We start from the raw sequence: 110962 nt of genomic DNA on the forward strand, positions 1-110962 counted from the left end.
CGCCCTCGGCGATGGTCAGCGGTGGTGCGGCGCCTGCGGCGACGACGCGGTCGCGGCCGGTGCGCTTGGCGGTGTAGAGGGCGCGGTCGGCCAGGGGGATCAGGTCGTTGGGGTCTTCGGTGTCGGCGGGGATCAGGGCAGTACCGGCGGAAATTGTCACGAAACGCAGCACGCCGTCGCCCAGTTCGAGGGCGGCCGCGCCGACGGCCTTGCGGAGGCGCTCGGCCAGCTCGGCCGCGCGGCTGGCATCGGCACCGGGGACGAGCAGGGAGAACTCCTCGCCGCCGTAGCGGCACACGGTCACGCCCGGGCCGGCGGTGTCGCGCAGGCGGTCGGCGACGACCTGCAGGACGCGGTCGCCGGCCGGGTGGCCGAAGGCGTCGTTGACGCGCTTGAACCGGTCGATGTCCAGCAATATCACGGCGGCGGGGCGGCCGGGGCGCAGGGCGTGGAGCCGCTCCTGGAACGCCCGGCGCGTGCACAGGCCGGTGAGGGTGTCGGCGGTCGCGATGCGGTGCTGCTCGGCGACCATGAGGGCCATCCGGCCGAGGACCAGCAGAAAGATGAGGGCGCTGGCGGCCGCGAGGAGCGGGATGTCGCGCATTTGGTTTCGGTGGTACTGCACGAGCAGTACCCCCGGAGCAGACAGCGACGCCACCGCCAGCGCGACCTGGCGCGCCGCTGTTGGCACTTTGATCTTCTTGACGGACAGCTGCAGTGCCGCTCCGGCCAGCAACAACGCCAGTGCGGCGGGCGCGACGAACTCCGCCCGCGCGAGCACGGCGGCCGCGGTCACCATGATCGCGGCGTCGAGCAGCGCGGGGAAGTGACGCCGCTCACGGAACGTATGCACATCACTATTCTCCGTCATGAGGTCAAGGTGATGCCACCCTTCCTGCAACCGAGGGGGCACGGCCGTGCTCCGGCGGAGGCGTGGACTGGTCCCAGGCGAAGGGAGCAAGTCATGACGCCACAACTGCTCGAACACGTCCGCGCCGAGGCGCTCTTCGTGTCTCACCTGCAGTCTTCGGACCGGCTCGACCCGGAGTGCATCCGCGCGGCGGTCATGCTCAGCGTCCGCCGGCACGGGCCGCGCGGGTGCGCGGCGCTGGTCGCGCAGGAGTTCGGTGAACATCCCGACACTGCCGTCGGGCGGATGGGCTGGGTGCTCGACTGCATCCGCCGCGCGTACGCCCGCGCTCTCGCCTGAAAAATGTCGTACCCCTGGACGAGAATCCAGGCATGCGTTTCGAGCAGCTGGCGAGTGTTTCCCAGGCGGTGGCGGGCACCTCCGCGCGCAACGCCAAGATCTACCTTCTGGCCGCGGCCCTGCGTGACCTGGCCGCGTCCGGCGACGAGCGCACAGTGTCGGCCGGCGCCGGTTATCTCGCCGGTGAGCTGCGCCAGCGCCAGACCGGGGTCGGCTACGCCAGCCTGCGCGACCTGCCGCCGCCGGCCGCCGAGGCCACCCTCACCGTGGCCGCCGTCGACCTCGCGTTCGAGCACATGGCGGGCCTGGCCGGCAAGGGCTCCCAGGCCGCCCGCCGGGCTGAGGTCAACACCCTCTTCGCCGCCGCCACCGACGCCGAGCGCCGCCTGCTGATCGGCCTGCTCAGCGGCGAGCTGCGCCAGGGCGCACAGGCCGGCCTGCTCGCCGACGCCGTGGCCCGGGCCGCCGACCTGCCCTCCACCGCCGTGCGCCGGGCGCTGCTGCTCGCCGGCGACCTCAAGACCGTCGCCGCCGACGCGCTGTTACACGGGCCCGAGGCCCTCGCCGCCTATCAGCTCACCGTCGGGCGCCCGCTCGCACCGATGCTCGCCTCCAGCGCACCCGACGCCACCGAGGCGCTCGCCGCCACGGGCACCCCCGCGGCCGCCGACATCAAGATCGACGGCGTCCGGATCCAGGTGCACAAAAGCCAGGAGACCATCCGGGTCTACTCGCGCAGCCTCGACGACATCACCGCCCGCCTGCCCGGGGTCGTCGCGGCCGTCGCCGGGCTCGAGGCTTCCACGATCGTCCTCGACGGCGAGGCCGTCGGCGTGGACCCGGAGAGCGGCCGGGCCATTCCGTTCCAGGAGACGTCCAGCCGCGCGGCCCGGCGGGACGGGGTGTCGGTCCTCCAGCCGTATTTCTTCGACGTCCTGCACCTCGACGGCGAGGACCTGCTCGACCAGCCGGCGGCGGCGCGCTGGGCAGCCCTGGAGCGCGTGGTGCCGGAGCCGCTCCGGGTCGGCCGCACCATGATCGAGACGCCCGAGCAGGCCGAGACCGCGTTCGCCGACGCCGTCGCGGCCGGCCACGAGGGCCTGGTGATCAAGTCGGCCACGGCGCCCTACGACGTGGGCCGGCGCGGCGCGGCCTGGGTCAAGGTCAAGCCCCGGCACACGCTCGACCTGGTCGTCCTGGCCGTCGAGTGGGGCCACGGGCGGCGCAAGGGTTGGCTGTCCAACCTGCACCTGGGCGCCCGCGATCCGGAGCGGGACGGGTTCGTGATGCTCGGCAAGACGTTCAAGGGCATGACCGACGAGATGTTGCGCTGGCAGACCGAGAAGCTGCGCTCCCTGGCCGTCGAGGAGTCGGACTGGGTGGTCAAGGTCCGGCCCGAGCTGGTGGTCGAGGTGGCCTTCGACGGCGTGCAGACCTCGCCGCGCTATCCGGGCGGGGTGGCGCTGCGATTCGCCCGCGTCCTGCGGTATCGCGAGGACAAGAAGCCCGACGAGGCCGACACCATCGACGCGGTGCGGGCGATCCACCGGGGCGCGCACCAACGGGACGACTCATGAGCTCGCCACCCGGCCGGCCCCGCACCGTCTCGAGTTGCTGCCCGCTCGCGTCCGGCCGGATCACCGCCGTGCCGTTGGCCGCCGTCTGGCCACCTGGCGATATTCCGCGCGGTTCGGGGGATCGCCGTGAGTGACGTGTCAGTGCGGGGTGTCGTGCAGTTGCGCCTCTGCGTCCGCGTCTGCGGCCTGGTCGGCGGTGGCTGGACGGTGCTCGGCCGGCTGTTCGGTGCGGGGCTGCTCAATGCGGGGCTGTTCGGCGCGGGGCTCGTCCGCCTCCGCGTGCCGGTCGCCTTCCTCGTCCTCGTCCAGCAGGTTGTCCGGGCGCGGGCCGCGGGCCTCGCGGCGGGCCAGGTAGCCGAAACCGTAGAGGGTCATGGCGGCGAAGAGCCACCACTGCAGGACGTAGCCGGCGTTCTGCAGGGCGTTCTGCTTCTCGGCCGGGACCGCGGTGAAGCCGGGCGCCGGCTGGTCCGCGCTCACGTAGGCGTCGAACAGGGCGTAGGGGAGGACGGGCGCGATCTCGCTGGGCGTGATGCGGCGGATCTCGGCGTGGCCGGCGACCTGCTGCGGGCGGCCGCCCCGGCTCTCCGCGGGGACCAGACGTCCGGAGACGGTGACGCTGCCGGACGGGGCCGCCGGGACGTCGGGCGGGGTCAGGGCACCCGCGGCGGCGGGGCGGACCCAGCCCCGGTCGACGAGGACCGCTTGGCCGTCGCCGAGCACGAGTGGTGTGAGCACTTCGAAGCCGACGGCGCCCTCGACAGTACGACCGCGGACCAGAATCTCGTGTGCCGGGTCGAAGCTTCCCGTCACGGTCACCCGGGTCCACTCCGTGTGTTCCGCCGGAGGCGGGCCGATCGTGCCCGCGGCGCCGGTCGGCGCCCCGACGACCGACGTCAGCGCCACCGGGGTGGCGGCGGTGCCCGCGGTGATCCGGGCGTTGATCTCCGCCCGCTGCTCGTAGCGGTCGAGCTGCCACAGGCCCAGCAGGACCATGACGGTCGCCGCGGCCAGGGTCAGCGCGGCGTAGCCGAGCCACCTGGGGGTCGCGAGAAACCGGTACACAACCATGCACGGTAGCCCGTCCTTTTCCGGACGGTCGCGGTGGCGCCCGTTCGGTATCGTCCGGGACACACGTATGCCCGAGCGCCGGAGGAGCACATGAGCGATACGGAGCGTAGCGGAGTGGCCGCTCACCAGAGGCGCACGGTGCGGCTCACGTCGGCGCTTGAGCTCGCGGAGGTCGGCATGAGTGGCCTCGGAGCGAAGCGGGGCGGTCGCTCACGCGTTGTCTCGTCCGGTTTTGCGGCGCCGAAGGCTGCGGGGGTGGAGTCATGAGCACGATTCCGCGGCTGGTGATCAGTGCCCCGTCCTCCGGTCACGGCAAGACGGCGATCTCGGTCGGGCTCCTCGCCGCGCTGTCGGCCCGGGGCTACCGAGCGGCCGGGTTCAAGATCGGCCCGGACCACGTGGACGCCGCCTATCTCGGGCTCGCCGCGGGGCGGCCCGGGCGCAACCTCGACCCGCGCATGGTCGGCGCCAAGCGGATGGGTCCGCTGTTCGCCCACGGCGCCGCGTCGCTGGACATCGCCGTGGTCGAGGGCACGATGGGCCTCTTCGACGGGCTGGCCGGGCGCACCGACAGCGAGTCGACGGCGCAGATCTCCGGGCTGCTGCGCGCGCCGGTGATCCTGGTCGTCGACGTCGGGGCCATGGGACAGTCGGTCGCGGCCCTGGTGCACGGCTTCCGGGCCTACGACGAGCTCCTCTGGCTCGGCGGCGTCATCCTCAACCGGGTCGCCTCGACCCGCCACGAACAGCTGCTGCGCGAGGCCCTCGACGACATCGGGGTGCCCGTCCTCGGCGCCCTGCGCCGGCACGCGCTCACCGACGCCGGCGAGGCCGGGGCACCGCTGCCGTCCCGCCACCACGGGGTCGCCCCGGTCGTGCACCACAACATCGACGCCGTGCGGGCCGTCCGCCGCCTCGGCGAGGTCATCGCCGGCGCCGTCGACATCGACCGCACCATGGCGCTGGCCCGCTCCGCGCCCCGGCTGACGTCCGACCCGTGGAACGCCGAGGCCGAGGTCGCCGAGGCCGGTCCGGCCGTCGCCCGCATCGGCCGCCGGCCGGTTATCGGGGTCGCCTTCGCCTACCCGGAGACCGCCGAGCTGCTGACCGCGGCCGGGGCCGAGGTCGTCCCGTTCGACCCGCTGCGCGACGAGCTCCTCCCGGCCGGCGTCGACGGCCTGGTCATCGGGTCCGCGCTGCCGGAGTCCTACGCGGAGGAGCTCACGTTCAACGGCCGCCTGCGCACCGCCGTGGCCGCGCACGCCGCCGCGGGGAAGCCGATCGCGGCCGAGGGCACCGGCCTGGTCTGGCTCTGCCGCGACTTCAACGGCCGCCCCATGTGCGGCGTCGTCGACGCCTCGGCCCGCGACACCGACCTCGTCGTGCTCGGCTACCGCGAGGCCACCGCCCGCTCCTCCTCCGTCCTGCTCCCGGCCGGCGCTCAGGTCATCGGGCACAAGATGCACCGCTCGAGCATTGCGCCGCGCTCCGGCCTGCAGGCGGCCTGGACCTGGGCCGGCGGGCCGGCGGAGGGGTTCGTGCAGCGGGGCGTCCACGCCTCCTACCTCGGCCTGCACTGGGCCGGCACGCCGTCGATCGCCACCCGCTTCGTCGCCGCCGCCGGATCGACCGCCGCGCCGACGCCAGGGCAGTGGAGCACGCCGTCGACCAGTCCATACGGGCGGCCGTCGGTCCCCGCCATGAACTTCCCGACCGCGCCGGTCCCGCCGACCCCGATCGCCCCGACGCCGGTCACCGCGGTGCCGGCCTCGGCGGTGCCGGCGTCGGCTCCGGTCACCGCCTCGCCCGCGACCCCGGTCACCGCCGTCCCGGTCTCGGCGGCGGCATCGGCGTCCACCCCGGTCTCGGCCGCGGCCGGGGCCGTCAGTTCGCTGAGCTACGCGGCCGACTACACGACCCCGGAACCGCCGGCGCCGAAGCTGCCGGCCGCCATCCCCGGATCGATCCTGGCCAGCCCGTCCGGCCCGGGGTCGATCGCGGCCGGTGCGATTCCGGTGGCGGCGCCGGGCGTGCCGGCCACCGGGTCATACCCGGTGGTGAGCTCATCCCTCGCCAGCCCGCCGCAGACGCACTCCGCGGTGCCGTCGAGCGCGCCGACGTCGCCGGGGGCCTCGTCGCCGTTCGGCCCGGCGCTGGGTCCGGCCATGCCGACGCCGTGGACTGCTCTGGACGGCTCGGCCCCCGTCGGCTCCGCTTCGTCTTCTTCCGTCTCCGTACCAGCCGCCTCGGCCTCCGTCTCAGCCCCCGCCTCCGTCTCAGCCCCCGCTTCGGTCCCGGCTCCCGCTTCGGTCTCCGGCTCTCCTGCTGTCTCGGGGCCGGCTGCGGTGGTCTCGGGCTCTCCTGCTGTCTCCGGGCCCGCTTCGGTCTCGGGTCCGGCGTTGGTCCCGGCTTCGGATGCGCAGGCTGCTGCTTCGGCCGCTTCGGTTTCGGCGGTCCCCGTCTCGGCGGTCCCGGTTTCGGCCGCGCCCGGGTCCGCGTCGGCGTCGGTCTCCGGACCGCCGGTTCCGTCCGCCACGGTTTTCGGAGGTGCTTCGCCAATCTCGGTGGTTCCGGATCGTTCGGACGCGGACGAGCTGGCTGAGGCCGAAGAGGAGATCGCGGATCTCGCCGACACGGATGGGGACGGTGAGGGTGACGAGGCTTCTGTGACCCGTTCGGGCGGAGATGCCGACGCGGATGTTTCGGACAGTTCGGATTTGCCGAGTAGCCCGGACGTGTCAGAAGAGCAAGCGACCACGGTGCTGGCGGTGCCGGCCGCCGGTGCCGCGACCGGCGATACGGATGAGGCGGGCGAGGCGAGCGTTGGGGTGCCTTCCGGGCCGAACCCGCCCGCGACAGCTTCGGGGCTGCCATCGTCTGGGGTTGTGCCGGTCCAGTTCTCCACCCAGCAGCCGTCGGCCGTCTCCAGCCGGCCGCCGTCGACCGCATCACCTCAGCCGCCGTTGACCACTTTCTCGACCCAGCCGTCCTCCATCGAGCGGCCGTCGGCGTCGGTGACGGGGCCGATCACCGCGTTCGGGCCGGGGTCCGTATCCGCGCCGCCGGCTCGGACCGGGTCCGCCGACGATCAGCCCACGGCCGGTCCGGTGTCCGGGGCGGCCGGTGTCGCGGGGCACGTGAGCGGCGAGGTGGCCGGGCACGTGAGCGGAGCCGTGGTGAGCCCGGCGACCTCGGCCGCGATGCCGGTCTCGTCGGCCCCCATGCCGGTCTTCGCCCAGTCGATGCCCCCGGCCACCGCGCCCGTGTCGGCCGCGCCCGGTGGGGTGACGGCCATGCCGGCCTCGGAGTCGGAGCTGGTGCCGGCGGCCGAGGAGGCGGCCGGGCCCTACGCCTCGCAGTCCCACGCCGGCGCCGAGCACACCGAGCAGGCCCCCGTGTCGGCGCCACCGGTCTCGGCACCGCCCGCCGCGGGACGTTCTGTCGGAACCGCGTCGATTCCCGCCGTACCCGTGTCGGGGCCGCTCTCCACACCGCCGGGTTCGGTAGTGTCCGGTTCTGTGCCTGCTTCTCCGGTTTCAGGGGCGAGTGCGGCTGTTTCGGCGCCGCCCGCTGACGAGGCCACGACCGTGCTGCCGGCGGTTGGTGCCGGCAAGGACGACGGGAAAGACGGGGCCTAGGTGTCGACGTGGTCGGTGGCGCTCCGGCGCTTTCCATCGTTGCTGGTTGAGACGCCCCGCCTGACGGTGCGGCCGCTGTGTGCCGACGACGACAAGCGGGTGGCCGAGATCTTCGCCGACCGGCTGGTCCGGCGCTGGCTGCCCGTGGCGCCGGACGAGATCGAGGAGTTCGACGGATACGCCTGGTGCACGGAGCTCGCCGTCGAACGGCGCGACAGCGGGGCCGGCGACCACTACGGCATCGTGCGCCGGGAGGACGAGCGGCTCGTCGGGTGCCTCTGGACCAAGAACACCGACTGGCTGACCCGCTCCACCGAGATCGCCTGCGCCGTGGCCGCCGACGCGCGCGGCTACGGCGTGGCCCCGGAGGCCGTCGACGTACTGGCGCTCTCGCTGCTGCTCGAGCACCGGTTCCAGCGGATCGAGCTGCGGGTCGCGCCCGGGAACGTCGCCTCGCGGCGGGTGGCGGAGAAGGCCGGCTTCACATACGAGGGGCTGCTCCGCAACGCGGGCTCCCTGGCCAGTGGACGCGTGGACCTCGAGAGCTGGTCGCTGCTGCCGTCCGACATCCGGTAACAGCGACCACGATTCGGGCGGCCCGCGCCGGTCGGGCGGTCGCTTCGCTTGGCGCGGATGCTCAGCGCTGCGCGGTGCCAAGCGCTGGACGGTCACTCCACGCCGCGTGGTTGCCCAGTGCCGCGTGGGCAGTGCAGTGGCGTCAGCGGTAGGACAGAAGCGCGTGAGCAGGGCAGGATCGCGAGGTCAGTAAGGCTGGGCGGTCAGGCGCGGTTGCGGGTTTTGGGTTTGGCTTTGGCTACCGCGTTCTTGCCGGCTATCTGCGGGCTCGGAGGCGTGAAGCCGCGGACCGGAGTGCCGGCCAAGGCGTCGCGGAGCGTCTCGGCGACCGTTTCGCGGGGTTTGGGGGCGTTGCCGGAGCCCACACGGTGCAGCGGGTTGTCGGGGTCGGCGATGAAGCCGGCGATCGTCAGGCCCGGTGTCATGCCGACGAACCAGGCGGACCGGTCGTCGTCAGTGGTGCCCGACTTGCCGGCGACGGGGCGTTTGACCGTTGAGAAGACCCGGGATGCGGTCGACCATCCGCCGCAGTCGCCCATCGCCGCCTTGTACCCCGTCACGCACCGGGCCGCGTCGACCGCGCCGCGGGCCACGTCGGCCGAGAGGACCTGGGCGCAGCGGGGCTTGGCCACCTCGACGCCCTTGTCGTCCAGGGCCGGTTTGCCGTTGACGTCGGTGATCGAGGTGACCGGGATCGGCTCGCAGTGCATGCCGTCGGCGACCACGGTGGCGAACGCGCCGGCCATCTCCAGCGGGGTCGTGTCGGCTACGCCGAGGGTGAACGAGCCCCAGCCCTTCGCCTTCGCGGGGGAGGCCTGGAGCTGGTCGATGCCCGTACGCCAGTGCAGGCCCAGGCGCTCGGCCATGCGGACCGCCGAGTCCGCCCCGACGCGCTGCTCCAGCTGGACGAAGTACGTGTTGACGGACTTGCCGAAACCGGACCACATCGTCTGCCGGCCGGTCATCGAGTCCGAGGCGTTGGACGGGCACCAGTTGTCGTTGCCGCAGTGGGCGGGGCTGCTGCGGCCGGTCTTGTACTTCGTCTGCACCGTCTTCGGCGAGTAGATCGCGGTCGACAGCGGCAGGCCCTGCTCCAGCGCGGCCAGCATGGTGAACATCTTGAAGGTCGAGCCGGCCTGGTATCCGGCCATCTCGTCGCCGCCGCCGAGGAGCGGGTTGACCGTGTTCGGATAGTTGCCGCGCAGCCGTTTGCGCTGCCTCGGGTCGGAGTGCGGGCCGTTGCTGGCGCGGTCGAGGGAGTACACCCTATTGACCGCCATTGCTTTTATGTAGCCGGTGCCGGGCTCGATCGCGACCTGGCCCAGCGCGTAGGGATTCCGGGCGCCGAGCCGTTTCAGGATCTGCTGTTGCGCGATGTCCTGGACCCGGGGATCGAGGGACGTCACGATGTTGTATCCGCCGCGGCGCAGCTTCTCCAGCCGCTCGGTCGAGTTCACGCCGAACGCGGGCTGGTCGGCCCACCAGGAGCGGAACATGGCGCAGAAGAAGCCGTAGCCGGTCTGCGTGTTGAGGCAGTCGTTCGGCGGGTCGGTGAGTTTCAGGGCGATCGGCGTCGCGTGCGCGGCGGTGGCGTCGGTCCGGCTGACGTACTTCATGTCCACCATGCGGTCGATCACGTAGTTTCGCCGCGCGGTGGCGGCCTTGGCGTCGGAGGCGGCCGGGTCGTACGACGACGGTGCCTGCACGAGGCCGGCCAGGAGTGCGGCCTCGGAGACCGTCAGGTCGGCGGGTTTCTTGCTGAAGTACACCTCCGCGGCCGCCTGGATGCCGTAGGCGCGGTGGCCGAAGTAGGCGACGTTGAGGTACCGCTCAAGGATCTCGTTCTTGCTCATGTGCTTTTCGAGTTCGATCGCGAGCTTCATCTCGCGCAGCTTTCGTGCACCGGTCTGCTCGGTCGCCTCGTTCACTTCGGCCGGTGTGCGGGCGGAGTCGCGCAGGACGTTGCGCACGTACTGCATCGTGATGGTCGACGCGCCCTGCGACACGCCGCCGGCCTTGTGGTTGGCGACGAATGCGCGCGCGACGCCCTTGAAGTCGACACCGTGGTGCTCCCAGAAGCGCGCGTCTTCGGCCGCGACGATCGCGTGCTGGATGTTCGGCGACATCGTGGTGAGCGACGTGTACGTCCGGTACTCCTCGTAGAACTGCGCGAGCATCGTCGTGCCGTCTGCGGCGTACACATGTGTCGTCTGCGCCGGCATCGACTGTCGCAGCGCGTCCGGCGGCATGACCAGCGCGTCCGCGCCCTTCTTGGCTCCCATGCCGCTCACCGCGGCCAGTGGATAGATCAGCGCCGCTACGGCCAGGCCCACGATGAGCCCGGTCCGCAAGAGCGCGAGGAAGCCGCCGGCCACTCGCAGCGTGCGCGTGATCACATTCTTAAGCTAGGACAATTCGGCTCGCCGTACGCGACGATCGCGGGATGCTGCGGTTCCACGGTGATGCTGAGGTCGGGCCGGGCCTCGTCGACCTCGCCGTCAACGTGCGCCAGGAGGCGCCGCCGGCCTGGCTGGCCGGCCCGATCGCGGCGTCCCTGTCCGATCTCGCGCGCTATCCGGACCCGGCCGAGGCCACCGCCGCGATCGCCGCCCGGCACGGCCGCCCGCCGTCCGAGGTGCTGCTGACCTCGGGGGCGGCGCAGGCTTTCGTGCTGCTGGCGCAGGCCGTGCGGCCTTCGCTGCCGGTCGTGGTGCACCCGCAGTTCACCGAGCCGGAGGCGGCGCTGCTGACCGCCGGTCACCAGGTCACGCGCGTCGAGCTGGCTCCCGAAGACGGCTTTATCCTTAAAAAGGCGGACATACCAGAAAAAGCCGATTTATTGGTACTGGGAAATCCGACAAACCCGACATCGGTCCTCCACCCGGCCGTCGAAGTCGCGGCGCTCACGCGTCCCGGACGGATCACGGTCGTCGACGAGGCGTTCGCGGACACGATCCCCGGCGAGCCGGAGTCCCTGGCCGCCCGCCGCGACCTGCCCGGCCTGCTCGTCATCCGCAGCCTGACGAAGACCTGGGGCCTGGCCGGCCTGCGGATCGGCTACGTGCTGGGATCGGCGGAGCTCATCGATCGGCTGCGCGAGCATGCTCCACTGTGGAGCGTCTCCACGCCCGCGCTCGCGGCCGCCATCGCCTGCGCCTCCCCGCGCGCCGTCGCCACGGAGCGTGAGATCGCCATGGCCCTCGCCGGCGACCGCGCGCACCTCGTCGGGGCGCTCCGGCGGGCCGGCGTGACCGTGGCCGGCCGGCCCGAGAGCTCGTTCGTGCTGATCAGGGTCCCGGACGGCGAGCGGGTGCGACACGCCCTGCGTGAGCGTGGTTTCGCGGTGCGACGCGGCGAAACCTTCCCCGGGCTGGGTGCGGACTGGTTACGTATTGCCGTGCGGGACACTGCCACGAGTGACGCCTTCGTCGCGGTGTTGTCGAACGTACTGGGAGGGTGAACGAACCATGCTGAACGAGACGATCGCCGCGATCCGGCCGCTCGACGACGAGGCCATCGCGGCCGCGCGGGCGCTGCAGGGCCGCCTCACCAAGCCGATGGGGTCGCTTGGCGCACTGGAGACCCTGGCCGTGCGGCTGGCCGGGCTGGCGGGCACGTGCCCGCCACCGATCCCCGACCCGGCCGCCCTGGCGATCTTCGCCGGTGACCACGGGGTGCACGAGCAGGGTGTGACGCCGTGGCCGCAGGAGGTCACCGCGCAGATGGTGGCCAACTTCCTGGCCGGGGGCGCGGTCGTGAACGCGTTCGCCCGCCAGGCCGGCATCGCCGTCACCGTTGTGGACGTGGGCGTGAAGGCGGAGCTGGACCCCGCCGACGGCCTGCTGGCCCGCAAGGTCCGGGCCGGGACCCGCGACCTCAGCGTCGAGCCGGCGATGACCCGCGACGAGGCCGTCCAGGCCATCGAGGTCGGCCTGCAGGTGGCTCAGGACCTGGTCGACGGCGGCGCCCGGGCCTTGCTCACCGGCGACATGGGCATCGCCAACACCACACCTTCGGCCGCGCTCATCGCCGCGTTCACGCACGCCGACCCGGCCGCCGTGACCGGGCTCGGCACCGGCATCGACAGCGAGACCCACGCCCGAAAGGTGGCCGTCGTCACCGCCGCGGTCGTCGGGCTGCGGGCCGAGGACCCGATCGACGTGCTGGCCGCGGTCGGCGGGCTCGAGCACGCGGCGCTGGTCGGCTACATCCTGAAGGCCGCCGAGCTGCGCGTCCCGGTCATCCTCGACGGCGTGATCGCCGCCTCGGCCGCCCTGGCCGCCCACGCCCTCGCCCCGGCCGCGAAGGGCGCGATGGTCGCCGGCCACCGCTCGGCCGAGCCCGGCGCGACCGTCGCCCTGGGCTATCTTGAGTTGGAACCGCTCGTCGACCTGGGCCTGCGCCTGGGCGAGGGCACCGGCGCCGCCTTGGCGATGCCGATCGTGGCCAGTGCTGTCCGCGTATTGCACGAGGTTGCCACTTTCGATTCCGCTGGAGTTGCCCACAAGTGAACCCATACCCCCTCGGTTTGCGGCTGGACGGGTTACGCGTGCTGGTGGTCGGCGGCGGCGCGGTCGCCACCAGGCGCGTCCCCGCCCTGCTGGACGCGGGCGCCGACGTCGTGCTCGTGTCACCGCACATCACCCCGGCCCTGCGCGCCCACGTGGACGCCGGCCGCCTCACCTGGCGCGAGCGCCGCTTCGAGCCGGCCGACACCGACGAGGCCTGGCTGGTCCACGTGGCCGTCAGCGACCCGGCCGCCGCCGACGCCATCAGCGCGGTGACGTCGGCGAGGCGCATCTTCACCGTCCGCGCCGACGACCGCCACGCCGCCACCGCCTGGACTCCCGCGGTGACCCGCCAGGGCCCGCTGACCGTGGCCGTCCTGGCCGGCGGCGACCCGGCCCGCGCCGTGGCCGTCCGCGACGCGATCGGGGAGCAGCTTGGCACCGGTACCCTCGCCGGCTCTGACCCGTTCTCCGATCGGGCCGGCACGGTCGCCCTGGTCGGCTCCGGCCCCGGCGACCCCGAACTGCTCACCGTCCGCGGCCGCCGCCTCCTGGCCCTGGCCGACGTGGTGGTGATCGACCGCCTGGCCGCCGGCCTGCTCCTGGACGAGCTGCGCCCCGAGGTCGAACTGGTGGACGCCTCCAAGATCCCGTACGGCCCGTCCGCCACCCAGGAGGAGATCAACCGCGTCCTGGTCGAGCGCGCGAAGGCCGGCAAGTTCGTGGTCCGGCTGAAGGGCGGCGACCCGTACGTCTTCGGCCGCGGCGGCGAGGAGCTCCTGGCCTGCGCCGCCGCCGGTGTCCCGGTCACCGTGGTCCCGGGCATCTCCAGCTCGATCGCCGTACCGGCCCTGGCCGGCATCCCGGTGACCCACCGCGGCCTGGCCCACGAGTTCACGGTCGTCTCCGGCCACCTGCCCCCGGACCATCCGGAGTCCCTCGTCAACTGGCCCGCCCTGGCCCAGCTGCGCGGCACGATCTGCGTCCTGATGGGCCTGAAGAACCTGCCGGCCATCGCCACCGTCCTGCACGACCACGGGCGTTCCCCCGATACGCCCGTGGCCGTGGTGCAGGAGGGCACGACCCGGTCGGAGCGCACGGTCCGCGCGACCCTCGCCACGGTCGCCGCCGCGGCGAAGGACGCCGGCCTGCGCCCACCCGCCGTCATCGTGGTCGGCCCGGTCGTCGACGCCCTCGTCACCGACTCGCCGACCGGATGATCGGCTACCTCTCGACGGGGAGCGTTATCGCGTAGGTGGTCGGCAGCAGCCGGTCGGTGCCGTCGAACGTGAACGTCCAGGTGGTCTCGCCCGGCACCCGCGGTTTGTCGCGCATCCGCAACGAGCCGTCGGCCGCCGTGGTGACATCGGGGAGCGTGACCGAGCCGCGGCGGTCCGTCCGGGTCACGTGCAGCGTCTGGACGCCCACCGGCGGCCCGGCGGCGGCGCTGAGTGTGCCGGCGAAGACGACGGGCCGGCCGACCCGGCCGGTCGATGTCGGCGACGTGAAGTCCAGCGCGGTGGCGACCGGATCGGTGCTCGGCGGCGCGTCGATCGTGGTCAGGTTCATCATCGTGTTGCCGGAGCTGCGGGAGACCACATACAGCCGGTCGGCGGCGCCGATCGCGAGGCCGCGGTGCGCGGGGTCCAGGCCCGGCGCGAAGTCCCGGTAGACCACCCAGTCCGGCGTGTACGACCCCGGGGCGAAGGTGGCCAGGCCCCGGTCGCTCGAGTAGGTGGCGATCCGCCCGTCGGGCGCGATGGCGAGCCCGACGGTGGAGTCGGGCGCCCCGTAGCGGCCCAGCTCGGTCAGGTCGGCGGTGGAGTAGGCGGCGAGCTTGGTGGTGAACTGGTACTCCCCGGGTGTCGCCGCGATCACGGTGCCGCCGTCGGCGGTGACCGCGAACTCCGACACGCCCTGGACCAGCTCCTCGACCGCGGTCCGGCGCACCGCGGTCGCGCCGGTCACGTCGTAGCTCAGCAGCCGGTTCGGGTAGACGCCCTCGACCATCGCGAACAGCAGTGGGCCGTCGGCCGGGCCGCTCTCCAGCCGCGGGGGATGGTTGAGGTAGCCGCCCTGGTCGAGCACCGGCGGCGCGGCCGGGTCGGCCAGGGCGATGGAGCCGAGGTGGCCGGAGGAGGTCCGGCAGCCGTAGCTGAACCACAGCTTGCCCCCGGCCAGGGCGACGTCATAAGGGCAGGTGTCGGTGCCGACGGCGTAGCGGGCGCGCTCGGCGCCGGTCGCCGTGTCGATCGCGCTGATCGCCCCCGCGCCGGCCAGCGCCGCATAGGCCGTGCCACCGTCGGCGCTCAGCGTGAGCCCGGTCGCCCCCGCCTGACCGGGCACCGCGCCGACGACCACTCCGTCGGGATCGACGATCTGCAGGGTGTCGTGGCCCGACCCACCGGAGAGGAACAACCGGCCGTCCGGAGTTCGCACCAGGTCGGCGAAGCCGGTGTCGAGCAGCGTCACCGAGTTGACGACGACGAGCTCTTGGTCGGCGGCGGACGCGGGACCGCTTCCGGCGGCCACGGCGGCCACGCCCGCGATGCTCGCGACGATGATGGTGGACAGACGACGCATATCACTCCTTTGTCATGCGGCAAACGTCCACAAGTGTGAATGCACAGCGCCGTTCCCGCTGCCCCGAAACGAAACCGCCCCGCCGACCGGCGAGCGGTGGCGGGGCGGTTGTCGAACGCGGTGCTACGAGCGATCGAGCTCCAGGGCGCAGCGGATGAGGCCCAGGTGGGAGTAGGCCTGGGGGTGGTTGCCCAGGGCTCGCTCCGTCAGTGGGTCGTACTCCTCCGGGAGGAGGCCGGTGGGGCCGGCGCATTCGATGAACTGGGCGAAGAGCTCCTCGGCGTCGGCCCGGCGGCCGGTGCGCAGGTAGGCCTCGATCATCCACGTGGTGCAGAGGTGGAAGCCGCCCTCGGCGCCTGGTAGGCCGTCGTCCCAGCGGTAGCGGTAGACCGTCGGGCCCTCGCGCAGGTCGGCCTCCACGGCCAGGACCGTGGCCAGGAAGCGCGGGTCGTCGTCCTCCAGCAGGCCCGACAGGCCGATCCACAGGACCGAGGCGTCCATCTCCTCGTAGCCGTAGGCGACCGTGTAGGCGCCGACCTTCTCGTTCCAGCCCTTGTCCAGGACGTTGTCGGCGATGGTCTTGCGCAGGGTGGTCCAGGTCTCGGGGACCGGGCGACCCTGGCGTTCGAAGAGCTGGATGCCGCGGTCGACGGTCATCCAGCACATGACCTTGGAGTAGACGTAGTGGCGGGGGCGGCGGCGGGCTTCCCAGATGCCGTGGTCGGGCTCGTGCCAGCGGCGTTCGACGGCTTCGACCATGGCGTTCATGAGGGCGAAGTCGCCGTCCTCCGGGGGGCGGACGTCGGCCAGGGCGCAGAGCAGGTCTGCGACCGGGCCGAAGACGTCCAGCTGGACCTGGCCGTTGGCGGCGTTGCCGATGCGCACCGGGCGGGAGCCCGCGTAGCCGGGGAGGGCCTCGATCACGGCTTCGGGGCCGAGTTCGTTGCCGTCCAGGGTGTACAGCGGGTGGAGGCGCTCCGGGTGGCCGTCGGTGTTGTCGGAGACCCGCAGCGTCCAGCGGACCAGGGACTCGGCCTCCTCGAGGGAGCCGAGGTCCACCAGTGCCTTCGCGGTCAGGGAGGCGTCGCGCAGCCAGCAGTACCGATAATCCCAGTTTCGGGAGCCGTTGATCTCCTCCGGCAGGGACGACGTCGCCGCGGCCAGGATCGCGCCGCTGGGCTTGTGCCACAGGCCGCGCAGGGTCAGTGCGCTGCGGCGGACGAGGTCCTTGGCGACCGACGGGAGCTTGAGGGACTCGGCCCAGTCGCGCCAGGCGGTCTCGGCCGCGATCTGCCGCTCCGCGAGGGGGACCCGCGGGGCTTCGATCGAGTCGGTGCCGAGGCGCAGCTCCAGCATGGCGGTGCCGCCGACGGCGTTCAGGTCGACCGTCGCCCGGGCGGTGTCGCTGTGGCCGTCGGAGGTGATCTCCCATTCGATGCCGGGGGAGTACAGCGTGATCGGCTCGTTGGAGCCGAGCACGAGCAGCCCGTCGCCGCCGAGCGGCTGGAGGCGGATGTGCACCTGGCCGAAGTCGGGGCGGGGGACGAAGTCGATGCGGGCCCGGGAGCTGCCCGACAGCACGCGGATGAGCGAGTTGCCGGTGCGGTGGTGGTCCAGCCAGTCCGTGACGGTCAGGCCCGACCAGCGGGTCTCCACGGTCATGGTGCCCGGACGGTACCGCTGCCCGAGCGGGATGCCGCCCCGCTCCGGCTGCACCGTGAAGTGCCCGGCGGCCGTGTCGCCGAGCAGGTCGGCGAAGACCGCGCCCGAGTCCGGCTTCGGGTGGCACAGCCAGGTGACCCGGGCCGCCGGAGTCAGCAGGGCGACGGTGTGGGTGTTGGAAAGCATCGAGTGCCGCTCGATGGGGACGGCCTGTTCGCCGAAGAGCCAACGGCGGCGGGTGTACAGCAAGAGCTCGAGGACGGCCACCGCGGCGTTCGCGTCGTCGATGCGGAACCGCGCCTGGCTCTCCTCCTCGGCGGCACCGACCTTGATGCCCAGGTCGGGGCCGTGCAGGTGCGCGAAGGCCTTCTCGTCGGTGGCGTCGTCGCCGAGGTAGACCACCGCGCTGGCCGAGGCCTGCATGCGCAGCGCGTCGACGGCCACGCCCTTGTCGGTCGGCACCACGGAGAGCTCGATGACCTCCTTGCCGGTGGTCACCTCGATGTCGGGCCACAGGGCCGCCCCGCTGCGGACCGCGTCGAAGACCCGCTGGGCGACGTCCCGCGGCGCCGCCCGGGTGTGGACGGCGACGCTGGCCGGCTTGCCCTCCAGGCGCACGCCCGGCTGGTCGCGGCAGATGGCGTTGAGCGCGGCCTGCAGCTCGGAGCGCCGCGCGCTGCGCTCCGGCGGCAGTTCGTCGACGTAGCCGACGTCGAACTCGGAGCCGTGGCTGCCGACGAGGCGGACCTCGGCGGGGAGGCGGGACAGCGCCGCGAGGTCGCGTAGCGCACGTCCGCTGATCACGCCCACCGTCGTCTGCGGCAGCGACGACAGCGCGCGTACGGCGGCTACGGACTCCGGGGACGGAGTCGCCTTGGTGGGGTCGGCGACGATCGGCGCGAGGGTGCCGTCGTAGTCACATGCCACCAAGAGGTTGGGCACGCGCGCGACGCGTAGCACCGCCGCGCGGAGGTCCGGGTCGAGCGAGAGGCCGCTGCCTGTCGCCGAGGTCTGGTTCATGTCCGGCCTGTTCATGGAAGTGGGTTGTGCGATCAGGGTGTGCAGGGTGTCGGGTCTGTCTGGTGTAACGGTAAAGCGGGCGCCGAGCCGACGGGCGGGTCATGATGCGGCGCCCAGCGCGTCCAGGAACGAGTCCGCCCAAGTTCGGACATCATGGGCGCGCAGGTGGGAATGCATAGCATGCATCCGCTTTCGACCCTCCACGGGGTCGACCTCGATCGCACGCATGAGGGCGTCTTTCACCCCGTCGAGGTCGTGCGGATTGCACAGGAACGCCTGACGCAGCTCGGCCGCCGCGCCGGCGAACTCCGACAGCACGATGGCGCCGCGGCCGTCGGCGTGGGCACCGACGTACTCCTTCGCCACCAGATTCATGCCATCCCTCAGCGGAGTCACCATCATCACGTCCGCCGCAACATACAACGCGGCCAACTCAGCCCGACTGTACGACTGATGGAGATAGTGCACGGCGGGTTGGCCAACTCGTCCGTACTCCCCATTGATCCGCCCGACCTCACGCTCGACGTTCACCCGGAGCGTCTGGTAGTGCTCCACCCGCTCCCGGCTCGGCGTAGCCACTTGTACCATCACCGTCTCGGGTGCCGTGAGTCGTCCATCTGACAGCAGTTCGCGGAATGCCTTCAGCCTTCTTTCGATGCCCTTGGTGTAGTCCAGCCGGTCCACGCCGAGGATGATCGTCCGCGGCGAGCCGAGCTCGGTGCGGACCTCGGCCGCCCTGGCCTGCACTTCGGGCGACGCGGCCAGCCGGCGCATCTCCTCGACGTCGATCGAGATCGGGAACGCCTCGGCCCGGACCGTGCGCCCCTCCCACTCAACGATTCCGCGGCGCACTCGGGTGCCCAGCAGATGTCGGGCCAGTTGGACAAAGTTCTGTGCCCCGAGTGGCCGCTGGAAACCAACCAGATCGGCACCGAGCAAACCCTTGAGAATGTCGGCGCGGCGCGGTAGTTGCATGAACAGTTCGACCGGGGGGAATGGGATGTGCAGAAAAAACCCGATCTTGAGATCGGGCCGGGACTCGCGTAGCAGAGCGGGTACGAGCTGCAACTGATAGTCCTGGACCCAGACCGTCGCGCCCGGTGCGGCATCCTCGGCGACGGCTTTGGCGAAACGTTCGTTGACCAGCCGATATGACTCCCACCATCGACGCTTGAAGATGGGTGTCTCCACTGCGTCGTGATACAGCGGCCAGAGACTCGAATTGGAGAAGCCCTCGTAGTACCGCTCGATCTCGCCCGCGCTCAGCGGCACCGTGTGCAGGGAGATCCCGCCGGCCTCGAAGGTCTCCTCCTTGGCATCGGCGTCCCCGGCCCCGCCGGGCCACCCCACCCACGTGCCGTTGCGCTGTTCGAGCACGGGCTCGAGCGCCGTCACCAGTCCGCCGGGGCTCCTGCGGTAGCTGACCTCTCCGTCCGGGCCGACCACCTTGTCGACGGGCAACCTGTTGGCGACCACTACGAATGCACTGTCTCCAGCCACGTGTCGAGTCCTCCCCCTGGGTGATCCACCCTCGTACTTTCAGCCTACTGATCCCCGGAGCGACCTGGCAGCATGCGGAGTGCTGGCTCACAGGTGCGATCCTGCTGTGCATGTCGCGCACCGTTGTGTTGCTCTCAGTCCTCATCCTCGCGGTCGTCGGAGCGCTCTTCGGGTACGTTCTCGGCTTACGCGACATCGACGAGAATAAGTCACTGGCCGGTGACGATCCGTCGGCGGTGTCCACGGGCGTGACCTCCGCCGCGGCCAACCCGCCCAAGCGGCCCACCCAGAACTGCCCGGACTTCATCAGCGACGGCGTCAAGCTCCAGCAGCCCGACGCCGGGACGCCGCTGGTCCAGCTGCAGTACGTCCGCACCGACGACTCGAAGAAAGAGGCCTGGATCTGCCAGGCCCGCAACGGCTCCGAGCTGTGGTATCAGGGCCACGACCGGATCAAGGACTGGGCCGACAACGGCGAGGTGCCGGAGGAGGGCCGGAATGGTCTGCTGCTGCGCGGTGTTGCCAAGACGGGTGACCGCAAATGGGTCGTCACCAACCAGGGCACGACCTACACGGTGACCCCGAAGGCACTCTCGATCGACGGCCGGACCTACGGCCTGAGCCAGGCCAATCCGCCCGCGTAAGGACCCGATTGGGCAGTCGGCGGGCGGCCTGGGAAGATTGGGCCGAACCCACACACGTTTTTGTTTCAAGCGGAGGTAGGAGCGCACCGTGGCGCAGTACATCTACGTGCTCGAGAAGGCGCGCAAGGCGCACGGCGACAAGGTCGTGCTCGACAACGTCACGCTGTCGTTCCTGCCCGGCGCGAAGATCGGTGTGGTCGGCCCCAACGGTGCCGGCAAGTCGAGCCTGCTCAAGATCATGGCGGGGCTCGACAAGCCCAGCAACGGCGAGGCCCGGCTCATGCCCGGCTACACCGTCGGCATGCTGTTGCAGGAGCCGCCGCTCAACGAGAGCAAGACGGTCCTCGGCAACATCGAGGAGGCCGTCGCCGAGACCAAGACCAAGCTCGCCCGGTTCAACGAGGTCGCCGAGCTGATGGCGACCGACTACACCGAAGAGCTCATGGACGAGATGGGCCGCCTGCAGGAGGAGCTCGACCACGCCGACGCGTGGGACATCGACTCCAAGCTGCAGCTGGCGATGGACGCGCTGCGCTGCCCCCCGCCGGACGCCGACGTCACCCAGCTCTCGGGTGGTGAGCGCCGCCGGGTCGCGCTGTGCAAGCTGCTGCTCGAGGCGCCCGACCTGCTGCTGCTGGACGAGCCCACCAACCACCTGGACGCGGAGAGCGTCAACTGGCTGGAGCAGCACCTGCAGAAGTACGCCGGCGCCGTCCTGGCCGTCACCCACGACCGCTACTTCCTGGACCACGTCGCCGAGTGGATCGCCGAGGTCGACCGCGGCCAGGTCCACGGCTACCAGGGCAACTACTCCACCTACCTGGAGAAGAAGGCCCAGCGGCTGGCGGTGGCCGGGCGCAAGGACCAGAAGCTGCAGAAGCGCCTCACCGAGGAGCTCGAGTGGGTCCGGTCCAACGCCAAGGCCCGCCAGACCAAGTCGAAGGCCCGCCTCGAGCGCTACGAGGAGATGGCCAACGAGGCCGAGAAGACCCGCAAGCTGGACTTCGAGGAAATCCAGATCCCGCCGGGCCCGCGCCTGGGCAACCTGGTCATCGAGGCGAAGGACCTGGTCAAGGGCTTCGACGAGCGCGGCGTGCTGATCGACGGGCTGTCGTTCACGATGCCCCGCAACGGCATCGTCGGCATCATCGGCCCCAACGGCGTCGGCAAGACCACGCTGTTCAAGACCATCGTCGGGCTGGAGAAGCCGGACGCCGGCTCGGTCCGGGTCGGCGACACGGTCAAGCTGTCCTACGTCGACCAGAACCGCTCCGGCCTCGACGGCGACAAGACCGTCTGGGAGGTCGTCTCCGACGGCCTCGACCACCTCATGGTCGGCAAGGTCGAGATGCCGTCGCGGGCCTATGTCGCCGCGTTCGGCTTCAAGGGCCCCGACCAGCAGAAGCCGACCAAGGTCCTCTCCGGCGGCGAGCGCAACCGGCTCAACCTCGCGCTGACGCTGAAGATCGGCGGCAACGTGATCCTGCTCGACGAGCCGACCAACGACCTCGACGTCGAGACGCTCTCCTCGCTCGAGAACGCGCTGCTGGAGTTCCCCGGCTGCGCCGTGGTCATCTCCCACGACCGGATGTTCCTGGACCGGGTGGCCACGCACATCCTGGCCTGGGAGGGCGACGACGAGGACCCGGCCAAGTGGTTCTGGTTCGAGGGCAACTTCGAGTCCTACGAGAAGAACAAGGTCGACCGGCTCGGGCCCGAGGCCGCGCGGCCGCACAGCGTCACCTACCGCAAGCTCACCCGTGACTGAGGGTAAGCGGCAGTAGTGGCCCGGTTCGTCTATCACTGCGCCCTGCGCTGGTCCGATCTGGACGCGTACGGGCACGTCAACAACGCGCGCTTCCTCACGCTCTACGAGGAGGCGCGCGTTGCGCTGATGTTCACCGCCGCCCGCGCGGCCGGACTGGAGTCGTTCGAGAACGGCATCGTCATCTCACGTCATGAGATCGACTATCTCCGCCCGGTCGACTACGGCGACCCGGTCCGCATCGAGCTGTGGATCGAGGAGATCAAGGCCTCGCGATTGATCGTGGCCTATGAGCTCTTCGACGGCGACGAGCTGGCGTCCCGGGCCCGGACGGTCTGCGTGCCATACGACCTGGACGCCGGCCGGCCCCGCCGGGTGCGCGACGTCGAGCGCGAGTTCCTCTCGCCCTACCTCGGATAATGGGCTGGCTGACCGACTCCGGCCGCGCCGACGCCTGCGCCTTCGCGGCGCGGGTGGCCCGGCTGGACCCGGGCGCGGTCGTGCGGCTGCGCCCGGCCGGGGAGCATGCGGTGGCCCTGTGGTCGCGGCTGCCCTGGGGCGTGCTCGTCACCCGGGGCATCGCCGCGGAGGTGGCCCGCGACCGGACCGTCTCGGCCCGGGATCTGCTGGCGTCCGTCGATGGCGACCTTCCCGCATCGCGGGACAGTGATTGGCGATGGTCGCTGCCGCCGGCGGCCGCCACGGTCGTCGAGCGCATCCCGGCGGCCGACGTCAAGCGGGTCGGCGCGGCGGCCGCGGAGACCCTGCGGACCGCCGCCGCGGAGGGGGTCGGCGGCCGCCCGGTCGGGTCGCGGATGCTCCGCGACGCCCTCCTCGATCATGAACCGATCGTGGTCACCACCGACGCCGGGCGGCGTATACCGGTCACGCAGCGTCTCGTCCAGGCGGTCATCCGCATGGGGTTCGTCGCCGACGCCGCCGGCGGGTTCGTCGATGTCCGGATTTCGGGTTCATGGACGGCTCTGGCCTGCGCATATGGCTCTGCCTGGCATCGCGGTGGCGGATCTTTGCTCATCGGATAGACGGCTGTAAGACCCTCACCCGAACGGGTGGGGCGAGGGTGAAATTGGGGGCTGCTGAAACTCGACCGAACGGGTACCGTCCTCTTTCGGGTCCACCGCCGAGCGAGTTCGGTTGGCGACGGACCGCACATGCGGGTGGAGGCGCACGGGGGAGCAGGGAGCCGGAGCGATGCCAAGGTGGCCATGGCGGACGGAGCAGGCGAGTGAGTCGAAGACCGACTCGATCGTGGCTCAGCTGTCGCGGGACGATGCAACCTCGACGATCGACGGAGCGTGCGAGAAGCCGCAGGAGGACGGCGCCGGTGTCATCGCGCCGGTGACGTTGTCGCGGGTCGCGGAGGCCCTCGAGAAGCTCGACATCCGATACCTGACCGACGGGGACGGCAGCCTGCTCGCGCTGTGGGAGCGCCACGCGGTGCTGTTCGCGCTGGAGGGTCCGTCGGACGAGATCCTGGTCATCCGGGCGCGGCCGCACGCGACCGTGCCGCCGGACTGGGCCGACCGCTCATACCAGGTGGTCAACGAGTGGAACCACACGCGGCGGTTCTACAAGGCCTACATCGGTGACCCGACCGACCGCGGCCAGCTGCCGATCTACGCCGAGATGCAGGTGCCGCTGCTCTCGGGCGTGCACGACGCGCTGGTCAACGAGCTCGTCGACTGCGCCGCCGTGGTCGCACTGGGCTTCGTGGACTGGCTCCACGACGAGGGTGCACTGCTGTAAGCGACGAGGGGTGCACTGCACTTAAGCCCTGCCGCCGACCGCCTTCACGCTTCCGGCGACAGGACCCGCTCCGGAGCGTGCCTGTGTAACGGTCCCCAAGTGACGCCCGGCCGGCGAGGCCGGGCGCGCGGCCGTCTCACCGGCCCCCGTTTCCGAACGAGGCCGGGGGACCGCGGTCCAGTATTGGATGCAGCGCTCTCGATGTCCTCTCGGCCGGCTCTCACACGCCTCTCGATACGTCGGCCATGGAGGGGTCTGTACCCAGCGATACGGGACTTACACCTCAAAATCAGGCCGGTGGGGCCTACGGCCGCGGGCGTGGGACCATGTAAGTGATCCCAGCCCGATGGAGAACGGACGCCTGTGCCACCGACGATCGACCCCGGCGCGAACCGCCCCGGCGCCACCGTGCCGGACCGGATCCGCAACTTCTGCATCATCGCCCACATCGACCACGGCAAGTCGACGCTGGCCGACCGGATGCTGCAGCTCACCGAGGTGGTCGACGCGCGGCAGATGCGGGCGCAGTATCTCGACCGCATGGACATCGAGCGCGAGCGCGGCATCACGATCAAGAGCCAGGCCGTCCGCATGCCCTGGAAGGTCCGCGAGGGCGACCTGGCCGGCGACAGCTTCGTGCTCAACATGATCGACACACCGGGCCACGTGGACTTCACCTATGAGGTCTCGCGCAGCCTGGCCGCGTGCGAGGGCGCCGTCCTGCTCGTGGACGCCGCGCAGGGCATCGAGGCGCAGACCCTCGCCAACCTGTATCTCGCGCTCGAGAACGACATGCAGATCATCCCGGTCCTCAACAAGATCGACCTGCCGGCCGCGCAGCCGGAGAAGTACGCCGAGGAGCTGGCCCACCTCATCGGCTGCGAGCCCGACGACTGCCTGCGCGTCTCGGGCAAGACCGGCGTCGGCGTCCCGCACCTGCTCGACGAGATCGTCCGCCAGATGCCCGCGCCGACCGCCGGCCGCGCGGACGGCGCCACCCGCGCGATGATCTTCGACTCGGTCTATGACGTCTACCGCGGCGTCGTCACCTACATCCGGGTCGTCGACGGCCGCCTCGGCGCCCGCGACCGGATCAAGATGATGTCCACCGGCGCCGTCCACGAGCTGCTGGAGATCGGCGTCATCTCGCCCGAGCCGATCAAGGGCGACGGCCTGGGCGCCGGCGAGGTGGGCTACCTCATCACCGGCGTGAAGGACGTCCGCCAGTCCCGGGTCGGTGACACCGTCACCATCAACGCCAAGCCGGCCACCGAGGCGCTCGGGGGCTACAAGGACCCCAAGCCGATGGTCTACTCGGGCCTCTACCCGATCGACGGCTCGGACTACCCGCTGCTGCGCGACGCCCTGGACAAGCTCAAGCTCAACGACGCCGCCCTGGTCTACGAGCCGGAGTCGAGCGCGGCCCTGGGCTTCGGCTTCCGCTGCGGCTTCCTCGGCCTGCTGCACCTGGAGATCATCCAGGAGCGGCTGGAGCGCGAGTTCAACCTCGACCTGATCTCCACCGCGCCCAACGTGGTCTACCGCGTGATCACCACCGACGGCACCGAGGTCGCGGTGACCAACCCGAGCGAGTTCCCGGACGGCAAGACCGGCGAGATCTTCGAGCCGACCGTCCGGGCCACGGTCCTGACCCCCAACGACTTCGTCGGCGCGGTCATGGAGCTCTGCCAGGGCCGGCGGGGGACGCTGCTCGGCATGGACTACCTGTCCGCCGACCGCGTCGAGCTGCGCTACACGCTGCCGCTGGGCGAGATCATCTACGACTTCTTCGACCAGCTGAAGAGCCGGACCAAGGGCTACGCCAGCCTCGACTACGAGCCCTCCGGCGAGCAGGCCTCCGACCTGGTGAAGGTCGACATCCTGCTGCACGGCGAGCCGGTCGACGCGTTCAGCTCCATCGTGCACAAGGACAAGGCGTACAACTACGGCGTCACGATCGCCGGGAAGCTGCAGAAGCTGATCCCGCGCCAACAGTTCGAGGTGCCGATCCAGGCGGCGATCGGCAGCCGGATCATCGCCCGCGAGACGATCCGGGCAATCCGCAAGGACGTGCTCGCGAAGTGCTACGGCGGTGACATCAGCCGCAAGCGCAAGCTGCTGGAGAAGCAGAAGGAAGGCAAGAAGCGGATGAAGATGGTCGGCCGGGTGGAGGTGCCCCAGGAGGCCTTCATCGCCGCCCTCTCGACCGCCGACACGCCGGCCACCGACAAGAACAAGAAGTGAGCGAGGCCGGGCGGTTCTGTCCGCGCTGCGGCGGGCGCACGAGCGATCTCCCGGCCAAGTGCGGGGCGTGCGGGTATGAGGCCTACCTCAACCCGCGCCCGACCGGCACCGTCGTGCTGGTGCGCGGCGACGGCACGTTCCTGGCCATGCGCCGGGCCCATCCGCCCCGGGAGGGCTGGTGGGACCTGCCCGGCGGGTTCTGCGAGGGCTTCGAGCACCCGGCCGACGCGGCCGTGCGCGAGGCCCGCGAGGAGCTCGGCGTCGAGGTCGAGCTGGGCGAGTTCGCCGGGATGCACATCGGCACATACGAGTTCCAGGGTGAACAGCTGCCGGTGCTCGACTCGTTCTGGGTGGCGACGATCAAGTCCGGCGAGATCGCCCTGGACCCGGCCGAAGGTAGCGAGTATGCCTGGCTGCCGCTGGCCGATCCGCCGGAGATGGCGTTTCCCTCGATGGACGCCGTTTTGCGAAGTTCCGCCGTCCGTAGATCTTAAGTGCGTTTGACTCCTCGAGCCGTCGGGCAATACAAGCTCAACCGCAAAGCACGACCCCCCTGGTTGAGCTTAGTAAAGAGGAGGAAGACCAGTGACTGTCACCGGAATCATCACCGCGCTGATCGTCGGTCTTATTGTCGGCGCGCTCGGGCGGCTGGTCGTCCCCGGCCGTCAGAACATCCCGATCTGGCTGACGATCGTCGTCGGTATCATCGCCGCGTTCCTCGGCACGCTGATCGCGAACGCGGTCGGCATCTCGACCGACACCCCCGGCATCGACTGGGGCGAGCTGCTGATCCAGGTCCTCGTGGCCGCCGTGGGCGTTGCCCTCGTCGCCGGCTTCGCGGGCCGGGGCCGCCGCGCCCTGTAAGTTTCACAGTCTGAAAATGCGCAAGGCCCCCGGTCGGCGAACCGGGGGCCTTGCGCATTTTGCGCGGTGCTTAACGCAGCCAGGGAATCGACCGGTCGAGCAGGCCGCGGGTCTTCAGCTCCTTGCGGAGCGGAATCTCCTCGTCAATGTAACCGTTCCAGTTGATGCCCCAGTAGTTGGCCGTGTGGGTCGCCTCACCGAGCAGCTGGCGCTGCACCGGCGTGCGGTTGTTCCACCACTCGCCGTCTTTGTCGATCGCGATCTCGTCGAGCGTGCGGATCCACCGGTAGGTGTAGCCGACGAAGAGCATCTTGCGGGTGATCGTCGAGTAGTTGGGGGACCGCGAGTGCCAGAGGCGGCGGTCGAAGATGAAGCAGTCACCGGGGTTCGCGGTGATCTCGACGGTGCCCTCGGGGTCCGGGTTGTGCACCGTGGTGTCGGCCGGGCGGGGCAGCGAGTTCCAGAGGTGGCTGCCCGGGATGACCTTGGTGGCGCCGCGGCCGGTCTCCGAGAGGTCGGAGATGACGTAGGCCACCTTCAGCGAGAACATCGGCCGCGGGAGGTTGGGGTCCATCGTCTCCGGGTCGGAGTTCTGCCGGTAGCCGTCCTGGTGCCAGCCCCACGACGGCGGCTCCTCCTCGGAGGTGGGCGGCGTCACGTCGAGGTGGTTGTGGTGCGTGTAGATGTTCCACCCGGCCAGGCCCCACATGTACGGGAAGATGGTCGGCTGGGTCAGCAGGTGCCCGAAGAGTTCGTCGCGGTTGAGGAAGCCCAGCAGGTGCAGCGTGCCGTCCTTCTTCAGGTGCGTCGCCGTGCCGGCCGCGATCTCCTCGGCGTAGACCCGGTCCATCGCGGCCTCGAGCGCGGCCCGGTGGTCCTCGGTGAGGACGTTGCGGACCAGCAGGAAGCCGTTCTCGTGGAACTCCTTGCGGTCGGCATCACTGATCGGCTCGTAGCCGGTGAGGTCGCCGTAGTCGGGTGCAGCGGACGTCATGTCCTCCCCTTACGTTTTCGTGGTGCCCGTGCGCGTTGTCTCGAACGACCGATGGTAACGCGAGGTGTATACGCGGCCGACTCGGGAGTTGGGCACGCGACAATGTCCGAACGGGCGACAACCCGCTGGTCGCGCTGAACGTCAAGGTCTCTAGTAGACCTCGGCGACGACCCGCTCCCCGCCTGGACCGGCGTCGATACCGCCACGCTCCGTCACGTGTGACCACGCTCCGCTCGCCGCCGTCCACTGCATGTCCGCATACACGACGCGCTTGATGCCGCGCTCCTGCGCGTGGGCGACCAGCCAGTGTGCGTACTGCCAGCCCGACTTCGGCTCGCTGACCTTGAGCGCCACCCCGACCAGGTTCGACACGTTCGTCGTCTTGACGGTGCCCCAGTCCAGCTTGAGGCTGGCGCCGAGCGAGCGGGCCGCCTCCGGGCCGCGGCTGGCCTGCTCGGTGACGTTGCACGCGACCGCGCCGGTCACCTCGCCGCTGAGCGCCTTAACCATGATCTCGGACTCGTCGGTCCACTTCTCGTAGGCGTCCGGGAGGGCGCTGCGCTGCACGGCCTGGGCGGCGTCGGTGACGCTCATCTTGTCCCAGCCCTTGACCTTGAGCAGGGCGGTGAAGAACGCGTTGGCGGCGAACCGCGGGTCGGCGATCTGCTCCGGCGTGCCCCAGCCCTGGCTCGGCCGCTGCTGGAACAGCCCGATCGAGTCCCGGTCGCCGCCGCCCAGGTTGACCAGCTTCGACTCCTGCCAGGCGGTGGCCAGCGCGATGACCAGGCCGCGGTGCGGGACCTTGCGGGTCAGCCCGACGGCGGTGATGGTGGCCGCGTTGGCCAGCTGGTCGCTGTCGAGCTCGACCTCGGTGGCGTCCGCGGTGGCCCCGACGGCCGCGTTGCCGGCGTTGACGACGCAGGCCCGGCTGGTGGCGATCCGCAGCGGGATGTCCTGGCTGACCCTGTTGGCGATGACGTATGCGCACAGGGCTACAGCGACCGCTGAAAGCGCCGCGATCGTCAGCAAGCGTCGGGCCCGCACGTCATCACCTCCTCATCAGGTCGAGAAGCGTACGTCCTGAACGCCAGCCTTCACGATCAGGCGGCGCCGTCCGGTACCCAGTTCGGGTTCCTTTTCTCCCGGAATGCCAGCATGCCTTCCCGGCCCTCCGCGGATCCGAAATACGACACAGACAGCTCCGTCAGCGCCCGGATCTGGTGCCGGAACGAGTCGGTCCGCGGCTGCCGCAGCAGGTCCTTGGTGCCGGCCAGGGCCTCGGGGGCGCCCCGGACCAGAGCCGCCACGTAGCCCGCCACGGTCGCGTCCAGCTCCTCGGCCGGCACCGCGGCGTTCACCAGCCCCACGCGCTGGGCGCGCGCACCGTCGAACGTCGCGCCGGTGAGGTACAACTCCGAGGCGTCCCGGGGCGAGAGTCGCGCGAGCACTGTGGCCGAGATCACCGCCGGCACCACGCCGATGCGGACCTCGGTGAACGCGAACGTGGCATCGGTGCTGCACACGGCGATGTCGGCGGCCGCGATCAGGCCCAGGCCGCCGGCCCGCGCCGGTCCCGCCACCCGGGCCACGACCGGCTTGCTGCCCTCCCAGATGGCGGCGAGGACCTCCCCGAGGCGACTGATCGGCGGCTTGCCGGTACCAATCGCAGCCGCTGTTTCTTTGAGGTCGGCCCCGGAGCTGAAAACCGGGCCGGTGTGGGTCAGCACGACCACGCGGACCGCGTCGTCGGCCTCGGCCGCCGCGAGCGCCGCGAGGAGCTCCTCGATCAGGCCCGTGGACAGCGCGTTGCGGTTGGGCGGGCTGTCCAGGGTGAGCGTCGCCACGCCCCGCCCCGTCGACGATCGCACGAGAGACATGCGGGCACACTAGTGAAATGCCCGGAGCACTACCAGAAGGCGAGCCGATGCCCCGCGACGGTGCCCTGCCCGACGGGGTCGCCGACGGCGCCGGTCGGCGGGGCTTCGGGGTCTACGTCCACGTGCCGTTCTGCGCCACGCGGTGCGGATACTGCGACTTCAACACCTACACCGCGAGCGAGGGCGTGCTCAGCGCCGGCTACGCCGACCAGGTCCTGGACGAGCTGTCCCTGGCGGCCAAAGTGGTCGACCCGGCCCGAGTCGACACAATCTTCTTCGGCGGGGGTACTCCCACGCTGTTGCCTGCGGCCGAACTCGCGAGGATCTTGGACGGCATCGACCGGACGTGGGGCCTGTCCACCGACGCCGAGGTGACCACCGAGGCCAACCCCGAGTCCGTCGACCCCGCCGGCCTGCGGGAGCTGCGCGCGGCCGGGTTCAACCGGATCTCGCTCGGCATGCAGTCGGCCGCACCGCACGTGCTGGCCGTCCTGGACCGCCGGCACACTCCGGGCCGGCCCGCCGCGGCCGCCGCCGAGGCCCGCGCGGCCGGGTTCGAGCGGGTCAACCTGGACCTGATCTACGGCACGCCGGGGGAGCGGCCCGAGGACTTCGCGGCCTCCCTCGCCACCGTCGTCGACGCCGGGGTCGACCACGTCAGCGCCTACGCCCTGATCGTCGAGGACGGCACGCGGATGGCGGCCCGGATGCGCCGGGGCGAGCTGCCATACCCCGACGACGACGTGGCCGCCGACCGCTACATCGCCGCCGACGAGACCCTGCGGGCGGCCGGTTTCACCTGGTACGAGGTGTCGAACTGGTCGAAGGACTCGCCCTGCCGGCACAACGAGCTCTACTGGCGGGGCGGGGACTGGTGGGGTCTCGGCCCGGGCGCGCACAGCCACGTCGGCGGGGTGCGCTGGTGGAACGTGAAGCACCCGCACGCCTACGCCGCCCGGCTCGCGGACGCTTTGTCGCCGGCGCAGGCCCGTGAGGTACTGACGCCGGATGAACGGCACATGGAGGACGTGCTGCTGCGCATCCGGCTCGCGGACGGCCTGCCCCTCGATGTGCTGGACGCGGCCGGTCGGGCCGGGGCCCGCGACTGCCTCGCCGGCGGGCAGCTCGACGCCGATGCGTTCGCGGCCGGCCGGGCCGTGCTGACGCTGCGCGGCCGGCTCCTCGCCGACGGCGTCGCCCGGGCCCTGACATGAAGCAGGGGCGGCCGGTGTGGCCGCCCCTCTCCGCACGTCCGGTGCTTACTTGATCATCCGGAAGGTCAGCGGGTAGCGGTACAGCTCACCGTTGTTGGCCTTCACGCCGCCGATGATCGAGAAGACGATGACGACGATCCACGGCACGAACAGCGAGATGAACAGCGTGCACACCGACAGCAGGGCCCCGATGAACAGGATGATGCCCCACGTGATGTGGAAGTTCAGCGCCTCGTTCGCGTGCGCCTTGACCGTCGGCGACTCGTTGCCCTTGGCGAGGAGCGCGACGAGCGGGGCGATGAAGCCGAAGAGCACACCGCCGAAGTGGGCGATGAGCGCCCAGGTCTTCTCGTCGCTGTTGTTGTAGCCGACCGGCGTGAAGCCCGGTCCGCCGGCGGGTGCGCCGTAGGCACCGGCCTGGCCGTACTGCCCGGGCTGCTGATAACCCGACTGCTGGTAACCGCCCGGCTGCTGCTGCTGGTATCCGGGCTGCTGGTATCCGCCGGGCTGCTGCCCGTAGCCGGCACCCGAGGTGGGTGGTGTGCCGTAGGCCCCGCCGCCACTGGACGGCGGCGGGTACCCGCCACCCGACACGGGCGGCTGGGGCGGATACCCGTAGTTAGGGTCCTGCGGCTGGCCGTAGTCCCCCGGGGGGCGAGGTGGTTCACTCATGCCGCCACCGTAGGGGCATCGATCAAGTGGCGCCAGCGACACGACATGACTTCTTTTAGACAACTTTTACCCAGTACAGCGGCGGTGGCGCCGAGGGTCGGCCAAACGATCATCGCGTGCCTGTGGACGCCTGACGTAGACTGGCACTCACCAGTTGGGAGTGCCAGTCTGTGTGCTAGTCCCGGAGGAGGTGCCATGGCCCTTGACGAGCGCAAGCTCGAAGTGCTCCGCGCCATCGTCGAGGACTACGTCGCCACCCAGGAGCCGGTCGGCAGCAAAGCGCTGGTCGAGCGGCACAACCTGCGGGTCTCCCCGGCGACGGTCCGCAACGACATGGCCGTCCTGGAGGAGGAGGGATTCATCCGGCAGCCGCACACCAGCGCCGGCCGGGTGCCCACCGACGCCGGCTATCGGCTGTTCGTCGACAAGCTGTCCCGGGTCAAGCCGCTCAGCCAGGCCGAGCGCCGGGCCATCGAGCGGTTCCTGATCGGGGCGGTCGACCTCGACGACGTCGTCCACCGCACGGTCCGGCTGCTCGCGCAGCTGACCCGGCAGGTGGCGGTGGTGCAGTATCCGAGCCTGTCGCGGGCGAGCGTCCGGCACTTCGAGCTCGTCCCGATCTCCACCACGCGGCTGATGGTGGTGATGATCGCCGAGACCGGCCGGGTCGAGCAGCGCCTGGTCGAGCTGCCGGCCCCGATCCTGGCCGACGACGTCACCGAGCTGCGCCGGCTGATCAACGAGAAGCTGGTCGGCAAGCGGCTGGCGGACACGCCACCCCTGGTCGTCGCCCTCGTCGAGGAGTCGGCGCCGGGACTGCGGCCGCCGATGACCGCCCTTTCGACGGTACTGCTGGAGACGCTGGTCGAGCGGACCGAGGAGCGCATCGCGCTCGCCGGGACCGCCAACCTGGCCCGCGGCGGCCTGCTGGACTTCCAGGGCTCGCTGCGGCCGATCCTCGAGGCCCTCGAGGAGGAGGTCATCCTGCTCAAACTCTTCGGCGAGGTCGAACCCAGCATGACGAGGGTCCGCATCGGCGACGAGAACGAGATCGAGGACCTGCGGACGGCTTCGATCGTGGCCACCGGCTACGGTCCGGGCACCACGATCGTCGGTGGGATGGGCGTGCTCGGCCCGACCCGCATGGACTACCCCGGAAACATCGCGACCGTCCGGGCCGTGGCACGCTACGTCGGCGACCTGCTGGCACAGAGTTGACGGCTACATCAGCGTTGCACTCAGCATCGACTATCTCAGGGGCATAGGACTCAGTGGCGAAGGACTATTACGGGATTCTCGGCGTCAAGCGGGACTCCACAGCCGATGAGATCAAGCGGGCCTACCGGCGGCTGGCCCGCGAGTTCCACCCGGACGTCAATCCGGACCCGGCGGCGCAGGAGAAGTTCAAAGAGATCAACGCCGCCTACGAGGTCCTGTCCGACCCGCGTAAGCGGGAGATGGTCGACCTCGGCGGCGACCCGCTCGCGCCCAGCGGCGGCGGAGGCGGCCCCCAGGGCGGCGCGTTCGTCGGCTTCCAGGACATCATGGACGCGTTCTTCGGCACCCAGTCCGCCCGCGGGCCCCGCCCGCGCGTGCGCCCGGGCGCCGACGCGATCCTGCGCCTCGACCTCGACCTGCACGAGACCGCCTTCGGCGTCGAAGCCCCCATCCAGGTCGACACGGCCGTGGTCTGCACCACCTGCCAGGGCGCCGGCACCGCCCCCGGCACCCAGCCGCAGACCTGCGAGATCTGCCAGGGCCGCGGCGAGGTCCAGTCGGTCCAGCGCACCTTCCTCGGCCAGGTCGTCTCGGCCCGCCCCTGCGCGGCCTGCCAGGGCTTCGGCACCGTGATCCCGCACCCGTGCGCCACATGCGGCGGCGACGGCCGGGTCCGCACCCGCCGCTCGCTCACCGTCAAGATCCCGTCGGGCGTCGAGGACGGCATGCGCATCCGCCTGGCCCAGCAGGGCGAGGTCGGCCCCGGCGGCGGCCCGCCCGGCGACCTCTACGTCGAGATCCACGAGCGCCCGCACGACGTCTACTCCCGCAAGGACGACGACCTGCACTGCCGCGTCACGGTCCCGATGACCGCGGCCGCGCTCGGCACCCGCCTGACCATCAAGACCCTCGACGGCGAGGAGACGGTCGACGTCAAGGCCGGCACCCAGCCGACCTCCACGCTGCGCATCCGCGGCAAGGGCGTCCCCCACCTCCGCGGCGCCGGCCGCGGCGACCTCTACGTGCACCTCGACGTGCGCACCCCGACCCGGCTGGAGCCGGAGCAGGAGCGCCTGCTGCGCGAGTTCGCCCGCACGCGCGGCGAGGAGGTGGCCGAGCTGTCCAAGCAGGGCGGCTTCTTCTCCCGCATGCGCGATGCGTTCAACGGCCACCAGTGAGCCTGCCCCTTTTCCTGATACCGTCGCTGCCGCCCGGCCCGTCATACGTCCTCGACGGGCCGGAGGGCCATCACGCCGCCGACGTGCAACGCCTGACCCCCGGCGAGGCGCTGCTCCTCGCCGACGGCCGCGGTGGCCTGGTGCGCGGCGTCGTCGTCTCCGCGCGCAAGGGTTCGCTGGCCCTGGAGCTGGACTCGCCGACCTTCGAACCCGCGCCCGACCCCGCCCTGACGGTGGTGCAGGGGATCGCCAAGGGGGAGCGCGGGGAACTGGCAGTACAACTGCTGACTGAAGTTGGTGTTGATCGGATCGTGCCGTGGCAGGCGGCGCGCTCCGTAGCGCGGTGGAAGGACGACCGGCCCTTGGAGCGCTGGCGGTCGACCGTGCGCGAGGCGGCCAAGCAGTCCCGCCGCTCGTGGGTTCCCACGGTGTCGCCGGCGGCCACGACGAAGCAGCTGTCCCTCTCCGGAGTGGTTTTCGTCCTGCACGAGGAGGCGTCGGTGCCCCTCTCCGCGGTCCCACTGCCCTCGTCCGGCGAGATCACGTTGGTCGTAGGCCCCGAAGGCGGTGTGGCCCCCGAGGAGCTCGATGTGATCGGCGGGACACCGGTCCGTCTCGGCCGCGAGGTGCTGCGGACGTCGACCGCCGGTGCCGCCGCCGTCGCCGCCCTCTCGGTCCGCCTCGGCCGCTGGTAGGACCTAGCGGAAGTAGCTGGCGCCGTTGAGGTCGAGGATGGCGCCCGAGGACCATTCCGCCTGCGGGGATGCCAGGTGCAGGACCGCCGCGGCGATCTCCTCCGGGGTGGCGACGCGGCCGAACGGGCTCTGGGCTCGGATCGCGTCGCCCTCCGGGGCGGCGAGCAGGTCGGCTACCAGGTCGGTGGCCACGAAACCCGGCGCTACCGCGGACACCGCGATGCCCTTCGGGGCGAGGGCGCGGGCCAGGCTTTGGGTCATCGAGTTGAGGGCGGCCTTCGACGCGCCGTAGGCCGGGTGGTCGGGCTCGCCGCGGTAGGCGCCGCGGGAGCTCACGTTGATGATGCGGCCGCCCTGGCCCAGGTGCCGGGCCGCGCACCAGCAGACGTTCGCCGGGGCCAGGAGGTCGACGGCGAGGGTGTCGTGCCAGGCCCGCTGCCATTCCTCGTAGTTCACGTCGAGGATCTTGTGCTCGATGTAGACGGCGGCGTTGTTGACCACCACGTCCAGGCCGCCCAGGGCTTCGGCGGCCCGGTCGACGACGGTGCGGACCGCGTCCGGGTCGGACAGGTCGCCGAAGACGACTGCGTGGCCTTCGGCGGGCAGACCGAAGTCGGCGGGGGTGCGGCCGTGGACGGCCACCCGGTCGCCGGCGGCGGTGAAGGCCTGGGCGATCGCGGCGCCGATTCCGCGGGCCGCGCCGGTGATCAAGACCCTGCGAGCTGTCATGCGCGAAATAGTATTCCGGGATGAAGGTGTCGCAGCGGTATGAGCGGATGGTTCGGGAGACCCAGGCCGACGCCCGGGTTCCCGGGCTGAGCGTGGCTGTCCATCGGGCCGATCGGCCGCTGTGGACGTTGCAGGTGGGCGAGGGAGTGGACGCCTCCAGTCAGTTTCGGATGGGGTCCATCACCAAGACGTTCACGGCCGTGCTGGTCATGCAGTGCCGGGATGAAGGGCTGCTCGGCCTCGACGATCAGATCGCTCGGCACCTGCCGGTCAAGGCGCACGGGGAGCTCACCGTCGGGCGGATGCTGTCGCACCTGTCGGGGCTGCAGCGGGAGCCGTTCGGGGACGTGTGGGACACCATGCTGGCGCCCGACCTCGAAGGGCTGCTCGCGCAGCTGGACCGGGCCGAGCAGGTCCTGCGGCCGGGGCTGCGGTTTCACTACTCCAACCTCGCCGTCGCGCTGCTCGGGCACCTGGTCGGGCGGCTGCGCGGCGGGACCTGGGCCGAGGTGCTGCAGGATCGGATCCTGGACCCGTTCGGGCTCGCCGACACCGCGGTCACGCCCGAGCGGCCCGTGGTCGGGTATCAGGTCGATGCCTGGTCGGACTTCGCGCAGCCCGAGCCGCCCGCCGACTTCGGGGCCGTCGGGCCGGCGGCGCAGCTGTGGAGCACCGCTGGGGATCTGGCCCGGTGGGGTGCCTTCCTCGCCGATCCGCGGGAGATGGACCCGAACGGGACCGTGCTGTCGGCCGCGACCGTCGAGGAGATGCGGGCGCCGCAGGTCGTCACCGAGGATGTGCTCTGGGTGCGCGCGTTCGGGCTCGGGCTGATCCTGCATCCGCGGGCCGGGAGCGAGCGGGTCGTGCACGTCGGGCATGACGGGGCCATGCCAGGGTTCCTCGCCGCGGCTTACGGGCGGGTCGGCGGCAGCGGCACGCCGCGAGCGCTCGGGGTGGCGTCGCTCGGCTCATCCGGTACCGCCGGGGAGATCTGTGCATTGCCGCACGAACTGCTCGATGCCGTCGCCGAGCACGACCCCGCGGAGATCGCGCCCTGGGTGCCGGGGCCGGCCGCGCCCGCGCAGTTCCGGTCGGTGCTCGGGCGGTGGTGGGGCGAGGGGTTCGAGTATGTGTTCACCTGGCGGGACGGTGCCCTGCACGCGCGGGCGGCCGAAGCCGCGGTCAAGCGGCCGCCGGCGGTGTTCGCGCCGGTGGACGGCGCGCCCGACGTGTTCCGGACCGTGTCCGGGCGGGAGGCGGGGGAGCTGCTGCGGCTGACCCGGGACGCGGACGGGGTCGTGGTGCGGCTGCACTGGGCGACATACCGGTTCACGCGTGGTCAGGAGACCTTCGACGGGTACCAATTCTGAAATGGCATTTGGCACTCAACGACTGATCATGGTGAAGACGGCGCCGTTGGGGTCCTCGATGACGGCCAGGCGGCCGTGCGGGGAGTCGAACGGGCCGTGCTGGACCCGCCCGCCCGCCTCGACGACGCGCTCGGCGGCCGCGTCGGTGTCGTCGGTGGCGAAGTACACCGTCCAGTGTGCGGGAATGCCGTCCCACTCCGAGTTCATCGTGAGCCGGCCCGCGACCGGGTCGGCGTCGCCCAGGCTCCACGCCGAGTAGTCGAACAGCTCGTCGCCGGCGTCGACCGTGCCGGGAATCTTGGTCTGCCGGTAGCCGAACAGGCCGTGGTAGAAGAAGTCGGTCACGGTGGGTTCGCGGGTGTTCACCTCGGCCCAGCACAGGGCGCCGGCCTCGTCGAACAGCTGCGAGCCGGTGTGGCGGCCGGGCTCCCAGGCGCCGAACGCCGCGCCCGATGGGTCCATGGCGAACAGCATCCGGCCGTTCTCGGGGATGTCCATCGGCGCGACGAGCATCTTGCCGCCGTGCTCCTCGATCCGGCGGGACGTCTCGGCCAGGTCGTGCGACATGAGGTACAGGCTCCACGCGGCCGGCAGCTGCTCGGACCCGGGCATCGGCGGGCTCATGCCGGCGACGATCCGGCCGTTGCGCAGGCACATCACGTAGTTGCCGAAGTCGGCGCCGGTGTCGGCGTACTCCCAGCCGAACACCGTCGCGTAGAAGTGCTGCGCGGCCGGCACGTCCGCGGCCACGACGTCCGCCCAGCAGGGCTCGCCGTCGATGTATCCGGTGCGCTCGACCATGCTGGGCCCTCCCTCGGTAAACCGGTCATCTGCCTCCCTATCAGCCCAGGTGGGTGGTCCGTGGCGGATTCGGCGCAGACGGCATGTTCGGCCGAACACGATCGAGCGGCGCGTCCCGCGGAAAATGGGAACGGCCGTATGCGCGGTCAGCCGATACCATGAAGAGCCTGGACATGAGCCCAGGCTGGAGCGAGCCCGGAAGCAGGTGCTTGAGGCCCATCGCGGCCAAGGTATGACCGAGACCCCAAACCCCGCGCCGGCAGCTGCGTCGGAGCAGCCCGTGCGGGCCATCAGCAAGATCACCGTTCCCGACCCCCACGTCATGGTCAGGCTGCTCGGGGCCGGCGACGAGATCCTCAAACTCGTCGAGCGGTCGGTGCACAGCGATGTTCACGTGCGGGGCAACGAGATCACCATCACCGGCGTGGCCGCCGACAATGCGCTGGCCGAGCGCATCTTCGGCGAGCTGATCGAGCTGGTGCGCAAGGGTGAGACGCTCACTCCGGACACGGTCCGGCGCACCGTCGGCATGCTGCAGCAGAACACGACCGAGCGCCCGGCCGAGGTGCTGACCCTCAACATCCTCTCCCGGCGCGGCCGCACCATCCGGCCGAAGACGCTGGGCCAGAAGCGCTACGTCGACTCGATCGACCAGCACACGATCGTGTTCGGCATCGGACCGGCGGGCACCGGCAAGACCTACCTCGCCATGGCCAAGGCCGTGCAGGCGCTGCAGGCCAAGCAGGTCAACCGGATCATCCTGACCCGCCCGGCGGTCGAGGCCGGCGAGCGGCTGGGCTTCCTGCCCGGCACGCTCTACGACAAGATCGACCCGTATCTGCGCCCGCTCTACGACGCGCTGCACGACATGCTCGACCCGGAGTCCATCCCGAAGCTGATGGCGGCCGGGACGATCGAGGTGGCGCCGCTGGCGTACATGCGCGGCCGCACCCTCAACGACGCCTTCATCATCCTGGACGAGGCCCAGAACACCACGCCCGAGCAGATGAAGATGTTCCTGACCCGGCTCGGCTTCGGTTCCCGGATCGTCGTCACCGGTGATGTGACCCAGATCGATCTGCCCGGGGGGACCCGCTCCGGCCTCCGGGTCGTCCGTGAGATCCTCGACGGCGTCGAGGATGTCCACTTCGCCCAGCTCGGCAGCGCCGATGTCGTGCGCCACCGCCTGGTCAGTGAGATCGTCGACGCCTACGCCCGCTGGGACGAAGCGCAGGAGGCTCAGCAGCAGCCGGTGCGCGCCGTCCCGGACCGCGCCGCACAGGGCGGCCGGCCCGGGCGCCGCAGATAGCCCCGGGAGCCCCGTTGTCCATCGAGATCGCCAACGAGTCCGGCGTCGACGTCAACTCCGACACCGTGCTCGCGGTGGCTCGGCACGCACTCGACGAGATGGGGGTCAACCCCCTCGCCGAGCTGTCGATCCTGTGCGTCGACGTCGAGTACATGACCGAGCTCAACCACCGCTGGATGGACGGCGAGGGCCCGACGGACGTGCTGGCCTTCCCGATGGACGAGGGCAGCGTCGACCACGGCCCCGGCGAGGGCTCCGGCGAGCCGGCGCTGCTCGGCGACATCGTGCTCTGCCCGGAGGTGGCCGCCAAGCAGGCCGCCGCCGCCGGGCACGCCGCGATCGACGAGCTGGCGCTGCTGACCGTGCACGGCATCCTGCACCTGCTCGGATACGACCACGCCGAGCCCGAGGAAGAGGCCGAGATGTTCGGTCTGCAGGCCCGACTGCTGGAGAGCTGGCGAAAGTCTTGATCCTCTGTGAGTGACGTCACACTGCTGACGACGGCGGCCGGCCTGGTCGTCCTCGCCGGGCTGTTCGCGATGACCGATGCCGCGCTCAACGTGGTCTCGCCCGCTCGCGCGCACGAGCTCGCCCGCGAGGGGAAGCCCGGCGCCGGAGCGCTCGAGGTGATCGCCGCGGATCCGGCACGGTACATCAACCTCCTTCTGCTCTTGCGGTTGTTGAGCGAGCTCACGGCGACCACGTTGGTGGCCCTGGAGACGGCGGCGGCGGTCGGCGGCCATCGCGACTGGCTGGCCGCCCTCATCACCGCGGGGATCATGACGGTCGTCAGCTTCGTCGTGGTCGGCGTCGCGCCCCGCACGATGGGCCGTCAGCACGCATATCAGGTCGCCCGCTTCGCGGCCCCGCTCGTGCGCTGGCTCGGCACGGCCCTGGGTCCCCTGGCCCGCCTGCTGATCCTGATCGGCAATGCGGTGACACCCGGCAAGGGGTACCGCGAAGGCCCGTTCGCCACCACGATCGAACTCCGGGAGCTCGTCGACATCGCCGAGCAGCGCGGCGTCGTGGAGCACGGCGAGCGCGACATGATCCACTCCGTCTTCGCGCTCGGCACGACCATCGCCCGCGAGGTCATGGTCCCGCGCACCGAGATGGTCTGGATCGAGGCCCACAAGACCGTGCGGCAGGGCCTGATGCTGGCGATGCGCAGCGGGTTCTCCCGGATCCCGGTGGTCGGCGAGAACGTCGACGACGTCCTCGGCATCGTGTATCTGAAGGACCTCGTCCGGCGTACCTCCGGCAACGAGCCCGGCGCCGGCGAGATGCCGGTCGCCCAGATGATGCGGGACGCGACATTCGTACCGGAGTCGAAGCCGGTCGACGACCTCCTGCGCGAGATGCAGGCCAAGCGCACCCACATGGCCGTGATCATCGATGAGTACGGCGGCACCGCCGGCCTCGTCACGATCGAGGACATCCTGGAAGAGATCGTCGGCGAGATCACCGACGAGTACGACGTCGCCGAGCGCCCCCCGGTCGAGGAGCTCGCCGACGGCGCGGTCCGCGTGACCAGCCGCCTGCCGATCGAGGACCTCGGCGAGCTGTTCGGGGTCGAGCTGCCGGCCGACGAGGTCGAGACGGTCGCCGGCCTGCTCGCCCAGTCCCTCGGCCGCGTCCCGATCCCCGGCGCCACCGCCGTCGTCGGCGGCCTGGTCCTGGTGGCCGAGGGCACCGCCGGTCGCCGCAACCGCATCGACACCGTCCTCGTCCGCCGGGCCGACCCCGACGACGAGGACCAGGCCAGCCACGAGACCGAGAGGCAGCACGCCGATGCCTGACGACCTGACCGCCGAGGACACCAAGCTGGTCACCTTGGCCCGGGCCGCCCGCGCCCGCACCGGCGCGGTGGAGGGCGCCGCGGTCCGCGACGGCGACGGCCGCACCTACAACGCGGCGTCGGTCACGCTGCCGTCGCTGTCACTGACGGCCCTGCAGATGGCGGTCGCCTCGGCGGTCTCGTCGGGTGCCACGAAGCTGGAGGCCGCGGCCGTCGTGACGGAGGCCTCGACGCTCGACGGCCTCGGCCACGCCGCCGTCCGCGACGTCTCCCCGGCCGCCCCCATCCACCTGGCCGCGCCCGACGCCACCGTCTTCGCCACCGTCACCGAGTGACCGCGCCGCTGGAGCAGATGTCCTGGCGGCACGAGCCGCGGACGTGGTCGCTGGAGGGCGGCGTCCTCCGCGCCGTCACCGAGCTGAAAACCGACTTCTGGCGCGAGACGTTCTACGGCTGGACGACCGACAACGGACACTTCTTCCACCAGCCGGTCAGCGGCGACTTCACCGCCGAGGCCATCGTGTCGGCCAAGCACACCACCCGCTTCGACCAGGCCGGCATGATGGTCCGGGCCGACGCGCGCAACTGGCTGAAGTGCGGCCTGGAGGTCACGTCGGGCGCCGTCCAGGTCAGCACCGTCCTGACCCGCGACTACTCCGATGTGTCCATGGCGCCGATCACCGGCTCCACCGCCTTCGCCGGGTTCACCGGCGCGCTCGGGATGCGGGTCACCCGCTTCGGGGCCGCGCTGACCGTGCACTGCCGCACCGGCGGCGGCCCCTGGCAACTGCTGCGCCTCGGCCACCTCGACCTTCCGGCGACCGTGGACGTCGGCGTCATGTGCTGCTCACCAGAGCGGGCCGGGCTGGAAGCGACCTTCCGGGACTTCCGGATCGGCCCGCCGATCTCCCGGGACGGCCTGGAGTAGCCGCCGATGGGCCGGCGAAACTACCTGATCGAAGGCGTGTCCGGCACCGGCAAGACCGCCGTCGCCGACGAACTGCAGCGCCGCGGCCACCACGCCGTCCACGGCGATCGCGAACTGTCCTACCAGGGCGATCCGTCAACCGGCGAGCCGACCGACACCAGCACGCACGAGCACCACATCTGGCGGGTCGACAAGGTGCGGGCTCTGGTCGCGGCCCAGGATTCGGCGGCGACCTTCTTCTGCGGCGGCGCGCGGAACTTCGCCAAGTTCATCGACCTGTTCGACGGCGTGTTCGTCCTGGAGGTCGACCTGGACACGCTGCACCGGCGGCTGGACGAGCGCGCCGACGGCTGGGGCAAACAACCGGCGGAGCGCGAGCTCATCGTGCGTCTCCACCGGACGAAAGCCGACACTCCACGCGTCGGCATCATCATCGACGCCCGCCCGCCGATCGAACACGTCGTCGACGAAATCCTCCGCCGGGCCGACCTACCGTAACCCGTGTACATCGCGCGCCAAAACTCTCCGCAATCAATCGGATGCATTCCGTGTGCTCGAAATGATGGAGAATGTAACGGGTGAGGAAACGATCAATTCATTGATCATTTTTTCCGTGTGGCGGGATCCATGTAACCTTTCGGGCGGACCCGAAATCAGAGACGCACCGTCGACCGGCGTTGTTCAATGGCGAGTGTTCCGGTGTGTGTCACGCAGGGATCCGGAAACGCGAGTGGGCCTGCCGCGAAATGCGCGGTGGCCGGCTGTGGCGAGGTGGGAATGAATCTTGCGCGCGTGCACCTGACCTCGGCGGATATCGGCCGAGTCCGTTTGCTGTCCGGCCCCAACCCACTGCTGGAAACGCTGGCCAGTGCCGTCCTGCTGCGTGAGCAGACAGATGATCCGCTGCTGCGCAGATGGCGGGTCGAGACGGCGCGGATGCTCGGCCCGGCCTGCCTGTCGGTGCTTGAGGTGACGGGCTCGCGAATGGTCACGGCGAGCGACCTCGTCGCCCGCCACACTCCGGCGTTGGAGGACTTCGACGAGGCCGTCGAATCGATTTTGGCCACGCCTAACCGGGTCATCACGCGCGATCTTGCATTGGTGGCGAACCGCGGGCGTCCGGACCGGATCGAGCATGATCTGCGGGCCGGCTCGCGGCATGCGATCCGCAATATCGCCTCCACATTGCAGCACATTCACAAGAATGTGATCGCTCCCCGGTGGGAGCGGAGCGTGCTCGACGGCCATGCCGGATTCATCGAGCAGCGGCGCCGCCTGGCCGAGCAGGGAGTTGACCGGGTCCTGCAAGGCCTGCATCCATCGCTGACCTGGGAGCGGCCCGTCCTCACGCTCGATCTGCGGTGCAAACTCGAGCTCGAGCGCTGGGGGCCGTGTCCCTTGCACCCGGACACCGTGACCGGGACCGACTTCTACCTCGAGGGTCGCGGACTGCTGCTCGTCCCCGCGGTGTTCACCGCTGACCCATTGCTCTTCGTGGACGACGTGGACGACCAGCCGGGCATCGTCTTCTACCCGACGCTCGACAGCTGGGCCGGCCTCCTCGCGTCGAAGCATGGCCGAACCATCGAGCTGGCCCCGGTGCTCGGGCGCACGCGCGCCGCGATCGTGGCCGCGCTCTCCACCGGTCCGCTGGCGACGAGCGCGCTGGCCCGGATCGCCGAGATCTCCGTGCCCTCCGCCAGTGAGCATGCGGCCGCGCTGCGCGGGGCCGGACTTGTGGTCAGCGCCCGCGAGGGCAAGCGCGTCATTCACTGTCTTTCGGAAACCGGCGCGGCCCTGCTGCGCGGTTCGGTCTGACCCCGGAGGGGCCATGTTAGCCGCGGGAACCTGCCGATACCCACCGCTCGACATCGCCGCCACCTCGGCCTCCTACGCACAGATGACGGGGCTGCTGGCCGGTGTCGCGTTCACGGCCCTGGTGTTGCTGCTGACGCCGGCCCAGAACCAGCTGCGCGGCCGGACGGCGCCGGCGGACCCGGCCGCCGGCGGCGCATCCGGGCGGCACTCGGCGCCGCTGCGGGCCGACAGCCAGGTGCTGCTCGCGCTGTTCGCCGCGTTCGTCGCCTTCCTGTTCGCGACGCTGTCCTACTCGATTCTGGCCGGAGACCGAGCCGCGGCGGCCGCCGCCCGGATCGCGTCCGAGGAGGTCATCGACGGGATCTCGTTCGGGCTGGCCTTCGTGACGCTGTTCCACGGCCTGGCGCTGCTGCTCGACGCCGCCCGGATCGATCCGACGATGGTCTGGGTCGCGCGGATCCTCGCGGCGGTCGTGCTGCCGTCCATCTCGATGTTCTACATCGTGAACGCGGTGCCCGACGTGGAGATGGCCCGGGCCGAACTGGCACAGTCCTGCCCCTCCGGCGACATGTACCTCTTCGGCCTCGCGTTGACCGTGGTGTGCCTGCTGACGCTCACCGCGGCGCTTGTCGCACACGTGCTCGGGCGCTGGCCCGGCCGGCGGTCCAGCGGGCGCGCGGTGCCGATCTCGGTGCTGACCGCCAGCATCCTTGCGACGGCTGTCGCCGGTGACATCTCCAGCCGGTCGCAGGAGTTCCTTGTGTCGCGCTTCTGGCTCATGGTGCTCCTGCTGGTGATGCTGGTCCTGTTCACGGGCATGGGCCTGCTGCTCATCACCAGCTGGCCGACGGAGTCGCCGCTGAGCGTCACCGTCGTGCTGTCCCGGTCGCCGCGCAGGGATGTCGCGATGCCACGGCCGCCGCTGATTCCGCGGCATCGCGACAGCGGCCGTCCCGAGGCGCCGACCAGGTGGTGATCGTGGGACCAGATTTCGGCGGGGCCGTCAGAAAGAATTACGGCTTCTGATGGTGTGCATCGCTCGGCCGAACATGTGGCAGCACCAGGCGACGATCAGCACGAAAGCGATGAACGCCAGAGTGACCAGCCAGTTCGCGGGCTGAAACTTGATTTCGGCGAAGTGCACAGTGGTGTCGAGGGGCCGTCCCATGACGCCGTACCAGATGGCCCCGATGACGCTGGTGCCGATGTCGACGGCCAGGAGGGTGTACCGCACGCCGTGCATCGCGCCCGACGTCGTGTTCGACGCCCAGAGGGGCGACAGAACGGCGAAGACCGTCAGCGACATGCCGACGACAATGGCGGCGGCCATGCCGATCAGGTTCTTCGGCTGCATGATTCCGACCATTGACTGTATTGACAGAAATGCATCAATAATGCTGATGACGAAGCCGGGGACGAGCCAGCCGATCGCCGCTCCGTGCCTCACTGGTATCGGCCCCAGAAGACGTACACCACGAGTGCCACGGCGATGACGGCCGCGACGATGCCGACCGTGATCTGCGGCGTGTACTGCCACAACGATTCGCGCCTGGCCGTCCCGTCGGGCTCGCCCGGCCGGACCGTCCGGGCCTCCAGCCGCGTGGCGACCATATCGAGGCGCCGGGCCGACGACTGCAGGCTGGCGGCGGCGGCCACGATCGTGTCCAGTGCGCCGGCGAGGTCCCGCGACATCCGGAGGTCGAGCGCCGGGTCCGGCAATGCGGTCCGGTCGAGCTCCCGGTCGGGTTGAAACTCGGCACCGCTCATGTCGGGTCAACCTCTCAAAGGGTCAGCGTGGAATGTCCGCCGAAATGCACCCAGTAGAAGACGCAGGCCGCGAGCACGACCGCCAGTACGGCGACCAGGACGGCGTCGTATTTGTCGAACTTCCCCTCGTCGGCCCGCCGCACGAAGATGACGATGGTGCTGATGATGGAGGCAACCGCGACGCAGACGGGCAGAATGTCCTTGGTGAGGGACAGTTCTTCAGCGATGCTCCACCTCCACCGAAGCGTTCGGCGAACGTTGCGAGCATGCCGGATTGCGCGATCCGGAAGGAATCGCCCGACCGGTCGCGGCGCGCGCCGCAATGGCGATACATCCGGTGCCGTGCGGCGCGGCCTGAAGAATCCGAAAGGCGTCGGCCGCGGCCGGTCGGCGCGGCCGCTGTAGCCGGTCAGCGCCCCCTGGACTTGGCAAGATCATTTGTGGTTGCATACTGATCCGTCGCGTCCCCCTGCCGTGCCGGAGCCAGACGATGGAACGAAACAACCAAGGCCTGCGAAACGTCGCGTTCGTCGTCAGCGCCGTGCTGGCCGCGGTCCTGCTGGCCGCCGCCTGGCCCACGATCCGCGACCGGCTGCCGTTCGGCTCCTCCGCCGCCGCGTCCTCTGATGACGGGCCGGATACCGCGCCCGGCGGCCCGTTCGCCGGCACGCCGGCCGAGTCGTACGCCAAGGGCGCGGCCGGGATCACCCTGCCCCCGGCCGCGGCCGTCGACGGATTCACCGCGGCCCAGGTCGACGCGGCGCTGCAGCAGGTCCGGCGGGCACTCGTCGCGGGCCGGCTCGACAACCGGATGACCGTCAGCCACGACAACACGGCGCTGCTGAACCTGCTCGCGCCGAACGCTCGCAAGGAGGTCGGGGCCTGGTTCACCGACCCCCGCAGCTTCACGTCGGTGGCGACGTGGATCGATCCGGCGGTACACCTGGACCCCAAAGAGGAGGCCCGGGTCAGCGGCAAGGTCACGGTCGGCGTCGTACCGGTCAACGACATCCCCACCCTGCAGGTGACCACGAACTTCGTATGGATCTACGCGTTCGAGAAGGCCGGCAGCCCGCTCGCCGTCGTCCACGACGAGGTCCGCTGGGACTTCGCGAAGCCCGACAACCTCCGCCCCGGCGACGAAGGCATGTGGATCGGCACGGCGAAGTCGTACCTGGCCCTGATCGACTGCACGGCCGCGGCTAAGGGCCTGCTCGCCCCGGCCCGCCCGGTCACGGCGACCGCGGACTCCGGCGCCGGGGAGGACGAGAACTCCTACCTCCGCCCGGACCGCAGCCTGGAGATCTCCAATAGATGCTGACCAAAGGGTGCAATGAACGGGGCAACAAATAGCCCTATTGCTATAGCTATACGATTATTGCATCGGGTGTGCCGATTACCCGTTTCTGTGTATGAGCAACCGGTGGGGCAATGTGAAACTCGCATTTGTTCTACCGTGCGACGATGACCTCCGAAACGCCGGCCGAAAATTACGACCGCCACATCCGTGCGCGAATGATCGACTTCTTTACGCTTGAAGGGCTGCCGTGGCCGCGACGGCTCTGGGACGTCGGCTCGCTGCTCGCTCTGGAAGAGCTGCTGGAAGCGAGCTCATGGGCGCGGCACCGCGTGCTTTCCACCGCTGCGGTCGACTGGCAGCGCCACGAACTGTTGAAGGTCATCGGTCCGGATGTCAGTCTCGGTGCCAAGGAATTGCGAGCCGAGCTGACGGCGCTGCTGAATAAACCGTTGCCGGACCCCAGTCCGGCTCACCGGCGACTGCGGGAAGTCGTCCATCATGCACGAGGTGGCTATCTGCGCCGATGGGCGGCGGCCGTCGCTTTGCCGAAGGAGCAACGACCAAAGCCGGAGCGACTGGCTCGTGTTGTCGCGGCACACCTCCTCGATCTCGGCTATGACGCGAGTTACCTCGCAGCATGGATCGGACAGCTGGCCCGGCAGAAAGCGGGCGCCGAGGAGTTGCTGAGCGGCGCGGTGTCGTTGGACGCGGCGTCGCCCCGCGAGTTCACGGTCCTCGCCATGCTGGACAGCGCACCCGAACCAGAGCAGGCACAGAGACATGTGGCGTGGGTCTCCGGCCGGGATGCCGTGGACTGGCTCCGGCGGCGCGGTCATCCAACCAGCGGCATACGCCCCGGTGGTGGGTTTCTCTATCGGGTGATCGCACGGGATCCATTCAGCGCCGCGAGTCAGGCTCGGGAATTCGTCGAGCGCATGGTGGCACGATCGTCTTTCATTCGTGGCAACCGGCGTGGGATCAGGCCGAACTCGCTGCTGTGGGTCGATCAGCATCCCGAACCGATCCCCTTTACCACCGCTGCTCGAGGCGCGGATGTGCTGTCCCTGGTGAGCGAAGGGCAGCTCTATCAAGTCGACGGGCAGCCCTCGTTGATCGACGATGCGCTGGAACTGGCCGCGCCGATGAATCGGGGAGTCCTCGGCCCAGCGGTCGCGGGGGCGTGGGCCGCCGTGGAGTCGCTGCTGTCGCACCCGGACGATCCGGTCGAAGAGGAGCGATCGGGTAAAGCCGTCGCAGCGGACCGGTTGGCGGCGATCATCGCCTGTTCGTGGCCTCGCGCGGAGCTGACCGCTCTCGCTCACCGGCATCAGCCCGAAACCCCAGATGCCTTGGCTGAGGCGCTGGCCGGCTGCGCGACCAATCGGGACCGGGCGTCCGCCGTCGCGGAGGCTCTGGCGGCGGGCCAGACGTTGCATTTAGCTGACCGGTTCCGCCGCGATGCCGATGTCGCCGCAGTGCACCGGATGCGCCGGGTCGTTATTGCTCCTAGACCGGAACTCGCGTCGGCGGTCACTGTTCTTCGGATCGCGATGCGACGCCTGTACCGGACCCGCAACATCGTGCTGCACGGAGGTTCCACGCAAGGCGTGGCGTTGAAAGCCGCCTTGCGTATTGCCGCTCCGCTCGTGGGCGCCGGTCTCGATCGGCTGACTCACGCCGCGCTCGTCGAGAGCCTTGCCCCACTCGACCTTGCTGCACGGGCTGAGGTCGGCCTGAGCCTGGTCGGCGGCGAAACCGGCTTGCATGTGGTCGATCTTCTGGCGTCCCGCCCTCAGGGTCGGAAGCTGGAAAGCAAAAGAGCCCCGGCCTGACGACGGGGGCTCCTGCGTGCTTGCGGCAAGCGTACATCACTTTGCGGGAGTCGGTTGGCGCACGACTCAGCACCGCGCGGCAAATCGGTCAGGTCGTCAGAGTGGGCACGATGGGGTTGGGGATGGCGCCGCCGAAGCGGCGGTCGCGCTTGGCGTAGACCTCGCAGGCGTACCACAGGTGGCGGCGGTCGAAGTCGGGCCACAGGGTGTCGATCGAGACGAACTCGGCGTAGGCGGCCTGCCAGATCATGAAGTTGGAGGTGCGCATCTCGCCGGAGCTGCGGATCATCAGGTCGACGTCGGGGAGGTCGGGCTCGTCCAGGTAGCGGGCGAAGGTCTTTTCCGTGATGCGGTCGGCTTTGAGGCGGCCGGCTTTCACGTCGGCGGCGATGCGGGCGGCGGCGTCGGCGACCTCGGCGCGGCCGCCGTAGTTGACGCACATGGTGAAGGTGAGCTTGGAGTTGTTGCGGGTCAGCTCTTCGGCGTATTCGAGCTCGTTGATCACCGAGCGCCACAGGCGGGGGCGGCGGCCGGCCCAGCGGACTCGGATGCCCATCTCGTGGAACTCGTCGCGGCGGCGGTGGATCGTGTCGCGGTTGAAGTTCATCAGGAAGCGGACCTCGTCCGGGGAGCGCTTCCAGTTCTCGGTGGAGAAGGCGTAGGCGCTGACGTACTTGACGCCCAGCTCCAGGGCGCCCTCGATGACGTCGAAGAGCGCGGCCTCGCCGGCGGTGTGGCCGGCGGTGCGGGGGAGGCCCCGCTGCTTGGCCCAGCGGCCGTTGCCGTCCATGATGATCGCCACGTGCTGCGGCACGGTCTCCTTCGGCAGCGCCGGCGGGCGGGCGCCGGTGGGGTGCACCGACGGCGGGCGAAAGTTGCTCACGGACGTTCCTTTCCAAAATCGCGAAGCTGGCCGCGCTCTTCACGGTCCACCAACGGTAGTGACCGCAGGGAGCGCTCCAGGTGCCACTGCAGGTGCGCGGCCACCAGGCCGCTGGCCTCGCGCTGATGTGCGCCCGAGGCGGCGTCGGCCACCGCCCAGTCGCCGTCCATGAGCGCGGTCATCAGGTCGATCGTCGCCGGGGCGGGGTGGGCGGCGCCGGGCGGGCGGCAGTCGGGGCAGACGGCGCCGCCGGCGGCGATGGAGAAGCCGCGGTGCGGGCCGGCGGTGCCGCAGACCGCGCACTCCCGCAGCGCCGGCGCCCAGCCGGCCGAGCTCATGGCCCGCAGCAGGTAGGCGTCCAGGACCAGGCTGCACGCGTGCTCGGCCAGGGCGAGGGCCCGCAGCGCGCCCACGGTCAGCTGGAAGAGGCGCAGCGACGGCTCCTGCTCGATCGGGGTGAGCCGCTCCGCGGTCTCGACGATGGCGCTGGCCACCGTGTATCGCGAGTAGTCCTCCAGGAACCGCCGGCCGAACAGGTCCACGCCTTCGACCTGGCTGATCACGTCCAGCGAGCGGCCCTCCAGCAGCTGCACGTCGACGTGGCCGAACGGCTCCAGGCGGCCGCCGAACTTCGAGGTGGTGCGGCGCACGCCCTTGGCGACGGCGCGGATGCGGCCGTGGTGGCGGGTGAGCAGGGTGATGATCCGGTCGGACTCGCCCAGTTTCTGGACGCGGAGCACCACACCGTCATCTCGGTACAGTTTGCCCCGGAAGCCGGAGTTGCCAGACATCAGAAGCCCAGTCGGCGCAGCTGCTTCGGGTCCCGCTGCCAGTCCTTGGCCACGCGGACGTGCAGGTCGAGATAGACCCGGCCGCCGATCAGGTCCTCGATCTCGCGCCGGGCCCGGGTGCCGACCTCCTTGAGCCGGCTCGCCTGGTGGCCGATGACGATCGCCTTCTGGCTGGGCCGCTCGACGTAGATGTCGGCGTAGATCTTGGTGAGGCCACCCTCGGGGAGCACCTCCTCCACGAGGACGGCGATCGAGTGCGGCAGCTCGTCGCGGACGCCGTCCAGGGCCGCCTCGCGGATGAGCTCGGCCATCAGGACCTGCTCGGGCTCGTCGGTCAGCATGCCGTCCGGATACAGCTGGGGCGACTTCGGCAGGTGCCCGACCATCACGTCGACCAGGACCTCGACCTGCTCGCCGGAGACCGCGCTGACCGGGACGATGTCGGCGAAAGCGCCCAGCCGGTGTACTGCCAGCAGCCGCTCGGCCAACGTAGCCTTCGAGACCAGGTCGATTTTCGTGACCACGGCCACGAGGGTGGCCTTGAGCTCGGAGATCTCGCCGCTGATGAACCGGTCGCCGCGGCCGATCTCCTCGTCGGCGGGCAGGCACAGCCCGATCACGTCGACCTCGCTCCAGGTGGCGCGGACCAGGTCGTTGAGCCGCTCGCCGAGCAGTGTCCGGGGCCGGTGCAGCCCGGGCGTGTCGACCAGGACCAGCTGGGAGTCCTCGCGGTGCAGGACGCCGCGGATCGTGTGCCGGGTGGTCTGCGGCTTCGGCGACGTGATCGCGATCTTCTGGCCGATGATCGCGTTGGTCAGCGTCGACTTGCCGGCGTTGGGTCGGCCGACGAAGCAGGCGAAGCCCGCGCGATAGTCACCAGAAGTCTGCACGATGTCTCAGGGTACTCAGACCTCCAGCTGCAACTGGCGGGGGCGCTGTGCAGGAGTTGTGCGGACCGCTTTTTTCTTCGGCGCGACGTGTGCGACCTGCAGCTCGACGGTGCTCTCGACCAGACCTCGGCCGGCCGCGCGCAGGACGATCCGGCCGGGCATGAGCCGCGACAGGGAGGTCGGCACGGCGCTGCGGTGCTCGGTGGCCAGGATCAGGTGCACGCCGACCGCCTTGCCGCCGGCCGCGACCGTGGTGAGGGCCTCGTTGAGCAGTGGGTCGTGCCCGTCGACCAGCACCAGGACCCGGGCCCCGGCGTCCTCGGCGAGCGCGGCCCGCTCGGCGACGAGCTCGCCAATGGTGCTCAGGAGGGCGGCGGCGGCCTTCACGTCGGCGGCGTCGACGCGGTACACCCGCAGCGCCGTCCCGTCGAACCGCCGGCCGAACGCGGCCGCGACCGTGTCCAGCAGCGTGCTCTTGCCCGCACCGGCGGGGCCGAAGACCAGCAGGTGGCCGAGCTCGTCGAGGTCCAGCGGCCAGACCTGCACGGCCTGGGAGTTGGGCAGGTCGACCATGCCGATCGCGGCCGCGAACGACTCGCCGGTCACCGCCGGCAGCTCCGCGAGCTCGTACTTCTCGGCCAGCGCGGGGTGCCAGGCCTTCGGCTGGTCGGGCACCCGCGCCTCCCGGTGGGCGGCGGAGACGGCGGTGACCAGCCGCTGCAGGTCGGTGATCTCCCCGACCGGGAGCTCCGACAGAGACGACATCGACTCGGGCGGCTCTTCGACACAAAGACCGGACTCGAACCGCCACTCGGTGACCAGCGTCGGGCCGTGCGAGCGGTCGGCCGGGGAGCGGGCCCCGCCGTAGGCGATCTGCACCGCATCCGGGTCCGAGGTCAGGGTCCGCACGAATGCGCGCCCGGGCAGCAGCGGCGAGAGGTGGGCCGCGTCCGGCCGTTCGAGCACCTCGAGGCTGTCCTCCTCGGACTCGACCCGCAGCGCGATCCGCAGTGGGGCCTCGGTGCGCAGATCGTCGTCGACGGCGCCGTGTGGAGAAGCGGTGGAAAGCAGCAGGTGTACTCCCGCGGAGCGCCCCCGCTTCGCCAGTTCGCGCAGCCCGGCGACGAAGTCGTCAGGCGCGAGAGTGAACTCGTCGACCACGATGAGCAGGTTGGCCGGCGCGGCCGCCGGGTGCTTGCGCTCCATCTCGACGATGTCCTTGACCCCGTGCCGGCGCAGCACCGCCTCCCGCCGCCGGACCTCGGCCCCCAGCGACAGCAGGATCCGCCGGGCCGCCTGGTAGGTGTCGTGGGACGAGTCGGCGCAGGTGAACACCCCGACCGTGTGCGGCAGTTCGGTGCACTCGGCGAACGTCGTCCCGCCCGCGTCGACCAGCACGAACGTGAGCCGGTTGGCCGGGTAGGTGGCGGCCAGCGCGGCCAGGTAGGAGCGCAGCAGCCAGGACCGGCCGGAGCCGGGGGAGCCGGCGATGATGCCGTTGGGGCCGTCGCGGCGCAGGTCGACCACGAGCGGGCCGGTGCCGCCGAAGCCGATCGGGGCGGCCAGGCCACGGTCGCGGGTCGCCGGCACCCAGCGCTTCACGATCGCGCTCGGGGCGGGCTCCCCGCCGAGGCCGAGGACCTCGCCGAGCGGCGCGATCCGGGGCGCGGCCCCGCCGGCGGCGTCGCGGTTGGCGGCCAGGGCGTGTGCGACCCGGTCGGCGACGGCCGCCGCTATGCCGTCACCGGTGAGCGCGACCACGCCGGGTGGCAGCTGCTGTGCCGTTTCGGCGGCGGTGAGGATACTGATCCCGCCTCGGGGGCCGTCCTCCACGAGACGGGCCAGAGACTCAGGCGGTACCGAATCCGGATCTGGAAGCACAACCACGACGTGGGGTGAGAATTGCTCGGCGATCGCGTGCCGGCCCAGCCGGCGCTGCCGCAGCAGCGCCTCGACCAGAGCCAGGACCCGCCGGCGGTCGTCCTCCTGGGCCGCGACCGTGCGGGCCCCGGGCGCGAACGCCGCGGTGAGTGTGCGGGTGTGCGGCAGCCAGCCGGTCCAGCGCCAGTGCTCGGCCTCCGCCGGCGTGGCCAGCACCACGAGGGCGAGGTCGTTCGGGCCCGCGAGGGTGGCCAGCTGCACGACCCAGGAGCGCAGCACGGCCCGCCGGGTCTCCTCGTCGCCGTGCGCGCCGAGCGCGCCGAGGGTGCGCAGGTCGGCCTCGATCGGGACGTCGGGGTCGGTGCTGTACCGCTGCCGCAGCGCGCTGATCCGGTCGGTGTGCGCGGGGTCGAAGTCGCCGGTCGTCGCCGCCTGCTCGAAGCGCAGCCGGCTGGGCTGGTCGCCGGTGCCGATCCGCAGCGTCAGGAAGTCGCGGTCGTCGGGCCGGCGGGCCGGCTTCTCCTGCCGGTCGGCCGCCCGGGCCAGGTGCGCCACGCTGGGGATCTCGGCCCGGCGCGCGGCTACGACGGCCCGGTGCTTGATGGCGGCATCGGCCTCGGCCCGGTCCATGGCGGCGTCGAATTCGGCGGTGGGGTCCGCGCTCTTGCGCCGAAGACTCAGGCGACGTTTCTTGGGCGGCTGCGGTACCACCGGAAGCCAGACGGCCGGCGGGGGACCTTTGGGCGCGGGCGCCTCCGCGGGCACCTCGTCCACCGTGATGAGCGTGGCCCCGAGCCGCAGCAGCTGCCCGGCGGCGAGCGTCACGGTCCCGGTCAGCGGCTCGCCGTCCAGCGTGGTGCCGGCCGGGGAGCGCAGGTCGGTCGCGGCCACCTCGTGGCTGCCGATGCCGAGGTGCAGGTGGCGCCGCCCGGCCGTGGTGTCGGTGAGGACGAGGTCGCCGGCCGGGTCGGTGCCGATGACGAACTCGCCCGGCGGCAGCGGCACCCAGTTGCCGGCGTCCGGCCCGGCCAGGACCAGCAGCTCGAACCGGTGCCCTTCGGAGCGCTGCGGCCGTTCGGGCCGCTGCTCCGGCGGCGCCAGGAGGATCGCGTCACCGCAGCGCAGCCCCTGGTCGCCGAGCGGCCGGTTGGGGTCCAGCCGCCGCCCGGTGCGGGCCAGCCAGGCCCAGGTGGTCTGCTGCGGCCGCTCGGCCGGGTCGAGCAGCCCGAGCAGCGCGTTGACCAGGTCGGTGACGGCACCGCCCGGATCGGCCCGCAGCCGGACGGTCCGATCCAGCGTCGCGCCGGCGTCGCGCCTCGCCACTCGCACGTCGATCAGCAGGTCCATCGACCGGCCCCCTTCTTCCCCGCGCAGCGTTCTCCAAGAAAGCCTGGTGGCGGGGCGGACGCACTGCAGAGCTCCGCCTCTGACAGTAAGCGCCGCAACGCCGAGTGGATCGCATCGACGCGCGCCAGGATTTCGTGCTATACGCGAGTAAAACGGGCGGAACGGTGCGTGGGTTACCCCCTAGGACCGTGGGGTTACCCTCGTGGACCATGACAGTGCGAGTCGCGATGTGGTCGGGCCCCCGCAACATCTCCACCGCGATGATGCGCAGCTTCGGTGCCCGCCCCCGCACCGTGGTGGTCGACGAGCCGCTGTACGCCCACTACCTGGCCACCACCGGCCTCGACCACCCGGGCCGGGCCGAGATCCTGGCCTCGCAGCCGCAGCGCTGGCCGGACGCGGTCGCCGGCCTGCTCGCCCCGATCGACGCCGACGTGTTCTACCAGAAGCACATGACCCACCACCTGCTGACGACGATCGGCCGCGACTGGCTTGCCGAGGTCAGCAACGCGTACCTGATTCGCGACCCGGCGTATGTGGTCGCCTCCTACGCCAAGGTCCGCGGCGAGCCCACCCTGGAGGACCTGGGCTATCCGCAACAGGTCGAAATCTTCCGGGGGTACGGCGGGCCCGTCGTCGACGCCGCCGACGTCCTCCGCGACCCGGCGGGCACATTGTCCGCCCTGTGCGCGGCGCTCGGCCTGCCGTGGGACCCGGCGATGCTGTCCTGGCCCGCGGGGCGCCGCGACACCGACGGGGTGTGGGCGCCGCACTGGTACGCGGCGGTGGAACGGTCAACCGGCTTCGCCCCGCCCCACCCCCGCCCCGCCGACGTCCCCGACCACCTCCGGCCCCTGGTCGAGCGGGCTCGGCCGCTCTACGAGGAGCTCGCCGCCGTCGCGCTGGGCCGCGGTCCGGACGACCCAGGTCGCGTAGACCAGAAATAGCAGCCGGGGCGGCCGGCCTTCGACCGGGAGTCCGGACGCGTCGGGATTCGGTCATCGCGATGGCGCCGGCGGGCGGACTTGCGATCATCGAGGCTCGATCGCGGCCCCGGGAGCGTGGATGAAGCCGTTCGTGCGCGAGATCGCGAGTCTGGTGATCGGCCTGTCCGGCATCGTCGCGGCCGGGGTCGGGCTGGATCAGGTGCTCGACATCGGCAGTTGCGCGTCGGGCGGGCCGTACGAGATCGCGAACCCCTGTCCCGAGGGTGCGGACGCCACGTTCTGGATGATCGTGGCCGGCGCGCTCGGCTGGATCGCGGGGATCATCGTGAGCCCGCGCGCCTTCCTCGCGCCGGGCGCCGGTCAGTTCCTCTGGGTCGCGGGCTTCGCCGGCGGCGGGGTCGCCCTGCTGATCAAGGTGCTCACGCAGGAGGAGATGCCCGCGGACGCGCGGCTCGGGGGGTCGATCGTGGCCGCGACGTTCCTGCCGATGGGCCTCGTTGTCGGAGTCGTCGGGGTGGTGCAGCTGGTCCGGCAGCGGGCCGCGGGCCGCGTCCGCCCGTCGCCGGCGGCGGCGAAGCCGTACACCACCGTTGACGCCTGGACGCGGCTGAAGGCTTTGAACGATCTGCGCAGTGTCGGCGCGCTCACCCGGGCCGAGTTCGTCACGCTGCGCAACGCCCCCGACAATGTGGCGACGGACGCCCGGGTCGCGCCGCTGCAGCGGCTGGCCGAGCAGTGGCGGGCGGGAGGCCTCAGCACCGCCGAGTTCGAGGCCGAGAAGCGTGCGGTGCTCGGTTCAGCGGGGTAGGCGGTCGCGGCGGGCGGTCAGGTAGGCGTGCTCGGCCGGGTTGCCGGTCAGGGCGATCGCCCGGTCGTAGGCGGCTCGGGCGTCGCGGTCGCGGCCGAGGCGGTGGAGCAGGTCGGCGCGGGTGGCGTGGAGGGCGTGGTAGCCGTCGAGGGCGGCGGCCAGGCGGTTGGTCTCGGCCAGGGCCGGTTCGGGGCCCACGGCCTCGGCGATGGCGACGGCCCGGTTGAGCCGGACGATCGGCGACGGGTCGATCCGGGCCAGGCGGTCGTAGAGGGCGGCGATCGTGGACCAGTTGGTGTCGCGGGCGGTCGGGGCCTCGGTGTGCACGGCGCTGATCGCGGCCTGCAGCTGGTAGCGGCCGGGCGGGGCGGCGCCGGCGTTGACGGCCGCGATCCGCTCGCGGACCAGGGCGCGGCCTTCGGCGATGAGGGTGCGGTCCCAGGTGCTGCGGTCCTGCTCGGCCAGCGTCACCAGCATCCCGGCGGGGGAGACGCGGGCCGCGCGGCGGGCGTCGGTCAGCAGCATCAGGGCCAGCAGGCCGGTGACCTCGCCGTCGTCCGGGAGGAGGGTCCGCAGCAGGCGGCCGAGGTGGATGGCCCGGTCGGTGAGGTCGGCGCGGACCGGGTCGCTGCCCGCGCCGGCGAGGTAGCCCTCGTTGAAGATGAGGTACACGACCGCCAGCACGGCGCCGAGCCGGGCGCGCAGGTCGTCGGGCGAGGGCACCCGGTAGGGGATGTGAGCCGCCTTGATCTTGCCCTTGGCACGGGTGATCCGGCGGGCCATCGTGGTCTCCGGGACCAGGAAGGCGCGGGCGATCTCGGCCACGGTGAGGCCGCCGAGCAGGCGCAGGGTGAGCGCGACCCGGGCCTCCAGGGCGAGGGCGGGGTGGCAGCAGGTGAAGATCAGCCGCAGCCGGTCGTCCTCGACCGGGCCGGTCGGTGCGGGAGGGGAGTCGTCGGACACGATCCGGGCCGCCTGGTGCTTGGCGTCGCGCTGTGCCTCGCGACGGAGCCAATCGATCGCCTTGCGGGTCGCGGTGGTGGTGAGCCAGCCGCCGGGGTTCGGTGGCACGCCCTCGCGTGGCCACCGCTCCGCCGCCGTCGCGAACGCCTCGGCCGCCGCCTCCTCGGCGACGTCGAGATCGCCGAAGCGGCGGGCGAGGTCCGCGACGACCCGCGCCCACTCCTCACGGTGGGCGCGGACCAGTGCCTCCGCCGGGCTCATTCCCGGCGGGGCCAGGTGCTGCGGGCCGGCCCGAGCCCGGGGAACCGGTGCACCTCCTGCGGCCAGTCGAGCGCGGTCGCGAGCCGGCCGGCCCAGTAGCGCGCGGCCTCGTCGTCGGGCACGTCCACGACCGCGAAGCCGCCGAGGTGCTCCTTGGTCTCGGCGTAGGGCCCGTCGGTGAAGACGGCCTCGCCGCCGACCGACACGACGCTGCACACCGCCGTGGACCGGTCGAGGGCGCCGTTGGTGAAGACCAGCACGCCCTCGGCCAGCATGTCGTCGGTCACGGTCCGGGCGGCTGCGGCCTTCGCCCGCAGCTGCTCAGCCGTGTGTTCCGGCACCCACTCGTCGTTGAAGGTGATCAGGTACTCCGGCATCGTCGTCCTCCTGCCTCGGGCGGCCCGGGCGGCCGCGCCACTTGTTCCACGAACGAGCACCGGTGGATACGACAGGTGGCGCCTCAGATCTTCACCGCGTTCGCGCGGGCGTGGGCGCGGTACAACTCGGCGATCTGGCGGGTCACCGGGCCGACCTTGCCCTCGCCGATCGGGCGGCCGTCGATCGTGACGACACCGGCGATCTCACCCATGGTGCCGGTGCAGAAGACCTCGTCCGCGGTGTACATCTCCACCTGCGCGATGTCCCGCACGTGCACCGGGACCGGGGCGATGCGCAGCACGGTGTCGCGGGTGATGCCCTCCGGGCAGGCGATGGCCCGCGGGGTGAGCAGCTCGCCGCCGCTGACCGCGAACAGGTGCGTCGCGTTGGTCTCGGCGACGAAGCCGCGGGCGTCGAGCATCATGGCGTCGTCGGCGCCGGCCACGTTCGCCTCGATCTTGGCCAGGATCGAGTTGAGCAGGTTGTTGTGGTGGACGCGCGGGTCCAGGACGTCCGGGGCCGGGCGGCGGACGCTGCTGGTGACCAAGGTGAGGCCGCTCGTGTCGTAGACCGGCGCCTTGAACTCGGCCAGCACGATCAAGGTACAACCGCTGCGGTTGAGCCTCGGATCCATGCCACTGGTGACCTTCACCCCGCGGGTCAGTGTGAGCCGCACGTGGGCGTCGTCGCGCATGTCGTTGGCGGCCAGCGTCGCGCGGAGGGCGGCGATGATGTCGTCGTCGGCCGGGATGCCCTCGAAGGCCAAGGACACCGCGGAGCGGCGCAGGCGGGCGAGGTGCTCGTGCAGGCCGTAGATGCCGCCGCCGTACAGTCGCAGGCCCTCCCACACCGCGTCGCCGCCCTGCACCACGGAGTCGAACGGGGACAAGCCGGGCTCGTCGCGGTGCCTCAGGGTGCCGTTGACCCAGTAGCGCAGGTCGGCGTTGCGCTCGTCGTACTGCTGCAGCATGCCCCCGAGGTTAACTCGGAGGCACGCCGCAACGTTGTCAATGATCGGCGCAGCAGGGCCGGTTGTCGGGCGGCTCGAACGGGACCAGCACGCCGCCCCGGCCGAACTGCGTGACGAGCGTCAGGACCCCGTCGCGCCAGATCGGCCGCACGTGGTCGCGCGTGTCGACCAGCATCTCCGGCACCGCCGTCAAGCCGCCCAGGATGACGACCTGCTCGATCGCCGAGCCGGCCAGGATGGCCGAGACCGGGATCGTGCCCTGCAGCGCGGCGGAGCCCTCGAACAGCACCTGGCGGGCGCCTTCCGGGGGTTGCTCCTCCGCGACGATGCCGACGCCGACCTGGCCGCCGGTGAAGTAGGTGAATGCCGGGCGGCCTTCCGTCAGGATGTGATGGTCGGCCGCCTGGACGTCGGGGAACGCCATTACCGGGGCAGGACCCAGATCGGGTTCGCGTAGAACCAGAGGTCCTTCCACGGGTCGGCGTCGCCGAGAACGTCGATCGCCGGGCCGACCGGGTCGATCGCCGCGCCGAGGTAGCCGGGGGCGCTGCGGTTGCCGTCGGTGCCGCGCAGGCGGACGTAGAACGGCTCGTCGGCGACGCCGAGGTCATAGCTGAACGACACGGTGCCGGTCGCCTTGTTGACCTCGAACGACTTGACGACCTTGGTGTCGGGGGCCTTGAACGTGTCCTTGTCGGACACGGCGCCCTTGACGGCACCGCGGATGACGTCGATGCGGGCCAGGGTCGGCACGAAGTTGGCCCAGTTCGACTTGTTGGCCAGGTTGACCTTGACGACCAGCTCGGCCCGCTGGCCCCGGCGCAGCTGCAGCGAGCCGCCCAGGGTGACGCCGACCGGCGAGCCCTTGACCCGCACCTGCACGTCGAGGTCGCTGATCAGGCCGCCGTGGTCGACCCAGACGCGCCCGGCGCGCAGGCCGGCCATGACCGCCGCGTAGCTGAAGTTGCCCGCGCCGACGTGGGTGCGGCTGTAGTAGCCCGGCCAGAAGTCACCGGCGGTGAGGTTGGTCGGCTGGCCGTACACCGGGTCGAAGTGGTAGCCGTTGGTGGCGAAGTCCGTGTTGTCGGGGCGCTTCGCCGTCTCCTCGTAGATGACGTGCGAGTCCGAGTTCGCGGAGATCCACCACGGCTTGCCCTCGGCCAGGAGGCTGTCCCAGAGGCCGCCGACGGTGGCGGTCATCCAGTCGAAGCCGCCCCAGGTGCGGTAGCTCTCCAGCGGGTAGCCGGGGAACGAGTTGGCGTTGGGGGCGTTCTCGTAGAAGCCGCGGCCGGCGCCGGCGCCGTTCGGCTTGGCGATGCCGGCGGCCTGGTGCCCGGGCGCGCCCTCGAAGCCGATCGCGATCTGCGGGTTGGCGTCGCGCCAGCCCCGGATCTCGTGCGGGGAGTCGATGCCGTTGCGGGCCGGGTGGTTGGCCAGGAACAGGGCGTCCTGGACCCGCCGCTTGGTGACCTGGTCACCGAGGAACTTGATGCCGGCGATGGCCAGCGCCTCGGTCACGTTGGCCGGGTTCACGGCGCCCTGGACGGAGCCGTCGAAGGTACCCTCGAACTCCTTGAGCACGGCGAGCTCGTTGGCGCCCGGGTGCACGAACACGGTGCCGTGCTCGGCCGCCGGGATGTTCCACTCCAGGCCCTGGAAGACCAGCATGTCCTTGTAGTCGTCGCGGGCCGCCCGGATCAGCGGGTTGACCTTGTCGACGCCGATCTTGGAGTGCTGGACGGTGCCGTGGTCGGTGATGACCATCCAGTCCAGGCCAAACGCCGACGCGTGCTTCACGTGGTCGTCGACCCGATACATGCCGTCGCTGGAGAACTGGGTGTGGATGTGGTGGTCGCCCGCCAGCCACTTGTAGTTGTTGAACGACGGGCGGTTGTGCCCGTGCCGGTCCCAGCCGTCGAAGTCGTGGCTGTGCTCGTCGTCGCCGTGCGCGTGCGCGACACCCGCGTTGGCGAGCGCACCGCCGGCAGCGGCGGCCGCGCCCAGCAGGCCGGCGCGGCGCAGGAACCCGCGGCGGGAGACGTCGCCGGGGGAGAGCTCGCTGTCCGGGATCGACGCGTCGAGCACCGCGGGGACGTCGCCACTGGCCTGCGGCATGTCCTCGTGGTGATGGTGGTGGTGGCCGTGGCCCATGAAGGCTCCTCAGCGGAAAGTTAGGTGGTCCTCACCGCCGACCCTCCCGGCCACGAACGAACAACAGGTAGCGATATGCCTATGTCCGCGCGAACTTCAGCAAGATCACGGTGGCCGCGAGGGTAATGCCGAGGGCCACCACCAGCGCATCCATCCACCCGAACCGGGTCTCCCGAGCCACGGTCCGGGCCCCGCCCCGGTCGAACCCCCGCGCCTCCATGGCCGTGGCGAGCCGGATCCCCCGCCGGATGGCGGCCACCAAAAGCCCGAAGAGCGAAGAGCCAATGCCCGCTCTGGTACCGCGTGCACGCCGGGCCAGCCGAATCAACCGGTACTCGTCGGCCAGCAGCGGCGCCAGGCGGAACGCGGCGAGCGCCCCGATCGCGAACCGCGGCGAGACCCGCAGGTGCGCGACGAGCGAATCGGCGAGGTCGGTCGGGTCGATGGTCGCGAACATCAGGAACCCGGGCAGCCCGACCGCGAGCAGCCGCAGCGCGTAGCCGACCGCGTTCTCGCGGATGTCCAGCCCGGCCACGTGCGCGACGACGGCCGAGTCCTTCGCCCCGAGCAGCACCGTGAACAGGAAGATCCCGGCCGCCGAGAGCAGGATCGGCCACCCTCGCCGCCACAGCGCCCCGAGCGGAACCCCGGTGGACGGCGTCAGCACCAGCAGCGTGCCGATCACGGTCAGCGACGCCACCGGGTCGAGCGTGGTCACGACGGCCGCGGTGACCACCAGCGCCGCCAGCAGCTTCGCGGTCGCGTCCCGCCGCCCCAGCCAGCTCGTCATCGGGTCAGCCTCGTGCGGCGGTCGGCGATGGCGTCGACGAGCTGGGCGTCGTGGGTGACCAGGACCAGGGCGCGGCCCTCGTCACGCTGGTCGGCCAGGAGGGTGACCAGCTCGCGCCAGGTGCGGAGGTCCTGGCCGAAGGTGGGCTCGTCGAGGATCAGGACCTGCGGGGCGGCGGCCAGGGCGGTGGCGACGCTGAGCCGGCGTTGTTCGCCGCCGGACAACGTGAAGGGGTTGGCCAGCGCCAGGTGGTGCAGGCGCAGGCGCTCCAGCAGGGTGTCCACAGCGGATGCGGGAGCACCGCCGAGGGACAGCTCGGCGCGGACGGTGTCGGTGACGAACTGGTGCTCCGGGTTCTGGAAGACCGAGCCGATCCTGGTGGCCAGGCGTGAGGCTCGCCAGCGGTGCGGTGGGCGTCCGGCGTCGCGGCCGGCCAGGGCGGATGACGCGCGGACGCGGCCGGACGCCGGCTTCGTCAGGCCGCCCAGGAGGAGGGCCAGGGTGGTCTTGCCGGCGCCGTTGGGACCCTCTACGGCCAGGGCCTGTCCCCGCAGTACCACCTCATGCACTGTCGTGTTGTTGTGTGGCAGCCGGAGCGACTCCGCGGTCAGCAGGGTTTCGCCGGGGGTGGTGACGGCTTGGCGGGACGGGAGGGCGGCGCCCGGGGTCCAGACGGCGTCCGGGTGGTCGCCGATGACGATCGTGCGGTCGACCAGGGGGAGGGCTTCGTCGACGCGGTGTTCGACCAGCACCAGGGTGGCGTCCAGGTCCTGGATGACCTTGGCGATCGCGGTGCGGACCAGTTGGGCGCCGTCCGGGTCGAGGTTGGCGGTCGGCTCGTCGAGCAGGAGCAGGCCGGGGCGCAGCGCTATGACGCCGGCTATGGCCAGGCGCTGGGCCTCGCCACCGGACAGGGCGGCGGTGTCGCGGGCGCGGTCGTAGGGGAAGCCGACGGCGGTCAGGGCGGCGTCGACCCTCGGCCAGATCTCGTCCCGGGGGACGGCGCGGTTCTCCAGGCCGAACGCGACGTCGTCGCCGGCGCGGCTCATAACCAGCTGGGTCTGCGGGTCCTGGAAGACGATGCCCGTGCCGGCCCGGGCCTGACGAGCGGGACCGGACCCGGAAGGAGCCGCCCTTGGCGGGCGGCCGTCGAGGAGGACCTCGCCCTCCTGCTCGCCGGAGTCCTCGGCGAGCAGGCCGGCGAGCGCGGCCAGCAGCGTCGACTTGCCGGCACCGGAGGCGCCGGCCAGCAGGACCCGCTCGCCGTGCTCGATGCGCAGGTCGAGGTGGCGGACCGCCCAGGCCTTGCGCCCGGCGTGCCGCCACCCGAACCCGCGGAATTCGACCGTGCTCAACGCTAGACGGCGACCCGTTCGCGGCCGGACGGGAAGCGGTCCAGCACGCCGGTCTTCGACAGCGCGCGCTGCAGGGCCCAGCTGCCGGCCCCGGCCACGATCGCGCCGCTGGCCACGACCAGCGCCGCGTAGGTCCACTTCTGGCCGGCGCTGAACGTGTCGCCGTAGTACACGCTCAGGTCGAACACGGCGGCCCCGGCCCCGGACAGCGCGCCGGCGACGAGCGCGTTGGCGAGCCGATAGCGGCGGTAGCCGGTGGCCGCGAAGCCGAACTCGCCGCCGATGCCCTGGACCAGGCCGGACACCACGACGGTGAGGCCCCAGGCGGAGCCGAACAGCGCGGAGACGATCGCGGCGACGAGCTCGGTGTAGAGGCCGGCGCCGGGTTTGCGGATGACCAGCGGGCCGAGGACGGCCGGGATCAGCCACACGCCGTAGATGACCGCGCGCCACGGCAGCGCGAAGCTCTCCAGCGCGTTCCACAGGTTGTTCCAGGCGTAGAACACCGCGGCGAAGGCGACGGCGATGATGGACGCGACGACGATGTCGACGGTCCGCCAACGGGTTTCCATGTTCATTACCTCCCAGTTCGACGCGAACCAGAAGGAGACGCGACCGCCCTGACTGCCGAAGCAGCCATGGCGGGCTGGCGTGAGGTGACCGAGCTCCCTGCGCTGGCATTACCCAGATCAGGTTCGAGGGTCTGCGGTGCCGGACTCGCCGGCCGCCGCACTCTCAGCGCTGTGCGCTCCCCTGTCGGATGTGCAGTTGTTTCCCGACGGTAACAGTGAACGTCGCCGGCTCGTAGTCTCTGGTCATGAAAATCACGGTCCGCTCGCTCACCTTCGATGTCGTCGCCGGCGGCCCCGCGGACGGCTCACCGGTCCTGCTCCTGCACGGCTTTCCCCAGCACAGCGGCGAGTGGGCGGCCGTGACGCCGCTCCTGCACGCGGCCGGGCTGCGCACCTACGCCCTCGACCAGCGCGGCACCTCGCCGGGCGCCCGGCCCGAGCGGGTCGAGGACTACCGGATCGCCGAGTGCGCCCTGGACGCCGTGGCCGTCCTCGATGCGCTGGACATTTCGGCGGTACATCTTGTCGGCCACGACTGGGGAGCCGTCTGCGCGTGGCACGTCGCTCTGCGTCACGTCGAGCGGGTGAAGACGTTGACCGCGGTTTCAGTACCCCATCCGCATGCTTCGGCTTTTGCTTATGCCAACGATCCCGACCAGAAGGAGCGGTCGGCCTACATGAAACTGTTCCGCCAGGCCGGGAAGGCCGAGCAGGTCCTGCTGGAGGACGGCGGCCGGCGGCTCCGGGCGCTGTTCGAGCCCTTCGTCGAGGCCGACCCCTACGTCCGGCCGCTGCTCGAGCCCGGCGCGCTGACCCCGGCGCTCAACTGGTATCGGGCCATGAGCTCGCTCGACCTCGTCGGTCTCGGACCGGCCGCCGTCCCGACCACCTATGTGTGGAGCGATGGCGACCCGGCCATCGGCCCGACAGCGGCGCGAGCCTGCGCCGAACACGTCACGGCCGATTACCGATTCGTCCCCCTGGCCGGGATCAGCCACTGGATTCCCGATGAGGCGCCGTCCGCCTTGGCCGACGCCATCCTGGCCCGCGTCGCGCTTTAGGCATAGCGCGGGCTACTCGCGGGTAATAACCTGGCTTCAGGAGCGTCAGCAGGGTTTACCTTTTGGGGGCGGCCATGGTTTCGACGTCGGTGCGCGCGGAGCGGGAGGCGCGCAAGGTCATCGAGGAGAATCGCGAGACCGAGTGGAGGAAGCCGAGCTTCGGCAAGGAGCTCTTCCTCGGCCGGCTGCGCCTCGATCTCATCGACCCACTGCCCGAGCTCGACCCGGCGGCCGAGGCCCGCGGCGCCGAGTTCCGGGCCAAGCTCGCCGGCTATCTGGCGTCGGAGGTCGACGGCCAGCAGATCGAGCGGGACGCGCACATCCCCGACGAAGTGCTGCGCTCGCTCGGCGAGCTGGGCGCCTTCGGGATGAAGATCGACCAGAAGTACGGCGGCCTCGGCCTGACCAACCTCGACTACTGCCGCGCGCTGATGCTCGTCGGCTCGGTCAACCCCTCGATCGGCGCACTCCTGTCGGCGCACCAGTCGATCGGGGTACCGCAGCCGCTCAAACTCATCGGCAACGACGAGCAGAAGCAGCGGTTCCTGCCGCGGCTGGCGGCCGGCGAGGTCTCGGCGTTCCTGCTCACCGAGCCCGAGGTCGGCTCCTACCCGGCCGGCCTGCGCACCGCCGCGGTGCCGACCGAGGACGGCGACTACCTGCTCAACGGGGTCAAGCTGTGGGCCACCAACGGCACCCTGGCCACCCTGTTCGTGGTCATGGCGCTGGTGCCCAAGAGCGAGGGGCACAAGGGCGGCATCACCGCGTTCGTCGTCGAGGGCGACGCGGAGGGCGTGACGATCGAGCGCCGCAACCAGTTCATGGGCCTGCGCGGCCTGGAGAACAGCGTCACCCGCTTCCACGACGTGCGGGTGCCGAAGGCCAACGTGATCGGCGGCGAGGGCCAGGGCCTGCGGATCGCGCTGAGCACGCTGAACACCGGCCGGCTGTCGCTGCCGGCGATGTGCGTCGGTGCCGGCAAGTGGTGCCTCGGCGTGGCCCGCGAGTGGTCCGGCGAGCGGGTCCAGATGGGCCGCCCGATCGGCAAGTACGAGGCCGTCGCCAAGAAGATCGCGTTCATCGCCGGCTCCACCTACGGCATGGAGGCGATGCTGGAGGTCTCCTGCCGCCTGGCCGACGACAACCGCAACGACATCCGCATCGAGGCCGCCCTGGTCAAGCTCTACGCCTCCGAGCTGGCCTGGAAGGTCGCGGACGAACTCCTGCAGATCCGCGGCGGCCGCGGCTACGAGACCGCCGAGAGCCTGGCCGCCCGCGGCGAGCGGGCCATCCCGGTCGAGCAGATCCTGCGCGACCTGCGGATCAACCGGATCTTCGAGGGCTCGACCGAGATCATGCACCTGGCCATCGCCCGCGAGGCCGTCGACGCCCACCTCTCCGTGGCCGGCGACATCATCGACCCCGACGCGGGCCTCGGTCGCAAGGCCAAGGCGGCCGGGAAGGCCGGCGGCTTCTACGCCAAGTGGCTGCCGACCCTCGTCGCCGGCAAGGGCCAGCTGCCCGGCAGCTTCACCGAGTTCGGCCCGCTCGCGACCCACCTGCGCTACGTCGAGCGGGCCTCGCGCCGCCTGGCCCGGGAGACCTTCTACGCGATGGCCCGCTGGCAGGGCAAGCTCGAGCAGAAGCAGGGCTTCCTGGGCCGGATCGTGGACATCGGCGCGGAGCTGTTCGCGATGTCGGCCGCGTGCGTCAAGGCCCGCACCGAGCAGGCCGACCGCCCCGAGGGCGTGGAGCTGGCCGACCTGTTCTGCCGGCAGGCGACCCTGCGGGCCGAGCAGCTCTTCCACGACCTGTGGACCAACGCCGACTCGGTGGAGATGGCCGCGGCCAAGCGGGTCCTGGCCGGCCGCTACCTGTCCCTCGAGGAAGGTGTGATCCCGGCCCCGACCGACGGGCCGTCGACCGCCGACTGGGAGCCCGGCCCCTCTACGGAGCAGGACGTCCGCCGCCGCTTGTGAACATCTGACCGGCCATCGCGAGCGACCGCTCCACGGTGGCGAACCCGCGGGGCAGCATGACCTGCTCGTACGCCGCGACCGCGGTTCGCAGCGGTCGCGGCGTCAGCAGCTCCCGGGCCAGCGTCGCCGCGTCCTGCAGCGCCGTGTTCGCCCCGACCCCGCCGGTGGGCGGCATGGTGTGGATGGCGTCGCCGAGCAGTGTCACCGGCCCCGGCGTCCACGGTTCGACCCGCTCGCCGGCGCGCAGTGTGATGGGGAAGAAGTCCACGGTCCCGGCGATGAGCGTCGCGATGGCCGGAGCCCAGCCCGCGGCGGTCGCCGCCACGAGCTCGTGCAGCGCTTCGGGCGTCATGGTGAAGAGCCGCGCATCCGGCACGCCCAGTCGCTCCGGCGTCGTCACCAGGGTCACCATCAGGTAGTCCGGCCGCCCCTCGACCGGCGTGCGGAAGCGGACCGTCGCGAAGCCCATGCCGACCCCGGTGTCGTCGGCGACCCAGCAGAAGCCGCGGTCGAAGTCGGCCGGGATCGCGGTGTGCCCGTCGATGGGCAGCCGCCCGTAGACGCAGCGCAGCCCGATGTCGCGCACGACCGCGTGCGGCAAGAGCTGCCGGCGCACGGCCGAGCCGACGCCGTCCGCCCCGACCAGCAGGTCACCCTCGTCGAAGCCGACGCTCACCCGGCTCGCCGCGGTGACGGTGTAGCCGGTCACCGGGCGGCCGAAGTGCACGACGTCCTCCAGGCCGGCCAGCAGCCCGCGGCGCAGCGTCTCCCGGTCGACGTGGGTGATCTCGTCGTTGGGGATGCCGGGGAACTCCTGGACCATCACGCGCTCGAGGCGGTGGGTGAACCCGGCCACCAGGTCGCCGTTGACGCTGCTGGTGTCGCGGACGAGCGTGAGCACCTCCGGCGGCAGGCACGCCCGCAGCGCCGCGTTGCCGTCCCGGTCGATGTGGATGCGGTACCCCTGCTCGCGCGTCCGCGCCGAGGGGTCCCGCTCGTAGACGGCGACGTCGACGCCGCCCCGTCGCAGCGCCTGTGCCAGCGCCAGCCCGCCGATCCCCGCCCCCGCGATCAGTACTCGTGTCATGCCGACCACAGTCAATCATCCGAGTGTCTTTGTCAAACAGATGAATGATTAGCACAGTCAACCGTCCGTATAATCGCGTCGTGCCAACCAAGCCCCGCCGGTCGCCGGCGCCGCCCGAGCGTCAGCGCGATGCCGAGCGCACCCGGCGCAAGATCCTTGAGGCGGCCGCGGCCGAGTTCGGCGCGCACGGCTACGCGGGCGCGCGGGTGCGGGCGATCGCCGATCGGGCCGGCGTCAACCAGCAGCTGGTGTCCTATTACTTCGACGGCAAAGAGGGCCTGTACCAGGCCATGGCGCAGCTGTGGCAGGAGCGGCAGGGAGAGATCGCGCCGCCGGGGACGCCGCTGCCGGAGCAGCTGCGGCGCTACGTGCTCGAAGTCCTGCGCGACCCGGACGGCGTGCGGGTGTTCGCGTGGAGCGGGCTGCAGTACACGGGGCCGGACGGCGACCCGGACCGCGAGGCGAGGGCCCGGCTGCTCGGGGCGAGCGTCGAGCAGCTGCGGGCGCATCTGATCGAGGGGGCCGACCCGGCCGCCGTGCTGGTCATGCTGATGGCCGCGGCCATGGCGCCCACGACGCTGCCGCACGTGATCGAGAGTGTGTGCGGGGTCGACCCCCGCTCACCGGAGTTCGTCACGCACTATGCCGACCAGGTCGCGGGCGTGGCCGCGCTGTTGCTAGCGAAGGCCTAGCGAGCGCAGCTCCAGCCGGGCGAGGGACTCCACGGCCTCGGGGTCGCCGCGCCGCCAGAGTGCGGCGATCTCGGGGTCGAGCTTCACCAGCCGTTTGAGCGGCTGGGTGGCCAGGGCGCGCAGGGCCAGCAGGTCGCGGCCCGCGGTGGCGTTGCGCAGGCGGTTCGCGGATCCGGCTCGCCGCGCATATCGGATGCGTAGCGGCAGCCAGATGCCGACGAGGAACAGGATCGGCAGGACGGCGACGACGATGCCGAGGGTCCAGGCCAGGTCGTTGACGATGTCCTGCTGCTCGCGGCCGGCGTTGGCCAGGGAGGCGGCGGCGCTGGCGGCGTTCTTGAACGGGGCCGCTACCGAGTCCGGTACCCCTGGCACGCCGTTGATCTTGTCGCCGGCGGAGTTGAGGTTCGAGGCGAGTCCGTCGCCGGCGCTCTCGAGTTTCTGGCCGGGCACCGCCAGCTTCTGGATCAGGTCGAACAGGGCCATGCCCACGCGAATCCAGGCGTACACCCACACGATCACGAACAGATCGGTGAGCAGCTGCCGGATGGCGATGGGGGCGCGATCCGCATAGAGCTTCATGGCTTCCAGCGTGAGCCATGAACCTGCTCATTGCAGTGCTTGGTAGATGGTGTCGGAGGCCTGCTCCACTTGCGCGGAGTCGGGGCGCTCGATCGCGGGCGCCTTCCCGAAGTCGGCGAATCTCGCCGTCGACGTGGTGGCCGGCGAGGTGCCGACCGGCGGGGTGCGGATGATCAGGTCGGTGACGTACCCCTGCGGATTGACCTTGGCTTCGAACGGCACGCTCTTGAGGGCCTCGCTCGCGCCGGCGTTGGGCAGCAGCGGGTCCTTGGTGCGGTCCAGGGTCCCGGAGTAGGACCCGGCGTCCTTGCGTTCGACCGTGACGATCTCGTCGTTGAGGGCGGCCAGGCCGGTGGGGTTGCCGGTGTGGTCGAGCCCCAGGGTGGCCAGGGACTTGACCTTCGCCATGTCGACGTGGGCCCAGCGGTCGCCGGTCAGGCCGGTCACCTTCAGGTAGAGGTCCGGGCTCACCAGGATCGCCGTGATGTCGATCTTCCGCTCGCTGGTGAGCAGCTCGGAGTCGTAGGCGGTGGACTTCTTGGCCGGGTCGATCGCGCCCTGGCCCTGCTGCGCGCCGAGCTCGCCGGCGTCCGCGACCATCGCGAATGTCATCGACGTCTGGCTGGTCTTCGTGACCGCCGCTTTGAACGCCCCGACCGGGTCGGTCGGCGTGGGGGCGGCGAGGGTCGGGCGGGGTTTGTCCGATGTATCGGATTTATCAGTACATCCGCCGAGGGCCAATACCGCCGCCATCGCTACCACCGCTGTGGTTCTAGCCCTCACGAACGTGGCTGACCGCATCCGCGACGATGTGCGCGATGTGTTCATCAATCAGAGCGTAGGCGATCTCGCGCCCACGCCGGGAACCGCGGACCACGCCCGCCCCGCGCAGCACGCGCAGGTGCTGGGAGACCAGCGGCTGCGGGGCGCCGAGCGTCTCGACCAGCTCGTGCACGCAGCGTGGCCCGCCGGCCAGCTCGGTGACGATCCGGATGCGCAGCGGTGCGGAGAGCGCCTTCAGCAGCTCGCCGGCGGCCTCGTAGCCGTCGTTGACCTCAGGCCCCGACACCGGCCTCGACCTCCGGCTGGGGTTCGGCGGGCGCGGTGCGGTGCCGGGCCCGGCCGGCGGCCCGCCACGCCGAGACGCCGACGGTGACGACGAAGAAGCCGGCGATGGCCAGGAGCACGACGGTGGCGCCCGGGCCGGTGTCGATCGCGGTCGACAGCCACACGCCGAGCCCGGAGACGGCCAGGCCGATCCCGATCGCGGCCAGCATCGTGGCCCGGAACCCGCGGGTGATCTGCTGCGCGGTCGCCACCGGGACGACCATCAGCGCGCTGACCAGCAGCAGGCCGACGGCCCGCATGGCGACGGTGACGGTGACCGCGGTGGTGATGGCGAGGACGAGGTTGAGGGTGCGCACCGGCAGCCCGGACACCCGGGCGTACTCCTCGTCGTGGCACACCGCGAACAGCCACGGCCGCAGCAGGATGGCGACGGCGAGGACGGCAACCCCGAGGATGAGCATGACCGTCAGATCCTGCCGGTTCGTGGTGAGGGGGGAGCCGAAGAGGTACGACACGAGGCTCCGGCTGCTCTGCTCGTCGGACAGGTTCACCAGGACCACGCCGCCGGAGATGCCGCCGTAGAAGAGCATCGAGAGCGCGATGTCGCCGGAGGTCCGGCCACGCTCCCGGACCAGCTCGATGATCACGGCCCCGGCCGCCGCGGCCAGCACGGCCATGATCACGGGGGACTTGTGCAGCAGCAGGCCGAGCCCGACCCCGGTCAGGGCCACGTGCCCGAGCCCGTCGCCGATGAGCGACAGCCGCCGCTGCACGAGATAGGTCCCGATCGCCGGGGCCGAGGCGCCGGTGATGAGCGCCCCGAGGAGCGCTCGGATCATGAAGTCATAGGCGAAGATGCTCATGGTGTACTGATTCGCCTCACGCCGCCGCGGCCTGCGAAACGTCGCCGTGGTGGGGGTGCACGTGGTCGTTGTCCATCGGCGGGGCGCCGTCGTGGACGATCTCGCCGCGGTTGACCACGACCGCGCGGGTGATCAGCGGGCGCAGCGGGCCGAGCTCGTGCGCGACGAACACGACGGTGCCACCCTGCGTGACGAACCGGCGCAGGCAATCGGCGAACAGGCCCTGGCTGACCGCGTCGACGCCGGCCGTGGGCTCGTCGAGCACCAGCAGCTCGGGGCCGCCGGTGATGGCCCGGGCGATGAGGACCCGCTGCTGCTGGCCGCCGGAGAGCACGGAGACGGGCTCGCGGGCCCGGTCGGCCAGGCCGACGGCCTCGAGGGCCTCGGTGACGGCGCGGCGGTCGGCGGTGGAGGCGGGCCGCAGGAAGCCGCGGCGGGCCAGGCGGCCCTCGGCCACGACCTCGCCGACGGTGGCGGGCACCCCGGCACCGGCCCCGACGCGCTGAGGCACATAGCCGATCCGGTGCCAGCCCCGGAACCTCTTCAGCGGGGTGCCGAAAAGGCGCACTTCACCACCGGCCAGTGGGGCCAGGCCCATGGCCGCCTTCACGAGGGTGGACTTGCCGGACCCGTTGGCACCGAGGATGGCGACGACCTCGCCGGCGCGCACCGAAAGCGAGACCCCGTCGAGGATCGGCCGCCCGTCATAGGCGACGACCGCCCGTTCGACCTGGAGAACCACCCTTCGAGCGTGCCTGATAATGAATATCGTTGTCAACTTGCCTTGTAGGCCGCGGCGATGATCAGCAGGGTGAGGATGAGCACTCGCGGTATCCGGGCCGGGGCCGCGGTGACCCGCCACGTCTTCGTCAAGAGCCACACGAGCCCCGCCGCAATCAGGATCAACACGGTGGCGCCGACGATGCCGGGCAGATACAGCCCGAGGAAGATGAGGACCGCGGCGCCCAGGAACGCGGCCGTCTTGTTCATCCGGGCGAGGCGCTGGAGCACGCGGTCGCTCACTGGGTGTCCTTCCGTATGCTCGGCGGCATGCTCGTGATGACCAGGTTCGTGGTGCCCGAGGGCTCCTCAGGTGACGACTTCGCGGAGCGGGCCCACGCCGCCCTGGCGGCTCTGGCGGCCTGCAAAGGGTACCTGCGGGGCCGGCTCGGACGCGCGTACGACGATCCGGAGCACTGGAGCATCGTCACCGAGTGGGAGTCGGTCGGGGCCTATCGGCGGGCGCTGTCCAACTACGACGTGAAGGTCAACGCCACCCCGCTGCTGGCCCAGGCCCTCGACGAGCCGTCGGCGTTCGAGGTGCTGGCCGAGGCCGCGCCGGGCGGTGACCTGCGGGTCGCGACGAGTGACCGCGCCTGACGGTCTGTCGGGCGCTGCGCGCCGCCCTGTCGGGCGCTGTCGGGCGCTGCGCGCCGCCCTGTCGGACGTTGTGATATCCGTCGGGCGTAGCGATATGTCGGGCGCTGCGCGCCTCAACATATCGGATTTATCGCCCGACGGGGTATTCGCGGCTTCTCCGGCACGCTCGCGTACTCCCGTTCGCGTTTGGATAGGCTGATTGGCATGATGCCGCCGCAGGTCGGGCCGCCGCCCCTCTGGGAGCAGCCGGACGAGGTCCCGCCGCCGCCGCGCGGGCCGGGCGTGGTCGCGCCCTTCGCCACCGCGCCGCGCGACCGTGACCTGCGCGGGCTCTGGTGGGGCCTGGGCATCGGCGGCCTGATCGTCGTGCTGTGCTGCGTCGGCGGGGTCGTCGGCATCACCCTGTTGCTGCCCTACGCCGACTCGATCGGCAAAGGCCAGGTCGCCGCCGTCGTCGAGGACTACCTCACGGCCGTGCGCGACGAGGACTACGCCGGCGCCCGCCGCCAGCTGTGCGACACCGAGCTCCCCACCCACACGGTCGCCTGGTTCGCCGACCACTTCGGTGAAACGCCCGTCACCGACTTCACCGTCGACGCGGACAACGTGGTCATCAGCAACACGATCACCGTGCCGGCCCGGGTCCGGGAGAACACCACCTGGGTCGAGAAGCGATACGTCATGGAGCAGGCCGGCACCCGCTATGTCATCTGCGGGGGCATCGACTGAACGCTCCCGGCGTCCGGTTAATCTGATGCGGCTCGGAGTGGCGTAACCGTACCGTCGATGGTGGCGTTGACGGTTTGCCCAGTTCAACGAATGTCCGTCCGTGCAAACACACACGACCAGCCTTGCCGACAGCCAGTCGCCGTGAGGCTTAGGAGGAACCATGGCCGCAGATCGCATCGATTCCGTCGTCAGCCTCGCGAAGCGCCGCGGCTTTGTCTTCCCGTCCAGTGAGATCTACGGCGGCACGCGCTCGGCGTGGGACTACGGCCCCCTGGGCGTCGAGCTCAAGGACAACGTCCGCCGGCAGTGGTGGCGGAGCATGGTTCAGCAGCGCGACGACATCGTCGGCCTCGACTCGGCCGTGATCCTCGCCCGGGAGGTCTGGACCGCCTCCGGCCACATCGACGCGTTCGTCGACCCGCTGACCGAGTGCGCCTCCTGCCACAAGCGGTTTCGGGCCGACCACCTCGAAGAGGCGTTCGTCGAGAAGAACCCCGGCAAGCCGTTCGCGCTCGGCGAGATCAACTGCCCCAACTGCGGCAACAAGGGCACGTTCAGCGAGCCCCGGATGTTCAACGGCCTCATGAAGACCTACCTGGGCGCCGTGGAGAACGAGGAGGGCCTGCACTACCTGCGGCCCGAGACCGCACAGGGCATCTTCGTCAACTTCAACAACGTCGCCGGCGCCGCGCGCAAGAAGCCGCCGTTCGGCATCGCGCAGGTCGGCAAGAGCTTCCGCAACGAGATCACGCCGGGCAACTTCATCTTCCGCACGCGCGAGTTCGAGCAGATGGAGATGGAGTACTTCGTCGAGCCCGGCAGTGACGAGGAGTGGCACGAGTACTGGCTGACGGAGCGCTGGAACTGGTACCTCGACCTCGGCATCTCCGAGGCCAACCTGCGCCGCTTCGAGCACCCGAAGGAGAAGCTCTCCCACTACTCGAAGCGCACGGTCGACATCGAATACCGGTTCCGCTTCGGTGGCCAGGAGTTCTCCGAGCTCGAGGGCATCGCCAACCGCACCGACTTCGACCTCACCACGCACTCCAAGCACTCCGGCGTCGACCTGTCCTACTTCGACCAGGAGAAGAAGGAGCGCTGGGTCCCGTATGTCATCGAGCCCGCCGCCGGCCTGACCCGCGCGGTCCTGGCGTTCCTGCTCGAGGCCTACGACGAGGACGAGGCCCCCAACACCAGCGGCTCGGTCGACAAGCGCACGGTCATGCGCTTCGACAAGCGGCTGGCCCCGGTCAAGGCGGCCGTGCTCCCGCTGTCGCGCAACGCCGACCTGTCGCCCAAGGCCCGCGACCTCGCCGCCCAGCTGCGCAAGCGCTGGACGGTCGACTTCGACGACGCCCAGGGCATCGGCCGGCGCTACCGCCGCCAGGATGAGATCGGCACGCCCTACTGCCTGACGGTCGACTTCGACACGCTCACCGACAACGCGGTCACGGTTCGCGACCGCGACACGATGAGCCAGGAGCGGGTCTCCATCGACCAGGTCGAGACCTACCTGATCGAGCGTCTGCCGGGCTGCTGAGCCACTGCTCCGCCGGGTCGGTCGCGCAATCGGCGCCCGGCCCGGCGGAAGTGTTCGTTCGTGCTTCATGCCGGCGGTACTGATTGACGGGGTAGCCTCCATCGCGTGACGGTCACCGAGGAGGACCACAGCGCGCCGGCCCCCGAGGAGGCGCCCGCGCGCCGCTGGCGGCCCGGGTCCGTCGAGGTCCTCGCGGTGCTGCTGGTCCTCGTCGTGCTGCTACGGGAGCCGATCACCCGGTCGCTCGCGACGCCGGCGCTGCAGACCTGGCTGACCGTGTTCGTGTCGGTGCTGACCCAGGCGATCCCGTTCCTCGTCTTCGGGGTCGTGCTCTCCGCGATCATCGCCGTGTTCGTGCCGGCCTCGTTCTTCGCCAAGGCGCTGCCGAAGCACCCCGCGCTGGCCGTGCCGACCGCCTCGATCGCCGGGGTCGTGCTGCCCGGCTGCGAGTGCGCGTCCGTGCCCGTCGCCGGTGCTCTCGTCCGCCGCGGCGTCACACCGGCCGCCGCCTTCGCGTTCCTGCTCTCCTCGCCGGCCGTCAACCCGGTCGTGCTGGTCTCCACCGCCGTCGCCTTCCCGGGCCAGCCGCAGATGGTCGTCGCCCGGGCCGTGACCAGCCTCGTCGTGGCCAGCGTGATGGGCTGGCTGTGGCAGGCGTTCGGCAAGGGCAGCTGGCTGCGGATGCCGTCGCGGGCGCACCTGGACGGCATGGGGAAGTGGCCGGCGTTCTGGGCCTCCGTCCGCCACGACGTCCTGCACGCCGGCGGGTTCCTCGTCATCGGGGCGGCGTCGGCCGCGGTCATCGGCGTCGTCGTCCCCAAGTCCTGGCTGGAGCACGTCGCCTCCAACCCCGTGCTCGCCATCGTGACGTTGGGGCTGCTGGCGGTACTGCTGTCGATCTGCTCCGAAGCCGACGCGTTCGTGGCCGCGTCGCTGACCCAGTTCTCGCTCACCGCCCGGCTGGCGTTCCTCGTCGTCGGGCCGATGATCGACCTGAAGCTGTTCGCGATGCAGGCCGGCATCTTCGGCCGCCGGTTCGCGCTGCGCTTCGCCCCCGCCACGTTCGTCATGGCGATCCTCGTCTCGGCAATCCTGGGACCGGTGTTCTTTGAATAAGCAGGCTCAGGCGGTTGTGCTCCTGCTCATCGGCGGGGCGGTGCTGCGGGTTTCGCTGACCGGGCAGTATCTGAACTACGTCAAGGCGTCGCTGCAGCCCTACCTGGTCACCGCGGGTGCTCTGCTCGTCCTGGCCGGTCTCTTCACGCTCTGGTACGAGTTGCGCGGATCGGCTTCGTCTACTTCTCCTGAGCACGACGATGCTTCTGTTGAGCACGACGACGGGCACGGGCACTCGCACTCCGGGCCGAAGGTCGCCTGGCTGCTGCTGGCGCCGGTGCTGGGGCTGCTGCTGTTCGCGCCGCCCGCGCTCGGCTCCTACGCGGCCGGCCGGTCCGGGTCGGCGGTCACGGCCCGGTCCGAATACGCGCCGCTGCCGGCCGGGGACCCGCTGGCCATCACGATGCTCGACTACGCGTCGCGGGCCGTGTTCGACAAGGGCGTGTCACTGGGGGAGCGGCGCATCCAGCTCACCGGGTTCGCGATGCAGGGGCCGCAGGATCAGTGGCTGATCGCCCGGATGATGGTCAGCTGCTGCGCGGCCGACGCGCGGCCGGTGAAAGTGGCCCTCGACGGGGAGCTGCCCGCCGGGCTGGCCGACCAGCAGTGGGTGCGGGTCATCGGCAAGTACAGCGGCCGCGAGATCCAAGACGATGTGAACGGGGAGGCGATCCCCTTCATCGAAGTGTCGGAGGTCACCTTGATCCCGGTGCCGCAAGAGCAGTACGAGTCGTAGGTGGACATCTCCCGCCCGGCCCTCCTCGTCCTCGTCCGGCACGCCGAGTCGGCGCGCAACCAGGCCAAGAAGGGCAGCGTCTACTTCGCCGACGACGCCGCCCGGCAGATCGTCCGCGGCGTGCCCGACCACCTCATCGAGCTGACCGCCGACGGGCGCAAACAGGCGGAGCAGACCGGGCACGCCGTCCGGGAGCGGTTCGGCGCCTTCGACTACGTGTTCACCAGCGGATATGTGCGGACGGAGCAGACCGCCGAGGGGGTCCTGGCCGCCTACACCACCGCGGAACGGGCCCGGATGCACGTCAAGACCGACCTGTTCATCCGCGAGCGGGACCCCGGCTTCGCCTACGACATGACGACGGCCGAGGCTGAGGCCGCGTTCCCGTGGCTCAACGAGTATTGGCAGACGTTCGGCGGCTTCATGGCCCGCCCGCCCGGCGGCGAGAGCCTGGCCGACGTCACCGGCCGCGTCCACGAGTTCCTCAACACCCTGTCCCGCGACCACGCCGGCCAGAAGATCATGATCGTGACGCACGGCGGGACGCTGCGCTGCTTCCGGTTCCTGCTCGAGGGCTGGACCTACGCCCAGGCGCAGAAGTGGCCGGCCGGCCAGTCACCGGCCAACTGCGGCATCACCACGTATCAGGACAACGGCTCGCACTTGGAGCTGGTGGATTACAACAGGGTTTACTGGACTGTTGGCTCTACTGCGGATGGGATCTAGGCACGCAGGTGAGCGGGTTCGAGCTGATGGACGGCGGCGAGGCTCATGGGACCGTTGGCTCTACTGCGGATGGGATCTAGGCACGCAGGTGAGCGGGTTCGAGCTGATGGACGGCGGCGAGGCTCATGGGACGGTTGGCTCTACTGCGGACGGGATCTAGGCACGCAGGTGAGCGGGTTCGAGTTGGGGGGTGGCGGCGAGGCTCATGGGACAGTTGGCTCTACTGCGGATGGGATTTGAGCTTTCAGGTCGGCTACTTCGGCGCGTAGGGCTTGGACTTCAGCCAGTACCAATGCGATGTCACTCTTTGTAGCGTCCTGCTTGTTGTCGTCCTTGACAGCGATCCGGTCGACGATCCACGTGGCCAGGGAGCCGGTCACGAAACCGATGAGGCCGATGCCGCCCATCATGAGGCCGATCGCGACGAGCCGGCCGTCGGTCGTGACCGGGAAGTGGTCGCCGTAGCCGACCGTCGTGATCGTCACGCAGGCCCACCACAGGGCCTCGCTGTAGCTGGTGATGTTGGCGTCCGGGCTGGCCCGCTCCGCGTCGAGGACGGCCAGCGCGGCCACGAAGATCAGCAGGACACTGGTGGCGCCCACGTACAGGGCGAGCCGGCCCCGCGCCCACGCCTCCGTCCGGCGGGTCAGCACCAGCACCGCCGTGAACAGCCGGAGGACGCGCAATGGCCTGAGCGCGGGCAGGAGCAGTACCGCCAAATCGAACAAATGCCCGCGGACGAACTCCCACCGCCGCACGTGCAGCAGGAACCGGACCACGTAGTCGCCGACGAACAGCCCCCAGATGGCGACGGTCACGATCTCGAGCGCGTCATGCCAGCTCCGGCCCAGCCCCGGCCGCAGAATCGGCACCGCGTAGGCCACCAGGAACACCACCGCGAGCGCCGTCAACGCCCCCGCGGTACGCCGCTCCCAGGCGTCGGCACGCTGGTCACTGCGAAGCTTCATGCCCTCAGTATGGATTTTTTCCGGTCACGGATTCGTCGCTCCAGCTTGTCCGGTTCGTCGCCGGGGCCCGTCCCGCCGCGTCGTGCGAATGGCGTACCCTACGGCAGCAATCGATGAACGGGGACTGATGCTCATCACGCTGACGGTCCAGCCCGACCGCAACCGGACCCGCCGGTCGCTCCGGGCTCGCATGCGGGGCAGCCTGCGCTCCTGGAACCTGGTCGGCGGCGGCCTCTCGGTAGCCGGCCTCAGCGCACTCATCCTGGGCATCCCCATCGGCGCCGGCGTCCTCCTGACCCCCGGCGTGATCATCCTCGTCGGCCCGTGGGTGCTGACCCGGGCCGCGGCCAAGGCCAGGACCGGGGTCTTCGCGGAGACGGCGACCTACGAGATCACCGACAGCGGCGTCCGCGTCTTCACCCGGAGCCTGCGTAACGGCTACGAGTGGTCCGCCGTCGAGCGCGTCGAGGACAACGGCGAGTTCTGGGTCGTGGTCGTCAATGGCACCGGGGTGCTGGTTTTGCCGTTCACGCTGCTGCCGGAGCCGGAGGAGCGGAAGGTCCGCGACTTCCTGTTGGAGCGCAAACTTCTCGCGCCGGTCTGACGCCCGGGCGCAGGGTCCGGCCAGGCGCGGTCGTGCAGGTCCACCACGATGTCGGCGCGGTCGCCGCGGGTGGCCTCGTCGGCATGGTGGGTCCGGGACGTGCGGAGCCAGATGATGATGTTTTCACCGCCGCCGGCGACGTTGAGCGTGGTGTCGTGCTGTGTGACGGCCGGGTTGGTCGCGCGGAGTGTCTCGGCCAGGCGGGCGGCCGTAGCCTTGGCGACTTCGGCGTCCGTGCCGTCGACCAGCACCGTGGCCGGGCCCGGGGGCACCGCCGCGGCCAGGAGATGGAGGACCTCCGACCATCGCTCGTCCATACCGTCCATCATGCCCTGGCTCCTCTTGCTGGGGCAGATGCCAGCTCGAAGACCGATTCAGCCTCGCATCTGCAACATATAGGCTGTGCCCCATGACCACGTTCCGGATCGGCGAGGCGGCCGAGTTGCTCGGTGTCAGCGTCGACACGCTCCGGCGGTGGGTGGACGGCGGGCGGCTCGCGGCCGGGCGCGACGAGCACGGGCACCGCGTGATCGACGGCGTCGACCTGGCCGCGTTCGCGCGGTCGCAGGCGGCCGAGGCGGACGCGGGGGCCGAGGGCTCGTCGGCGCGCAACCGGATGCGCGGCATCGTCACCGCCGTGGTCAAGGACACCGTCATGGCGCAGGTCGACATCCAGGCTGGGCCGTTCCGGGTCGTGTCCCTCATGAGCCGTGAGGCCGCCGACGAACTCGACCTGCGGGTCGGGTCCCTCGCCGTCGCCGTGATCAAGTCGACCACCGTCGTGGTGGAGCGTGTGGACAAAGGGAGGAGTCACGCATGAGGCGCACCGTCTTGGCCGGGCTTGTGGCCGTCGCACTCGGACTGACCGGGCTGGCCGGCTGCAGTGACGACAGCGGCGCGAACAGTGCCAACCCGCCCGCCGCGGCGTCGTCGGGTGCGGGCACCGGTGTCACCGGCACGGTCAACGTGTTCGCCGCGGCGTCGCTGACCGAGTCGTTCACCAAGATCGGGCAGGCGTTCGAGGCGGCGAATCCGGGCAGCAAGGTCACCTTCAACTACGCCGGCAGTTCGGCCCTGGCGACCCAGATCAACCAGGGCGCGCCCGCGGACGTGTTCGCCTCCGCGGCCCCGGCCAACATGAAGACCGTCACCGATGCCGGCAACGCGTCCGGCGAGCCGACCACGTTCGCGAAGAACCAGCTCGTGATCGCCGTGGCGCCCGGCAACCCGAAGGGCATCAAGGGCCTGGCCGACCTGGCCAAGCCCGGCATCAAGGTCGCCCTGTGCGCGGAGCAGGTGCCGTGCGGCGCGGCCGCGAAGACGGCGCTGACCGCGGCCAACGTCAAGCTCACCCCGGTGACCCTCGAGCAGGACGTGAAGGCGGCCCTGTCGAAGCTCACGCTGGGTGAGGTCGACGCCGCGCTGGTCTACCGCACCGACGCCCACGCCGCGGCCCGTGACGTCGACGACGTCGAGTTTCCGGAGTCGGCCGGCGCGATCAACAGCTACCCGATCGTGGTGCTGAAGAACGCTCCCAACGCCGCGGGCGCCAAGGCCTTCGTCGCCTACGTGCTGTCCGACAAGGGCAAGGGCGTCCTCGCCGACGCCGGATTCCAAGCACCGTAGGCGACCAAGCGTGCGGGCAAGGCGTGAGCACGCCCGGCGGGTGCCAGTAGCGTTGCTGGTGCCGGCCGGGCTCGGGCTGATCTTTCTGGTGCTGCCCCTGGCCGGGCTGCTGATCCGGGCGCCGTGGACGACGCTGCCCGAGCGGATCATGCAGCCGGGGGTGCTGACGGCGCTGCGGCTGTCGCTGCAGAGTGCGACGCTGGCCACTCTTTTGTGCCTGCTTCTGGGGGTACCGCTAGCTTGGCTGCTCGCCCGCGTCGAGTTCCCGGGGCGGCGGGTGGTGCGGGCCCTCGTGACGGTGCCGCTGGTGTTGCCGCCCGTCGTGGGAGGCGTGGCGCTGCTGCTCGTATTCGGGCGACGGGGGATCGTCGGGCAATGGCTGGACAGCACCTTCGGGATCACGCTGCCGTTCACGACCAGCGCCGTCGTGCTGGCCGAGGCGTTCGTGGCCATGCCGTTCCTCATCATCGCCGTCGAAGGGGCGCTGCGCGGGGCGGACGCCAGATACGAAGAGGCCGCGGCGACCCTCGGAGCCGGGCGCTGGACCACGTTCACCCACGTGACGCTGCCGCTGGTGGCGCCCGGTATCGCGGCCGGGGGCGTGCTGTGCTGGGCCCGGGCGCTGGGCGAGTTCGGTGCGACGATCACGTTCGCCGGGAGTTTTCCGGGCCGGACCCGGACGATGCCGCTCGAGGTGTACCTCGCGCTGGAGACCGACCTGCAGGCCGCGATCGTGCTGAGCCTGATGCTGCTCGCCGTCTCCGTCGCGATCCTGGCCTCGCTGCGCGACAAGTGGATCACCGCATGAGCGCCGAGACGTTTTTGGACGCGCGGATTGTTGTCGAGCGGGGGGCGTTTCGACTGGATGCGGCGCTGCGGATCGCGGCCGGGGAGGTTGTGGCGCTGCTGGGGCCCAATGGTGCGGGGAAGACCACGGCGTTGCGGGCGCTGTCCGGGCTCACCTCGCTGACCGACGGGCACATCGCGGTGGGAGGTGAGGATCTCGATCGGCCCGCGCGGCGGGTGTGGGTGGCGCCGGAGCGGCGGCCGATCGGCGTCGTGTTCCAGGAGTACCTGCTGTTTCCGCACCTGAGCGCGCTGGACAATGTGGCGTTCGGGCCGCGGCGGCACGGGCGGGACCGCAAGACGGCCCGGGCCGAGGCGGCGGCGTGGCTGGGGCGGGTCGGGTTGACGGAGTTCGCCGAGCGCAAGCCGCGGCAGCTCTCTGGCGGGCAGGCACAGCGGGTGGCGTTGGCGCGGGCACTGGCAGTACACCCGACGCTGCTTTTGCTTGATGAACCGCTCGCGGCGCTCGACGCGGGCACCCGGGCCGACACGCGGGCCGAACTGCAGCGGCATCTGGCGGATCATCCGGGGGCGACGCTGCTGGTCACCCATGATCCGCTCGACGCTCTGGTCCTGGCCGACCGGCTCGTGATCCTGGAGGGCGGGGCCGTTGTGCAGGAGGGGGACGGGGCGGAGATCACGGCGCGGCCGCGGACGGAGTACGTGGCGCGGCTGGTGGGGCTGAATTTGTACCGTGGGCGGGCGTCCGGGCATGCTGTCGACGTCGGCGGGGTGGTGCTGACCGCGGCCGATGCGCTGGACGGGGACGCGTTCGTGGCCTTTCCGCCGTCGGCCGTGGCACTGCACGCTTCCCGGCCGGACGGGAGCCCGCGTAACGCCTGGCCGGCGACGATCGCGGGGATGCAGCGGCACGGGGACAATCTGCGGATTCAGCTCGCCGGGGCGCTGCCGGCGGCGGCTGACGTGACGCCCGCGGCGGCCGCGCATCTGGAGCTGACGGCGGGGCGCGAGGTGTGGGCGGCGGTGAAGGCGGCCGAGACCCGTTCCTATCCGGCGTGATGTGCGGGTGCGCCGCCACGGCCGCGAAGCGGGCGTATCCGGCGTGGCCTCTACGATGGCCGAATGCGCAAAGTGTTGATCATCGGGGTCGGGGCCGGGGATCCGGAGCAGGTGACCGTGCAGGCGATCAACGCGATGAACGCCGTCGACGTGTTCTTCGTGCTGGACAAGGCTTCGGTCGCCGACCTCACGGTGGCGCGGCAGGCGCTGGTCGCGCGGTATGTGCGGCGGCCCGATTCGCGGACGGTCGTGATCGCCGATCCGCCGCGGGACCGAGCCGCCGCCGACTACGTCGGGGCCGTGGAGGACTGGCGCGATGAGCGGTCCCGGCTCCTGGCCGCGGCGATCGAGCGGGAGCTGGGGCCGGACGGGGTCGGGGGCATTCTGGCCTGGGGCGACCCGGCGCTGTACGACGGGACGATCCGGATTCTTCAAGACGTTGTGCCGTTTGAGGTGATTCCCGGGATCAGCTCGGTGCAGATCCTGACCGCGCGGCACAAGATCACCCTGAACCGGGTCGCCGGGGCCGTGCTCATCACGACCGGGCGGCGACTGGCCGCCGGGTGGCCGGACGGGGCCGACGACGTCGTGGTGATGCTCGATGCGTCGCTTGCCTGCCGCCGGTACCGCACCGAGCCCGTCGACATCTACTGGGGCGCATACCTCGGGACCCCCGACGAGATCCTCGTCAGCGGCCGGCTCGACGACGTCATCGACGAGATCGAGTCGGTCCGGGCCGCGGCGCGGGAGCGCAAGGGATGGATCATGGACACGTATCTGCTGCGGAGAGTGGAGGGCTAGCCATGCACGAGGCGATCTCACCGGCCGGGATGGCCCCGCCGAACGCCCGCTTCGCCCACGCCACGCTCGTCACCAGCCCGACGCGGTGGCTGCACATGGCCGGGCTGGTTCGGCCCGAGTTCCGGATCGAGATCGTGGTGATTGCCGCGAACCAGGAGTGACCGACAAAAGGCCGAGACCGAGCCGGGCGCCTATTGCCGGTCGCTCTCGAGGGCGGCTTTGCCGAGCACCCACTGGCTGGTCTCGTTGATGAAGTCGGTGGGGAAGCCGGCTTTGAACGCCGTGACTGCCTCCAGGTTTCGCGACATTTCGGACGACAGCTCGATGCCCAGGCTATCCAAATTGTCGCGAATCTGCGCTTCCGTTCGCGCGCCAAGCATCGGGAGTGCGCCCTTCTGCCGGACCCACGCCAAGGCGACCTGAGCCGGGGTCGCGCCGAGCTCGTCGGCGGCGGCCTTGACGGCCCGCGCTACCGCGCGATCCGCAGCGCTGATGTTCGCGCCGTTTAGCCGTCCCGTTTCCGACATTTCGTATTTGCCGGTGAGCATGCCGCCGCCGAGCGGGCTCCAAGCGGTCACCGCCATGCCAAACTCCGCGGCCATCGGCAGCAGCTCGCGCTCCGCATCGCGGTTGACCAGGCTGTATGGGACCTGCAGGCCGGCGAACTCGGTCCAGCCGCGCCACTGCGCCAGAGTGTTCGCGCGGGAGACGAGCCAGGCGGGCGTGTCGGAGATGCCGCAGTACAAAATCTGGCCCTTCGAAACGGCGTCGTCCAGGGCGCGCATCGTCTCCTCGATCGGCGTGTGCCGGTCCCAGATGTGGACCCAGTAGACGTCGATCCGGTCGGTGCGGAGCCGGCGCAGGCTCGTCTCCAGCGACAGGCGCAGGTTGCGGCGGTGGTTGCCGCCGCCGTTGGGGTCGTCGGCGTCGCGGGTGACGGTGTACTTCGTCGAGACCACGAACCGGTCGCGCCGGCCTTCGAGGAGCGCGCCGACGATCTCCTCGCTGGCCCCGCCGCGGTAGTTGATCGCGGTGTCGATCATGTTGCCGCCGGCGTCCGCGTACGCGTCGAGGATCTTGCGGCACTCTTCGATCGGGGCGCCGACCCCGCCCTGCTCGCCGAAGGTCATGGCGCCCAGGACGAGCTCGGAGACGCGCAGGCCGGTGCGGCCGAAGGTGCGGTACCTCATGCGATCGCCCGGTTGATCGCCCAGCGGTGGCCGGACGGGTCGAGGAACTGGGCGGTGCGCTGTCCCCACGGGGCGTCGTACGGCGCCTTGAAGGCCGTCGCGCCCCGCGAGAGGGCCCGGCTCCAGGCCGCGTCCACGTCGTCGACGGCCACGTGGAATGCGGCGGGGGAGCCGCACAGCGACGCCGGGGTGCGCAGGCCGGACTCCGGCATCTCGCCGGCGACGGCGAGCTCGGTGTCGCCCAGGAGCATCTGCACGGCGAGCAGCGTGCCGTCGGGCTGGGCGAAGCGGCCGGTCTCGCGGGCGCCCAGTGTCTCGGCATACCAGGTGGCGGCCGCGGCCGGATCGTCCACCACGAGATGGACGGCGATCTGTGTCATGGGACGACCATACAAGCTGTCTGGTCAAAGTGTCCAGGCTGGTTGTCCAGGCAAAGTGTCCAGGTACTGTGTCTCCTGTGACCGCCCGCCGCGACGTGCCGATGAGCGCCGACCTGCGCGACCGCATCCTCGACGCACTGCGTGCCCTGCTCGATCAGCGCACCTTCGACTCGCTCAGCGTCGCCGAGATCATCGCCGCCGCCGGCGTCTCCCGCGCGAGCTTCTACTTCTACTTCCCCGGCAAGCAGGCCGCCCTGGCCGAGCTCGTCCGGCGGGCGGTCGGCCAGGGCCACGACGCCGCCGAGCCGTGGGTGTCCGGCACCATCGACCCCCGCGAAGCGCTGCGCCGGGGCATCGACGCCGGTGCCGGCCTGTGGCTCGCCAACGCCGGTGTGCTGCGGGCCATCGTGGAGAGCTGGGGCTCCGACCTGCAGCTGCGCGCCCTGTGGCTGGCCCAGATGGACACGTTCACGCAGGCCACGCTGGCCCGGATCACGCCGCTCGCCGATCGGCTCCCCGGTGTCGACCTTCCCGCGCTGGCCGCGTCGCTGACCTGGCTGGGGGAGCGGCTCTACTACCTGGCGGCGAGCCGGGTGCCACCGTTCGACGACCGGAAAGTCCTGGTCGACACGCTGCTGCACCTGTGGACGACCGCGTTGCGGGAAACCTGAGTGGAACTTCGGGGGCCTGCGCGGCGACAATCCAAGCGTGGAGTGTGAGCGGTACCGCGAGGCGTTGTCGGCCCGGCTCGACGGCGAGGACCAACCGATCGATCCGGCGCTGACCGACGCCCACCTGTCGTCGTGCCCGGCCTGCCGCAAGTGGGAGCAGGACGCGCTGGCCGTGACCCGGCTCGTGCGCCTGCAGCCGATCCCCGGCACCCCGCCTCCGGTCTCGGCCCTGGTCAAGGGCTTCACCAAGCAGCGGCCGCCCCGCCGCCTGGTGCTCGTGCTGCGCGTGCTGCTCGGCCTGTTCGGGCTGGCCCAGTTCATGCTCGGCATCGCGCAGGCCGCGACCGCCGCCAGCACCAACCACCTGCACGGCTCCGGCCACGTCTTCCACGAGTCGGCCGCGTGGAACGTGGCCATCGGCGCCGGCTTCGCCTGGATCGCCACCCGCCGCGCCACCCCGGCCGGCGCCCTGCCGATGCTCACCGCGTTCGTGGCGCTGCTCGCCCTGCTCAGCACCAGCGACCTGCTCAACGGCACGGTCGAGACGACCCGCCTGATCAGCCACGGCTTCGTGCTGGCCGGCTACGGCATCGTCCTCGCCCTGTCCCGCCCGGCCCTCGACCCCGGCCGTCCCCCCGCCGGCCGCCGCGGGTCACCGTGGCAGTGGCGCCGCCCGGCCGCACTGGACGTGGTCGAGGAGCCGTCAGCCCCGGCCCCGGCCCGCCTGCGCCTGATCCAGGGCCAGGCCCGGACCGGCGACCCACTCCGGAAGGCCGCGTAGCGCCAGGGGCACGCCATCGGGCCACCCCGGCCGGCCGTCAAGCACCCGGCCGCCGAGGTCGATGTGCAGCTCCTCCTCGACGGTGCGGTTGGAGCCCCGCGGATCGGCGGACCGGGCCACGTTGTGCGCGGCGACCGGCCGCCGCTCGGCCTCGTAGGTGTCCAGCAGGTCGGCCGAAGCCCAGCCGCGCAGCACCCACGCGAGCTTCCAGCCCAGGTCATAGCCGTCATACAGCGCCGTGTTGAGCCCGGTCCCGCCCCGCGGCGTGATCTGGTGAGCGGCGTCGCCGACGAGGAACGTGTTCCCTTCGCGATACCGCTCGGCCAGCCGGGCCGACGAGGTGAACGTCCCGACCCGTTCCAGGCGGGGCGCGAACCCGGGCACTCCGACGGCACGTTCGATCAAAGACGGAAGGCGATCCGGGGGTACTGCCGGTGTGACGCCATAGTGCCACCGGTCGCCCGATCCTGAGGGCAGCAGGATGCCCCCGGCCTCGACCGTCCAGTAGATGCCGTAGCGGTGCGGCCCGGCCAGCCGCCACAGCAGCGGGTCGCGGAACAGTGCGTTCGTGCCGTCCATGATGTCGTCGGTGCCGGGCGCGGAGATCCCGAGGGCCGCGCGGGTGGCGCTGCGGGCGCCGTCGGCGGCGATCACGTACTGCGCCCCCTCGACGTCCGCCGGGCCGGCGGCCCGGCCCCGGACGATCGTCGCCGCGGGCAGGGTGCGCAGGTGCGATTCGAGGACGCGTTCGAGATGATCCTGGGGCACGCAGGCCGGTGCGCTCGGACTGACGGCCGCGGCCTGCGCTTTCGTGGGGTACCCGACCGGCAGCGGGCGCCCCTCCGCGGCCCGGGCCAGGCTCGGCGCCGCCCACATCTGCCACTCGACGTCGTTGCCGCCGGCCAGCAGCGCCCGGTCCAGCGCCCAGTCGCGCATGATCTCCATCGTCCGCGTGCTCAGGACCGTGGCCCGGGGCAGATCGGACGGCGCTGGCCGCTTGTCGACGACGAGCACGCGCACGCCGAGCCGCGCGAGCGCGATCGCCGCGGTCAGCCCGGCCGGGCCGGCACCGATCACCAGGACCGGCCGGCGCTGCGATATAGTCCCCATGGGAGTAACGATAGTCCAGAAGGGACCATAGAGTTGGCGGCCGTCCAGAAGCTGACAACCACCTCGTACGCCGTCCTCGGCCTCCTCGCGATCAAGCCCTGGACCACCTACGAGCTGGCGAGGCAGATCAGCGCGGGCGGCAACTACTGGCTGCGGTCGCGCAGCAAACTGTTCGAGGAGCCGAAGAAGCTGGTCGGGCTGGGCCTGGCCGTGGGCGCACCGGGCCGGACCGGCAAACGCCCGAAGACCGTCTACGCGATCACGGAGGCGGGCCGCGGAGCCCTCGCTGCATGGCTTTCCGAGCCCGGCGAGACTCCGGTCTTCGAGTCCGAGCAGATGCTCAAGGTCTTCTTCGCCGAACACGGAACCAAGGCCGATCTCGTGGCCCAGGTGAACGGCCTACGCGAATGGGCGGAGGCCGAGCTCGTCCGAAACGCCATGTTCGCGCGACGGTACCTCGCGGGCCTGGGCGAGTTCCCGGAGCGAACGCCGATCCTCACCCTCATCGGCCGGTTCAACTGCGACCAGGCCGACGCGGTCCGCCGCTGGTCCGAGTGGGCGGCCGCGCAGATCGCCGAGTGGCCCGACGACCTGACCGCCGCCCCACCCGACCGATCACTCATGGAACGGCTAGCGCATCCAGACTCGCGATAACGCCCTCCGACGACAATGACGCACCCCGATCGAGCGTCAACCCTTGGTGCCCGAGCTCCCGGGCCGCCTGCACGAGCAGCGGATCGTCGTCGATGAACAGGCACTCGTCCGCGGGAAGGCCGAGCAGCCGCTGTCCTTCGGCGTACATGCGCGGGTCGGGCTTGTTGCACCCGAGCACCTCGGAGATCGCGAACCCATCGAAGTATCCGGCGAGATCGAGCGATTCGAGCAGCGTCACCAGCCCGGCCCAGGAGTCGGAAACCACCGACATCCGAACCCCGCCGAGCCGCAGCCGTTCGAGCGCGGGCCGCACATCCGGGTAGACCTCGACAACGGGCTCGGCAAGCGGCGCGTCCAACTCCGCCAACAACGACGCCGACGGCTCCACCCCGAGAACGTCAAGCATCACCCGGTGATACTCACCCCGCGGCGGCGTGGTCGACGACTTGTCCAGAAACCGCTGCCCAACGGCGATAGCCGCGGCAAACGATCCGACTCCCGGATAGTGCCGCGCCACAATGCGCTCGAAGTCGAATCGCGGATTCCACCGCCCGCCGATGGGCCCGAACAACACCCCACCGGCATCGAACATCACACCCCGCATCCCCATAGACAGCAGGCTATCCGGATCAGCCGCCGGAGTCGTCGAGTTCGGCGCCTTCGGGGACTTCGTCGGTGTCGCGGTCGTTGAGCCAGCCGTCGGGGAGGATGACGCGGGCGGGGGTGCCGGTGCGGCCCCGTGGCTGGCCCAGGATTTCGCGGGGGAATGGGACGTCGGGGTCGAGCTGGGCCAGGAGGTGGGCCAGTTCGTCCAGGGTGGACGAGGTGGCCATGGCGGCTCGGAGTTCGCCGCCGGCTGGGAAGCCCTTCAGATACCACGCCACGTGCTTGCGGAAGTCGGTCACGCCCTCCTTTTCCCGGCCCCACCACTCCACCAGGAGGGTGGCGTGGCGGTGCATCAGGGCGGCGACCTCGCCCTGGGTGGGCAGGGCGCGGGTGGTGGAGCCGGCGAAGGCGGCGGCCAGGTCGGCGAAGAGCCAGGGGCGGCCCAGGCAGCCGCGGCCGATGACGACGCCGTCGCAGCCGGTTTCGGACATCATGCGCAGGGCGTCTTCGGCCTCCCAGATGTCGCCGTTGCCCAGGACCGGGATGTCCAGTGCGGACTTGAGCGCAGTGATCTTGGACCAGTCGGCCTCGCCGGAGTAGCGCTGGGCGGCGGTGCGGGCGTGCAGGGCGACCCAGGCCACGCCGGCGTCCTGGGCGATCTTGCCCGCGTCGAGCATGGTCTGGTGGTCGTCGTCGATGCCGATGCGCATCTTGATCGTGACCGGGATGCCGGCGGGGGCGGCGGCGCTCACCGCGGCGTTCACGATGGAGGCGAACAGGCCGCGCTTCCAGGGGAGCGCGGAGCCGCCGCCGCGGCGCGTGACTTTGGGGACCGAGCAGCCGAAGTTCATGTCGATGTGGTCGGCCAGGTCCTGCTCGACGATCATCTCGACGGCCTTGCGGATGGTGGCCGGGTCGACGCCGTAGAGCTGAAGGCTGCGGGGGCGTTCGTCGGAGCCGAACTGGATCATCGACATGGTCTTCGGGTTGCGCTCGACCAGGGCTCGGGTGGTGATCATTTCGCAGACGTAGAGGCCGGCGCCCTGTTCCCGGCACAGTCTCCGGAACGCCACGTTGGTGATGCCGGCCATCGGGGCGAGCACTACGGGCGGGTCGACGACGTGGGGTCCGAGCTGCAATGTCACCCCCTCATCGTCTCATGACCAAAGGCGCGGCCAGTGAGAGCGCTCTCTGCTCGGGAATGCGCATTCGTGCTCGTGGTACCGCTCCCAAATGCATTGAAAATCGCACCTCGTGCCGTTTCCTGTGCGACTTGTCACCGGGCATGGCGATGCCACTCGAAAGCGCCTTACGGTGTCCGGCACACCCAGGACCTAAACGAGGGCTCAGTGGGTATGGAGGCGTAGTGCGCAAGTTCGTGTACGACTTCGAAGAGGGCAACCGCGACCTGAAGGACCTGCTCGGTGGCAAGGGCGCCAACCTGGCGGAGATGACCAACCTCGGGCTGCCGGTGCCGCCGGGCTTCACGATCACGACCGATGCCTGCCGCGCGTTTCTCGACACCGGCGACGTGCCGGGCCAGGACGAGATCTCGGAGCACCTCGCCGCCCTCGAGCAGAAGATGGGCCGGCGCCTCGGCGACGCCGAAGACCCCTTGCTGGTCTCGGTGCGCTCGGGCGCCAAGTTCTCGATGCCGGGCATGATGGAGACGGTGCTCAATGTCGGGCTCACCGATGCCAGCGTGGCCGGGCTCGCCGCGCAGGCCGGTGGGGATGAGCGCTTCGCGTGGGACTCCTACCGCCGCCTCATCCAGATGTTCGGCAAGACCGTGTGCGACGTGCCGGGCAGCGAGTTCGAGCACGCTTTGGACGATGCCAAGCTTCGCGCCGGTACCCCCGACGATGTAGGTCTTCAAGCAGCACATCTCAAGGAACTGGTCGGCGACTACAAGCGGATCTTCCGCGAGCACACCGGGCAGGACTTTCCCCAGGATCCGCGCGAGCAGCTGGCGGAAACCATCAAATCCGTCTTCCGGTCGTGGAACGCCGACCGCGCCGTGCTGTACCGGCGCCAGGAGCGCATCCCGTCGAGCCTGGGCACCGCGGTGAATGTGGTGGCCATGGTGTTCGGCAATCTGGGCGCCGACTCCGGGACCGGGGTGGCGTTCACCCGCGACCCGGCCACCGGCGAGCGCGGGGTCTACGGCGACTACCTGGCCAACGCCCAGGGCGAGGACGTCGTGGCCGGCATCCGCAACACGATGCCGCTGCAGGCCTTGGAGCAGCGCGACCAGGCCAGCTACGACGAGCTGATGTCGATCATGGCTAGGCTCGAGGAGCACTACAAGGACCTGTGCGACATCGAGTTCACCATCGAGCGCGGCAAACTCTGGATGCTGCAGACCCGCGTCGGCAAGCGCACCGCCGCCGCCGCGTTCGTGATCGCCACCCACCTGGTCGACGAGGGCGTCATCGACCTCGACGAGGCCGTGCACCGGGTCAGCGGCGCGCAGCTGGCGCAGCTGATGTTCCCGACATTCGACCTGGCCGGCGCGCCCGAGCAGCTCACCCGCGGAGTCGGCGCGTCACCGGGCGCGGCCGTCGGCAAGGCGGTGTTCGACGCCGCCCACGCGGTGGCCATGGCCAAGGAGGGCGAGGCCGTCATCCTGGTGCGCCGGGAGACCAACCCCGACGACCTGCCCGGCATGATCGCCGCCCAGGGCATCCTGACCAGCCGCGGCGGCAAGACCTCACACGCCGCCGTCGTCGCCCGCGGCATGGGCAAGACGTGCGTGTGCGGGGCCGACGAGCTCGACGTGAACCTCCACAAGGGACAGTTCAGTGTGGACGGCCACGTGATCTCCGAGGGCGACGTCATCTCCGTCGACGGCACGACCGGCCGGGTGTACCTCGGGGAAGTCCCCGTGCAGCCGTCGCCCGTCGTGCAGTACTTCGAAGGCACGCTCGACCCGCAGGCCGACGCGCTCGTCTCCGCGGTCCACCGCATCCTCACCCACGCCGACGAGCGGCGCCGGCTGAAGGTCCGCACCAACGCCGACACCGGCGAGGACGCGGCCCGGGCGAGGCGTTTCGGCGCGCAGGGCGTCGGCCTGTGCCGCACCGAGCACATGTTCCTCGGGCCGCGCCGGGCCCTGGTCGAGCGGCTGATCCTGGCCCAGAGCGACCCCGCGAAGCGCGAGGCCGCCCTGGCCGAACTGCTGCCGCTGCAGCGCGACGACTTTGTCGACCTGTTCCGCGAGATGGCCGGGCTGCCGGTGACCGTCCGGCTGATCGACCCGCCGCTGCACGAGTTCCTCCCACCATTGGAGCAGCTGGCGGTGAAGGTCGCCGTCGCCGAGGAGCGCGGTGAGGACCCGGGGCGCGATCGCGATCTGCTCGACGCCGTGCGCCGCATGCACGAGGCCAACCCCATGCTCGGCCTGCGCGGCGTACGCCTGGGCCTGGTCATCCCCGGCCTGTTCGCCATGCAGGTGCGCGCCATCGTAGAGGCGGCCGCCGCCGTGCCCGACTCCCACCCGGAGATCATGGTCCCGCTCGTCGGCGCCGTGCAGGAGCTGGAGACCATCCGCGCCGAAGCGGAGAAAATCATCCGCGAGTTCGCCGTCGACGTGAAGATCGGCACCATGATCGAAGTGCCCCGGGCCGCGCTCACCGCCGGCGACATCGCCCAGGCGGCCGACTTCTTCTCGTTCGGCACCAACGACCTCACCCAGATGGGCTGGGGGTTCTCCCGCGACGACGTCGAAGGTGCATTCTTTTGGCGGTACCTCGAACTCGGCATCTTCGGCGTGTCACCCTTCGAGTCCATCGACCGTGACGGGGTGGGCCGGCTCGTCCGCATCGCGGTCGACGAAGGCCGGGCGGCGCGCCCCGACCTGCACTTCGGCGTCTGCGGCGAACACGGCGGCGACCCCGACTCCGTGCACTTCTTCCACGAGGTGGGCCTGGACTACGTGTCCTGCTCACCGTTCCGCGTCCCGGTCGCCCGCCTGGAGGCCGGCCGCGCCGCGATCGAAACCACCGGCTCCGACTCCCGATGACGTGAGCGGAACGGTACTAGTTCACCGGGTTTCGAGTCCCCGGTGAGCATCGGAGCAGGCCGGGGCAATGGCGCCCCGGCCTGCTCTCTATTTGCTGGCTCGCAGGCTCGCGGCGGGGGAGGCTTCGCCTCCACCCGCACCCCCGCGCAATCTGCGCCAACCACGTCACGGCCATAGGGGGCTGAGCGGGTGCAGCTGGTCGCGGGGCGCGGAAACGGAAGCTGCTTGCCGCGTTGTGTGAGCGCCTCGTCGGCGCTATCGCGCGATGCGGTCGCTATCAGAACGGCGGTCGGCTTGATCTGCTGGCCATCCGGCCTCGGGTCGCGTTGAGTAGCGGAACCCAGTCTTCAGACGACTACCGGACCTGGGCAGCCGCTGAATGCGAGCGACCCCACCGATCACCTCGACCAAGCCTGGCCGGGCTGCGGTCGTAGATCCAGTAAATAAGTAGCCGCTGCGGGAGCGCTGTGATTCGCTGGCAGCCGTTCGCCGATCCACCCGCGTCGTCTTGACGAAGAATCCGGCTGGTTCGACGATCCCGACGGGTGGGTACGGCGCGATGGGCTGGTGGCTGATACGAACAGATCCAGTTCCTCCCAGGGATAGGCGCGTCCTGGGTTCGGTGGGATCACCGTGACCCAGGGTTGAGGTTGATGATCGATCTCCCTCGACGAACGGGACCAGCGAGTCGTGTCCTGGGACGGCGCAGACGCCACCACACCACTAAAGTCCCGCCGTATGGGCTTGCACTGTGGTTATCTCGTCGCCGCTGTCGAACCCGACGCCCTGCTGCTGGAGCTGTCACGGCATGCGGGCGCGTTCGTCGCGGGTGCCCTGGTGGAACGGGTCGCTGACGCCGACATCGATCCCGGCCGGTTCGACCTGTTGCTCGGCGGGGGCGACGGCAGGGCGTTCCTGGTTGACACGTCGATGATGCTGTCCACGAACGCTGACATGATCATCGCGATGTCGGACGTACTGGGCACGGTTGTCGGTGCCGGCGCAGAAACGGTCTCCGGCTCGTATTGGCTCACGGTGGCCCGTGACGGCGAACTGCTTCGGCATGCCTTCATGTCGTATGCGAGTTTGACTCTCGGCATGTCGATCGGCGATCCGCTGGCGAGCGAGGACGAGTTCCCGCTCGTTGACAGCAGCGGAGACGGGGTGTTCGCCGCGATGGCGACGTTCGGGCTTGACCCGTCAGCCTGGCTGGATTCCGGACCGGCCACGGTGGTGACATTCGACGCTACCCGGTTTCCGCACAACGGCGCCGTTGACGCCATCCGCCGCCGGCACTTCGAGCAATACGGGCGCCCCGAGGACGCATGGCTCCATGAAATCGTTGCGGTCGAGGCAAGCCCCTCACGCCGACCCAACGCCGCGGAACGATAACTGCTCAGACCATCCCCCGTACCAGCCATCACCAGGTCGCAGCGCGCACATGCCCCATGATCGACCCGCCCGCCCCGGGATCGCGGTCCGAACGCCGCCCGCCGCGGAACTCCGGACGCTACGCACCAGCGGGGCCCCAAGCACACACACCCGGAGCCGGAAGCGGTTGCAGGAGCCAGGACCGATAGCCTGCTGCGCCTGAATGGCGGGTGCCCGCTGCCCACCGAGCCTTGCCGGCCAAGCCAGCTGAACACGACCGGCCCGAGGAATGCCCGCTGGTATACCTCGTCATGAGCGACGACGAACTCTGGGCCGGTCTGCACAAACTCCTGCAGCATCGCCGACTGGCCGCGGCCTGACGACCGAGGTCGCCACACTTTCGCCGTTGCGGCGAGCTTGCACGCACCGGCGCCGCCGTTGGGCGGCCCGGGCATTCCCAAATCGCCCGGTCTCGCTGCCAGTCTCGGGCTGATCGGGTTACCGGATCTGCCGCGCCGTGCGTACCGACCTCCGACGCACCGTCACGCTGCGTGTAGCGCGCTCCGCTCCGGCCGGCTCACCATCATGCCGATGAGAGCGTTCAAGGTAACTCTTACGCCTACCATAAGGTGGCACGATTACGTTGCGGCTCACTCGATCGGGGGTTCGAGGTGAATTCGACTGCGCCGTGGAGTCTCCAGCACGCCAAGCTGGATTACTTCAACCGCCGCGGCGGCCTCCCCGGGAAGAAGCGATTGGTAGTTAGGGAGGGCGTGCTCGCCGCAATGGCCAGCAGCGACTCGAGGCGCTCAATTGAGCTCATTCGCAATCGCTCTCCATCGTTGTTCTCGCCGTTTATCGACGAGGTTTTGGTGTTATGTCCGTCGGACACAAGAGGGATCGACTCAGAAGCTGTCGCCCTTGGGTCTCGGTCTAGGCTAATCAAGATGAGCACTGCATATATTCTGCTCCAAGGGCTGTTCGGCGCCGCGCTCAGCGAGTTTGACCTTGACTTTAAATCCTACATGAAGTTTCGCCTGAAGCAGCTTGACAAACAGATCATCCCGCCGAGAGAAGCTGTAGTGCGGATGTCTGAATATGGTGAAGCCTTTGCCGCGTCGTACGAATTCAGCCCGATTCTAGTCAGTATACGATCGCTCATTAATCGTCTCGTGGTTAGCCCGGACGAAGTCGGCGCGGTAGCAACTCAGTGGCTGCACGTTTCGGGTTATCGCGGCAACCATCTGCACTTCGGTACTCATGGTATGGACTTTACGATAGCCCACGAGATGGCGCATCATCTGCTTAATCATACGCGGAATGGAAACAAGGACTTAGCCGCGCCAGGACCTCTCATCTTGCAGGGGAGACTGGACGGCATCGGCTATCAACTGCCCTCCGGAAGGAATAGCAGTCACCAGCAAGAGTTTGCGGCAGATGCGCTTGCTGTACTGATGTTGATGGGCGACGAGAGCCTTCCCGCCCGAGTCCGTTCGGACTGGGCAGAATGTGCCGCAATTGGAGCATTTTGCGCGTTGCCTGCGCTTCATTTCAAGGAGGGAATCGAGGCGGCGAATCGTCACGGCGCGACGGCTTGCCATAAAGATACGCACCCCTCCCTGACCGATCGGGCGAAGAACCTCCTAGAGATATTCCTTCGAACAGAGCCGGATCACCCCGCTGGCGGCTATCTCGACCCCGGGCTGGGTCGATATGTTCCTCAGCGTCCGAGTGGTCGGGCTTTGAGATATTGGGCCTGTCAGGCGGCTATGCCACTGCTGTCGCTTTCTCCACTTTGGACGCCTCGCTTGAAGCTAGAAGCGATGGGCCAGTTCATCTCGATGCCTGACCGGCTTTCCGTGCCTAGAAGGTGAAATTTAGCGACCCGATTTCCCGGAAAGAATGCCGTGATCACATGCACGCTCATGCCGCGTAGGGGGCGCGCTGGCCATCCAACCCGTGACGCTTCGTGATCGATGCTTGCGTCATCAAAGTAGTGCTGCACTGCCGAGATGAGTGTGTCGGGCCCTTGCTCGATCTATCCGGTTCATCCGGTTCCCGGCTCACCCGCCAGTCGGTCTCGCCGTTACGATCGCATCGTGATCAAACGCGGGCGGCCGCTGCTAGTCGTTGCCGCTGTGGGGGCGTTTCTCATCGTCGCTGTCTCGGTCGTGGTCGTCGTCTCATTGATACGCGACGACGTTGCCAGCCGCGCATGCCCGGCCCAGCTGCAGGCGGACGAAAGCAAGGTCCGCTCAGACCGTAATTGGACGGAGATGGATCTTCCAGGTGTCGGCGACTACGCCGAGGTTCACTGGCAACTCCGTGCCGCCGGCGACCCGTGCTTGCGGGCACCGGGCCCGACGGACTGGCACTACCAGGGGGTCATACGGCTTCGCCCTGAGGATGCGACCGCCTTGGCCCAGGGGTACTCCGATTGGCAATCGGTCCCAGTATCCGCGACGCCCTCGCCCGGCGGTTATGAGTGGGATACCCCTTCGCAGATGTGGTCCGCACTCGTCCCGTTCGTACCGGTCGGCGTGAGTTGGTCGCATAGCCTCAGCTACGCCAATACCCAGTTCCAGCACGGTCGGTGGGGAGACCTGTACTTGGACCCGGACAAGACCGTGGCGTTTTTCGTCCTTTACGACCACTAAGAGATTGCAGGCACGGCTGCGACACCGCAGATCCTCGGTCGCTGGCGATCGTCGATGGCCTGCGGCAGAGAGCGGAGCCGCGCCCCGGGTGTTCGCGCCGTACTGCGGCAGCGACAACGGAATGGCGCTGCTGCTGCGCCCCACCAGCCAAGGTCAGATGCGTAGCCCGCTGTTGCAGTGACCGATGGAGAGACGGAGCGGTTCTTGCCGCTCGTGGTGTGCAGTCCGTGCCCGCACCGGTGCTGAGCGGCCAGAGCCCTCGTCCTGGTCCACATCGCCGCCTCCGTGCACCGCCTTGTTGCGCCGGTGGTGCTACGGCAACGAGGGCAGCGAATCCGGTTCGACGTCGGGCGGGCCTCCGAAGAGGATCTCGTTCGAGTTGAGCACCGTGAGCAGTTCTTCGTCGAACCGGTTCCAGTAGACGGTGCCCTCGATCCGCCATGGACTCTTCACGATGCTCGCGCCGCTTGCGTCCGGGGCCCACGGCACGCTGCCCGGCACCCGGCCGAGATAGATCTGGGCGGCGTCGGACAGTGGCAGGTCTCCCGAAGCAACCCGGGCCCACAGCTCGCGCCCCTGCCCGACAATCCAGGTGCACAGGTCCTCGGTCGAGTCCTCAGACCACACCTCCGCGTCGACGAGCACCCCGTCGGCGAAATACCCTTCGACGAGATCGGCGGCGGCCACGACATATGCCTGCCCATACGCCACGACCACATCTTTCGGCTGCTGCATCAGCCAGGATTCCAGCACATCAAGCCGGTGGCCGGCCGCGTCGATGACCAGCCAGAACCATGCCGGTATCTCGGGATCGCTGAAGTCCATACGCAGAACCTAAGGTGCTCGCCGACCTGCAGCGCAAACGTCGCCGCAAGCCAACGCCGAACGCCCATTGAGTCGAACGATCCAGGTTCCGGATCTGCCGCCGTTGGCAAGTGCTGGCGCGTCCGGCCTTCGGCTATCGGCGTTGTCGCCTCCAGCGACCGGTTGCACCCGCGAGTGACGGCGCGGTTTCCCTTTCGATCTTCTTTGGTGCGTCTTACATGTCCCTGAGGCCCCCGGTACTGCTGAACCGCTTGCCGGTGGCCGGGCGTACGGCTTGTGGAAGGGTCGAACCGAGTACAGGAGGTCGCCTTGAAGCACGCCGCACCGGTGACTGCGACATCGTTCGCCGAACTGTCGAAAGCGTCGATCCGCCGCCGGCAGATCCTGCCGCGCCGTCATGCCGCCGGGCCGCGACCGGCCCTACCCACCGGCGCGGCCGGGCTGGCTGTCACCGCCTTCGCGGCCGACTCGGGGGGTTTCGACCCGGTCACGGCAAGTTGGCTGAGTGCGGAGTTGGGTGACGGCCCACCGCCGGAGCAGGTACTGGACCGCGTCCTCGAGGCCCTGTCGGCCCTCTGAGCCAAGCCTTCTGCAAGGGTGACCCCGTCGGCCGGGACCGGCGGCGGAGATCGTGAGGGGGGCGTGGGTGGAGCTGGCTTCCCCTCGAAGGGAAACACAGAGCCGCCCCGCCGACCGGCGGGCGGTGGCGGGGCGGTTGGCTGCAGGGTATAGAGGTACAGCTACTGCTAGACCTCCATGTCGTCCTCTACGCGGGACAGGGTGTGGCGGGCCAGGGCCAGGTTGGCGCGCTGGCGGTTCAGGGCCAGGTACAGGAACAGGCCCTTGCCCGAGCGGCCGGTTACGGGACGGATCAGGTGGTACTGGCCGGCCAGCGTGATCAGGATGTCTTCGATGCCGTCCTTGAGGTTGAGCATCTCGATCGTGCGCATCTTGGCCCGGACCACGTCCGTGTTGCCGGCGGCGGCGACGGTCAGGTCCAGGTCTTTCGAACCGCCCAGCACGCCGAGTGCCATGCCGCTGTTGTAGTCGACCAGGGCGACACCCACGGCGCCGTCGATCGTCATGAGTTCCTTGAGTGCAGTTTCCATGTCCGCCATGGCTACCTCCGAGAGTTTGTTACTGGGGGAAGGAAGGGAAGGTTCAGTACTTCGTCGGGGTCTGCGGTGGGCACCACCGCTGCGGTTCACCATGCCGCCGGCTCCGGCACGGCCTGCGCGAAGCTCAACGCGGCGTCGTTCATCACCCGGGACACCACCGCGGTGGCGCGCCGGGCCTCGTGGTGCAGGCGGGCGACGTTCGCGTCGGCCCGGGCCAGGAGCACGAGCACGGCGCCGTGGCCGGCCATGTACATCGCGACGTGCCCTCCAGTGCTGCTGATGAGCACCTCCTGAAAGTCCTCGTGACCGGCGCTGTCGGCGATCCGCTGGCTGACGCCGAGGCAGGCCGCCGCGAGCGCGGCTACGCCCTCGACCACGAGCGCCTGCGCGTCGTCGGCAATGAGCAGTCCGTCGGTGCTGGCGACCAGGCATCCGGTGATCTCCGGTACCGCCTGCCGCAGCCGGCTGAGCTCCGCCAGCAGCTCGCCGCGCAGCTCCGCGTCGGTCCTCATCGGGACAATTCCTCCTTTCTGCGGCGACTCGCCAAGGAAAGCGGGGGCTCACCAGGAAAGCGGCGGCTCCTCAAGAGCCGGCCACCGCCGCCCGGTTCATCGCAGCGCTTGCAGTGCCGCGCGGATCCGTTTCAGTAGCGAGTCGTCCGGTGACTTGTCGATCGCCCCGGGCAGTACGGCCAGGGCGCTGACCCCGGCCGGGAGTTCGCGACGGCCGCGGGGTGCGGCCGGCTCCTCGAACGTGAAGGTGCCGGGGACCCGGTGCGGCAGCGGCTCGGCCGGGGGTTCTTCCTGTGGGGTCGGTGCGGGCTCTGGCAGTACCACCGAAATGGGCTCTTCTTCTGAAGAGGCCGGAGCGGGCGGCGTGACCAGTCCGGCCGCGGCCAGCCGCCGCACGTCCAGCGTCACCGCGTAGGCCGAGCGGCCCAGCAGGCCCGCCAGCTCCTGCGGTGTGCGCTGTCCGTCCGCGTGCAGGACGATCTCCCACTGCAGGCCGGACAGCAGCACCCGGTCGAGGCCCGGCCGCAGGACCGGCACGACCGGTGCGAGGTCGGTTGCTTCTGAGGGGTGCACCTCGTCGAGCATGCGCCGCTGCCGGGCGACGTGGTCGCACACCTGGTCCGCTGTCACTGTGCCGTCCGCACCGAGCCAGTGTTCGATGCCTTCATCGAAGCGCAGCTCGGCCCGGGCGGTGCTGAGCACGAAGAACGCGGCGTCGTACAGCGCCTGCACCGCGCAGAGCTCGATCTCGGCCGCGGTGACGTGGCCGCCCTCGACCAGGGCGCGGGCCGGGCGGGACGGGATGGTCTCCCAGACCCGCTCGTCGACCTTCTCGCACGCGGTGAGCAGCCGGTCGACGCTGGGCGCGGCCGGTGACTCGCAGCCGTTGACGAGGCCGTCGCGCAGGAACAGGACCCCGCCGGGCTCGCCGTGCACGGTCAGCGCACCGGTGGCGCCTTCCTTGGCCAGCTGGGTAAGGGCCTTGGCCGGCGTGGTGCCCCGCGCGAAGCGAGGTTTCGGCACGGAAGCTTTGGCTATCACCGCGGTCACGCGAGATCGTCGGCCAGCGAGCGGACCCGGCGGCGGGCCATGGCCAGGTTGCCCTCGTTCCGGTCGAGCCAGACGTAGAGGACCAGACGGGAGTCGAAGCTGGTGCGTACCGGCCGGATCAGGTGGTACGCGGCCGAGGTGCTGATGATGACGTCCTCCACCGTGTCTCCGGGCACCGCCGGGGCATAGGCCGCGGTCTGCATGGCCGCGTGGATGACGCTCGCCGTGCCCAGGGCGGCCGCGGTCGGGTCGGCGTGCGGGGCGATGTGCTCCTGCCCGCCCTCCAGCCCGAGGGTCTGGCCGGTGGTGTAGTCGATGAGGCTGGCTCCGAGAGCGCCCTTGATGGACATCGCGCGGTGCAGGCAGTCATCGATAGCAGGCAACAGGTGCTCCTGGGTCTCACGGTCGGTTCGGTCGATGGCAACGCACCCCGGACGGCGCGCGTCATCACCACGCGTTCACGGCAAGTTACCCCGTGCTCATTGATCAGTTACTCCGTGCGTTCGGGCAAGAAGGTCTGACCGAAGAGTTTGTGTGTTTTGCAATTTGCATGTTTGGCCGACGGGGCGGTCGGAAAGGTACTAAGCTGCCCAACCCGCCCGGCTCGCAGGACTACTGCGACGGTGGTCGGTGCGGCGTATGGTGGGTCCCCATCGTTCACGGCGGAGGTGTGTTCATGGGGAGTCGCTGGTACGCCCTGATCGTCGACGCGGTCGACCCGGAGCGCCTGGGCCGCTGGTGGGCCGAGGTGCTCGACCACCGCGTGGAGACCGTCTCCCCGCGCGAGGTCGTGATCGGGCCGGACATCGACGGCCATCCCCGTATCGTCTTCACGCTGCACGGTGGCGAGGAGCTGCCCCGCAACCGGCTGCACCTCGACCTGCGCCCCGACGACCTCGACGCTGAACTGGAGCGGCTGGTGAACATGGGAGCCCGGCACGTGGACGTCGCCGTGCCCGAGAATGCCCCCTGGGTGATGCTGGCCGACCCCGAGGGCAACGAATTTTGCATCATCCGGCCAAAGCGATGAGCTTCGCAAAAACCTACCGGCTGGCCATCGCGGCCGGGCTGGGCCTGCTCACGGTGGCGGTGGGGGCGTTCGCGCTCTACTCCGTGCGGCAGGTGCTGGTCCAGGTGATCATCGCGCTGTTCGTGGCGGTGAGCCTCGACCCCGCCGTCCGGCTGCTGATCCGCCACGGCGTGCGCCGCTCGATCGCCGTGGCCATCATCGCCGTGCTGGTCCTGGCCATCCTGGTCGGGTTCGTCTGGTCGCTGGTGCCGCAGCTGGTCGGCCAGGCCGGGCAGCTGCTCGACAACGTCCCGCACTACCAGGAGGTGCTGCAGGACAAGTCGCGGACCTACCGCGAGATCGCCGACCGCTACGGCCTGACGCAGAAGCTCACCGAGTTCGCCGCGTCGCTGCCCGGGAAGATCGGCGGGGGCGCGCTCGGCGTGGTCACCGGGATCTTCAGCGCGCTGGTCAACGTCCTGCTGGTGACGGTCCTGACGCTGTACTTCATGGCCGACCTGCCCCGCCTGCGCCGCGGCCTGGTGCGCCTGGTGCCGCGGGCCAACCGGCCCCGGGCCGCGCAGGCGATCAACGTCGTGGTCGACAAGGTCGGCGGCTACATGATCGGCAACCTGATCATCTCCCTGGTCGCCGGCGTCTCGGTGTTCATCTGCCTGATCGCGCTGGGCGTGCCCTACGCGCTGCCGCTGGCCGTGTGGGTCGCGCTCACCGACCTGATCCCCATGATCGGCGCCGGCGTCGGCGCGGTCGGCTGCTGCATCGTCGCCCTGGTCACCGGCGACGTCACGTCCACCGTCGTGCTGATCGTCTTCTTCCTGATCTACCAGCAGATCGAGAACTACATCGTCGCCCCGCGGGTGCTGCGCAACACCGTCGACCTGTCCTCCGTCGCCATCCTGCTCGCGGCCCTGACCGGGGCCGCGATCCTGGGCCTGGTCGGCGCGCTGATGTCCATCCCGATCGCGGCCGCCATCAAGGTGCTGATGACCCCGGTGGTCGAGACGCTCAACGAGCCGCCGCCGCGGGAGCCGCCGGCCGAGCCGCCGGTACCGATCCCGGCGCCCAGGGATGAGGACTCTTCTAAGCTCGAACCGTGACACCGTCGCCGGAAGACGTGGCCCGTTTCGTGCCCGAGTCGGTCAAGGACACCATCACCACGTCCGCCGACAACGGCCGGACGCCGTTCCAGCGTGACCGGGCCCGGGTCCTGCACTCCGCGGGCTTCCGCCGGCTGGCCGCGAAGACCCAGGTCCATACGGCCGGCACGGACGCGTTCCTGCGCACCCGGCTCACCCACTCGCTCGAGGTGGCCCAGATCGGCCGCGAGATGGGGGCCCGGCTCGGCTGCGACCCCGACGTCGTCGACACCGCCGGCCTCGCGCACGACCTCGGCCACCCGCCGTTCGGGCACAACGGCGAGGACGCGCTCGACGCGGTCTCCCAGGCCTGCGGCGGCTTCGAGGGCAACGCGCAGACGCTGCGGGTCCTGACCAGGCTCGAGGCGAAGGTCCCGGGGGCCGGCCTCAACCTGACCCGGGCGGCGCTGGACGCCGTCGCCAAATACCCGTGGCTGCGCCTCGAGGACAAACGCAAATTTGGGGTGTACTCCGACGACGCCGACGTGTTCACATGGCTACGGGCCGGTGCCGATCCGGGCGCCCGTTGCCTGGAAGCGCAGGTGATGGACTGGGCCGACGACGTCGCCTACTCCGTGCACGACCTGGAGGACGGGATCCACGGCGGCTACGTCCACCTGGCGCCCCTGCGCATCGACGCGGGTGAGCGTGGCGCCTTGTGCAAGGACGTCGCTTCGGTGTACTCCCACGAGTCCGCGGCCGACCTGGAGGCGATCCTCCTCGAGCTGCTGGCCGATCCGGTGTTCGAGCCCTTGGACGAGTACGACGGCAGCCACCCCGCCCAGATCGCCCTCAAACGCATGACCAGCGTGCTCACCGGCCGGTTCGCCGCGGCCGCGGTCGCCGCCACCCGGGAGCGCTACGGCCCCGACCCGCTCAGCCGATACGCCGCCGACCTCCTGGTATCACCCCTGGTCCGGGCCCACTGCGCGTTGCTGAAGGGCATAGCGTTGCGCTATGTCATGAGAAGACCGGGATCTTCGCAGCGGTACTCCGATGAAGTACACCTGCTGCAGTCGCTCGTGGCTTTTCTGTCCGAGCGCGGGCCCGACGCCCTGGACCCCGTCTTCGCGCCGATGTGGCGGGCCGCGCCCGACGACGCCGCGCGCCTCCGCGTGGTGATCGACCAGGTGGCGAGCCTGACCGACCAATCCGCCGTGGCGTGGCATGACCGGCTCGCCGCCACGTGACAGGCTGGACCCATGGCTGATGAGCGCACGTTTGTGATCGTCGGGGCCAGCCTCACCGGCGCGAAGGCGGCGGAGACGCTGCGCGCCGAGGGCTTCACCGGCAAGATCGTCCTGATCGGCGAGGAGACCGAGCGCCCCTACGAGCGCCCGCCGCTCTCCAAGGACCACCTCCACGGCAAGGAAGGCGCCCGCGAGAAGGCCTTCGTCCACGAGCCCGGCTGGTACACCGCCAACGACGTGGACCTCCGCCTGGCCACCCGCGCCACCCACCTGGACGTCGCGAACAAGTTCGTGACGCTGGACGGCGTCGAGGAGCTGCACTACGACAAGCTCCTGCTGGCCACCGGCTCCCGCGTCCGCACCCTCGACGTCCCCGGCGCATCCCTGCCCGGCGTCCGCTACCTGCGCACCCTTGACGAGTCCGACGCGCTGCTCTCGCACCTGAAGACGGCCGCCAACGTCGTCATCGTCGGCGCCGGCTGGATCGGCCTGGAAACCGCGGCCGCCGCCCGCCACCACGGCGCCAACGTGACAGTGGTCGAGCTGGCCGCCCTCCCGCTCCAGCGCGTCCTCGGCGACGAGGTAGCGTCGGTGTACGCCGACCTGCACCGCGCCCACGGGGTCGAGTTCCGCTTCGGCACGTCGGTGGCGTCGTTCCGCGGCACGACCGCCCTGGAAGCCGTCGTCATCAACAACGGCCCCGAGATCCCCGCCGACCTCGTGGTCGTCGGCGTCGGCATCCAGCCCAACACCGAACTGGCCGTCGACGGCGGCCTCTCGGTCGACAACGGCATCCTGGTCGACGCGTCCCTGCGCACCTCCGCCCCCGACATCTACGCCGCCGGCGACGTCGTCAACCTCGACCACCCGCTGCTCGGCTCCCGCATCCGCGTCGAACACTGGGCCAACGCGCTCAACGGCGGCAAGGCCGCGGCCCGCGCCCTGCTCGGCGCGGAAGTCACGTACGACCGCGTCCCGTACTTCTTCTCCGACCAGTACGACCTGGGCATGGAGTACAGCGGCTACGCCACCGACTACGACCGCGTGGTGTTCCGCGGCGACCCGACCGTGAAGGACGGCAAGGCCCCGGAGTTCATCGCCTTCTGGGTCAAGGACGGCCGCGTCCTGGCCGGCATGAACGCCAACGTCTGGGACGTGACCGACCCGATTCAGGCCCTGATCCGAGCCGGCTACGACGGCAAAACCGTCGACCTGACCAAGCTCGCCGACCCCGACGTCCCCCTCGACCAGCTCCTGCACGACTGACCCGCCGCCGCGCCCCGGGCACGGACAACGCAGTCCGTGCCCAAAAGCTCAACGCGCGATCGGCAGGGCGGTGAGCCTACCCTCGTAGTGATCGGCGAGCGCCGGAAAGCGGTGCCGCGCCTCTTTCGCAAGCTCGCCGGTCCACGCCGCCCGCAGCCGTTCGACGGTCTCCCGGACGAGATCCACGACAACCTCCGGCCCGACCTCCGCCGCGTCCCCGAGCCGCCGAAAATTGTCCAGCGTGACCAGCTGCGGCATCTGCTCACCACCGAGGCTGAGCGCCAGCGGCGCATACCTGAACCGGCGGTACACGTTCAGAGCGTGGAAGTCGTAAACCGGCGAAAGCGCGGGTGTGCGCCCGTCGAGGTAACGCAGCCCCCAGTTCTTCAGATGCGCATCGGTGTTGCCGGTGACCACAACCGCCACCAGCCGCCGTACGTAATCGAAGTACCCCTCGTCCCCCAGGAGTCCGTGTATGGCCGCGCCCACGTTGTCGCAGGTCGCGCCGAATTCTCCGTACTTCTCCCGCGGCTCCGCGTCGAAGACCTGAGCGAAGTCCTCGACGTGCACACGGCCTTCCGCTGCCCGGTCGAATCGTCGCACCAGGAACAGCGGGTCGTCAGGAGCGATGAAACCCTCCGGGATGCTCGGAACCGCGTGGGCCGGCAGTAGTGCCACGTCTGGCACATCCATACCTGCATCGCTCAGCCAGCGCATCGTCAAGTATTCGTTCTGGACCAGATGCTCGAGATTCGGATCCGGGAGCTTGGCGATCCACCAGCCGGAGGGCCCTCGGACTGGCACGCTGAGCCGACTGCTGTGGATCGAATACTTCAATTGCATGCCGGCGAGCGAGTGCCGAAGCGATCGCTCATCCCACGCGGCCGTGCTCTGTAGCCCGGTCGGATCGTCGGTGTCGTCCGGCTCTGATCCGTGCACCGACACCGCACCTGGCAGCACCGCGCCGAGCCGTACGAGCAGCCTGAAGTCGCCGACCCGGCCGCCACCCATCTCGCGCACGACCTGCCGCCGGAGTTCGCCCTCGGGCAGGAGATTGGCGAACCAGGGTGGTAGCCCAATCCGCGCCCTGCGTTCGGCTCGCGGGCTCTCTTCGAAGACCTGCCCAAGGGTGCGATGCTCAGCGGCAAACAGGTCGTCGTCGTACCAGAAGGCCGATCCGCCCTTGTCATAGACGAGCCGGCCGACCGGTCGATCGTGGAGCCGAACCTCGGCGTCCATGTCACCCATTACGCCACCGATCTGACGATGTCTGCGAGCGATCGCCCATCTCGCGCACCCCACTCAGCCATCGCGTTGACGTGTCTGCCGATTGTCAACGCCAGCTGGTCGGCGCGAAGTTCCAAGAAACTGTCTGCGTCGCCGCGGGCCAGCGACGCGAGTGCGTCCTGATCGACTACGTAGCTCGACGCGATCTGATTCGAGGCATTGAGCAGCAGGCTGCGTATCGACCCGGTCAAGGATTTCGGCACGACGATGCGGTTGGCGAAGGTGCCGGCCAGCTCCGTTGCCGGGGCGTCGACGATCGTACGCACGGCGCCACCGCTCTCCAGGACGGCCGGCAGGTCGAGCGGCTGGCCGGTGGTGAAGTCTTGCGGGCCGGTCGAGAGTAGCCCCAGTAGGTTGATCTTCGTCGCGGCGTGATTGAGGCCGACTTTCCACAGATCCGGTTCAAATCCGCGGCGGTCGGTAACTTCGGCCAGCAGTGCGCGCGCGGCCTCGTAGGGATCGGCACTGCCCGCTGCCGTGATCGCCCGCCGAACGATCGCCACGCTGACGCCGCCGGCCATCAGGCGGTCGATGGCATCTCGCCAGACCCAGCGGCGAAGGAGGGACGCCTGACGTCCGCCCGGTTCACCGTGTTCCTTGACGAACCGCACCAGCACCGGGATGACATGACTGTAGGGCAGAAGCCGACGATGCGGAATTCCGGCCTCACCTTGGAGGAACTCGACGACAGCTCGGAGGCAGGCCGCGACCTCGCGGAACGTATCCGCCCGATCCTCGGCCGACGAGAACTCGTCCAGGAGGTCTTCCCGAAAGATGTCGCCGTGGCGATACGCGAGGACGCACTGCAATGCGAGCCGCGCGGGGAGTGCACCGAAGCTGAGCTGTGCCGAAACCGCGCCGACCGCCTTCAGGTCGAACGGGCTGTCGCCGGCCAACCCGGAGTGGAGCGCGTGGAAGACCTCGGCCTTGGTCAGTGACTTCCCAGCACCATTGAGGCGGTCGAACATCTCCCGAAGAGCGTCCTCGTCGTCCGAGTTCACGACGTAGACCGAAATGGGGTAGTCGCGAATGGCCTGGGCCGCGCTATCGGCCAGTTCGATGTGCGCGGCGGTCATCCAGTCCGCGTTGTCGCGTATCCAAGACAGCATCGGGGCGGTGGCTGACAGTCTGCTCACCGGAATCCAGTGCGCCGACGGTAGCTGCCGGGTGCCGAGGGCGTGGAAGCGGGCGTCGTCCAGATCGAAGTAGATGCGGAAACGGGAATCGGTGGTGTCTTCGGCCGCCGCGAGCGCGCCGACGAGGCTGGTGACACGCTGTTGACCATCGACGACCCAATAGGCCGTGTCGAGGTCGGGCGCATCGACTTCCAGCGGCCCGACGCGAACGGACCCCGCCGGTGCGGGGCGACGCCAGAGTACGAGATTGCCGATCGGGAAGCCGCGAAGAATGCTGTCGAATAGTGCGATCACGTCCGACGGACCCCACTTGAATCCGCGCTGAAATGGTGGAATTCGGAGTCGGCCCTGCTGCACATCAGCCAGCAGGTCCAAAGGTGTGCGGTATTCGATTCGTGGCCGATCCGGCGTCGGCATGCACAGCCTCCGTTTCGAGTTTCCCGGGACAACCTTAGCGGCGGAGGGCGGTTACCAGCGCGCGGAGCATGAGGACGGCGCTGAGTAGGAGGAGGTTGTAGCCGAAGAGTTGGTACAGGGTCAGGCTGGCTGAGAGCCCGGGGCCGCCCGTCGTGCCCAGCAGGAGGACGGCCATCACGCCGGTTACGGCGCCCAGGAAGGCCAGGGTCAGTTGGCGGACCAGGCCGGTGATGTAGGTGCGGTCGCGTTCGTCGGCGAAGAGGCGGGTGGCGAAGGTCAGGCGGCCCTGTTCCAGGGCGTTGGTGATGCGGTCGACGCGGCGGGGGAGGCGGCGGAGCAGGGGGAGGAGTTTCAGGGCTTCGTCCTCGGCGGCCTGGCGCAGTGAGGGTGGGCTGAAGCGGCTCGTGATGCGGCCGGTGGCGAAGGTTCGCGCGGCTTCGATGATTTCGAAGTCGGGGGCGAGCGCTTTCAGGGTGCCCTCCAGCGTGGCTACCGCCCTGAAGACGGCGGCTACCCCCGGTGGGACGCGCAGGCCGTGGGCGCCCAGGATGCGGAACAAGTCGATGAACATGTCCAGGCGTGGCGGTACCCCCGCCGCCAGATGACTGGCCATGAACTGGCCCAGCGCCCGTTCGAGGGCCTGCTCGTCCAGGCCTTCGGGGCGGGCCACCGCCTCCAGCAGCGCGTCGCTCAGGCCGGCCCGGTCCCGGCGGTCGATCGCTACCAGAAGGTCCTGCAGGGCGGCCTGGATGTTGGCGTCGATCCGGCCGACCACGCCGAAGTCGAGCAGGGCCAGGCGGCCGTCGTCGAGGACGAACACGTTGCCGGGGTGGGGGTCGCAGTGGAAGATGCCGTCGATCATGATCTGTTCGAGCATGAGCGACAGGAGCTGGCCGGCTCCGGCTTCATGTTGCGAAGAGCGAGTTCCCAGCGGTACCCCCGGAAGCTTCTCCATCACCAGCACGCGCGGGGTGGACAGGTCGGTGTGGATTTCGGGGATGACGACGGGGCTCTTGCGGGCCATCGCCAAGGTTCGCACGGCGGTGGTGTTGGCGGCCTCGACGCGGAAGTCGAGCTCCTCGGTCAGCGCGTCGGCGAAGCCCTGGGCCAGGTCGTTGATGCCGATCGCGCGGGCCCAGGCCATCCGCTCGTGCAGGCCGCGGGCGAGGGTGGCCAGGATGTCCAGGTCGCGCTCGACGAGCGGGCGGAGGCCGGGGCGCTGCACCTTCACGACGACCTCCGCGCCCGAGCGCAGGGTGGCCCGGTGGACCTGCGCTATGGACGCGGCCGCGATCGGCTCTTCGTCGAAGCTGGCGAAGATCGTGTCGGGCTCGGTGCCGAGCTCGTCGATGAGGACCGCGCGGATGGCGGGCCACGGCGCGGGCGGGACCTCGTGCTGCAGCTGGCTCAGTTCGGCGATGAACTCCGGCGGGAGCAGGTCGCGCCGCGTCGACAGGACCTGGCCGAGCTTGATGAAGGTGACCCCGGACTCCTCCAGGGCCAGGCGCAGGTGGCGGGCCCGGATCGCGGTCGAGCCGGGGCGCCGGCGGCCGCGGCCGCGCAGGTACGGGCCGAGGCCGTGGCGCACGCCGATACCGGCGATCTGGCTGTAGCGGCGGGTGCGGGCCAGCCAGCGGCGCAGGGCCCGCAGCCAGGTGATGGGCGAGCTGCCGTGCGGTACCAGCAGCTCGGCCAGCATCAGGAAGGCCATGGTGACCAGCAGGGCGGCGCCGATGACGACCGTGAGCAGGGCCGGGTTGGCCTCCACGCCGCCGGTGCTGCGGGTCACGACACCGGTGGTGAGCAGGGCGACGGCGCAGCCCGCGACGGTGCGCAGGAGGCCGATCCGCAGGCCGAGCAGGCGTCGCGCGCCGACCACGATCAGCAGGAGCAGCAGGATGGTGACGATCGTGCCGAAAACGGCGAAGGAAACATTGGCCACGATCGAATCATGGTACGGAACGAGATCCTAAAATTCTTCCCAGGTCGCCGGGTCCTGCTTGACCGGGAGCTGCTTGATGCCGTCGATGGCGGCGGTCTCGTCCGCGGTGAGCTCGAAGCTGAACAGGTCCGCGTTCGTGCGCTGGCGGTCCCGATTGGCGGAGTGCGGTACCACCGCGATGTCCTGCCGCACCAGCCAGCGCAGGACGATCTGGGCCGGCGTCACCCCGAGGCGGGCCGCGGGGGCGGTGACCGCCGGGTGCTCGAGGACGCCGCTGTTGCGCTCGAGCGGGCTCCACGCCTGCACGACGGTGCCTTGTGACCGTACCGCCGAAACCAGCTCTTGACGGGCGTGCGACGGCGACACCTGCAGCTGGTTGACGGCCGGGGCGATGCCCGTGGCGGCGGTGACGGCGGCGAGGTGCTCGGGCAGGAAGTTGGACACGCCGAGCGAGCGGATCAGGCCCGCCTGCCGCAGCTCGGCCATCTCCTCGTACGACTCGACGTACTTGCCGACGTTGGGCAGCGGCCAGTGGATGAGGTACAGGTCGACGTAGTCCAGACCGAGGCGCTCCAGCGAACCCTCGAGCCCGGCGCGCGTCGAGCCGCGGCCCTGGTCGCTCCCGCGCAGCTTGGTCGTCACGAACAGCTCGTCCCGCGGCCGGCCGGACTGGCGCACGGCCGCGCCGACGGCGTCCTCGTTGCCGTAGGCGGAGGCGGTGTCGAGCAGGCGATACCCGGACTCGATCGCGGCCAGCACGGCGTCGGTGGCCGGGGCGCCCTTGAGCGGCCAGGTGCCGTAGCCGACGATCGGCATCTCGTGGCCGGAGTTCAGCTTCATGCCCCCAACCTAACCAATGAGCGCGGCCAGACCGTCGAGCAAGCGGGTGAGACCGAACTCGAAAATCGTGTCCAGCTCGTAGTCGACGGAGTCGCCGCCGAGCGCGGCCAGCTTCTCCATCGTCGGGAACTGGCCGCCGGCGGTGATCCGGGCGAAGCGGGCCTCCTGCGCGGTGAACCACTCGACGTTGTCCACCCCGGTGTCCTGCTCGGCGGCGGCCTCCCACTCGAGGTTGACGGCGGTGCCGCGGACGTGGTTGGCCAGCATGATCGTGGCGTGCATGGCGACCGGCAGGGGCAGGCCGGCCCGCTCCAGGGCGGCCAGGTTCCACTCCGTGTGCGCCATCGCCCGCTCGGCCATCGGCGGCCGGGTGAACGACATGACCTCGGCCGCCCACGGATGGCGGCGGTACACCCCCCACTGCAGCCGCGCCGAGGTGGCCACGGCGGCCCGCCAGTCCCGCGCCCGCGCGTCGGCGGTGGGCAGCGGGGACTCGCCGAAGACGGCGTCGGTCATGAGGATGAGCAGCTCCTCCTTGCCGGCGACGTGCCGATAGAGCGTCATCGTCGGCATCCCGAGCGCGGCCGCCAGCCGGCGCATCGACAGCGCGGCCAGGCCTTCGGTGTCGGCCAGCCGGATGCCGGTCGATACCACCCGGTCCAGCGGCGCCGGCCCGTCGGGCGTGGCGGTGACGCGGGTGCGCGGGCGCCGGGCGACGACGGTGCCGATCCCGGGCTGCGGCTCGACCAGGCCCTCCTGCCGCAGCGTGTTGAGGGCCTTGGTCGCGGTGGCCATGGCCACGTTGTAGGAGCGCATGAGCTCGCGGGTCGACGGGACGCGGTCGCCGGGGCGCAGTTGGCCGGCGGCGATGGCGACCCGGAGCCGGGCGACGATGCGCTGATACGGGGGCTCGGTACCGTGCTGCACTAGTGCACACCCTATCCCCGATCGCGCGACGTTGAGCGCCCGGACGCGGTGTTCGTACGGTGTACGCATGACCAAAGTTCTGATCTCCGGCGCCAGCATCGCCGGCAACGCCCTCGCCGCCGAGCTGGCCCGGGCCGGGTGTGCAGTCACGGTCGTCGAGCGGGCCCCGGCGATCCGCCCCGGCGGCTACGCGGTCGACGTCCGCGGGGTCGCGCTGGAGGTGGCCGAGCGGATGGGCGTCGCGGCGGAAGCGCGGCGGTGGCAGACCGACACGGAGGGCACGAGCTTCGTGGACGCGGACGGCA

112 protein-coding genes and 1 riboswitch (1 of these 113 cut by a window edge) are annotated in these 110962 nt (G+C 70.5%); of the genes, 62 read left to right on the forward strand and 50 right to left on the reverse strand.

Translation table 11 applies throughout. The features are described 5' to 3' along the window. Positions 1–871, reverse strand: an 871-nt coding sequence (locus ACIA8L_RS27335; RefSeq protein WP_395909255.1) for a GGDEF domain-containing protein, incomplete at its 3' end; no start/stop codon positions are given. Positions 872–964: 93 nt separating this feature from the next. On the opposite strand from ACIA8L_RS27335, the gene ACIA8L_RS27340 reads away from it, so the two are divergent. Both ACIA8L_RS27340 and ACIA8L_RS27345 read left to right on the forward strand, forming a co-directional pair. Beyond that, on the forward strand, positions 965–1210 hold the full coding sequence (locus tag ACIA8L_RS27340; protein WP_395909256.1) for a hypothetical protein: 246 nt from the start codon (positions 965–967) through the stop codon (positions 1208–1210). Between the two features lie 32 nt (positions 1211–1242). Continuing rightward, complete coding sequence (locus ACIA8L_RS27345; RefSeq protein WP_395909257.1) at positions 1243–2787, forward strand: ATP-dependent DNA ligase; 1545 nt, start codon at positions 1243–1245, stop codon at positions 2785–2787. A gap of 138 nt (positions 2788–2925) precedes the next feature. Here ACIA8L_RS27345 and ACIA8L_RS27350 read toward each other — a convergent pair whose 3' ends face one another. Continuing rightward, positions 2926–3858, reverse strand: a complete 933-nt coding sequence (locus tag ACIA8L_RS27350; protein WP_395909258.1) for an SURF1 family protein — start codon at positions 3856–3858, stop codon at positions 2926–2928. Between the two features lie 263 nt (positions 3859–4121). On the opposite strand from ACIA8L_RS27350, the gene ACIA8L_RS27355 reads away from it, so the two are divergent. Next, a complete protein-coding gene (locus ACIA8L_RS27355) occupies positions 4122–7496 on the forward strand; it encodes a cobyrinate a,c-diamide synthase (RefSeq protein ID WP_395909260.1) in 3375 nt (1124 codons plus the stop codon). Between the two features lie 39 nt (positions 7497–7535). After that, entirely contained in the window at positions 7536–8072 is a 537-nt protein-coding gene (locus ACIA8L_RS27360) for a GNAT family N-acetyltransferase (protein WP_395909261.1), read from the forward strand. Positions 8073–8275: 203 nt separating this feature from the next. Here the strand turns inward: ACIA8L_RS27360 and ACIA8L_RS27365 are convergent, their stop codons facing one another. Further along, positions 8276–10468 (reverse strand): transglycosylase domain-containing protein, encoded by a 2193-nt coding sequence (locus ACIA8L_RS27365; protein WP_395909262.1) that lies wholly within the window; start codon positions 10466–10468, stop codon positions 8276–8278. 47 nt (positions 10469–10515) lie between these two features. Between ACIA8L_RS27365 and cobC the strand changes: the two genes are divergently transcribed. The 3 genes from cobC to cobA are packed head-to-tail and all read left to right on the forward strand — an operon-like array spanning position 10516 to position 13800. Next, positions 10516–11532 carry an Rv2231c family pyridoxal phosphate-dependent protein CobC gene (gene cobC / locus ACIA8L_RS27370; RefSeq protein ID WP_395909263.1) on the forward strand — a complete coding sequence of 339 codons (1017 nt, stop codon included), beginning with the start codon at positions 10516–10518 and terminating at the stop codon, positions 11530–11532. A gap of 7 nt (positions 11533–11539) precedes the next feature. After that, on the forward strand, positions 11540–12583 hold the full coding sequence (gene cobT / locus ACIA8L_RS27375; RefSeq protein WP_395909264.1) for a nicotinate-nucleotide--dimethylbenzimidazole phosphoribosyltransferase: 1044 nt from the start codon (positions 11540–11542) through the stop codon (positions 12581–12583). Then, a complete protein-coding gene (gene cobA, locus ACIA8L_RS27380; protein ID WP_395909265.1) occupies positions 12580–13800 on the forward strand; it encodes a uroporphyrinogen-III C-methyltransferase in 1221 nt (406 codons plus the stop codon). The genes cobT and cobA overlap by 4 nt, the downstream gene beginning before the upstream one ends. A 4-nt stretch (positions 13801–13804) precedes the next feature. Here the strand turns inward: cobA and ACIA8L_RS27385 are convergent, their stop codons facing one another. From ACIA8L_RS27385 to ACIA8L_RS27395, 3 genes are all read right to left on the reverse strand, one after another. Further along, positions 13805–15163: a hypothetical protein gene (locus ACIA8L_RS27385; protein ID WP_395909266.1), complete on the reverse strand. Its 1359-nt coding sequence runs from the start codon at positions 15161–15163 to the stop codon at positions 13805–13807. 123 nt (positions 15164–15286) lie between these two features. Further along, positions 15287–17845, reverse strand: coding sequence for a trehalose-phosphatase (gene otsB, locus ACIA8L_RS27390; RefSeq protein ID WP_395909719.1), 2559 nt, complete (start codon positions 17843–17845; stop codon positions 15287–15289). A 99-nt stretch (positions 17846–17944) separates the two neighbouring features. After that, positions 17945–19345, reverse strand: a complete 1401-nt coding sequence (locus ACIA8L_RS27395; RefSeq protein ID WP_395909268.1) for a trehalose-6-phosphate synthase — start codon at positions 19343–19345, stop codon at positions 17945–17947. A gap of 110 nt (positions 19346–19455) precedes the next feature. Here ACIA8L_RS27395 and ACIA8L_RS27400 point away from each other — a divergent pair, with 110 nt between their 5' ends. The 8 genes from ACIA8L_RS27400 to ACIA8L_RS27435 all read left to right on the forward strand — a co-directional run bounded on the left by ACIA8L_RS27400 (position 19456) and on the right by ACIA8L_RS27435 (position 26629). After that, positions 19456–19989: a hypothetical protein gene (locus ACIA8L_RS27400; RefSeq protein WP_395909269.1), complete on the forward strand. Its 534-nt coding sequence runs from the start codon at positions 19456–19458 to the stop codon at positions 19987–19989. Positions 19990–20077: 88 nt separating this feature from the next. Next, positions 20078–21757: an energy-dependent translational throttle protein EttA gene (gene ettA / locus ACIA8L_RS27405; protein ID WP_395909270.1), complete on the forward strand. Its 1680-nt coding sequence runs from the start codon at positions 20078–20080 to the stop codon at positions 21755–21757. A gap of 15 nt (positions 21758–21772) precedes the next feature. Next, the gene (locus ACIA8L_RS27410; RefSeq protein WP_395909272.1) at positions 21773–22174 is read left to right on the forward strand and encodes an acyl-CoA thioesterase; all 402 of its coding nucleotides are present in this window, start codon (positions 21773–21775) and stop codon (positions 22172–22174) included. Then, entirely contained in the window at positions 22174–22797 is a 624-nt protein-coding gene (locus ACIA8L_RS27415) for a hypothetical protein (RefSeq protein WP_395909274.1), read from the forward strand. Before ACIA8L_RS27410 ends, ACIA8L_RS27415 begins: the two co-directional genes overlap by 1 nt. 169 nt (positions 22798–22966) lie before the next feature. Next, a complete protein-coding gene (locus ACIA8L_RS27420) occupies positions 22967–23521 on the forward strand; it encodes a YbjN domain-containing protein (protein WP_395909275.1) in 555 nt (184 codons plus the stop codon). Between the two features lie 363 nt (positions 23522–23884). Beyond that, positions 23885–25765 carry a translation elongation factor 4 gene (gene lepA, locus ACIA8L_RS27425; RefSeq protein WP_395909276.1) on the forward strand — a complete coding sequence of 627 codons (1881 nt, stop codon included), beginning with the start codon at positions 23885–23887 and terminating at the stop codon, positions 25763–25765. Next, positions 25762–26259: an NUDIX domain-containing protein gene (locus ACIA8L_RS27430; protein WP_395909277.1), complete on the forward strand. Its 498-nt coding sequence runs from the start codon at positions 25762–25764 to the stop codon at positions 26257–26259. Before lepA ends, ACIA8L_RS27430 begins: the two co-directional genes overlap by 4 nt. A 91-nt stretch (positions 26260–26350) precedes the next feature. Next, the gene (locus ACIA8L_RS27435) at positions 26351–26629 is read left to right on the forward strand and encodes a GlsB/YeaQ/YmgE family stress response membrane protein (protein ID WP_395909278.1); all 279 of its coding nucleotides are present in this window, start codon (positions 26351–26353) and stop codon (positions 26627–26629) included. Positions 26630–26699: 70 nt separating this feature from the next. Here ACIA8L_RS27435 and ACIA8L_RS27440 read toward each other — a convergent pair whose 3' ends face one another. The 3 genes from ACIA8L_RS27440 to ACIA8L_RS27450 all read right to left on the reverse strand — a co-directional run bounded on the left by ACIA8L_RS27440 (position 26700) and on the right by ACIA8L_RS27450 (position 29500). Then, the gene (locus ACIA8L_RS27440; protein WP_395909280.1) at positions 26700–27623 is read right to left on the reverse strand and encodes a phytanoyl-CoA dioxygenase family protein; all 924 of its coding nucleotides are present in this window, start codon (positions 27621–27623) and stop codon (positions 26700–26702) included. A gap of 150 nt (positions 27624–27773) precedes the next feature. Further along, positions 27774–28667: a hypothetical protein gene (locus tag ACIA8L_RS27445; RefSeq protein ID WP_395909281.1), complete on the reverse strand. Its 894-nt coding sequence runs from the start codon at positions 28665–28667 to the stop codon at positions 27774–27776. Positions 28668–28723: 56 nt separating this feature from the next. Then, positions 28724–29500: an enoyl-CoA hydratase-related protein gene (locus ACIA8L_RS27450; RefSeq protein ID WP_395909282.1), complete on the reverse strand. Its 777-nt coding sequence runs from the start codon at positions 29498–29500 to the stop codon at positions 28724–28726. A gap of 17 nt (positions 29501–29517) precedes the next feature. Between ACIA8L_RS27450 and hemW the strand changes: the two genes are divergently transcribed. Next, the gene (gene hemW / locus ACIA8L_RS27455) at positions 29518–30714 is read left to right on the forward strand and encodes a radical SAM family heme chaperone HemW (protein WP_395909283.1); all 1197 of its coding nucleotides are present in this window, start codon (positions 29518–29520) and stop codon (positions 30712–30714) included. A 45-nt stretch (positions 30715–30759) separates the two neighbouring features. Here the strand turns inward: hemW and ACIA8L_RS27460 are convergent, their stop codons facing one another. Further along, positions 30760–31386, reverse strand: a complete 627-nt coding sequence (locus ACIA8L_RS27460) for a DUF4870 domain-containing protein (protein WP_395909284.1) — start codon at positions 31384–31386, stop codon at positions 30760–30762. Between the two features lie 195 nt (positions 31387–31581). Between ACIA8L_RS27460 and hrcA the strand changes: the two genes are divergently transcribed. The 3 genes from hrcA to ACIA8L_RS27475 are packed head-to-tail and all read left to right on the forward strand — an operon-like array spanning position 31582 to position 34477. Beyond that, positions 31582–32604 carry a heat-inducible transcriptional repressor HrcA gene (gene hrcA / locus ACIA8L_RS27465; RefSeq protein ID WP_395909285.1) on the forward strand — a complete coding sequence of 341 codons (1023 nt, stop codon included), beginning with the start codon at positions 31582–31584 and terminating at the stop codon, positions 32602–32604. Positions 32605–32657: 53 nt separating this feature from the next. After that, positions 32658–33782, forward strand: coding sequence for a molecular chaperone DnaJ (dnaJ, locus tag ACIA8L_RS27470; protein WP_395909286.1), 1125 nt, complete (start codon positions 32658–32660; stop codon positions 33780–33782). Next, on the forward strand, positions 33779–34477 hold the full coding sequence (locus ACIA8L_RS27475; RefSeq protein WP_395909287.1) for a 16S rRNA (uracil(1498)-N(3))-methyltransferase: 699 nt from the start codon (positions 33779–33781) through the stop codon (positions 34475–34477). Before dnaJ ends, ACIA8L_RS27475 begins: the two co-directional genes overlap by 4 nt. Positions 34478–34480: 3 nt before the next feature. Here the strand turns inward: ACIA8L_RS27475 and ACIA8L_RS27480 are convergent, their stop codons facing one another. Continuing rightward, positions 34481–35206 carry an SDR family NAD(P)-dependent oxidoreductase gene (locus tag ACIA8L_RS27480; RefSeq protein ID WP_395909288.1) on the reverse strand — a complete coding sequence of 242 codons (726 nt, stop codon included), beginning with the start codon at positions 35204–35206 and terminating at the stop codon, positions 34481–34483. A gap of 20 nt (positions 35207–35226) precedes the next feature. Here ACIA8L_RS27480 and ACIA8L_RS27485 point away from each other — a divergent pair, with 20 nt between their 5' ends. Further along, on the forward strand, positions 35227–36576 hold the full coding sequence (locus ACIA8L_RS27485; protein ID WP_395909289.1) for a serine hydrolase domain-containing protein: 1350 nt from the start codon (positions 35227–35229) through the stop codon (positions 36574–36576). 15 nt (positions 36577–36591) lie between these two features. On the opposite strand, the gene ACIA8L_RS27490 is transcribed toward ACIA8L_RS27485, so the two are convergent. After that, complete coding sequence (locus tag ACIA8L_RS27490; protein ID WP_395909291.1) at positions 36592–37377, reverse strand: VOC family protein; 786 nt, start codon at positions 37375–37377, stop codon at positions 36592–36594. A 232-nt stretch (positions 37378–37609) separates the two neighbouring features. On the opposite strand from ACIA8L_RS27490, the gene ACIA8L_RS27495 reads away from it, so the two are divergent. From ACIA8L_RS27495 to ACIA8L_RS27530, 8 genes are all read left to right on the forward strand, one after another. Further along, positions 37610–38686, forward strand: coding sequence for a PhoH family protein (locus ACIA8L_RS27495; RefSeq protein WP_395909292.1), 1077 nt, complete (start codon positions 37610–37612; stop codon positions 38684–38686). Between the two features lie 14 nt (positions 38687–38700). Next, positions 38701–39156 (forward strand): rRNA maturation RNase YbeY, encoded by a 456-nt coding sequence (ybeY, locus tag ACIA8L_RS27500; RefSeq protein WP_395909293.1) that lies wholly within the window; start codon positions 38701–38703, stop codon positions 39154–39156. 6 nt (positions 39157–39162) lie between these two features. Next, positions 39163–40485, forward strand: a complete 1323-nt coding sequence (locus tag ACIA8L_RS27505) for a hemolysin family protein (RefSeq protein WP_395909295.1) — start codon at positions 39163–39165, stop codon at positions 40483–40485. Next, positions 40478–40819 (forward strand): cytidine deaminase, encoded by a 342-nt coding sequence (locus tag ACIA8L_RS27510; RefSeq protein WP_395909296.1) that lies wholly within the window; start codon positions 40478–40480, stop codon positions 40817–40819. The genes ACIA8L_RS27505 and ACIA8L_RS27510 overlap by 8 nt, the downstream gene beginning before the upstream one ends. Continuing rightward, entirely contained in the window at positions 40816–41412 is a 597-nt protein-coding gene (locus ACIA8L_RS27515) for a DUF1349 domain-containing protein (protein ID WP_395909297.1), read from the forward strand. The genes ACIA8L_RS27510 and ACIA8L_RS27515 overlap by 4 nt, the downstream gene beginning before the upstream one ends. A gap of 6 nt (positions 41413–41418) precedes the next feature. Then, on the forward strand, positions 41419–41910 hold the full coding sequence (locus ACIA8L_RS27520; RefSeq protein ID WP_395909298.1) for an AAA family ATPase: 492 nt from the start codon (positions 41419–41421) through the stop codon (positions 41908–41910). Between the two features lie 294 nt (positions 41911–42204). Continuing rightward, a complete protein-coding gene (locus tag ACIA8L_RS27525; protein ID WP_395909299.1) occupies positions 42205–43230 on the forward strand; it encodes an ArsR/SmtB family transcription factor in 1026 nt (341 codons plus the stop codon). Between the two features lie 13 nt (positions 43231–43243). Further along, positions 43244–44206 carry a hypothetical protein gene (locus ACIA8L_RS27530; RefSeq protein WP_395909300.1) on the forward strand — a complete coding sequence of 321 codons (963 nt, stop codon included), beginning with the start codon at positions 43244–43246 and terminating at the stop codon, positions 44204–44206. A 27-nt stretch (positions 44207–44233) separates the two neighbouring features. On the opposite strand, the gene ACIA8L_RS27535 is transcribed toward ACIA8L_RS27530, so the two are convergent. Genes ACIA8L_RS27535 through ACIA8L_RS27545 form a run of 3 tightly spaced genes read right to left on the reverse strand, consistent with a single transcriptional unit; the run spans position 44234 to position 45320 of the window. Beyond that, positions 44234–44677, reverse strand: a complete 444-nt coding sequence (locus tag ACIA8L_RS27535; protein WP_395909302.1) for a hypothetical protein — start codon at positions 44675–44677, stop codon at positions 44234–44236. After that, positions 44674–44997 carry a hypothetical protein gene (locus ACIA8L_RS27540; protein WP_395909304.1) on the reverse strand — a complete coding sequence of 108 codons (324 nt, stop codon included), beginning with the start codon at positions 44995–44997 and terminating at the stop codon, positions 44674–44676. Before ACIA8L_RS27540 ends, ACIA8L_RS27535 begins: the two co-directional genes overlap by 4 nt. A 14-nt stretch (positions 44998–45011) precedes the next feature. Further along, positions 45012–45320 carry a hypothetical protein gene (locus tag ACIA8L_RS27545; protein ID WP_395909306.1) on the reverse strand — a complete coding sequence of 103 codons (309 nt, stop codon included), beginning with the start codon at positions 45318–45320 and terminating at the stop codon, positions 45012–45014. A 167-nt stretch (positions 45321–45487) separates the two neighbouring features. Between ACIA8L_RS27545 and ACIA8L_RS27550 the strand changes: the two genes are divergently transcribed. Together ACIA8L_RS27550 and ACIA8L_RS27555 are read left to right on the forward strand one after the other, a co-directional pair. Continuing rightward, positions 45488–46318 carry a hypothetical protein gene (locus ACIA8L_RS27550; RefSeq protein WP_395909307.1) on the forward strand — a complete coding sequence of 277 codons (831 nt, stop codon included), beginning with the start codon at positions 45488–45490 and terminating at the stop codon, positions 46316–46318. A gap of 143 nt (positions 46319–46461) precedes the next feature. Beyond that, the gene (locus ACIA8L_RS27555; protein ID WP_395909308.1) at positions 46462–48129 is read left to right on the forward strand and encodes an integrase; all 1668 of its coding nucleotides are present in this window, start codon (positions 46462–46464) and stop codon (positions 48127–48129) included. Positions 48130–48217: 88 nt separating this feature from the next. Here ACIA8L_RS27555 and ACIA8L_RS27560 read toward each other — a convergent pair whose 3' ends face one another. Genes ACIA8L_RS27560 through ACIA8L_RS27575 form a run of 4 tightly spaced genes read right to left on the reverse strand, consistent with a single transcriptional unit; the run spans position 48218 to position 53921 of the window. Then, positions 48218–49012, reverse strand: a complete 795-nt coding sequence (locus ACIA8L_RS27560; RefSeq protein ID WP_395909309.1) for an isoprenyl transferase — start codon at positions 49010–49012, stop codon at positions 48218–48220. After that, positions 49009–49803, reverse strand: coding sequence for a DNA repair protein RecO (gene recO / locus ACIA8L_RS27565; RefSeq protein ID WP_395909310.1), 795 nt, complete (start codon positions 49801–49803; stop codon positions 49009–49011). The genes ACIA8L_RS27560 and recO overlap by 4 nt, the downstream gene beginning before the upstream one ends. Next, positions 49803–50693, reverse strand: a complete 891-nt coding sequence (gene era, locus ACIA8L_RS27570) for a GTPase Era (protein ID WP_395909312.1) — start codon at positions 50691–50693, stop codon at positions 49803–49805. Before era ends, recO begins: the two co-directional genes overlap by 1 nt. 15 nt (positions 50694–50708) lie before the next feature. After that, a complete protein-coding gene (locus tag ACIA8L_RS27575; RefSeq protein WP_395909314.1) occupies positions 50709–53921 on the reverse strand; it encodes an FtsK/SpoIIIE domain-containing protein in 3213 nt (1070 codons plus the stop codon). Positions 53922–54130: 209 nt separating this feature from the next. Between ACIA8L_RS27575 and ACIA8L_RS27580 the strand changes: the two genes are divergently transcribed. Both ACIA8L_RS27580 and ACIA8L_RS27585 read left to right on the forward strand, forming a co-directional pair. Beyond that, entirely contained in the window at positions 54131–54868 is a 738-nt protein-coding gene (locus ACIA8L_RS27580) for an HAD family hydrolase (RefSeq protein WP_395909316.1), read from the forward strand. 118 nt (positions 54869–54986) lie between these two features. Next, positions 54987–55676, forward strand: coding sequence for a hypothetical protein (locus ACIA8L_RS27585; RefSeq protein ID WP_395909317.1), 690 nt, complete (start codon positions 54987–54989; stop codon positions 55674–55676). On the opposite strand, the gene ACIA8L_RS27590 is transcribed toward ACIA8L_RS27585, so the two are convergent. The 8 genes from ACIA8L_RS27590 to ACIA8L_RS27625 all read right to left on the reverse strand — a co-directional run bounded on the left by ACIA8L_RS27590 (position 55665) and on the right by ACIA8L_RS27625 (position 63122). Continuing rightward, positions 55665–56900: an RNA polymerase sigma factor gene (locus ACIA8L_RS27590; protein WP_395909319.1), complete on the reverse strand. Its 1236-nt coding sequence runs from the start codon at positions 56898–56900 to the stop codon at positions 55665–55667. The genes ACIA8L_RS27585 and ACIA8L_RS27590 overlap by 12 nt on opposite strands. Beyond that, entirely contained in the window at positions 56897–57277 is a 381-nt protein-coding gene (locus tag ACIA8L_RS27595) for a YciI family protein (RefSeq protein WP_395909321.1), read from the reverse strand. The genes ACIA8L_RS27590 and ACIA8L_RS27595 overlap by 4 nt, the downstream gene beginning before the upstream one ends. An 83-nt stretch (positions 57278–57360) precedes the next feature. Further along, complete coding sequence (locus ACIA8L_RS27600) at positions 57361–58248, reverse strand: aminotransferase class IV (protein WP_395909323.1); 888 nt, start codon at positions 58246–58248, stop codon at positions 57361–57363. 37 nt (positions 58249–58285) lie between these two features. Then, complete coding sequence (locus tag ACIA8L_RS27605) at positions 58286–58672, reverse strand: hypothetical protein (RefSeq protein WP_395909325.1); 387 nt, start codon at positions 58670–58672, stop codon at positions 58286–58288. Next, positions 58672–60399 (reverse strand): PHP domain-containing protein, encoded by a 1728-nt coding sequence (locus tag ACIA8L_RS27610; protein ID WP_395909327.1) that lies wholly within the window; start codon positions 60397–60399, stop codon positions 58672–58674. The genes ACIA8L_RS27605 and ACIA8L_RS27610 overlap by 1 nt, the downstream gene beginning before the upstream one ends. A 79-nt stretch (positions 60400–60478) precedes the next feature. Beyond that, on the reverse strand, positions 60479–61189 hold the full coding sequence (locus tag ACIA8L_RS27615; protein WP_395909329.1) for an energy-coupling factor transporter transmembrane component T family protein: 711 nt from the start codon (positions 61187–61189) through the stop codon (positions 60479–60481). Then, the gene (locus tag ACIA8L_RS27620; protein WP_395909331.1) at positions 61186–62544 is read right to left on the reverse strand and encodes an ABC transporter ATP-binding protein; all 1359 of its coding nucleotides are present in this window, start codon (positions 62542–62544) and stop codon (positions 61186–61188) included. Before ACIA8L_RS27620 ends, ACIA8L_RS27615 begins: the two co-directional genes overlap by 4 nt. A 2-nt stretch (positions 62545–62546) precedes the next feature. Further along, positions 62547–63122 (reverse strand): ECF transporter S component, encoded by a 576-nt coding sequence (locus ACIA8L_RS27625; protein ID WP_395909332.1) that lies wholly within the window; start codon positions 63120–63122, stop codon positions 62547–62549. Between the two features lie 70 nt (positions 63123–63192). Next, a riboswitch (TPP riboswitch) is annotated at positions 63193–63309 on the reverse strand. 52 nt (positions 63310–63361) lie between these two features. On the opposite strand from ACIA8L_RS27625, the gene ACIA8L_RS27630 reads away from it, so the two are divergent. Together ACIA8L_RS27630 and ACIA8L_RS27635 are read left to right on the forward strand one after the other, a co-directional pair. Continuing rightward, on the forward strand, positions 63362–64177 hold the full coding sequence (locus ACIA8L_RS27630) for an alpha/beta fold hydrolase (RefSeq protein WP_395909334.1): 816 nt from the start codon (positions 63362–63364) through the stop codon (positions 64175–64177). A 74-nt stretch (positions 64178–64251) separates the two neighbouring features. Continuing rightward, positions 64252–66156, forward strand: a complete 1905-nt coding sequence (locus ACIA8L_RS27635; RefSeq protein ID WP_395909336.1) for an acyl-CoA dehydrogenase family protein — start codon at positions 64252–64254, stop codon at positions 66154–66156. On the opposite strand, the gene ACIA8L_RS27640 is transcribed toward ACIA8L_RS27635, so the two are convergent. Continuing rightward, complete coding sequence (locus tag ACIA8L_RS27640) at positions 66125–67243, reverse strand: FAD-dependent oxidoreductase (RefSeq protein ID WP_395909337.1); 1119 nt, start codon at positions 67241–67243, stop codon at positions 66125–66127. The genes ACIA8L_RS27635 and ACIA8L_RS27640 overlap by 32 nt on opposite strands. Positions 67244–67323: 80 nt before the next feature. Here ACIA8L_RS27640 and ACIA8L_RS27645 point away from each other — a divergent pair, with 80 nt between their 5' ends. After that, positions 67324–67935, forward strand: a complete 612-nt coding sequence (locus ACIA8L_RS27645) for a TetR/AcrR family transcriptional regulator (protein WP_395909339.1) — start codon at positions 67324–67326, stop codon at positions 67933–67935. On the opposite strand, the gene ACIA8L_RS27650 is transcribed toward ACIA8L_RS27645, so the two are convergent. The 6 genes from ACIA8L_RS27650 to ACIA8L_RS27675 are packed head-to-tail and all read right to left on the reverse strand — an operon-like array spanning position 67921 to position 71471. Next, entirely contained in the window at positions 67921–68517 is a 597-nt protein-coding gene (locus ACIA8L_RS27650; protein WP_395909341.1) for a hypothetical protein, read from the reverse strand. The two genes, ACIA8L_RS27645 and ACIA8L_RS27650, sit on opposite strands and share 15 nt — an antisense overlap. Before the next feature lie 27 nt (positions 68518–68544). Then, positions 68545–69270, reverse strand: a complete 726-nt coding sequence (locus ACIA8L_RS27655) for a hypothetical protein (RefSeq protein ID WP_395909343.1) — start codon at positions 69268–69270, stop codon at positions 68545–68547. 19 nt (positions 69271–69289) lie between these two features. Then, positions 69290–69586, reverse strand: coding sequence for an ArsR/SmtB family transcription factor (locus ACIA8L_RS27660; protein WP_395909345.1), 297 nt, complete (start codon positions 69584–69586; stop codon positions 69290–69292). Further along, on the reverse strand, positions 69573–70448 hold the full coding sequence (locus ACIA8L_RS27665) for a metal ABC transporter permease (protein ID WP_395909346.1): 876 nt from the start codon (positions 70446–70448) through the stop codon (positions 69573–69575). The genes ACIA8L_RS27660 and ACIA8L_RS27665 overlap by 14 nt, the downstream gene beginning before the upstream one ends. Before the next feature lie 16 nt (positions 70449–70464). Next, on the reverse strand, positions 70465–71190 hold the full coding sequence (locus ACIA8L_RS27670) for a metal ABC transporter ATP-binding protein (RefSeq protein ID WP_395909348.1): 726 nt from the start codon (positions 71188–71190) through the stop codon (positions 70465–70467). 32 nt (positions 71191–71222) lie between these two features. Then, positions 71223–71471, reverse strand: a complete 249-nt coding sequence (locus ACIA8L_RS27675) for a DUF6703 family protein (RefSeq protein WP_395909349.1) — start codon at positions 71469–71471, stop codon at positions 71223–71225. A 27-nt stretch (positions 71472–71498) separates the two neighbouring features. Here ACIA8L_RS27675 and ACIA8L_RS27680 point away from each other — a divergent pair, with 27 nt between their 5' ends. The 6 genes from ACIA8L_RS27680 (at position 71499) to ACIA8L_RS27705 (ending at position 76675) form a co-directional block, all read left to right on the forward strand. Continuing rightward, positions 71499–71828 (forward strand): antibiotic biosynthesis monooxygenase family protein, encoded by a 330-nt coding sequence (locus ACIA8L_RS27680; RefSeq protein ID WP_395909351.1) that lies wholly within the window; start codon positions 71499–71501, stop codon positions 71826–71828. Positions 71829–72032: 204 nt separating this feature from the next. After that, positions 72033–72557, forward strand: a complete 525-nt coding sequence (locus tag ACIA8L_RS27685; protein ID WP_395909352.1) for a hypothetical protein — start codon at positions 72033–72035, stop codon at positions 72555–72557. 160 nt (positions 72558–72717) lie between these two features. After that, complete coding sequence (locus tag ACIA8L_RS27690) at positions 72718–74097, forward strand: glycine--tRNA ligase (protein WP_395909353.1); 1380 nt, start codon at positions 72718–72720, stop codon at positions 74095–74097. A gap of 105 nt (positions 74098–74202) precedes the next feature. Further along, a complete protein-coding gene (locus ACIA8L_RS27695; protein ID WP_395909354.1) occupies positions 74203–75213 on the forward strand; it encodes a permease in 1011 nt (336 codons plus the stop codon). 16 nt (positions 75214–75229) lie between these two features. Next, positions 75230–75949 carry a TIGR03943 family putative permease subunit gene (locus ACIA8L_RS27700; RefSeq protein WP_395909355.1) on the forward strand — a complete coding sequence of 240 codons (720 nt, stop codon included), beginning with the start codon at positions 75230–75232 and terminating at the stop codon, positions 75947–75949. Next, positions 75950–76675: a histidine phosphatase family protein gene (locus ACIA8L_RS27705; RefSeq protein ID WP_395909356.1), complete on the forward strand. Its 726-nt coding sequence runs from the start codon at positions 75950–75952 to the stop codon at positions 76673–76675. It begins immediately after the preceding gene. A gap of 203 nt (positions 76676–76878) precedes the next feature. Here ACIA8L_RS27705 and ACIA8L_RS27710 read toward each other — a convergent pair whose 3' ends face one another. After that, positions 76879–77643, reverse strand: a complete 765-nt coding sequence (locus tag ACIA8L_RS27710) for a potassium channel family protein (RefSeq protein ID WP_395909358.1) — start codon at positions 77641–77643, stop codon at positions 76879–76881. Between the two features lie 127 nt (positions 77644–77770). Between ACIA8L_RS27710 and ACIA8L_RS27715 the strand changes: the two genes are divergently transcribed. From ACIA8L_RS27715 to ACIA8L_RS27745, 7 genes are all read left to right on the forward strand, one after another. Further along, complete coding sequence (locus ACIA8L_RS27715) at positions 77771–78247, forward strand: YcxB family protein (protein ID WP_395909360.1); 477 nt, start codon at positions 77771–77773, stop codon at positions 78245–78247. Between the two features lie 409 nt (positions 78248–78656). Next, positions 78657–79067, forward strand: a complete 411-nt coding sequence (locus ACIA8L_RS27720; protein ID WP_395909361.1) for a molybdopterin-binding protein — start codon at positions 78657–78659, stop codon at positions 79065–79067. Next, positions 79064–79873: a molybdate ABC transporter substrate-binding protein gene (gene modA, locus ACIA8L_RS27725; RefSeq protein WP_395909363.1), complete on the forward strand. Its 810-nt coding sequence runs from the start codon at positions 79064–79066 to the stop codon at positions 79871–79873. The genes ACIA8L_RS27720 and modA overlap by 4 nt, the downstream gene beginning before the upstream one ends. A 10-nt stretch (positions 79874–79883) precedes the next feature. Next, positions 79884–80681: an ABC transporter permease gene (locus tag ACIA8L_RS27730; RefSeq protein WP_395909365.1), complete on the forward strand. Its 798-nt coding sequence runs from the start codon at positions 79884–79886 to the stop codon at positions 80679–80681. Further along, on the forward strand, positions 80678–81739 hold the full coding sequence (locus ACIA8L_RS27735) for an ABC transporter ATP-binding protein (protein ID WP_395909367.1): 1062 nt from the start codon (positions 80678–80680) through the stop codon (positions 81737–81739). Before ACIA8L_RS27730 ends, ACIA8L_RS27735 begins: the two co-directional genes overlap by 4 nt. A 63-nt stretch (positions 81740–81802) precedes the next feature. Then, entirely contained in the window at positions 81803–82540 is a 738-nt protein-coding gene (gene cobF / locus ACIA8L_RS27740; RefSeq protein WP_395909368.1) for a precorrin-6A synthase (deacetylating), read from the forward strand. Positions 82541–82542: 2 nt separating this feature from the next. Continuing rightward, on the forward strand, positions 82543–82701 hold the full coding sequence (locus tag ACIA8L_RS27745; protein ID WP_395909369.1) for a hypothetical protein: 159 nt from the start codon (positions 82543–82545) through the stop codon (positions 82699–82701). Between the two features lie 30 nt (positions 82702–82731). Here the strand turns inward: ACIA8L_RS27745 and ACIA8L_RS27750 are convergent, their stop codons facing one another. After that, entirely contained in the window at positions 82732–83730 is a 999-nt protein-coding gene (locus tag ACIA8L_RS27750; RefSeq protein WP_395909371.1) for an aldo/keto reductase, read from the reverse strand. Further along, positions 83727–84110, reverse strand: coding sequence for a VOC family protein (locus tag ACIA8L_RS27755; protein ID WP_395909372.1), 384 nt, complete (start codon positions 84108–84110; stop codon positions 83727–83729). The genes ACIA8L_RS27750 and ACIA8L_RS27755 overlap by 4 nt, the downstream gene beginning before the upstream one ends. A gap of 77 nt (positions 84111–84187) precedes the next feature. Between ACIA8L_RS27755 and ACIA8L_RS27760 the strand changes: the two genes are divergently transcribed. Beyond that, complete coding sequence (locus tag ACIA8L_RS27760; protein WP_395909373.1) at positions 84188–84781, forward strand: TetR/AcrR family transcriptional regulator; 594 nt, start codon at positions 84188–84190, stop codon at positions 84779–84781. A gap of 37 nt (positions 84782–84818) precedes the next feature. Beyond that, on the forward strand, positions 84819–85562 hold the full coding sequence (locus tag ACIA8L_RS27765; RefSeq protein ID WP_395909375.1) for a zf-HC2 domain-containing protein: 744 nt from the start codon (positions 84819–84821) through the stop codon (positions 85560–85562). Here ACIA8L_RS27765 and ACIA8L_RS27770 read toward each other — a convergent pair. After that, entirely contained in the window at positions 85485–86672 is a 1188-nt protein-coding gene (locus tag ACIA8L_RS27770) for an FAD-dependent monooxygenase (protein WP_395909376.1), read from the reverse strand. The two genes, ACIA8L_RS27765 and ACIA8L_RS27770, sit on opposite strands and share 78 nt — an antisense overlap. A 33-nt stretch (positions 86673–86705) precedes the next feature. Here ACIA8L_RS27770 and ACIA8L_RS27775 point away from each other — a divergent pair, with 33 nt between their 5' ends. Continuing rightward, positions 86706–87326: a PadR family transcriptional regulator gene (locus tag ACIA8L_RS27775; RefSeq protein ID WP_395909378.1), complete on the forward strand. Its 621-nt coding sequence runs from the start codon at positions 86706–86708 to the stop codon at positions 87324–87326. Here the strand turns inward: ACIA8L_RS27775 and ACIA8L_RS27780 are convergent. After that, on the reverse strand, positions 87292–87936 hold the full coding sequence (locus ACIA8L_RS27780) for an HAD family hydrolase (protein WP_395909380.1): 645 nt from the start codon (positions 87934–87936) through the stop codon (positions 87292–87294). The two genes, ACIA8L_RS27775 and ACIA8L_RS27780, sit on opposite strands and share 35 nt — an antisense overlap. 19 nt (positions 87937–87955) lie before the next feature. Then, positions 87956–89077 (reverse strand): tRNA dihydrouridine synthase DusB, encoded by a 1122-nt coding sequence (dusB, locus tag ACIA8L_RS27785; protein ID WP_395909381.1) that lies wholly within the window; start codon positions 89075–89077, stop codon positions 87956–87958. A 221-nt stretch (positions 89078–89298) separates the two neighbouring features. Between dusB and ppdK the strand changes: the two genes are divergently transcribed. The 5 genes from ppdK (at position 89299) to ACIA8L_RS27810 (ending at position 95981) form a co-directional block, all read left to right on the forward strand. Then, the gene (gene ppdK, locus ACIA8L_RS27790) at positions 89299–91953 is read left to right on the forward strand and encodes a pyruvate, phosphate dikinase (protein WP_395909383.1); all 2655 of its coding nucleotides are present in this window, start codon (positions 89299–89301) and stop codon (positions 91951–91953) included. A gap of 738 nt (positions 91954–92691) precedes the next feature. After that, positions 92692–93345 carry a hypothetical protein gene (locus tag ACIA8L_RS27795; RefSeq protein WP_395909384.1) on the forward strand — a complete coding sequence of 218 codons (654 nt, stop codon included), beginning with the start codon at positions 92692–92694 and terminating at the stop codon, positions 93343–93345. Positions 93346–93554: 209 nt separating this feature from the next. Continuing rightward, positions 93555–93704: a DUF6767 domain-containing protein gene (locus tag ACIA8L_RS27800; protein WP_395909385.1), complete on the forward strand. Its 150-nt coding sequence runs from the start codon at positions 93555–93557 to the stop codon at positions 93702–93704. 567 nt (positions 93705–94271) lie between these two features. Then, positions 94272–95198, forward strand: a complete 927-nt coding sequence (locus ACIA8L_RS27805) for a hypothetical protein (RefSeq protein ID WP_395909386.1) — start codon at positions 94272–94274, stop codon at positions 95196–95198. Positions 95199–95423: 225 nt separating this feature from the next. Next, on the forward strand, positions 95424–95981 hold the full coding sequence (locus ACIA8L_RS27810) for a hypothetical protein (protein WP_395909387.1): 558 nt from the start codon (positions 95424–95426) through the stop codon (positions 95979–95981). A gap of 312 nt (positions 95982–96293) precedes the next feature. Here the strand turns inward: ACIA8L_RS27810 and ACIA8L_RS27815 are convergent, their stop codons facing one another. After that, on the reverse strand, positions 96294–96806 hold the full coding sequence (locus ACIA8L_RS27815; RefSeq protein ID WP_395909388.1) for a hypothetical protein: 513 nt from the start codon (positions 96804–96806) through the stop codon (positions 96294–96296). A 327-nt stretch (positions 96807–97133) separates the two neighbouring features. On the opposite strand from ACIA8L_RS27815, the gene ACIA8L_RS27820 reads away from it, so the two are divergent. Next, positions 97134–97385 carry a hypothetical protein gene (locus ACIA8L_RS27820; protein WP_395909389.1) on the forward strand — a complete coding sequence of 84 codons (252 nt, stop codon included), beginning with the start codon at positions 97134–97136 and terminating at the stop codon, positions 97383–97385. A 167-nt stretch (positions 97386–97552) separates the two neighbouring features. Here ACIA8L_RS27820 and ACIA8L_RS27825 read toward each other — a convergent pair whose 3' ends face one another. The 4 genes from ACIA8L_RS27825 to ACIA8L_RS27840 form a co-directional block, all read right to left on the reverse strand. After that, the gene (locus tag ACIA8L_RS27825; protein ID WP_395909390.1) at positions 97553–97924 is read right to left on the reverse strand and encodes a hypothetical protein; all 372 of its coding nucleotides are present in this window, start codon (positions 97922–97924) and stop codon (positions 97553–97555) included. Positions 97925–98010: 86 nt separating this feature from the next. After that, positions 98011–98436, reverse strand: coding sequence for a roadblock/LC7 domain-containing protein (locus ACIA8L_RS27830; protein ID WP_395909392.1), 426 nt, complete (start codon positions 98434–98436; stop codon positions 98011–98013). 96 nt (positions 98437–98532) lie between these two features. Next, complete coding sequence (locus ACIA8L_RS27835; protein ID WP_395909394.1) at positions 98533–99459, reverse strand: ADAM 12 protein; 927 nt, start codon at positions 99457–99459, stop codon at positions 98533–98535. Between the two features lie 23 nt (positions 99460–99482). Beyond that, positions 99483–99869, reverse strand: coding sequence for a hypothetical protein (locus ACIA8L_RS27840; RefSeq protein ID WP_395909396.1), 387 nt, complete (start codon positions 99867–99869; stop codon positions 99483–99485). 293 nt (positions 99870–100162) lie between these two features. Here ACIA8L_RS27840 and ACIA8L_RS27845 point away from each other — a divergent pair, with 293 nt between their 5' ends. The 4 genes from ACIA8L_RS27845 to ACIA8L_RS27860 are packed head-to-tail and all read left to right on the forward strand — an operon-like array spanning position 100163 to position 104108. Next, positions 100163–100516 (forward strand): VOC family protein, encoded by a 354-nt coding sequence (locus ACIA8L_RS27845; RefSeq protein WP_395909397.1) that lies wholly within the window; start codon positions 100163–100165, stop codon positions 100514–100516. Beyond that, the gene (locus tag ACIA8L_RS27850; RefSeq protein ID WP_395909399.1) at positions 100513–101613 is read left to right on the forward strand and encodes an AI-2E family transporter; all 1101 of its coding nucleotides are present in this window, start codon (positions 100513–100515) and stop codon (positions 101611–101613) included. The genes ACIA8L_RS27845 and ACIA8L_RS27850 overlap by 4 nt, the downstream gene beginning before the upstream one ends. After that, positions 101610–102842: a deoxyguanosinetriphosphate triphosphohydrolase gene (locus tag ACIA8L_RS27855; protein WP_395909401.1), complete on the forward strand. Its 1233-nt coding sequence runs from the start codon at positions 101610–101612 to the stop codon at positions 102840–102842. The genes ACIA8L_RS27850 and ACIA8L_RS27855 overlap by 4 nt, the downstream gene beginning before the upstream one ends. 12 nt (positions 102843–102854) lie before the next feature. Next, a complete protein-coding gene (locus ACIA8L_RS27860) occupies positions 102855–104108 on the forward strand; it encodes an NAD(P)/FAD-dependent oxidoreductase (RefSeq protein ID WP_395909403.1) in 1254 nt (417 codons plus the stop codon). A gap of 48 nt (positions 104109–104156) precedes the next feature. On the opposite strand, the gene ACIA8L_RS27865 is transcribed toward ACIA8L_RS27860, so the two are convergent. From ACIA8L_RS27865 to ACIA8L_RS27885, 5 genes are read right to left on the reverse strand one after another with little or no spacing between them, the layout of a single operon-like run. Next, positions 104157–105347: a type II toxin-antitoxin system HipA family toxin gene (locus ACIA8L_RS27865; protein WP_395909404.1), complete on the reverse strand. Its 1191-nt coding sequence runs from the start codon at positions 105345–105347 to the stop codon at positions 104157–104159. A gap of 8 nt (positions 105348–105355) precedes the next feature. Then, entirely contained in the window at positions 105356–106948 is a 1593-nt protein-coding gene (locus tag ACIA8L_RS27870; protein WP_395909405.1) for a DUF262 domain-containing protein, read from the reverse strand. 34 nt (positions 106949–106982) lie between these two features. Further along, positions 106983–108890: an ABC1 kinase family protein gene (locus ACIA8L_RS27875; RefSeq protein WP_395909407.1), complete on the reverse strand. Its 1908-nt coding sequence runs from the start codon at positions 108888–108890 to the stop codon at positions 106983–106985. Between the two features lie 27 nt (positions 108891–108917). Further along, the gene (locus ACIA8L_RS27880; protein ID WP_395909408.1) at positions 108918–109730 is read right to left on the reverse strand and encodes an aldo/keto reductase; all 813 of its coding nucleotides are present in this window, start codon (positions 109728–109730) and stop codon (positions 108918–108920) included. 9 nt (positions 109731–109739) lie between these two features. Continuing rightward, positions 109740–110657 (reverse strand): TetR/AcrR family transcriptional regulator C-terminal domain-containing protein, encoded by a 918-nt coding sequence (locus tag ACIA8L_RS27885; RefSeq protein WP_395909409.1) that lies wholly within the window; start codon positions 110655–110657, stop codon positions 109740–109742. Positions 110658–110724: 67 nt separating this feature from the next. On the opposite strand from ACIA8L_RS27885, the gene ACIA8L_RS27890 reads away from it, so the two are divergent. Next, positions 110725–110962 carry the start of an FAD-dependent monooxygenase gene (locus tag ACIA8L_RS27890; RefSeq protein ID WP_395909411.1) on the forward strand. The gene runs 980 nt beyond the window's last position, so the window shows 238 of its 1218 coding nt (coding positions 1–238); it begins with the start codon at positions 110725–110727; its stop codon lies beyond the right edge, outside the window.

The sequence above is a fragment of the Dactylosporangium sp. NPDC051541 genome (genome assembly GCF_044454505.1).
Taxonomy (GTDB): Bacteria; Actinomycetota; Actinomycetes; order Mycobacteriales; family Micromonosporaceae; genus Dactylosporangium.

Bases quoted from the DNA above. Each gene is read 5' to 3' on its own strand.
- ACIA8L_RS27340 (WP_395909256.1), top strand. From the start codon at position 965: ATGACGCCACAACTGCTCGAACACGTCCGCGCCGAGGCGCTCTTCGTG.
- ACIA8L_RS27345 (WP_395909257.1), top strand. From the start codon at position 1,243: ATGCGTTTCGAGCAGCTGGCGAGTGTTTCCCAGGCGGTGGCGGGCACC.
- ACIA8L_RS27350 (WP_395909258.1), bottom strand. From the start codon at position 3,858: ATGGTTGTGTACCGGTTTCTCGCGACCCCCAGGTGGCTCGGCTACGCC.
- ACIA8L_RS27355 (WP_395909260.1), top strand. From the start codon at position 4,122: ATGAGCACGATTCCGCGGCTGGTGATCAGTGCCCCGTCCTCCGGTCAC.
- cobC (WP_395909263.1), top strand. From the start codon at position 10,516: ATGCTGCGGTTCCACGGTGATGCTGAGGTCGGGCCGGGCCTCGTCGAC.
- cobT (WP_395909264.1), top strand. From the start codon at position 11,540: ATGCTGAACGAGACGATCGCCGCGATCCGGCCGCTCGACGACGAGGCC.
- ACIA8L_RS27385 (WP_395909266.1), bottom strand. From the start codon at position 15,163: ATGCGTCGTCTGTCCACCATCATCGTCGCGAGCATCGCGGGCGTGGCC.
- otsB (WP_395909719.1), bottom strand. From the start codon at position 17,845: ATGAACCAGACCTCGGCGACAGGCAGCGGCCTCTCGCTCGACCCGGAC.
- ACIA8L_RS27400 (WP_395909269.1), top strand. From the start codon at position 19,456: ATGTCGCGCACCGTTGTGTTGCTCTCAGTCCTCATCCTCGCGGTCGTC.
- ACIA8L_RS27415 (WP_395909274.1), top strand. From the start codon at position 22,174: ATGGGCTGGCTGACCGACTCCGGCCGCGCCGACGCCTGCGCCTTCGCG.
- ACIA8L_RS27420 (WP_395909275.1), top strand. From the start codon at position 22,967: ATGCCAAGGTGGCCATGGCGGACGGAGCAGGCGAGTGAGTCGAAGACC.
- ACIA8L_RS27440 (WP_395909280.1), bottom strand. From the start codon at position 27,623: ATGACGTCCGCTGCACCCGACTACGGCGACCTCACCGGCTACGAGCCG.
- ACIA8L_RS27450 (WP_395909282.1), bottom strand. From the start codon at position 29,500: ATGTCTCTCGTGCGATCGTCGACGGGGCGGGGCGTGGCGACGCTCACC.
- hemW (WP_395909283.1), top strand. From the start codon at position 29,518: ATGCCCGGAGCACTACCAGAAGGCGAGCCGATGCCCCGCGACGGTGCC.
- ACIA8L_RS27460 (WP_395909284.1), bottom strand. From the start codon at position 31,386: ATGAGTGAACCACCTCGCCCCCCGGGGGACTACGGCCAGCCGCAGGAC.
- hrcA (WP_395909285.1), top strand. From the start codon at position 31,582: ATGGCCCTTGACGAGCGCAAGCTCGAAGTGCTCCGCGCCATCGTCGAG.
- ACIA8L_RS27480 (WP_395909288.1), bottom strand. From the start codon at position 35,206: ATGACAGCTCGCAGGGTCTTGATCACCGGCGCGGCCCGCGGAATCGGC.
- ACIA8L_RS27485 (WP_395909289.1), top strand. From the start codon at position 35,227: ATGAAGGTGTCGCAGCGGTATGAGCGGATGGTTCGGGAGACCCAGGCC.
- ACIA8L_RS27490 (WP_395909291.1), bottom strand. From the start codon at position 37,377: ATGGTCGAGCGCACCGGATACATCGACGGCGAGCCCTGCTGGGCGGAC.
- ACIA8L_RS27495 (WP_395909292.1), top strand. From the start codon at position 37,610: ATGACCGAGACCCCAAACCCCGCGCCGGCAGCTGCGTCGGAGCAGCCC.
- ACIA8L_RS27510 (WP_395909296.1), top strand. From the start codon at position 40,478: ATGCCTGACGACCTGACCGCCGAGGACACCAAGCTGGTCACCTTGGCC.
- ACIA8L_RS27520 (WP_395909298.1), top strand. From the start codon at position 41,419: ATGGGCCGGCGAAACTACCTGATCGAAGGCGTGTCCGGCACCGGCAAG.
- ACIA8L_RS27530 (WP_395909300.1), top strand. From the start codon at position 43,244: ATGTTAGCCGCGGGAACCTGCCGATACCCACCGCTCGACATCGCCGCC.
- ACIA8L_RS27540 (WP_395909304.1), bottom strand. From the start codon at position 44,997: ATGAGCGGTGCCGAGTTTCAACCCGACCGGGAGCTCGACCGGACCGCA.
- ACIA8L_RS27550 (WP_395909307.1), top strand. From the start codon at position 45,488: ATGGAACGAAACAACCAAGGCCTGCGAAACGTCGCGTTCGTCGTCAGC.
- ACIA8L_RS27555 (WP_395909308.1), top strand. From the start codon at position 46,462: ATGACCTCCGAAACGCCGGCCGAAAATTACGACCGCCACATCCGTGCG.
- recO (WP_395909310.1), bottom strand. From the start codon at position 49,803: ATGTCTGGCAACTCCGGCTTCCGGGGCAAACTGTACCGAGATGACGGT.
- ACIA8L_RS27575 (WP_395909314.1), bottom strand. From the start codon at position 53,921: ATGGACCTGCTGATCGACGTGCGAGTGGCGAGGCGCGACGCCGGCGCG.
- ACIA8L_RS27580 (WP_395909316.1), top strand. From the start codon at position 54,131: ATGACAGTGCGAGTCGCGATGTGGTCGGGCCCCCGCAACATCTCCACC.
- ACIA8L_RS27585 (WP_395909317.1), top strand. From the start codon at position 54,987: ATGAAGCCGTTCGTGCGCGAGATCGCGAGTCTGGTGATCGGCCTGTCC.
- ACIA8L_RS27590 (WP_395909319.1), bottom strand. From the start codon at position 56,900: ATGAGCCCGGCGGAGGCACTGGTCCGCGCCCACCGTGAGGAGTGGGCG.
- ACIA8L_RS27595 (WP_395909321.1), bottom strand. From the start codon at position 57,277: ATGCCGGAGTACCTGATCACCTTCAACGACGAGTGGGTGCCGGAACAC.
- ACIA8L_RS27600 (WP_395909323.1), bottom strand. From the start codon at position 58,248: ATGCTGCAGCAGTACGACGAGCGCAACGCCGACCTGCGCTACTGGGTC.
- ACIA8L_RS27605 (WP_395909325.1), bottom strand. From the start codon at position 58,672: ATGGCGTTCCCCGACGTCCAGGCGGCCGACCATCACATCCTGACGGAA.
- ACIA8L_RS27610 (WP_395909327.1), bottom strand. From the start codon at position 60,399: ATGGGCCACGGCCACCACCACCATCACCACGAGGACATGCCGCAGGCC.
- ACIA8L_RS27615 (WP_395909329.1), bottom strand. From the start codon at position 61,189: ATGACGAGCTGGCTGGGGCGGCGGGACGCGACCGCGAAGCTGCTGGCG.
- ACIA8L_RS27625 (WP_395909332.1), bottom strand. From the start codon at position 63,122: ATGAACATGGAAACCCGTTGGCGGACCGTCGACATCGTCGTCGCGTCC.
- ACIA8L_RS27630 (WP_395909334.1), top strand. From the start codon at position 63,362: ATGAAAATCACGGTCCGCTCGCTCACCTTCGATGTCGTCGCCGGCGGC.
- ACIA8L_RS27635 (WP_395909336.1), top strand. From the start codon at position 64,252: ATGGTTTCGACGTCGGTGCGCGCGGAGCGGGAGGCGCGCAAGGTCATC.
- ACIA8L_RS27640 (WP_395909337.1), bottom strand. From the start codon at position 67,243: ATGACACGAGTACTGATCGCGGGGGCGGGGATCGGCGGGCTGGCGCTG.
- ACIA8L_RS27650 (WP_395909341.1), bottom strand. From the start codon at position 68,517: ATGAAGCTCTATGCGGATCGCGCCCCCATCGCCATCCGGCAGCTGCTC.
- ACIA8L_RS27655 (WP_395909343.1), bottom strand. From the start codon at position 69,270: ATGGCGGCGGTATTGGCCCTCGGCGGATGTACTGATAAATCCGATACA.
- ACIA8L_RS27665 (WP_395909346.1), bottom strand. From the start codon at position 70,448: ATGAGCATCTTCGCCTATGACTTCATGATCCGAGCGCTCCTCGGGGCG.
- ACIA8L_RS27680 (WP_395909351.1), top strand. From the start codon at position 71,499: ATGCTCGTGATGACCAGGTTCGTGGTGCCCGAGGGCTCCTCAGGTGAC.
- ACIA8L_RS27685 (WP_395909352.1), top strand. From the start codon at position 72,033: ATGATGCCGCCGCAGGTCGGGCCGCCGCCCCTCTGGGAGCAGCCGGAC.
- ACIA8L_RS27690 (WP_395909353.1), top strand. From the start codon at position 72,718: ATGGCCGCAGATCGCATCGATTCCGTCGTCAGCCTCGCGAAGCGCCGC.
- ACIA8L_RS27710 (WP_395909358.1), bottom strand. From the start codon at position 77,643: ATGAAGCTTCGCAGTGACCAGCGTGCCGACGCCTGGGAGCGGCGTACC.
- ACIA8L_RS27715 (WP_395909360.1), top strand. From the start codon at position 77,771: ATGCTCATCACGCTGACGGTCCAGCCCGACCGCAACCGGACCCGCCGG.
- ACIA8L_RS27720 (WP_395909361.1), top strand. From the start codon at position 78,657: ATGACCACGTTCCGGATCGGCGAGGCGGCCGAGTTGCTCGGTGTCAGC.
- modA (WP_395909363.1), top strand. From the start codon at position 79,064: ATGAGGCGCACCGTCTTGGCCGGGCTTGTGGCCGTCGCACTCGGACTG.
- ACIA8L_RS27735 (WP_395909367.1), top strand. From the start codon at position 80,678: ATGAGCGCCGAGACGTTTTTGGACGCGCGGATTGTTGTCGAGCGGGGG.
- cobF (WP_395909368.1), top strand. From the start codon at position 81,803: ATGCGCAAAGTGTTGATCATCGGGGTCGGGGCCGGGGATCCGGAGCAG.
- ACIA8L_RS27745 (WP_395909369.1), top strand. From the start codon at position 82,543: ATGCACGAGGCGATCTCACCGGCCGGGATGGCCCCGCCGAACGCCCGC.
- ACIA8L_RS27750 (WP_395909371.1), bottom strand. From the start codon at position 83,730: ATGAGGTACCGCACCTTCGGCCGCACCGGCCTGCGCGTCTCCGAGCTC.
- ACIA8L_RS27755 (WP_395909372.1), bottom strand. From the start codon at position 84,110: ATGACACAGATCGCCGTCCATCTCGTGGTGGACGATCCGGCCGCGGCC.
- ACIA8L_RS27770 (WP_395909376.1), bottom strand. From the start codon at position 86,672: ATGGGGACTATATCGCAGCGCCGGCCGGTCCTGGTGATCGGTGCCGGC.
- ACIA8L_RS27780 (WP_395909380.1), bottom strand. From the start codon at position 87,936: ATGGGGATGCGGGGTGTGATGTTCGATGCCGGTGGGGTGTTGTTCGGG.
- ACIA8L_RS27795 (WP_395909384.1), top strand. From the start codon at position 92,692: ATGGGCTTGCACTGTGGTTATCTCGTCGCCGCTGTCGAACCCGACGCC.
- ACIA8L_RS27805 (WP_395909386.1), top strand. From the start codon at position 94,272: ATGAGCACTGCATATATTCTGCTCCAAGGGCTGTTCGGCGCCGCGCTC.
- ACIA8L_RS27815 (WP_395909388.1), bottom strand. From the start codon at position 96,806: ATGGACTTCAGCGATCCCGAGATACCGGCATGGTTCTGGCTGGTCATC.
- ACIA8L_RS27825 (WP_395909390.1), bottom strand. From the start codon at position 97,924: ATGGCGGACATGGAAACTGCACTCAAGGAACTCATGACGATCGACGGC.
- ACIA8L_RS27830 (WP_395909392.1), bottom strand. From the start codon at position 98,436: ATGAGGACCGACGCGGAGCTGCGCGGCGAGCTGCTGGCGGAGCTCAGC.
- ACIA8L_RS27845 (WP_395909397.1), top strand. From the start codon at position 100,163: ATGGGGAGTCGCTGGTACGCCCTGATCGTCGACGCGGTCGACCCGGAG.
- ACIA8L_RS27850 (WP_395909399.1), top strand. From the start codon at position 100,513: ATGAGCTTCGCAAAAACCTACCGGCTGGCCATCGCGGCCGGGCTGGGC.
- ACIA8L_RS27860 (WP_395909403.1), top strand. From the start codon at position 102,855: ATGGCTGATGAGCGCACGTTTGTGATCGTCGGGGCCAGCCTCACCGGC.
- ACIA8L_RS27865 (WP_395909404.1), bottom strand. From the start codon at position 105,347: ATGGACGCCGAGGTTCGGCTCCACGATCGACCGGTCGGCCGGCTCGTC.
- ACIA8L_RS27870 (WP_395909405.1), bottom strand. From the start codon at position 106,948: ATGCCGACGCCGGATCGGCCACGAATCGAATACCGCACACCTTTGGAC.
- ACIA8L_RS27880 (WP_395909408.1), bottom strand. From the start codon at position 109,730: ATGAAGCTGAACTCCGGCCACGAGATGCCGATCGTCGGCTACGGCACC.